General features: G+C 60.9%; 120 protein-coding genes, 1 other RNA gene, 1 pseudogene and 1 riboswitch (2 of these 123 cut by a window edge). Of the genes and pseudogenes, 56 read left to right on the forward strand and 66 right to left on the reverse strand.

From position 1 onward, the window contains the following. The 8 genes from M5D89_RS04045 to M5D89_RS04080 form a co-directional block, all read left to right on the forward strand. On the forward strand, positions 1–244 hold the 3' portion of the coding sequence (locus M5D89_RS04045; RefSeq protein WP_248884582.1) for a ferritin-like domain-containing protein. It extends 566 nt beyond the left edge of the window; only the last 244 of its 810 coding nucleotides appear in the window; its start codon lies beyond the left edge, outside the window; its stop codon occupies positions 242–244. Continuing rightward, the gene (gene tsaD / locus M5D89_RS04050) at positions 237–1,238 is read left to right on the forward strand and encodes a tRNA (adenosine(37)-N6)-threonylcarbamoyltransferase complex transferase subunit TsaD (RefSeq protein ID WP_248884583.1); all 1,002 of its coding nucleotides are present in this window, start codon (positions 237–239) and stop codon (positions 1,236–1,238) included. The genes M5D89_RS04045 and tsaD overlap by 8 nt, the downstream gene beginning before the upstream one ends. Further along, positions 1,235–1,774 carry a tetratricopeptide repeat protein gene (locus M5D89_RS04055; RefSeq protein ID WP_248884584.1) on the forward strand — a complete coding sequence of 180 codons (540 nt, stop codon included), beginning with the start codon at positions 1,235–1,237 and terminating at the stop codon, positions 1,772–1,774. The genes tsaD and M5D89_RS04055 overlap by 4 nt, the downstream gene beginning before the upstream one ends. Before the next feature lie 65 nt (positions 1,775–1,839). Further along, positions 1,840–2,685: a polyamine aminopropyltransferase gene (gene speE, locus M5D89_RS04060; protein ID WP_248884585.1), complete on the forward strand. Its 846-nt coding sequence runs from the start codon at positions 1,840–1,842 to the stop codon at positions 2,683–2,685. Positions 2,686–3,129: 444 nt separating this feature from the next. Then, positions 3,130–3,324 (forward strand): YodC family protein, encoded by a 195-nt coding sequence (locus tag M5D89_RS04065; protein WP_248884586.1) that lies wholly within the window; start codon positions 3,130–3,132, stop codon positions 3,322–3,324. Further along, the gene (locus M5D89_RS04070; RefSeq protein WP_248884587.1) at positions 3,321–3,590 is read left to right on the forward strand and encodes a DUF6953 family protein; all 270 of its coding nucleotides are present in this window, start codon (positions 3,321–3,323) and stop codon (positions 3,588–3,590) included. The genes M5D89_RS04065 and M5D89_RS04070 overlap by 4 nt, the downstream gene beginning before the upstream one ends. A 53-nt stretch (positions 3,591–3,643) precedes the next feature. Beyond that, positions 3,644–4,060 carry a TIR domain-containing protein gene (locus M5D89_RS04075; RefSeq protein WP_248884588.1) on the forward strand — a complete coding sequence of 139 codons (417 nt, stop codon included), beginning with the start codon at positions 3,644–3,646 and terminating at the stop codon, positions 4,058–4,060. A gap of 7 nt (positions 4,061–4,067) precedes the next feature. Beyond that, positions 4,068–5,021, forward strand: a complete 954-nt coding sequence (locus M5D89_RS04080) for a caspase family protein (protein ID WP_248884589.1) — start codon at positions 4,068–4,070, stop codon at positions 5,019–5,021. A gap of 361 nt (positions 5,022–5,382) precedes the next feature. Here the strand turns inward: M5D89_RS04080 and M5D89_RS04085 are convergent, their stop codons facing one another. Then, positions 5,383–6,507, reverse strand: a complete 1,125-nt coding sequence (locus M5D89_RS04085) for a flavin monoamine oxidase family protein (protein WP_283102949.1) — start codon at positions 6,505–6,507, stop codon at positions 5,383–5,385. Next, positions 6,500–7,174 (reverse strand): cupin domain-containing protein, encoded by a 675-nt coding sequence (locus M5D89_RS04095; protein ID WP_248884590.1) that lies wholly within the window; start codon positions 7,172–7,174, stop codon positions 6,500–6,502. The genes M5D89_RS04085 and M5D89_RS04095 overlap by 8 nt, the downstream gene beginning before the upstream one ends. A gap of 113 nt (positions 7,175–7,287) precedes the next feature. Here M5D89_RS04095 and M5D89_RS04100 point away from each other — a divergent pair, with 113 nt between their 5' ends. The 5 genes from M5D89_RS04100 (at position 7,288) to M5D89_RS04120 (ending at position 10,604) form a co-directional block, all read left to right on the forward strand. After that, positions 7,288–7,683, forward strand: a complete 396-nt coding sequence (locus M5D89_RS04100) for a hypothetical protein (protein ID WP_248884591.1) — start codon at positions 7,288–7,290, stop codon at positions 7,681–7,683. A gap of 69 nt (positions 7,684–7,752) precedes the next feature. After that, entirely contained in the window at positions 7,753–8,082 is a 330-nt protein-coding gene (gene tnpA, locus M5D89_RS04105; protein ID WP_248884015.1) for an IS66 family insertion sequence element accessory protein TnpA, read from the forward strand. Between the two features lie 3 nt (positions 8,083–8,085). Continuing rightward, positions 8,086–8,439 (forward strand): IS66 family insertion sequence element accessory protein TnpB, encoded by a 354-nt coding sequence (gene tnpB, locus M5D89_RS04110; RefSeq protein WP_248884014.1) that lies wholly within the window; start codon positions 8,086–8,088, stop codon positions 8,437–8,439. A gap of 50 nt (positions 8,440–8,489) precedes the next feature. Next, positions 8,490–10,085 carry an IS66 family transposase gene (gene tnpC / locus M5D89_RS04115; RefSeq protein WP_248884013.1) on the forward strand — a complete coding sequence of 532 codons (1,596 nt, stop codon included), beginning with the start codon at positions 8,490–8,492 and terminating at the stop codon, positions 10,083–10,085. Positions 10,086–10,133: 48 nt separating this feature from the next. Beyond that, positions 10,134–10,604, forward strand: a complete 471-nt coding sequence (locus tag M5D89_RS04120; RefSeq protein WP_248884592.1) for a hypothetical protein — start codon at positions 10,134–10,136, stop codon at positions 10,602–10,604. Positions 10,605–10,634: 30 nt separating this feature from the next. On the opposite strand, the gene M5D89_RS04125 is transcribed toward M5D89_RS04120, so the two are convergent. The 9 genes from M5D89_RS04125 to M5D89_RS04165 all read right to left on the reverse strand — a co-directional run bounded on the left by M5D89_RS04125 (position 10,635) and on the right by M5D89_RS04165 (position 16,063). Then, a complete protein-coding gene (locus M5D89_RS04125) occupies positions 10,635–10,835 on the reverse strand; it encodes a hypothetical protein (protein ID WP_248884593.1) in 201 nt (66 codons plus the stop codon). Positions 10,836–10,845: 10 nt separating this feature from the next. Continuing rightward, positions 10,846–11,040, reverse strand: a complete 195-nt coding sequence (locus M5D89_RS04130; RefSeq protein WP_248884594.1) for a hypothetical protein — start codon at positions 11,038–11,040, stop codon at positions 10,846–10,848. Positions 11,041–11,107: 67 nt separating this feature from the next. Continuing rightward, positions 11,108–11,701, reverse strand: coding sequence for a histidine phosphatase family protein (locus M5D89_RS04135; protein WP_248884595.1), 594 nt, complete (start codon positions 11,699–11,701; stop codon positions 11,108–11,110). Next, positions 11,701–12,957, reverse strand: a complete 1,257-nt coding sequence (locus M5D89_RS04140) for a class I SAM-dependent methyltransferase (RefSeq protein ID WP_248884596.1) — start codon at positions 12,955–12,957, stop codon at positions 11,701–11,703. Before M5D89_RS04140 ends, M5D89_RS04135 begins: the two co-directional genes overlap by 1 nt. Positions 12,958–13,012: 55 nt before the next feature. After that, entirely contained in the window at positions 13,013–13,438 is a 426-nt protein-coding gene (locus M5D89_RS04145; protein WP_248886428.1) for a HEAT repeat domain-containing protein, read from the reverse strand. Then, positions 13,435–13,752: a DUF190 domain-containing protein gene (locus M5D89_RS04150; protein WP_248884597.1), complete on the reverse strand. Its 318-nt coding sequence runs from the start codon at positions 13,750–13,752 to the stop codon at positions 13,435–13,437. Before M5D89_RS04150 ends, M5D89_RS04145 begins: the two co-directional genes overlap by 4 nt. Before the next feature lie 21 nt (positions 13,753–13,773). Next, positions 13,774–14,151 (reverse strand): fluoride efflux transporter CrcB, encoded by a 378-nt coding sequence (gene crcB, locus M5D89_RS04155; protein ID WP_248884598.1) that lies wholly within the window; start codon positions 14,149–14,151, stop codon positions 13,774–13,776. Between the two features lie 18 nt (positions 14,152–14,169). After that, positions 14,170–14,592, reverse strand: coding sequence for a hypothetical protein (locus M5D89_RS04160; RefSeq protein ID WP_248884599.1), 423 nt, complete (start codon positions 14,590–14,592; stop codon positions 14,170–14,172). 48 nt (positions 14,593–14,640) lie between these two features. Beyond that, positions 14,641–14,703: riboswitch (Fluoride riboswitch) on the reverse strand. 136 nt (positions 14,704–14,839) lie between these two features. Further along, on the reverse strand, positions 14,840–16,063 hold the full coding sequence (locus tag M5D89_RS04165; RefSeq protein WP_248884600.1) for a mannosyltransferase family protein: 1,224 nt from the start codon (positions 16,061–16,063) through the stop codon (positions 14,840–14,842). Between the two features lie 135 nt (positions 16,064–16,198). Between M5D89_RS04165 and M5D89_RS04170 the strand changes: the two genes are divergently transcribed. The 3 genes from M5D89_RS04170 to M5D89_RS04180 all read left to right on the forward strand — a co-directional run bounded on the left by M5D89_RS04170 (position 16,199) and on the right by M5D89_RS04180 (position 17,706). Beyond that, entirely contained in the window at positions 16,199–16,816 is a 618-nt protein-coding gene (locus M5D89_RS04170) for a class I SAM-dependent methyltransferase (protein WP_248884601.1), read from the forward strand. A gap of 255 nt (positions 16,817–17,071) precedes the next feature. Next, positions 17,072–17,293 (forward strand): type II toxin-antitoxin system Phd/YefM family antitoxin, encoded by a 222-nt coding sequence (locus M5D89_RS04175; RefSeq protein WP_248884602.1) that lies wholly within the window; start codon positions 17,072–17,074, stop codon positions 17,291–17,293. Then, a complete protein-coding gene (locus M5D89_RS04180; RefSeq protein ID WP_248884603.1) occupies positions 17,293–17,706 on the forward strand; it encodes a type II toxin-antitoxin system VapC family toxin in 414 nt (137 codons plus the stop codon). Before M5D89_RS04175 ends, M5D89_RS04180 begins: the two co-directional genes overlap by 1 nt. A gap of 134 nt (positions 17,707–17,840) precedes the next feature. On the opposite strand, the gene M5D89_RS04185 is transcribed toward M5D89_RS04180, so the two are convergent. The 13 genes from M5D89_RS04185 to M5D89_RS04245 are packed head-to-tail and all read right to left on the reverse strand — an operon-like array spanning position 17,841 to position 31,248. Beyond that, the gene (locus M5D89_RS04185) at positions 17,841–19,175 is read right to left on the reverse strand and encodes a proton-conducting transporter transmembrane domain-containing protein (protein WP_248884604.1); all 1,335 of its coding nucleotides are present in this window, start codon (positions 19,173–19,175) and stop codon (positions 17,841–17,843) included. Then, entirely contained in the window at positions 19,165–20,610 is a 1,446-nt protein-coding gene (locus tag M5D89_RS04190) for a complex I subunit 4 family protein (protein ID WP_248884605.1), read from the reverse strand. The genes M5D89_RS04185 and M5D89_RS04190 overlap by 11 nt, the downstream gene beginning before the upstream one ends. Further along, positions 20,607–22,472, reverse strand: coding sequence for an NADH-quinone oxidoreductase subunit L (nuoL, locus tag M5D89_RS04195; protein ID WP_248884606.1), 1,866 nt, complete (start codon positions 22,470–22,472; stop codon positions 20,607–20,609). Before nuoL ends, M5D89_RS04190 begins: the two co-directional genes overlap by 4 nt. Then, entirely contained in the window at positions 22,465–22,779 is a 315-nt protein-coding gene (locus tag M5D89_RS04200) for an NADH-quinone oxidoreductase subunit NuoK (RefSeq protein WP_248884607.1), read from the reverse strand. Before M5D89_RS04200 ends, nuoL begins: the two co-directional genes overlap by 8 nt. Then, on the reverse strand, positions 22,772–23,266 hold the full coding sequence (locus tag M5D89_RS04205) for an NADH-quinone oxidoreductase subunit J family protein (protein WP_248884608.1): 495 nt from the start codon (positions 23,264–23,266) through the stop codon (positions 22,772–22,774). The genes M5D89_RS04200 and M5D89_RS04205 overlap by 8 nt, the downstream gene beginning before the upstream one ends. Beyond that, positions 23,263–23,766, reverse strand: coding sequence for an NADH-quinone oxidoreductase subunit NuoI (nuoI, locus tag M5D89_RS04210; protein ID WP_248884609.1), 504 nt, complete (start codon positions 23,764–23,766; stop codon positions 23,263–23,265). The genes M5D89_RS04205 and nuoI overlap by 4 nt, the downstream gene beginning before the upstream one ends. Further along, positions 23,763–24,722, reverse strand: coding sequence for an NADH-quinone oxidoreductase subunit NuoH (gene nuoH, locus M5D89_RS04215; protein WP_248884610.1), 960 nt, complete (start codon positions 24,720–24,722; stop codon positions 23,763–23,765). The genes nuoI and nuoH overlap by 4 nt, the downstream gene beginning before the upstream one ends. Beyond that, positions 24,722–26,998: a 2Fe-2S iron-sulfur cluster-binding protein gene (locus M5D89_RS04220; RefSeq protein WP_248884611.1), complete on the reverse strand. Its 2,277-nt coding sequence runs from the start codon at positions 26,996–26,998 to the stop codon at positions 24,722–24,724. The genes nuoH and M5D89_RS04220 overlap by 1 nt, the downstream gene beginning before the upstream one ends. Next, positions 26,991–28,253: a complex I 51 kDa subunit family protein gene (locus M5D89_RS04225; RefSeq protein ID WP_248884612.1), complete on the reverse strand. Its 1,263-nt coding sequence runs from the start codon at positions 28,251–28,253 to the stop codon at positions 26,991–26,993. Before M5D89_RS04225 ends, M5D89_RS04220 begins: the two co-directional genes overlap by 8 nt. Beyond that, positions 28,250–28,750, reverse strand: a complete 501-nt coding sequence (locus M5D89_RS04230) for an NADH-quinone oxidoreductase subunit NuoE family protein (RefSeq protein ID WP_248884613.1) — start codon at positions 28,748–28,750, stop codon at positions 28,250–28,252. The genes M5D89_RS04225 and M5D89_RS04230 overlap by 4 nt, the downstream gene beginning before the upstream one ends. Further along, positions 28,725–30,413 carry an NADH-quinone oxidoreductase subunit D gene (locus M5D89_RS04235; protein ID WP_248884614.1) on the reverse strand — a complete coding sequence of 563 codons (1,689 nt, stop codon included), beginning with the start codon at positions 30,411–30,413 and terminating at the stop codon, positions 28,725–28,727. The genes M5D89_RS04230 and M5D89_RS04235 overlap by 26 nt, the downstream gene beginning before the upstream one ends. Continuing rightward, positions 30,413–30,898: an NADH-quinone oxidoreductase subunit B gene (locus M5D89_RS04240; RefSeq protein WP_431307147.1), complete on the reverse strand. Its 486-nt coding sequence runs from the start codon at positions 30,896–30,898 to the stop codon at positions 30,413–30,415. Before M5D89_RS04240 ends, M5D89_RS04235 begins: the two co-directional genes overlap by 1 nt. Next, positions 30,889–31,248: an NADH-quinone oxidoreductase subunit A gene (locus tag M5D89_RS04245; RefSeq protein ID WP_248884615.1), complete on the reverse strand. Its 360-nt coding sequence runs from the start codon at positions 31,246–31,248 to the stop codon at positions 30,889–30,891. Before M5D89_RS04245 ends, M5D89_RS04240 begins: the two co-directional genes overlap by 10 nt. Positions 31,249–31,362: 114 nt before the next feature. Here M5D89_RS04245 and M5D89_RS04250 point away from each other — a divergent pair, with 114 nt between their 5' ends. Further along, a complete protein-coding gene (locus M5D89_RS04250; RefSeq protein WP_248884616.1) occupies positions 31,363–31,668 on the forward strand; it encodes a hypothetical protein in 306 nt (101 codons plus the stop codon). Here M5D89_RS04250 and M5D89_RS04255 read toward each other — a convergent pair whose 3' ends face one another. The 25 genes from M5D89_RS04255 to rnpB form a co-directional block, all read right to left on the reverse strand. Continuing rightward, positions 31,669–32,160 carry a TMEM175 family protein gene (locus M5D89_RS04255; protein ID WP_248884617.1) on the reverse strand — a complete coding sequence of 164 codons (492 nt, stop codon included), beginning with the start codon at positions 32,158–32,160 and terminating at the stop codon, positions 31,669–31,671. It abuts the gene before it with no gap. Between the two features lie 48 nt (positions 32,161–32,208). Beyond that, entirely contained in the window at positions 32,209–33,804 is a 1,596-nt protein-coding gene (tnpC, locus tag M5D89_RS04260; protein WP_248884013.1) for an IS66 family transposase, read from the reverse strand. Positions 33,805–33,854: 50 nt separating this feature from the next. Then, positions 33,855–34,208, reverse strand: a complete 354-nt coding sequence (tnpB, locus tag M5D89_RS04265; RefSeq protein ID WP_248884014.1) for an IS66 family insertion sequence element accessory protein TnpB — start codon at positions 34,206–34,208, stop codon at positions 33,855–33,857. A gap of 3 nt (positions 34,209–34,211) precedes the next feature. Continuing rightward, positions 34,212–34,541 carry an IS66 family insertion sequence element accessory protein TnpA gene (gene tnpA / locus M5D89_RS04270; RefSeq protein WP_248884015.1) on the reverse strand — a complete coding sequence of 110 codons (330 nt, stop codon included), beginning with the start codon at positions 34,539–34,541 and terminating at the stop codon, positions 34,212–34,214. 69 nt (positions 34,542–34,610) lie between these two features. Next, entirely contained in the window at positions 34,611–34,778 is a 168-nt protein-coding gene (locus M5D89_RS04275; protein ID WP_248884618.1) for a TMEM175 family protein, read from the reverse strand. 40 nt (positions 34,779–34,818) lie between these two features. Continuing rightward, on the reverse strand, positions 34,819–35,268 hold the full coding sequence (locus M5D89_RS04280; protein WP_248884619.1) for a hypothetical protein: 450 nt from the start codon (positions 35,266–35,268) through the stop codon (positions 34,819–34,821). Between the two features lie 3 nt (positions 35,269–35,271). Then, positions 35,272–35,622 (reverse strand): YMGG-like glycine zipper-containing protein, encoded by a 351-nt coding sequence (locus M5D89_RS04285; RefSeq protein WP_248884620.1) that lies wholly within the window; start codon positions 35,620–35,622, stop codon positions 35,272–35,274. Positions 35,623–35,755: 133 nt separating this feature from the next. Further along, positions 35,756–36,586 carry a ferritin family protein gene (locus M5D89_RS04290; protein WP_248884621.1) on the reverse strand — a complete coding sequence of 277 codons (831 nt, stop codon included), beginning with the start codon at positions 36,584–36,586 and terminating at the stop codon, positions 35,756–35,758. Positions 36,587–36,742: 156 nt separating this feature from the next. Continuing rightward, positions 36,743–37,912, reverse strand: a complete 1,170-nt coding sequence (gene ftsZ / locus M5D89_RS04295; protein WP_248884622.1) for a cell division protein FtsZ — start codon at positions 37,910–37,912, stop codon at positions 36,743–36,745. Between the two features lie 37 nt (positions 37,913–37,949). Beyond that, entirely contained in the window at positions 37,950–39,230 is a 1,281-nt protein-coding gene (gene ftsA, locus M5D89_RS04300; RefSeq protein WP_248884623.1) for a cell division protein FtsA, read from the reverse strand. Next, positions 39,227–40,093, reverse strand: coding sequence for a cell division protein FtsQ/DivIB (locus M5D89_RS04305; RefSeq protein ID WP_248884624.1), 867 nt, complete (start codon positions 40,091–40,093; stop codon positions 39,227–39,229). Before M5D89_RS04305 ends, ftsA begins: the two co-directional genes overlap by 4 nt. A gap of 3 nt (positions 40,094–40,096) precedes the next feature. After that, positions 40,097–41,014 carry a D-alanine--D-alanine ligase gene (locus M5D89_RS04310; RefSeq protein WP_248884625.1) on the reverse strand — a complete coding sequence of 306 codons (918 nt, stop codon included), beginning with the start codon at positions 41,012–41,014 and terminating at the stop codon, positions 40,097–40,099. Further along, positions 41,004–41,882: a UDP-N-acetylmuramate dehydrogenase gene (gene murB, locus M5D89_RS04315; RefSeq protein WP_248884626.1), complete on the reverse strand. Its 879-nt coding sequence runs from the start codon at positions 41,880–41,882 to the stop codon at positions 41,004–41,006. The genes M5D89_RS04310 and murB overlap by 11 nt, the downstream gene beginning before the upstream one ends. Beyond that, positions 41,879–43,276: a UDP-N-acetylmuramate--L-alanine ligase gene (murC, locus tag M5D89_RS04320; protein ID WP_248884627.1), complete on the reverse strand. Its 1,398-nt coding sequence runs from the start codon at positions 43,274–43,276 to the stop codon at positions 41,879–41,881. The genes murB and murC overlap by 4 nt, the downstream gene beginning before the upstream one ends. Beyond that, on the reverse strand, positions 43,269–44,342 hold the full coding sequence (gene murG, locus M5D89_RS04325; RefSeq protein ID WP_248884628.1) for an undecaprenyldiphospho-muramoylpentapeptide beta-N-acetylglucosaminyltransferase: 1,074 nt from the start codon (positions 44,340–44,342) through the stop codon (positions 43,269–43,271). The genes murC and murG overlap by 8 nt, the downstream gene beginning before the upstream one ends. Beyond that, positions 44,335–45,504 carry a putative lipid II flippase FtsW gene (gene ftsW, locus M5D89_RS04330; protein ID WP_248884629.1) on the reverse strand — a complete coding sequence of 390 codons (1,170 nt, stop codon included), beginning with the start codon at positions 45,502–45,504 and terminating at the stop codon, positions 44,335–44,337. Before ftsW ends, murG begins: the two co-directional genes overlap by 8 nt. Further along, on the reverse strand, positions 45,497–46,849 hold the full coding sequence (murD, locus tag M5D89_RS04335; protein WP_248884630.1) for a UDP-N-acetylmuramoyl-L-alanine--D-glutamate ligase: 1,353 nt from the start codon (positions 46,847–46,849) through the stop codon (positions 45,497–45,499). The genes ftsW and murD overlap by 8 nt, the downstream gene beginning before the upstream one ends. A gap of 2 nt (positions 46,850–46,851) precedes the next feature. Then, positions 46,852–47,934: a phospho-N-acetylmuramoyl-pentapeptide-transferase gene (mraY, locus tag M5D89_RS04340; protein WP_248884631.1), complete on the reverse strand. Its 1,083-nt coding sequence runs from the start codon at positions 47,932–47,934 to the stop codon at positions 46,852–46,854. Then, positions 47,935–49,284 (reverse strand): UDP-N-acetylmuramoyl-tripeptide--D-alanyl-D-alanine ligase, encoded by a 1,350-nt coding sequence (locus tag M5D89_RS04345; protein WP_248884632.1) that lies wholly within the window; start codon positions 49,282–49,284, stop codon positions 47,935–47,937. Continuing rightward, positions 49,281–50,723, reverse strand: coding sequence for a UDP-N-acetylmuramoyl-L-alanyl-D-glutamate--2,6-diaminopimelate ligase (locus M5D89_RS04350; RefSeq protein WP_248884633.1), 1,443 nt, complete (start codon positions 50,721–50,723; stop codon positions 49,281–49,283). The genes M5D89_RS04345 and M5D89_RS04350 overlap by 4 nt, the downstream gene beginning before the upstream one ends. Then, on the reverse strand, positions 50,710–52,458 hold the full coding sequence (locus M5D89_RS04355; protein ID WP_248884634.1) for a peptidoglycan D,D-transpeptidase FtsI family protein: 1,749 nt from the start codon (positions 52,456–52,458) through the stop codon (positions 50,710–50,712). Before M5D89_RS04355 ends, M5D89_RS04350 begins: the two co-directional genes overlap by 14 nt. Further along, positions 52,455–52,718: a cell division protein FtsL gene (ftsL, locus tag M5D89_RS04360; RefSeq protein WP_248884635.1), complete on the reverse strand. Its 264-nt coding sequence runs from the start codon at positions 52,716–52,718 to the stop codon at positions 52,455–52,457. The genes M5D89_RS04355 and ftsL overlap by 4 nt, the downstream gene beginning before the upstream one ends. Further along, entirely contained in the window at positions 52,708–53,658 is a 951-nt protein-coding gene (gene rsmH / locus M5D89_RS04365) for a 16S rRNA (cytosine(1402)-N(4))-methyltransferase RsmH (protein ID WP_248884636.1), read from the reverse strand. Before rsmH ends, ftsL begins: the two co-directional genes overlap by 11 nt. After that, on the reverse strand, positions 53,655–54,107 hold the full coding sequence (mraZ, locus tag M5D89_RS04370; protein WP_248884637.1) for a division/cell wall cluster transcriptional repressor MraZ: 453 nt from the start codon (positions 54,105–54,107) through the stop codon (positions 53,655–53,657). The genes rsmH and mraZ overlap by 4 nt, the downstream gene beginning before the upstream one ends. A 221-nt stretch (positions 54,108–54,328) precedes the next feature. Then, positions 54,329–54,674: RNase P RNA component class A (gene rnpB, locus M5D89_RS04375), an RNA gene on the reverse strand. Between the two features lie 86 nt (positions 54,675–54,760). On the opposite strand from rnpB, the gene M5D89_RS04380 reads away from it, so the two are divergent. Further along, the gene (locus tag M5D89_RS04380) at positions 54,761–55,027 is read left to right on the forward strand and encodes a hypothetical protein (RefSeq protein WP_248884638.1); all 267 of its coding nucleotides are present in this window, start codon (positions 54,761–54,763) and stop codon (positions 55,025–55,027) included. A 24-nt stretch (positions 55,028–55,051) separates the two neighbouring features. Here the strand turns inward: M5D89_RS04380 and M5D89_RS04385 are convergent, their stop codons facing one another. Then, positions 55,052–56,761 carry an AMP-dependent synthetase/ligase gene (locus tag M5D89_RS04385; RefSeq protein ID WP_248884639.1) on the reverse strand — a complete coding sequence of 570 codons (1,710 nt, stop codon included), beginning with the start codon at positions 56,759–56,761 and terminating at the stop codon, positions 55,052–55,054. Then, positions 56,761–57,381, reverse strand: coding sequence for a glutathione S-transferase N-terminal domain-containing protein (locus tag M5D89_RS04390; RefSeq protein WP_248884640.1), 621 nt, complete (start codon positions 57,379–57,381; stop codon positions 56,761–56,763). The genes M5D89_RS04385 and M5D89_RS04390 overlap by 1 nt, the downstream gene beginning before the upstream one ends. A gap of 125 nt (positions 57,382–57,506) precedes the next feature. Between M5D89_RS04390 and M5D89_RS04395 the strand changes: the two genes are divergently transcribed. Together M5D89_RS04395 and lpxC are read left to right on the forward strand one after the other, a co-directional pair. Beyond that, on the forward strand, positions 57,507–60,179 hold the full coding sequence (locus tag M5D89_RS04395) for a cation-translocating P-type ATPase (protein ID WP_248884641.1): 2,673 nt from the start codon (positions 57,507–57,509) through the stop codon (positions 60,177–60,179). A gap of 149 nt (positions 60,180–60,328) precedes the next feature. Further along, positions 60,329–61,246 (forward strand): UDP-3-O-acyl-N-acetylglucosamine deacetylase, encoded by a 918-nt coding sequence (lpxC, locus tag M5D89_RS04400; RefSeq protein WP_248884642.1) that lies wholly within the window; start codon positions 60,329–60,331, stop codon positions 61,244–61,246. On the opposite strand, the gene M5D89_RS04405 is transcribed toward lpxC, so the two are convergent. Beyond that, positions 61,183–61,728 (reverse strand): DciA family protein, encoded by a 546-nt coding sequence (locus tag M5D89_RS04405; RefSeq protein ID WP_248884643.1) that lies wholly within the window; start codon positions 61,726–61,728, stop codon positions 61,183–61,185. The genes lpxC and M5D89_RS04405 overlap by 64 nt on opposite strands. Here M5D89_RS04405 and secA point away from each other — a divergent pair. The 8 genes from secA (at position 61,727) to M5D89_RS14410 (ending at position 71,585) form a co-directional block, all read left to right on the forward strand. After that, positions 61,727–64,468, forward strand: coding sequence for a preprotein translocase subunit SecA (gene secA / locus M5D89_RS04410; RefSeq protein WP_248884644.1), 2,742 nt, complete (start codon positions 61,727–61,729; stop codon positions 64,466–64,468). The two genes, M5D89_RS04405 and secA, sit on opposite strands and share 2 nt — an antisense overlap. 9 nt (positions 64,469–64,477) lie before the next feature. Beyond that, the gene (argJ, locus tag M5D89_RS04415; RefSeq protein ID WP_248884645.1) at positions 64,478–65,695 is read left to right on the forward strand and encodes a bifunctional glutamate N-acetyltransferase/amino-acid acetyltransferase ArgJ; all 1,218 of its coding nucleotides are present in this window, start codon (positions 64,478–64,480) and stop codon (positions 65,693–65,695) included. Between the two features lie 3 nt (positions 65,696–65,698). Then, positions 65,699–66,697, forward strand: coding sequence for a Nudix family hydrolase (locus M5D89_RS04420; RefSeq protein WP_248884646.1), 999 nt, complete (start codon positions 65,699–65,701; stop codon positions 66,695–66,697). Next, positions 66,690–67,646, forward strand: a complete 957-nt coding sequence (locus tag M5D89_RS04425) for a glycosyltransferase family 2 protein (protein WP_248884647.1) — start codon at positions 66,690–66,692, stop codon at positions 67,644–67,646. Before M5D89_RS04420 ends, M5D89_RS04425 begins: the two co-directional genes overlap by 8 nt. After that, positions 67,646–68,365 carry a polysaccharide deacetylase family protein gene (locus tag M5D89_RS04430; protein ID WP_248884648.1) on the forward strand — a complete coding sequence of 240 codons (720 nt, stop codon included), beginning with the start codon at positions 67,646–67,648 and terminating at the stop codon, positions 68,363–68,365. The genes M5D89_RS04425 and M5D89_RS04430 overlap by 1 nt, the downstream gene beginning before the upstream one ends. After that, positions 68,362–69,453 (forward strand): glycosyltransferase family 4 protein, encoded by a 1,092-nt coding sequence (locus tag M5D89_RS04435; protein ID WP_248884649.1) that lies wholly within the window; start codon positions 68,362–68,364, stop codon positions 69,451–69,453. Before M5D89_RS04430 ends, M5D89_RS04435 begins: the two co-directional genes overlap by 4 nt. Before the next feature lie 231 nt (positions 69,454–69,684). Next, the gene (locus M5D89_RS04440) at positions 69,685–70,890 is read left to right on the forward strand and encodes an AAA family ATPase (protein ID WP_248884650.1); all 1,206 of its coding nucleotides are present in this window, start codon (positions 69,685–69,687) and stop codon (positions 70,888–70,890) included. After that, positions 70,890–71,585 carry a DUF4276 family protein gene (locus M5D89_RS14410; RefSeq protein ID WP_431307170.1) on the forward strand — a complete coding sequence of 232 codons (696 nt, stop codon included), beginning with the start codon at positions 70,890–70,892 and terminating at the stop codon, positions 71,583–71,585. The genes M5D89_RS04440 and M5D89_RS14410 overlap by 1 nt, the downstream gene beginning before the upstream one ends. Here the strand turns inward: M5D89_RS14410 and chrA are convergent. Further along, a pseudogene (gene chrA, locus M5D89_RS04445) lies at positions 71,506–72,516 on the reverse strand (chromate efflux transporter); the annotation flags it as partial. The gene M5D89_RS14410 and the pseudogene chrA overlap by 80 nt on opposite strands. Before the next feature lie 387 nt (positions 72,517–72,903). On the opposite strand from chrA, the gene M5D89_RS04450 reads away from it, so the two are divergent. Together M5D89_RS04450 and M5D89_RS04455 are read left to right on the forward strand one after the other, a co-directional pair. After that, positions 72,904–73,107, forward strand: coding sequence for a hypothetical protein (locus tag M5D89_RS04450; RefSeq protein WP_248884652.1), 204 nt, complete (start codon positions 72,904–72,906; stop codon positions 73,105–73,107). Continuing rightward, the gene (locus M5D89_RS04455) at positions 73,094–73,423 is read left to right on the forward strand and encodes a nucleotidyltransferase family protein (protein ID WP_248884653.1); all 330 of its coding nucleotides are present in this window, start codon (positions 73,094–73,096) and stop codon (positions 73,421–73,423) included. The genes M5D89_RS04450 and M5D89_RS04455 overlap by 14 nt, the downstream gene beginning before the upstream one ends. A gap of 59 nt (positions 73,424–73,482) precedes the next feature. On the opposite strand, the gene M5D89_RS04460 is transcribed toward M5D89_RS04455, so the two are convergent. After that, positions 73,483–74,139 carry a peroxiredoxin gene (locus M5D89_RS04460; RefSeq protein WP_248884654.1) on the reverse strand — a complete coding sequence of 219 codons (657 nt, stop codon included), beginning with the start codon at positions 74,137–74,139 and terminating at the stop codon, positions 73,483–73,485. A 188-nt stretch (positions 74,140–74,327) separates the two neighbouring features. On the opposite strand from M5D89_RS04460, the gene M5D89_RS04465 reads away from it, so the two are divergent. From M5D89_RS04465 to waaA, 8 genes are all read left to right on the forward strand, one after another. Beyond that, positions 74,328–74,771, forward strand: coding sequence for a MarR family winged helix-turn-helix transcriptional regulator (locus M5D89_RS04465; RefSeq protein ID WP_248884655.1), 444 nt, complete (start codon positions 74,328–74,330; stop codon positions 74,769–74,771). A 35-nt stretch (positions 74,772–74,806) separates the two neighbouring features. Beyond that, complete coding sequence (locus M5D89_RS04470) at positions 74,807–76,318, forward strand: MDR family MFS transporter (RefSeq protein WP_248884656.1); 1,512 nt, start codon at positions 74,807–74,809, stop codon at positions 76,316–76,318. A 199-nt stretch (positions 76,319–76,517) separates the two neighbouring features. Then, complete coding sequence (locus tag M5D89_RS04475) at positions 76,518–77,606, forward strand: glycosyltransferase family 9 protein (protein ID WP_248884657.1); 1,089 nt, start codon at positions 76,518–76,520, stop codon at positions 77,604–77,606. Positions 77,607–77,609: 3 nt separating this feature from the next. Continuing rightward, a complete protein-coding gene (locus M5D89_RS04480; protein WP_248884658.1) occupies positions 77,610–78,809 on the forward strand; it encodes an O-antigen ligase family protein in 1,200 nt (399 codons plus the stop codon). Next, the gene (locus M5D89_RS04485) at positions 78,806–79,570 is read left to right on the forward strand and encodes a glycosyltransferase family 2 protein (protein ID WP_248884659.1); all 765 of its coding nucleotides are present in this window, start codon (positions 78,806–78,808) and stop codon (positions 79,568–79,570) included. The genes M5D89_RS04480 and M5D89_RS04485 overlap by 4 nt, the downstream gene beginning before the upstream one ends. Continuing rightward, entirely contained in the window at positions 79,567–80,637 is a 1,071-nt protein-coding gene (gene waaC, locus M5D89_RS04490) for a lipopolysaccharide heptosyltransferase I (protein ID WP_248884660.1), read from the forward strand. The genes M5D89_RS04485 and waaC overlap by 4 nt, the downstream gene beginning before the upstream one ends. Further along, complete coding sequence (locus tag M5D89_RS04495; RefSeq protein WP_248884661.1) at positions 80,624–81,316, forward strand: protein tyrosine phosphatase family protein; 693 nt, start codon at positions 80,624–80,626, stop codon at positions 81,314–81,316. Before waaC ends, M5D89_RS04495 begins: the two co-directional genes overlap by 14 nt. Further along, on the forward strand, positions 81,316–82,563 hold the full coding sequence (waaA, locus tag M5D89_RS04500) for a lipid IV(A) 3-deoxy-D-manno-octulosonic acid transferase (RefSeq protein ID WP_248884662.1): 1,248 nt from the start codon (positions 81,316–81,318) through the stop codon (positions 82,561–82,563). Before M5D89_RS04495 ends, waaA begins: the two co-directional genes overlap by 1 nt. A 175-nt stretch (positions 82,564–82,738) precedes the next feature. Here the strand turns inward: waaA and M5D89_RS04505 are convergent, their stop codons facing one another. The 5 genes from M5D89_RS04505 to M5D89_RS04525 all read right to left on the reverse strand — a co-directional run bounded on the left by M5D89_RS04505 (position 82,739) and on the right by M5D89_RS04525 (position 88,799). Further along, positions 82,739–83,878 carry a MalY/PatB family protein gene (locus M5D89_RS04505; RefSeq protein WP_248884663.1) on the reverse strand — a complete coding sequence of 380 codons (1,140 nt, stop codon included), beginning with the start codon at positions 83,876–83,878 and terminating at the stop codon, positions 82,739–82,741. Continuing rightward, a complete protein-coding gene (gene ovoA, locus M5D89_RS04510) occupies positions 83,875–85,995 on the reverse strand; it encodes a 5-histidylcysteine sulfoxide synthase (protein WP_248884664.1) in 2,121 nt (706 codons plus the stop codon). Before ovoA ends, M5D89_RS04505 begins: the two co-directional genes overlap by 4 nt. A 110-nt stretch (positions 85,996–86,105) precedes the next feature. Further along, entirely contained in the window at positions 86,106–87,506 is a 1,401-nt protein-coding gene (locus tag M5D89_RS04515) for an MFS transporter (protein WP_248884665.1), read from the reverse strand. Between the two features lie 100 nt (positions 87,507–87,606). Then, positions 87,607–88,086, reverse strand: a complete 480-nt coding sequence (gene trmL, locus M5D89_RS04520; RefSeq protein WP_283102952.1) for a tRNA (uridine(34)/cytosine(34)/5-carboxymethylaminomethyluridine(34)-2'-O)-methyltransferase TrmL — start codon at positions 88,084–88,086, stop codon at positions 87,607–87,609. Continuing rightward, entirely contained in the window at positions 88,083–88,799 is a 717-nt protein-coding gene (locus M5D89_RS04525) for a ComF family protein (RefSeq protein ID WP_248884666.1), read from the reverse strand. Before M5D89_RS04525 ends, trmL begins: the two co-directional genes overlap by 4 nt. Positions 88,800–88,888: 89 nt before the next feature. Between M5D89_RS04525 and M5D89_RS04530 the strand changes: the two genes are divergently transcribed. From M5D89_RS04530 to M5D89_RS04570, 9 genes are all read left to right on the forward strand, one after another. Beyond that, positions 88,889–90,052: an aminotransferase class I/II-fold pyridoxal phosphate-dependent enzyme gene (locus tag M5D89_RS04530; protein ID WP_248886431.1), complete on the forward strand. Its 1,164-nt coding sequence runs from the start codon at positions 88,889–88,891 to the stop codon at positions 90,050–90,052. Then, on the forward strand, positions 90,049–90,813 hold the full coding sequence (locus M5D89_RS04535; protein ID WP_248884667.1) for an alpha/beta fold hydrolase: 765 nt from the start codon (positions 90,049–90,051) through the stop codon (positions 90,811–90,813). Before M5D89_RS04530 ends, M5D89_RS04535 begins: the two co-directional genes overlap by 4 nt. Then, complete coding sequence (gene bioC / locus M5D89_RS04540; RefSeq protein ID WP_248884668.1) at positions 90,800–91,642, forward strand: malonyl-ACP O-methyltransferase BioC; 843 nt, start codon at positions 90,800–90,802, stop codon at positions 91,640–91,642. The genes M5D89_RS04535 and bioC overlap by 14 nt, the downstream gene beginning before the upstream one ends. Next, positions 91,642–92,283 (forward strand): dethiobiotin synthase, encoded by a 642-nt coding sequence (bioD, locus tag M5D89_RS04545; protein WP_248884669.1) that lies wholly within the window; start codon positions 91,642–91,644, stop codon positions 92,281–92,283. Before bioC ends, bioD begins: the two co-directional genes overlap by 1 nt. Before the next feature lie 84 nt (positions 92,284–92,367). Further along, a complete protein-coding gene (locus tag M5D89_RS04550; RefSeq protein ID WP_248884670.1) occupies positions 92,368–93,225 on the forward strand; it encodes a M48 family metallopeptidase in 858 nt (285 codons plus the stop codon). 80 nt (positions 93,226–93,305) lie between these two features. Next, on the forward strand, positions 93,306–94,085 hold the full coding sequence (locus M5D89_RS04555; RefSeq protein WP_248884671.1) for an ABC transporter permease: 780 nt from the start codon (positions 93,306–93,308) through the stop codon (positions 94,083–94,085). Further along, the gene (gene rnt / locus M5D89_RS04560; RefSeq protein ID WP_248884672.1) at positions 94,082–94,735 is read left to right on the forward strand and encodes a ribonuclease T; all 654 of its coding nucleotides are present in this window, start codon (positions 94,082–94,084) and stop codon (positions 94,733–94,735) included. The genes M5D89_RS04555 and rnt overlap by 4 nt, the downstream gene beginning before the upstream one ends. Before the next feature lie 3 nt (positions 94,736–94,738). Continuing rightward, entirely contained in the window at positions 94,739–95,758 is a 1,020-nt protein-coding gene (locus tag M5D89_RS04565) for a CDP-6-deoxy-delta-3,4-glucoseen reductase (RefSeq protein WP_248884673.1), read from the forward strand. 60 nt (positions 95,759–95,818) lie between these two features. After that, entirely contained in the window at positions 95,819–96,187 is a 369-nt protein-coding gene (locus tag M5D89_RS04570; RefSeq protein WP_248884674.1) for an SPFH domain-containing protein, read from the forward strand. A 72-nt stretch (positions 96,188–96,259) separates the two neighbouring features. On the opposite strand, the gene M5D89_RS04575 is transcribed toward M5D89_RS04570, so the two are convergent. After that, complete coding sequence (locus tag M5D89_RS04575; protein WP_248884675.1) at positions 96,260–96,547, reverse strand: zinc ribbon domain-containing protein; 288 nt, start codon at positions 96,545–96,547, stop codon at positions 96,260–96,262. A 14-nt stretch (positions 96,548–96,561) separates the two neighbouring features. After that, positions 96,562–97,497, reverse strand: a complete 936-nt coding sequence (locus M5D89_RS04580; protein ID WP_248884676.1) for a hypothetical protein — start codon at positions 97,495–97,497, stop codon at positions 96,562–96,564. A 131-nt stretch (positions 97,498–97,628) separates the two neighbouring features. Here M5D89_RS04580 and M5D89_RS04585 point away from each other — a divergent pair, with 131 nt between their 5' ends. Genes M5D89_RS04585 through M5D89_RS04600 form a run of 4 tightly spaced genes read left to right on the forward strand, consistent with a single transcriptional unit; the run spans position 97,629 to position 100,510 of the window. After that, positions 97,629–98,264: a TetR/AcrR family transcriptional regulator gene (locus M5D89_RS04585; protein WP_248884677.1), complete on the forward strand. Its 636-nt coding sequence runs from the start codon at positions 97,629–97,631 to the stop codon at positions 98,262–98,264. A 12-nt stretch (positions 98,265–98,276) separates the two neighbouring features. Beyond that, positions 98,277–99,140, forward strand: coding sequence for an acetylglutamate kinase (argB, locus tag M5D89_RS04590; protein WP_248884678.1), 864 nt, complete (start codon positions 98,277–98,279; stop codon positions 99,138–99,140). Positions 99,141–99,145: 5 nt separating this feature from the next. Next, positions 99,146–99,847 carry a pyrimidine 5'-nucleotidase gene (locus tag M5D89_RS04595; RefSeq protein ID WP_248886432.1) on the forward strand — a complete coding sequence of 234 codons (702 nt, stop codon included), beginning with the start codon at positions 99,146–99,148 and terminating at the stop codon, positions 99,845–99,847. 24 nt (positions 99,848–99,871) lie between these two features. Further along, positions 99,872–100,510, forward strand: coding sequence for a YceI family protein (locus M5D89_RS04600; protein WP_248884679.1), 639 nt, complete (start codon positions 99,872–99,874; stop codon positions 100,508–100,510). 11 nt (positions 100,511–100,521) lie between these two features. Here the strand turns inward: M5D89_RS04600 and M5D89_RS04605 are convergent, their stop codons facing one another. Then, positions 100,522–101,535, reverse strand: coding sequence for an HlyD family secretion protein (locus M5D89_RS04605; protein WP_248884680.1), 1,014 nt, complete (start codon positions 101,533–101,535; stop codon positions 100,522–100,524). On the opposite strand from M5D89_RS04605, the gene M5D89_RS04610 reads away from it, so the two are divergent. Both M5D89_RS04610 and M5D89_RS04615 read left to right on the forward strand, forming a co-directional pair. After that, the gene (locus tag M5D89_RS04610; RefSeq protein WP_248884681.1) at positions 101,534–101,749 is read left to right on the forward strand and encodes a hypothetical protein; all 216 of its coding nucleotides are present in this window, start codon (positions 101,534–101,536) and stop codon (positions 101,747–101,749) included. The genes M5D89_RS04605 and M5D89_RS04610 overlap by 2 nt on opposite strands. After that, entirely contained in the window at positions 101,719–102,264 is a 546-nt protein-coding gene (locus M5D89_RS04615; protein ID WP_248884682.1) for an acyloxyacyl hydrolase, read from the forward strand. Before M5D89_RS04610 ends, M5D89_RS04615 begins: the two co-directional genes overlap by 31 nt. A gap of 22 nt (positions 102,265–102,286) precedes the next feature. Here M5D89_RS04615 and bioB read toward each other — a convergent pair whose 3' ends face one another. The 4 genes from bioB to M5D89_RS04635 are packed head-to-tail and all read right to left on the reverse strand — an operon-like array spanning position 102,287 to position 105,036. Next, positions 102,287–103,234 (reverse strand): biotin synthase BioB, encoded by a 948-nt coding sequence (gene bioB, locus M5D89_RS04620; protein WP_248884683.1) that lies wholly within the window; start codon positions 103,232–103,234, stop codon positions 102,287–102,289. Between the two features lie 42 nt (positions 103,235–103,276). Beyond that, positions 103,277–103,546 (reverse strand): YggT family protein, encoded by a 270-nt coding sequence (locus M5D89_RS04625; RefSeq protein WP_248884684.1) that lies wholly within the window; start codon positions 103,544–103,546, stop codon positions 103,277–103,279. Between the two features lie 2 nt (positions 103,547–103,548). Beyond that, positions 103,549–104,373, reverse strand: a complete 825-nt coding sequence (gene proC / locus M5D89_RS04630; RefSeq protein WP_248884685.1) for a pyrroline-5-carboxylate reductase — start codon at positions 104,371–104,373, stop codon at positions 103,549–103,551. Continuing rightward, a complete protein-coding gene (locus tag M5D89_RS04635) occupies positions 104,374–105,036 on the reverse strand; it encodes a YggS family pyridoxal phosphate-dependent enzyme (protein ID WP_248884686.1) in 663 nt (220 codons plus the stop codon). Between the two features lie 77 nt (positions 105,037–105,113). Here M5D89_RS04635 and M5D89_RS04640 point away from each other — a divergent pair, with 77 nt between their 5' ends. The 3 genes in view from M5D89_RS04640 to M5D89_RS04650 are tightly spaced (at most 14 nt apart) and all read left to right on the forward strand, a layout consistent with a single transcriptional unit that may run on beyond the window. Next, complete coding sequence (locus M5D89_RS04640) at positions 105,114–106,172, forward strand: type IV pilus twitching motility protein PilT (protein ID WP_283102954.1); 1,059 nt, start codon at positions 105,114–105,116, stop codon at positions 106,170–106,172. A 14-nt stretch (positions 106,173–106,186) separates the two neighbouring features. Beyond that, on the forward strand, positions 106,187–107,323 hold the full coding sequence (locus M5D89_RS04645; RefSeq protein WP_248884687.1) for a PilT/PilU family type 4a pilus ATPase: 1,137 nt from the start codon (positions 106,187–106,189) through the stop codon (positions 107,321–107,323). Continuing rightward, positions 107,323–108,419: the 5' portion of a glycosyltransferase gene (locus M5D89_RS04650; protein ID WP_248884688.1), read on the forward strand. The gene runs 37 nt beyond the window's last position; only the first 1,097 of its 1,134 coding nucleotides appear in the window; it begins with the start codon at positions 107,323–107,325; the stop codon falls past the right edge of the window. Before M5D89_RS04645 ends, M5D89_RS04650 begins: the two co-directional genes overlap by 1 nt.

Raw genomic sequence — 108,419 nt, forward strand, 5'->3', positions numbered from 1 at the left:
GGTCCTGGCGACGATTGAACAGGAAGAGATAGGTCATGTTGCTGTAGGGTCTTATTGGTTTCGCTGGCTCTGTCAGGCCCGCGGCCTGGATCCGGACTCGTACTTCTTTACGCTACTCGATCTCCATTATCGCGGGCGACCGGGGGGCGAATTTGCGGAAGCGGCGCGCCTTGCCGCCGGGTTTTCGCCCCTGGAATTGGATCGCTTACGGCAACGCGCGCAGGGGGCGGCGCTGCATGGCTGAATTGATCCTCGGGGTAGAAAGCTCCTGCGACGAGACCGGATTGGCTTTGTACGAGAAAGGTGTCGGGTTGCGTGCCGAAGTCCTGTTCAGTCAGACGGAAATCCATGCGCCCTATGGTGGAGTCGTGCCCGAGCTTGCGGCACGGGATCATGTGCGACGCTTACCCATGCTTTGGGAGGAATTACAAAGGCGCAGCGGATTGCATTGCGCCGATGCGGTAGCCGTCACTGCGGGTCCTGGGCTCATTGGTGCGTTGTTGGTTGGCGTGAGCTTTGCCCGTGCCTTGGCCTATGCCTGGCAAGTGCCACTGATCCCCGTCCATCACTTGGAAGGACATCTCCTTGCCCCCCTTCTTGAAGGAGAACTTCCCCTTCCCGCCGTGGCGTTGCTTGTCTCTGGTGGGCACAGCCAATTCATTGCCATCCATGCCCTGGGAGAGTACGAACTGCTTGGCGATACATTGGACGATGCGGCTGGCGAGGCATTTGACAAGGCCGCCAAGATCCTTGGTTTGCCTTATCCTGGTGGACCGGCCTTGGCCGCCCTTGCTGAGCAGGGCGACCCGTGCCGTTTCTCTCTGCCGCGGCCCATGCTCGACCGACCCGGCCTGGGTTTGAGTTTCAGCGGTCTGAAAACGGCCTTTCGTTTACAAGTTGAGCGCCTAGAGGCAGGCGACGCACAAGGGCGTGCCGATCTCGCCGCGAGCTTTCAGCAGGCCATTGTCGATACCCTACTGGAAAAGTGTCGAAGGGCGCTGCGGCAAACAGGCTTTTCGCAGCTCATCGTGGCGGGCGGAGTGAGTGCCAACCGCCTGCTTCGGCAACGTTTGCAGGAAGGTGTCGGGGGACAAGCGCAGGTTCATTTTCCCAGCTTGCGTCATGCTACGGATAACGCGGCGATGATCGCGCTTGCCGGTGCCATGCGTCTGCCAAAGGCAATGCCGGCCCTGCTACCCTGCCGAACACGCGCGCGTTGGCCGTTGGAGGAGTTATGAAAACCGTCCAAGAACCGCCTTTTTCCCTGGATGAGCAAATTCTGGAGGAAGCAGAACGCAATGCGGATTTTGCCGAGGGGCTCGATTGGCAGCAAACAGGCCATTTTTCTGAAGCGGTCCAGTCCTTTCGCAAGGCATTGGACGCCCGGAATGATCTGCCCTTGTATTGGACCTTCTACGCTTGGGCCTTGGCAGAGTCGGGCGATGTTCATGGGGCGATTGCGGCCTGCCGCAAGGCTATCGCCCTCGACCCTGAATGGGGTGTCGCGTGGAATGATCTGGGGGAATATCTCATGGAAAGCGGGCGCGTCGAGGATGCGCTGTTTCCAATTCGCAAGGCCCTGCGCAGCAAGCATTTCGATCGGCAGCACCTGGCCCATATGAATCTCGCGCGCTATTACCTACACCATGGGCAATTGCGCCGCGCGCGGCAGGCTGCGGAAGAGGCGCATCGGCTCTTGCCGATTTTCCATCCTGCCAAAGAGTTGGCCGAGTGGATTCGCGAGCGCCAAGAGGCCTGGGGCATCGACGACTGAGTTGAGCCGGAGCGGGCTCCTTCCGCTATACTTGCCTTGCCCCTTTCCTGATGATGAGGACGTTCATGAGCACCGAACTCTGGTATACCGAGCGCTATGAAGAACATGGCGCAGCCCTAAGCCTGAAGATCAGCGAAGTGCTGCATCGCGAGCAAAGTCCCTATCAGACCATCGAAATCTTTGAGACGGAGCACTTTGGTACCTTAATGACGCTGGATGGTTTGGTCATGCTCACAGACCGTGACAACTTTCTCTATCACGAGATGATGACCCATCCCGCCTTGTTCATGCACCCGGACCCCAAGCGCGTGCTCATCATTGGTGGTGGCGATTGCGGTACCCTGCGCGAAGTCCTGCGCCATCCGGAAGTGGAAGCCGCTGAGCAGGTAGAGCTGGATGAGCGCGTGACTCGTGTGGCCGAGCGATTTTTTCCGCTGCTGTGTGAGCGGAATGACGATCCCCGTGCACGTTTTCATTTTCAGGATGGGATCGCTTGGGTCAAGAATGCAAAGCCCGGCAGTTATGATGTGATCATTGTCGACTCCACTGACCCCGTGGGCCCTGCCGCCGGTTTGTTTGGTGCGGAATTTTACGCGACATGCCACGCCGCTTTGGCGGACAAAGGGGTGCTCGTGGCGCAGTCGGAGTCGCCTTTGCTGCATGCCGATCTAATTTGCGGCTGTCAGCGAAGAATGCATGCCGCGGGCTTTGACTCGGTAGATACCCTCTTCTTCCCGCAGTTTGCGTATCCTTCCGGCTGGTGGAGTGCCACCCTGGCACGTAAGGGGATCGAGCGCGACGCCTTCCGCCGCAAGGATGCCGAACAGATGGCTGGCTTGCAGTACTATCATGCCGACATGCAGGCGGCGGCAATGGTTGCGCCAGCGTTTTTGCATTCAGTCGAGAAATGACAATGCCCCCTTTGAGGGAAGGCGTGTCTGTTACCTTTTCGGCAATTTTCAAAAAGTGGTTGAGCTCTTTGGAGATCCAGAGATGGCATTCAGCCTAGGTCATGGCTGTTCAGGCTGCGACAGCCAGTGTCTGCCCTGCCGGTATCGGCCACATTCGGCCGTTCAAGATTCTTCCATATCAAGCTGTTGGACGGCAGGACTGCAGCGGGAAACAGTCGTTACCCTTAAGGTTGGTTGGCGTCAGCATCGTGTCCTTGTTTTCATACATACATATAGAGACGGAGGAATGATAAAGCGATGAAGAATCATCTGGTTAGTATCTGTTATCGCAGGTCTCTATATTAAAGACTGTCCGGACCCATCGGTCTCTATATTTACTGTTATGCGTCTCAAATATAAACACCGCGTCAGGTCGGCCACCTGAGAAAACATCGGAGAAAACGAATGGAGAAATTCAAATCGGGCGATATAGTCAAACTCAAGTCTGGCGGCCCGAATATGACCGTCAGCAACTACGTGGGAATAGCAGCGGGGCGAGAATCTAAAACGGTCCAATGCAAGTGGTTTGCGGGGGCAAAATCGGAATCATCAAACTTTTACGAAGACATGCTGGTTCCAGTTGAGGAAGAAAAGAAGTGAGTTTCTCCGCTTTGGAAGTGGCCATATGGATGAAGGAAACCGTAGAAAAGGACGGTTTCCTTTATCAAGATGTCGCTGCCAGCGAGATTGCATCTCGATTTGGAGATTCATTCACGTATATCAACGACAACGGGAACCTGGCAATCGACCAAGCCGTGCTAAAAGAATTCAAAAAGCAAACGGGAGACAGCGCAATTTGGGAGCGGGGCCAACGTCTTTGGCGTAAGCGCGAAAGCTACGACTTACCCGGTCGTCAACAGCCTTAGGGAAATTGTGGGCGATATGCATAACTCAAAGTTAGATCAAAAAGGAGATGGCTGTGCCTCAATTGAAAACATATAAACTGTTCATTAGTCATTCATGGGCATACGGTGATGCGTATGACAAACTGGTCAAATTTTTCAATGAGTATCCAAACTTCCATTGGGTTGACTACTCTGTTCCGAAGAACGACCCAATTCATAATGCTCCGAACGATAAAGCGCTTTACCAGGCGATAAAAAATCAAATGCAAGTTGTAAATTGTGTCGTAATGCTCGCAGGCGTGTACAGTACCCATTCGAAATGGATCAATAAAGAGATTGAGATAGCAAAGAATGTATTTTCAAAGCCACTGATCGCCGTCGAGCCGTGGGCATCTGAAAAAACCTCAAAAATCGTCAAAGATAATGCTGACGCAATAGTAAAATGGCAAAGCTCTTCAATTGTCGCCGCTATTCGTAATTACTCTATTTAGGTGAGTTATGAGAAAGGCTCTGGTTGTCGGGATTGATCACTACGAAAATGTCAGTCAATTGCATGGATGCGTTAACGACGCTTTCGCGGTTAAAAATGTGCTTGAAAGACATGGCGATGGTTCACCGAATTTCGGCGTCAATACAATAGTTGCATCTGGCGCAGCATCGAAGATTGAAAGAAGGCAGCTTAAGGATGTGGTAATTGAGCTTTTTAAAGATGATGCAGATATAGCATTATTCTACTTCTCGGGGCATGGGTATATTGAGTCAACAGGAGGCTACTTAATTACGTCAGAGTGTTCTGATGGCGATGATGGTTTTTCCATGGATGAATTGCTTACTATAGCGAACGGATCAAGAGCAAAAAACAAAATTATAATTTTAGATTGCTGTCATTCTGGAGTTGCTGGCAATCCGTCAAGCACAGAAGACAAGTCCTTTCTGAGTGAAGGAGTAACAATTCTCACCGCTTCTGCCAAAGATCAATATTCAATAGAGTCTGGTGGCTCTGGAGTATTTACCATGCTCTTAGTCGACGCCTTAAATGGAAGCGCCGCAAATCTTGTGGGAGATATTACCCCGGGAAGCGTTTACGCGCACATTGACCAATCTCTTGGGCCTTGGGAGCAGCGCCCTATATTTAAAACTAATGTAAAACGCTTCATATCCTTGAGAGAGGTTCAGCCTCCGATAGCGCTTGATGAGCTCAGGAAAATTAATCAACTCTTCCCAGATCAAACTTATAGCTTTCCTTTAAATCCCAGTTTTGAGCCAACGTCAGATAGTTGTGATGATGACAATATGGAAATATTTGCAATCCTCCAAAAGTACAATCGGATTAATCTGGTTAAGCCTATTGACGAAGAACATATGTACTATGCCGCTATGAATTCAACTGGCTGTAGGCTCACAGTTCTCGGCGCGCATTATTGGAATTTGGTGCAAAAGAAATTGATCTGACAATGTCATAAACGTGGACCCCAAAAAGTTACGCTCCGCTCCGCGTTTTGGGTCCATTTATGGCTGGCTTTGAACGGCGGCTGTTGGGTCTGGAACCGACAGCGTGTCACGTAAAAGCAAATGGCAGCTTGGGGTCGGTAGCGGCCACTCAGTCTGCTAGGGCGAAGCCAAGCGTCGGAGTCGATCATCCGTTCTGTGAAAAATGCGCTTGATCCTATAGCTGGTCCAACAATAGTTAACAACATTCCGGGTCTTCATAATGGCTGATGACGTTAAAGTCCGTTGAGCCAACCATTGTTCGCAGTTACGGAACGATCGGGTAATGAAGGCGTCTGAGCATGACCAAATCGCGGCAGTCTGGTTACGAGAGAGCAGGCTGAACCGCCAATAACGCGGCCTCTACGGCGCCTGCGAGGTATCCTGGGGTACTGGGCGAACACTCGCTGGCGAGGGCCAAGAGGCGGTGTTGCCAGAGTCCGGTATCTACCATCATAGGGGCCGGATTGGGGTGTTCTCCGGATGCGCTCCTATCTGTGCTGGTGGCCGTGAAGGTTTCCTGAGCCCAGTCCTGATAGAGCTCCTGGAGAGGGCTTTGGGCCTTCGCTCCAAAAAGGCGTGCGAGTTGAGCGCGACAAAGGGCGCGGAGTTCTGACTCTGACAGGGCGGCGCGTGTCGCGGCCGGTAGGGCAAAAAAGCCAAAGAGCGCGGCAGGTCCATCGGGGATGCTGGCGTCATGGATCTCATTGAGGGGGCCGACGGCGCTGCGTGCCTCCCCTGAGAGGCCCTGGGCACGCCAGAAGGGTTCGGCGTATACCGCGAAATATTTGGCATGGGGTGCCATCCAGGTCTCGGTCTGATGCCAGGTAGCCTGCAAAGCGGGAGGCAAGTCGGGTTGAAACTGTAGGGTGTCTGCGATCAGTCGCGGGGGTATGGCGAGCAGGACCTGGTCCACCTCGGCGATGACGACGCTTGCGCCTCTGGCGTCCAGCGCTTCCAAGCGAATCTTGGCATGACGACTATCCAGGGTCAGGCGCGAGATGGGGGTGCGCAGTTGCAGGCGATCGGTGCCAATACGCGCCTGCAGGGCTTCGGTCAGAGCCGCCATGCCCCCCAGCAGGCGCATGGACTCGGGCACCTGGGGCATATTGGGAAAGCGCTGCGCCGGTGCCGTACTGGAGCGTTCCAATAGGAGGTCTCCGCTGGCGTACTGGGGGTATGCCTGCAGCCCCAATGCCTGCACCAATTGCGCAAGCTGGGGCTGAAATTCGGGCCAAAACCATGAAGGTCCCAGGTCCAAACGGTTAGCCGGCTGGGCTTGCGGATGTTCCCGTGTGGGAGATAAAACCTCGGGCGAGAGAATGCGCCCGCCGATGCGATCGCGGGCCTCGAACAGTCGCCAATCCTTGCGACCTTGTTGGTCCAACTGCCAGGCGGCGACGAGGCCGCTAAGGCCCGCGCCAATAATCGCAATCTTTGCATCACCCATGGACGGGGGCTTCCCCAACGGGTAGGGCACCGACCTTGACATAGCAGCGCGCGCCGTCGCTTCCGGCGCGTAGGCCGGGATAGTGACCGGCAGGAAGTCGCATCCAGCTTCCCTGGCGGTAGCAGCTCTCGCCTTCCGTCAGCGTGCCGTGCAGCAGCAGCCATTCGGCGCCGGGTATGGGGTCGGGAAACAACACCGCACCGGCCTCCAACTCTTGCACGCTGACCTGCTCGCCCGCGCTGGCGAAGAGGGGGCAGACACGGCGATTCGTGCCCGCGCGCCAGTGTTCCGCTTGGCGGGTATTGATGCGCACGGGCTGGGTCTCGGTTGCGGGCATCTGCCGCAGTTTGACGAAGAGCAAGGCCCCATCCAGACTGCTCGGCTGGTGGGCGGAGCCCGGGGGATTGCGCAGATACCAGCCAGCCCCGTAGTCCTGCCCGGCCTCTGATAACGTTCCCTCCAAGACTAGGATCTCTTCGCCCAGGGGATGCTGGTGCGGCGGAAACGTTGATTGGGGCGCATAGCGCACCAGGCTCGTGGCCCGCGCCTGCTCGGCGCCGATGCGATCTAGCATCACGCGCTCTACTCCGGCCTGGGGCGAGGGCTGCCAGACATGCTGATCGGGGGTCACCGTGACCCGTTGGTGGAAGTCGGCACGGATGCGCATCGCGGGCTCCTGCAGGATCTTGAGAGACTGCAGGGTACAAAAGGCCAGCGTGGGAGCGCAATGCTCGACACCCGGCGTTGGGCCGGTAGGATCGTTGCTCGACGGAAGGGCGGATGAAAAGCCGCCAGGGAGAAGGACAGATCGTGCCGCAATTTCAACGGTATTTAGGAATTGACTACTCTGGTGCCAGTACCCCCGAGGCGGCGTTGCCGGGCCTGAGGGTCTATGAGGCGGTGGGTAACGCGCCGGCCTGGGAGCGCCTACCCGTGGGGGCAGGCCGGTACTGGTCCCGGCGCGGCCTTGCGGTATTTTTGGAACAGTATTTACGCGCGGAGATCCCCAGCGTGGTGGGGATAGATCATGCCTTTTCTTTTCCCCGACGCTACTTTGTGGCGCAGGGGCTGACAGGGGACTGGGCGGAGTTTTTGCAAGACTTCCACGGCGTATGGCCCAGCGATCTGCCGGGGGTCCGGGTAGAGACCCTGCGGCGTGGTGTAAGCGATCTCTGACCGGCGTTCTTCCCTTCTGAGCAGGCATTGCCCAGCATGGCGCCATCGTTCTTGTAAAGGATTGGCGTCATGGAAAACACCCCAGAAGATAGCGGCAAGGTTCAGGCCCGGACGGAGGTCTGGCAGCAACGGATGCAGGAATACGAGGCTTGTGGCCTTTCTGCCCGACAGTTCTGCGCAGAACACGGACTGTCCCTGCCGCAGTTTTATTATTGGCGGCGTCGCCTGCGCCTGGAGAGCGGTGGCGTGGTAGCTCCCGGGGATGATGGGGAGGCGATGGCTCCTGCCTTCGTGGAATTGGGCCTGGGTGCTGTGCCACCATCTGCAGCGCGGGCGCTGCCCCTGGAGATTCGCCTCGACCTGGGGGGTGGCTGCGTCCTCTCGATTCGGCGAGGCTGAGGGATGTTCTTTCCGGAAGGACGCATCCGGGTCTTTCTTTGCCGGGTGCCGGTGGACATGCGTAAGTCCTTCGACGGGCTCTCGGCCTTGGTGCATCCGACCTTCGCCCAGGATCCCCTGTCCGGGCATTGCTTCGTCTTCGTGAATCGCAGGGCGACCCAGATGAAGGTGCTGTATTGGGATCGAACGGGATACTGTCTCTGGGCCAAGCGCCTGGAGCGGGGTGGCTTTTGGTCGTGGCGGCATCCCCCCAAAGCGGAGATCGACTGGACCGGTCTCAAACTCCTGTTGGAGGGCATCGATGGCGTCCAAAAAAGGCGCCGTTATCGGCACCAAAACGGAGAAAAATTCTCCTGAAACCCGCTGAAATGCTTGCGATATTAAGCAGTTAGTGTTATGATTCTGCTATGGATTTGGCAGAATCTCCCACCCCCAGAAACTACCCCGAAGCCCTCGCTGCCTGGCAGCTGCAGGTCGAGATCAATGCCACCATCCACAAGAAATTTGAAGCCCAAATCCAAGGGCTCCAAAGCCAGCTCGATTGGTTCCGCCAGCAGTTCTTCGGCCAGAAGAGCGAACGGCGCGTCCCTCCGCCTCCGGTCGAGCAGCTGAGTCTCGGTCAGGAGTTTTCTCCGGCGGAAGTCGCACCTGCGCCTCTTCGTATCGTCGCCGCCCATACTCGCGCCGCGCCCAAACGGCCGGAAGATCGGGCCGAAAGCCTGCCCTTCTTCGATGAGAGCCGGGTACCTACCGAAACCATCACCCTCCCGGCTCCCGAGATCGCAGGCCTCGATCCCGACGCCTGCGAGATCATCGATACCAAGGTCAGCTACCGCCTGGCCCAGCGGCCAGGCAGCTATGTCGTCCTCAAATACGAGCGGCCGGTGGTCAAGCTCCGGGAATCGGAGACCCTGCACACCGCCCCGGCTCCCATGGGGGTTCTGGACGGCAGCCGGGCCGATGTCAGCCTGCTGGCGGGAATCCTGACGGATAAGTTCCTGTACCACTTGCCGCTCTATCGGCAGCATCAGCGGATGGTGGCCCAAGGCCTGCGGGTCAGTCGCTCTTGGCTCACCGATCTCGTGCAACGGTCCATTCTGCTCCTGTCCCCCATCTATACGGCCCAGTTTGAGAGCATTCGCCAGTCTCGCGTGCTGACTATGGACGAGACCCCCATCAAGGCGGGACGCCGGGAAAAGGGCAAGATGCACCAAGGGTACTTCTGGCCGGTCTTTGGCGATGCCCAGGAGATCTGCTTTCCCTATGCCGAAAGCCGGGGCACCATCCACATCCGGGAGCTCTTGGGCCCCTTGGCGCCGGGTACGGTGCTCCTGAGCGATGGCTATGCCGCTTATGCCCGCTTCCAGAAAGAAAACGCGGGGCTGATCCATGCCCAGTGCTGGGCCCACAGCCGACGGGAGTTCGTGCGTGCCGAGGCCCACGCCCCGGAAAGGGTGGCCGAGGCCCTGGAGCAGATCCGGGCGTTCTATCGCGTCGAAGATGAGATTCGCAGCCAAGGATTGAGCGGTGCGGACAAGCGGCACTATCGCTATACCCATAGCCGCCCCCGGGTCGCCCAGTTCTTCACTTGGGTCGAACAGCAGCTGACGGATACGGCCTTGCTACCCAGCAATCCCTTCACCAAGGCCCTCGCCTACGTCCACAGTCGCAAGGGGCCGCTGCAGGTCTTTCTGGAAGAACCTGACGTGCCCATCGACACCAACCACATCGAGTGCCAGATCCGACCCATTCCCTTGGGGAGAAAAAACTGGCTCTTCTGCTGGACTGAACTTGGTGCAGAGCATCTCGGTATCATCCAGAGTCTGCTCAGTACCTGCCGCCTGCAGGGGATCGATCCCTACGATTATCTCGTAGACGTCCTGCAGCGGGTCGGTCAGCATCCGGCCAAGGACGTGGCCCAACTCACCCCTCGTCTGTGGAAAGAGCACTTTGCCCAGGCACCCCTGCGCTCCGATCTGCACCGCTTCCAGCAACACCGCTGATTCCACCGCCCACCTCAATCCCGACCAGGCAATAAGCCATCCTGCCTCATGCCAATGGAGGGGGGAAGAACGCCGCTGAGAGACCGGTTACGGCGTGGTGCCGCTGGACAATTGCGCGTCGGTAACGCCCGCTGGCGCCGTCACTGCGAGCTGCGTGCTCGCGCGAAGTCGGTTTTTCATTTTGATGTGCCGGGTTCCGTGGCCAAGTCCACCCATGCCGGCCTGCCTTGGCTGGCGCAGTTGCGCACGGTGCTGGGTGCGACTGTGCATTGGTGGCCCTTTGATGGTTGGACGCCACCGCCGGCAACCCATGTGGTAGCAGAATGCTACCCTTCCCTGTGGAGTGGCCGTTATTCGCGCGAGGGACGCAGCCCGGATCAGCAGGATGCGTATGCCGTGGCGGAGTCCCTGCGTTTATTTGATCAGCAAGGCGATTTGGCGGACTACTTCCACCCCGTCCTCAGCCCAGAGGAAGCGCAAGATGCCCCCTTCGAGGGTTGGATTTTAGGGGTGCGCTGAGCCGTAGGTTAGTCCGCTTACGTTGGGGGGCTAGAGGTCGTGCGCACCGCTATACTCGTAGCGGGTTGCTCCCGAGGGAGACTCGGCGCTTTCGGGTAGGAGCTTACGCAGTTCTGCCCCTGCCGCACCGACGATTTTGGCGTTCTTGTCGAGTTCTGCAGCAACTTCGCGCGCTTCGTCCATGCGCATTTCCAAGACGGTGCTCTCGGCATCTTCGCTTACGATCTTCATCTTCCCCTCCTCAATCAAATACGCCTTTGGGTTGTTGGAAATGGTCATCAATACGGTAATCCTGCTCGCCCAGAAGGTATGCCATATCCAGCGGCACCGAAGAAAAGTTCTCGGCATGTTTGATGATCGGTTCCACAATCTTGTTCAGATCTTTCTTCTGGAATTCAATACGAATGGTCTCTTTTGGAGAATCCACCAGTTTCATTATTCACCCTCCAATTTGCCTAATCTACTTTAAGTATAGTTCAATTTTCGGGTACTGATGACGCGTGCTACATGCGCGTATCGAGCCGCTGATTCCACAAGGTAATCGCCGGACTGGTATGTTCCCAGCCTAGACGGGAAATACTCGCTGCATCCAGATGCAAATGGTCTCCAAAATCCAGACCCAGGCCCAGCCAGCAGCAGGCCAGCGCGCGCAGGATATGCCCATGGGCAAAGCAGAGGATGTGCTCGTGGCCAGCAGTTCTCCAATCGTGCAGAACCTGCTGGCAACGGGCTTGAATCTGTTCCCGACTTTCTCCCTCGGGGGCGCCACAGCGGAAGATGGTCCATTGGGGATCTTCCTGATGGATTTCTGGCGTGGTCTTGCCCTCGTAACGACCATAGCGCCACTCGTGCAGACCGTCGTGGATTTGGGGCGCGAATCCGGCCAGGACGGCGGTGTGATGGGCGCGACGCAGCGGGCTGGAATAGATGCCGTCAAAATGGTGTTTGCCACGCTCAAAATATTGCCACAGGGCCTTGGCTTCTTCCCGCCCCTGAGCGGTGAGGTCGATATCGGTAATGGAGGTGTGCCGCCCGGAGGCGGCCCACTCGGTCGTGCCGTGGCGCACGAGGGTAATGGATTGTATCTGCTGTGCCATCAGACCTCCCCCCAGTCGGGTTCGGCTAAACGGAATGGATCGTTGTCAACGTACTGATACCGCCGTTCCCAGGGGCGGGGGGTCAGCTCCTCGCCGCTCTGCTTGACCGCCAGCACTTGGTGCAGCGCTGACCAGTTGCGCCAGAAGCCGTAGGCGCAGCCCGCCATATAGATGGCCCAGATGCGATAGGTCTTGTCGCTGACCAGGGTCAGGGCCTCAGCCTTGCGCGCTTCAAGACGACGTACCCAATGGATCAGGGTCTGGGCATAGTGCGGGCGCAGGTTCTCCACATCCAGGACTTCCAGATTGGCTCCAGCCATGTCCCGCACCACGCGCCAGAGATGGGGAATCTCCCCATCGGGGAAGACGTATTTGTCGATGAAATCGCTGCCCGAGTGATGATCTCCATCGTCGTCTTTGGATGCAGCGGTGATGCCATGATTCATGACCCAACCCCCCTCCTTCAGCACGCGCTGGATGACATCGAAATACTCCGGCAGCTTGGCCCGCCCCACATGCTCGAACATGCCAACGGAGCTGACCTTGTCGAAATGCTCCCGCTCGGGAATGTCGCGATAATCCTGCAGGCGAATCTCCACCTTGTCGGCCAGACCCTCGCGCTCCATGCGTGCCTGAGCAAAGGCGAACTGTTCTTCACTCAGGGTCACGCCCACGCCCTGGATGCCGTAATGCCGGGCCGCCCAGCTCAACAGCCCGCCCCAGCCGCAGCCGATGTCGAGGAGCTTTTCGCCCGGCCGCAGATGGAGCTTGCGGCAGATGTGGTCGAGCTTTTGCTCCTGGGCCGTGTCGATGTCTTCTTCTCCCGTCTTGAAGTAGCCGCAGGAATAGACCAAGTTGCGATCCAGCCAGAGTTGGTAAAAATCATTGGAGACGTCGTAGTGGTAGTGGATCGCCTCTTTGTCTTTGTTCTTGCTGTGCAGGGCCTTGCGGATGATCCCGGTCTTGGAACTTTTTTTACTGGGAAAGGCGTTACTGAGACCTTCGGCGACCGCCAGGATGTCTTGGTAACGTCCCTCGATATCGATGTCGCCCTCTACATAGCCCTCGCCCAGCACGTCCAGGGCGCTCCCCATAAGCAGGCTGGTCACCACCTTGGCCGACTTGAGATGCATGGTGACGATGGGGTTGTCAGCGAAGTCATAGGCGTGGCCATCCCAAAAAACAAGCCGCAGGGGGAGTTCATGTCCGCCCAGGCCTTTTTTGACGTGATCGAGAAAGTTCTTGCGTAAATCCACTCAACTCTCCTTTTTTGAATCCGTGAAGCCAGTGTGTTGTCTGCGTCCTTTCAGTTTAGTTCTTGTCCTGATGGGATGGGATGGGATGGGATGGGATGGGGCCGCGTGCCAGTATCTGCCGAGCGGCTTCGCGCACGGCATGTGTGGGATGATCCCTCAGACGTTTCAGGGCTTGTTGCCGATCGCTGTCGTCGGGGAGATGGGCCAGGGCCTCCACCACCGCCAGACCCTGCACCACATCCACCGCGGACTGCAGTGCGCATTCCGCCAGAGGCAGGGCAGCGGCCGGGTTGTGCTGGTTCTGCAGGCTCAGGATGGCCCCCATGCGAACCTCGGGATGGGGATTGCGCAAGGCCCAGACCAAGCGGTCGAAATAGGGCGTATTGCGCTCCCATGCCTCAATGTCGCGGCCACAGGCCGGACAGCGCACGCTGCCGATGGGGATCTCGGCATAGCAGAGGGGGCAATAGTGGTGATTCACGGACAACCGCAATCCGCTTCCCAGCGTAGGATGTGATTGACAGGCACCAATTCCTGCAGATGGGGCATGACGGCGTCCACGGTCTCGGGCTCGTCAAAGAACTCCAGCACCAGGGGCAGATGGACATTCAGGCGCAAGATGTCATCTGCGTGCACTGTGCCCTTGCTACCAAAGCCCGCAATGCCACGGAAGGCCGTTACCCCATGCACCTTGTATTGGTCATGGAGCATACGGAAGATTTCTTCCATCAAATTATGCCCGTCGTGTTTATCCCCTTCCTTGATATAAATCCGTACCACCGATACCGTCGTCATGTTTCACCTCACAAAAATGGTTCAGATACTGCGCGAAATCCAACCCCCGGCAAATGTCGCTGCCACACACAGAAACAACGATGCGAACATGTAGATCAGTGCTTTTGCTGATTCCCCATTTTCAAAGAGCACCAAGGTCTCCAGAGAAAAGGTAGAGAAGGTGGTGTACGCCCCCAAGCCCCCCGTCAGCATGCCGGTGCGTAGTTCCGGGTTAATGGAGATGCGCTCCAGGGTCTCGAAGAACAGAAATCCCATAATAAAACAGCCCATCACGTTGATGCTCAGGGTGGCCCAGGGAAAATCGCGGCCAAAGACGGACTGGACGAGAAGGGTTTGGCCATAGCGTGCCCAGGCACCAAGAACGGCAAAAATCGCTATGAATCCGAAGGTGGCGTACATGATAAGAAGTCTCCTGCTTCAAATATAGAAAACACTCGCAAAGATAACGATCAGCAGCATCCCAATATAGCCCAAATAGACATTCAGAGAGCCATTCTGTAGTACCAAACCAATACGATCGCTGAGGAATTGCACAATACGTACTGCAGGGCGAAAGAGCCAAGGACCAAAAACCGGTACCTCGCTGTCATTGAAATGCAGTTCGCGGACAAAATACTCGCGCCCGCTATGGGATCGCTCCAGGCGATTTTCCGGTCGGTAGACAAAGGGGCAAGAGACCCGCAGGGCGTTGGTGACGGCCAAGGAAGTCACGGCATTTTCCGCAGGAATCTGGCGCAGCCCGCGGCCCCAGACCGGCACCCGCCGCCGTTTAATCATGGTCGCCAAGGCAATGGCAGCCGTCAGGGCCCGGGACACCTGCAATACGATGTTTTTGACCATACCTCCCCCCTGCTTTCGCAAAACAATCTACCTGCCCCGCCAGCGCGGGGGTGGGTAGAAGTCATTAGCCACAAGGGGCGGTTCCAGGCGGACTTCATCGCCTTTTTTTAGGCTAGGAGAGCGCGGCGTTTGTGTCAACGGAAATCTTGCGAAATTTACGGCGCCGCAGCACCGCACCCAGGGAGTGCATCAAACATCAGGGAGTTAGCAATCTATATGCTTTGCTTATGATTCGTTCCGTATGGAATCAAAAGGCCCAGTGTCCAGAAACAAAAAATGCCGACTGCAAGAATAGCGCTACTGCGCTGAAGCCTAGCGCGACATAACCGGCCTGCCGACGCCAAAGCAGCAATCGTCCGGCCAGGAGGAAGAGCGGAAGATTGAGATACAAGAGCCGGTACGAAGAAACTGGACCCTGCGACGCACCCTGAAACCACAGGTAGGCAATGACCAGCACCAGCGTCAGCCATGCCCAGGCCCACTCGCGGCGCCAGAGGAACAACAGCAACGCCAGCAGATTGATGGCCAAGGTGATGGCATTCAGCAGAAAATACACAGAGCGCGCCGGGTTCAGCACCGTGACCTGTCCGGCCAGGGCCTGCCACATTGGGGTGTAATCCGCTCCCCAAAAGGGGTAGAGCTGGAGGATATGCAGCAGCTTTTGGCCGGGGGACAATTCGCCCAGGTAGGATGCATGTCCATGGATGAAGGCCAGGGGCGCATGCAGCGCCAGATATTGATAGACGATGAAGGCCAGTAGGCCGCTACAGGCCAGGATGCCCAGCAACAACGATTCGCCAAGGCCGCGCCAGTGTCGATCTCGCCAACGTTCCACGGCCAGCAGTAGCCACAGGGCAAAGGCAAAAAAAGCCATCAAGGGGCCGCTGGCGCTCCCGATCCCCAGCCAGAAAGCGCTTTTGCCCTGCTCGCCGCGTCGCCAATGGATGAGGGCGAGCAAAGCGAGGGCATTCATGAGACTCGTAGGGTAGTCACTGGCGAAGAAAAACGCCGCCGGATACAGCGCGTAGGCCCAGCTTGCCCAATCCGCGCCTACCGGCCCCAGGGCCTCGCGTGCGAAGCGATGGAAAAGAAAGAGGGAAAGAATTCCCGTCGCAGCAGCGAGCAAAATCCCCAGGGGCGCCAAGGGCAGGGGAAAAATCTGACCCAGCGTAGCCAGGAGAAAGGGATAGAGTGGGAAAAAGACAATATTTTGTCCGACGGGGGAGTGTGCCTGGTAACTGTAGCCGTGACGGGCGATATCCAGATACCATTTGGCATCCCAGTTGACTAAGCTCGCGCCCAAGGGACCTGGCACAAGATCGAGCCCACGGCTAAAAAAATAGTAGCCGCAAAAGATGCCAAACCAGATCACCAGCGCCGCCAGCAAAGCGCGTCGCAAGACCGGGCTGATCCCTTCTGTTGCCGCAAAGCGCGGGCTTTTTTTCACCACCAGGTTATTTGACTGGGCCAATGTCCGAGCCTGTCTCCCCAAAAGGACCGCTGGCATGGTAGCGCTGGCAGTGAGGCGGGACAATTGCCCATGCGCTACGCTATGTATATCCGCCCGCCTGGGGTAGGTGAAGGAAATGCCACGAGGGGTACACCAATGCAAAGTAAATCCCATTGGGAAGAGGTTTATAGCCACAAGGCCGATACCGCCATGAGCTGGTTTCAGCCGCATGCAGAGACCTCACTGTGCCTGGTCGAGCAGTTGTCGTTGGCGCCGGTAGACCCCATCATCGACGTGGGGGGTGGCGCCTCGCACCTGGTTGATGAGCTTTTGCTGCGGAGCTATGAGGATGTTAGCGTCCTGGATATTTCTGCGACGGCGCTGGCGATTGCGCGTAAGCGGCTTGGCGAAGACGCCAAACGCGTGCATTGGCTAGCCGGTGACATTCTGCAGGTGGAACTGCCGCCGCAGCATTTTGCACTCTGGCACGACCGCGCGGTGTTCCACTTTCTCACTGATCAGCAAGATCGCCAGCGCTATGTGCAGCGCTTGCTACAGGCCTTGCGTCCGGATGGTCGAGCCATCATCGCAACTTTTGCCGATGATGGTCCCACCCAGTGTAGCGGCCTGCCGGTTATGCGTTACAACGCCGATCAGCTTGCCGCCGAACTCGGTCCGCAGTTTCACCTACTGCAGCACGAGCGGCAAACCCACATCACCCCTGCCGGCAAGGAACAGCGCTTTCTCTTCGCCGTTTTTCAGCGGCTAGAGTAGAGTAATAGCGGCAGACTCAGCCACTCCCCAAAAACAGCGGGAACCGTAACCAGCCCAAACCCAGCAAGAGGATGCCCGCGGCGGCGTGGATGCGCAGCACTGGGCCATGCCAGAGTGCCAGGCTGCGTTGCTCGTGGGGATGGCGTCAAAGATTGGGTAAGTAGTACGCGAAGGACAGGGCGTCTACGTGTTGTTGCCGGACGCCCTGTAATGTACACTTTGATGTACATAATTTAATCTGACGGGAGTACATTCATGCCTGAAACCACCTTTACCGAATTACGCAACCACGCCAAGGCCTGGTTCGATCTGGTCGAGGCCGGGCAGACTGTGCGCGTGTTGCGCAATGGCAAGCCTATTGCCGAAATTCACCCCATCCCGGCGCAACTGCCCTCCTGGAAGCAGCGTCCGGCGCGCCCGCTGGCCATCGGCGGCAGGGAGATCAGCCGGCTCATCCTTGACGAGCGCGGAGACTGATGCGCGTCTATTTCGACTCATCGGCCTTAGCCAAGCGCTACATCGACGAAACTGGCACCGCTGACGTTCTGGCGTGGTGCGAACGGGCCAGTGAGCTGGCGCTGTCGATCATCGCGGTACCTGAACTGATCTCGGCCTTCTGTCGCCTGCAGCGGGAAGGACGCTTGACGGACGCGCAATACCAGGAAATCAAGCGCGCCCTGATGCTCGACATCGCCGATGCGCTGATCTGCGATACCACGCCCCAGGTCATCCAGCACGCCGTCAAGGCTTTGGAAAAGCACACGCTGCGCGGTATGGACGCCATCCACCTGGGCGCTGCCCTCGCCTGCACTGCCGAAGTGTTCATCTCGGCCGATGTCGGCCAATGCCGTGCCGCCGAGGTCTTCGGTCTGCGAGTGGTGCCGTTGTGAGGCGCAAATCGCGCCACCACCTCGCCTTCGCTACCTTGTGTCTGGAGGGCGGCCCATCCCTGCCCGAGCAATTACGCGGGTTCTCCCGAAGGCGTTCCCACGAATAGGGAAGCTGCGGCGCGGGTACCGCCTCCCTATCCCCCCAAAAACAGCGGGAATAGTAACCAGCCCAAACCCAGCAAGAGGATGCCCGCGGCGGCGTAGATGCGCAGCACTGGGCCATGCCAGAGCGCCAGGCTGCGTTGCTCGTGGGGATGGCGCCAAAGGTTGGGCAAGTAGTACGCGAAGGACAGGGCGCTACCGAGAATCAGCAAAATGGCCAGGCCCCAGAGCTGGGCATGAATATCCGCGATCAGCACGCCCAGCTTGACAAAAAATCCCAGGGTAGGTGGCATCCCCGCCAAGGAGAGCAAACTGATAGCGAGCAGTGTTGCAGCCAAAGGGGCCTGCTGCCGTAGGTGCCGCCAAGGGACCTCGTCCATGTCCTCGGGTAGGCTGAGTAGCGGACCAAAGACGCCGAGATGCATCAGACCGTAGACCAGGGCATAGAGGGTGGCGATGATCAGGCCGAGGGGACCGGCGGCGAGGGCGGCGAGAAAATAGCCGGCATGTGAAACGGCGGAATAGCCCAGCATGCGGCGGAAGGAGCGCGTGTGCCAGGCGAGCAGGTTGCCGATAACAATGCTGAGCACGGCGAGGGCAAGATAGGGCAACAACCAAGTTCCGGAAACGCCGGCGAGATTGATCAGCACACCCATGATGGCCACTTTGCCTACCGCGCCGAGATAGAGCAGGCTCGGCACCGGCGCACCAGAATAGATATCTGCCACCCAGGCATGGAAAGGCGCGACACCCAGCTCGAAACCCAGGGCCGCCAGAAGCAGGATGATTCCGAGACGAGCGGCGAAGGTGCCATCCAGGGGCCCCAGGGGAGGATTCAGGGCCAGGTCCCCATTACCGAGATAGATCAAGGCAATGCCCAGGGCGAAAAGCGCCGAGGCCAGTGCTGCCAGGAGGGCATATTTCATCGCCGCCTCCAGGCTGCGGCGGGACGAGCCCGGCCAGGCAAGGAGTGCAAAGAAGGGCAGCACCTGCAACTCCAGACCGATAAAAAGCCCGATGAGCTCATCGCTTCCGACCAGCAGCAGGGCGCCGAGGAGCACGCTCAGGCACAGTCCGGTGAAGGCTCCGGGCATACGTCGCAGTAAGGGATGCCGTGCCAGCAAGAGGAGTACCGCTGCGCTGGCGAGACCCAGATAGGCACCGAGAATGCTCGCACTGCTGTCCCAGTAGAATCCTTCGCCCAAATCCAGGTGGCCATGCAGTACCAGGGCCGTAGCGGCGAGACTGGCGAGCACTCCCCAGTACGGTGCCCAGCGACCCAGGCGGGGTGTAACGTCAAAGAAAAAGGCGAGTAAAGCCGCGCCGGCAACGGCGATGGGAGCCCAGAGGGTAGCTTCAATGACCATGCAGCCCTCCAAGAATCAAGGAACTATGCACCGGCAACAGTTGCGTGAAATCGGCGAGGAGGCTTTGACTTCCGAGGCCGATATAGAGGCTTGCCGCTGCCAGGAGCAAAAAGATCCACAGCTCCCGCCGGCTGAGATCGGCGATCTGGCTGGGTAGACGCGGGTTGAGTTGTCCCAGCATGCTGCGCTCATAGGCACGCAGAAAGACGACCAGGTTGATGATCATGCCCAGGGTGGCGATGCCTGCCCAGAGCGGTAGGACCTGGAAACTGCCAAGCAAGGTAAGGAATTCACCGGGGAAGTTCCCCAGACCGGGCAGCCCCAGGGCCATAAGGAAGAACACCAGGAGCCAGGCGCCAAAGCGTGGCGTGCGTCGAAACAGGCCGCCCAGGCCTTCCCAGTTGCTGCTCAGGCCGCGGGATTCGAGGACCGCCAGCCCAGCGAAGAGTCCGCCCGCCAGGGCGGCGTGGGCGATACTGAGGATCAGCGCCCCACTCCAGGCCTGTGTCTGCAGCGCAAAGATGCCCAGCGCCACGAGATTCATGTGACTGACACTGCTGTAGGCCACGGTCTCCCGCAGCTCGCTGGTACTGAGGGCAAGAAAGGCCGCATAGAGGGTACCAACGGCAGCGAGAATGATCCCCGCCGGACTGAAGAGCAGGGCGCCTTGCGGCAGCAAGGGAACCGCCCAATGGCAGAGCCCATACACGCCCGCCAGCACGGTCGCCCCAGAGAGAAAAAGTGCCGCAGCAGGGGCGCTCTGGGTGTACGCCCCCCGCGCCCAACCATGCAAGGGAAAGAGGGGCAATTTTACCCCGAGTCCCGCCAGCATGCCGAGGAAAAGCAGGACCTGGGTTGCGCCCGGCAGATCCGTTCCACTCAAATGGATCCAGGAAAAGTCGTAGATGCCCGAATGGCTCCCCTGGGCGAGATAAATGGGAAGGACGGCGAGGAGCAAAAACAAGGAGGCGGTGATGGTATAGAGCAGAAAGGTGAGCGCGGCACGCCAGTCTTTTGCGCCACTGCGCAGGATCAGCCACGCAGCGGCGAGGGCAACGATTTCGTAAAAGATGTAGAAGGCGAGGAAGTTATTGGCAAAGAAGGTCCCCATCAGGGCGCCCTGAAGCACCGCCAGAATGCGCGCCAGATGCAGGTATTCGCCGTGTCGCCACTGTACCGCCAGGGCGACGGGCAGGAGCAAGGCTACGGTCAGGGCAAAGAGATCGGCCAGGGGGTTGCTCTGTAGCTGCCAGAGGGCACCGAGCAGAGGGAGATGCAGTGTCGTCACGGCGGAGGAGTCGCCCGCGAGCAACGGGATACAGAGCAGGATCTCCGCTAGTGCCCCAGCCACGCTGAGGGCAGCCGCCGAGCGCTGCGCCAGGCTTAGCCACAGGGCAATGGCCCAAGGGAGCAGGATCAGCAGTGAGACGATCATAACGGCCAGGTCCAGAGCAGCAGGAGCAGCAGGAAAAGCCCGGCAATCATGCTCACCGCATAGCGGCTTGCCAGACCATTTTCGCCGCGGGCGAAGGCGCTGGCAGAGAGGCGCAGACCATCTCGCAGGCCGCCTTGGGCAAGACCCTGCACCGCAAGATTCTCTACGCCGCGGCGCAGTAAACGCCCGAGGGCGTAGAAAGGGGCCGGGAAGAGTCGCAAGACCGCGCCATCGATGCCCCAACCCGTGGCCAGAAAACGCCAGCGGCTGAGTCCACGCCCGGCGCGCTCACGGCGCGCGGCCCAGTAGCCGAGGGCAATGCCCAGGAAGGTAGCAAGGGCGCCAACGATGGTGAGAAGCATGCCTTCCAGGCCCAGAGGACGGGGGGGCAGCCCCAATTCTGGGGCCAGCCAGTGGACCCAGAGGTGCGGTCCCGGCCACCCCGGCGGGAACTGTAGCCAGCCGATACCGATGCTTGCCGCCGCAAGAATGGCGAGAGGAATCTTCATCCCCCAGCGCATCTGATAGGGCTCCTCCAATTCCGAGGGCTTGCCCTCAAATACTAGAAAATACAGGCGAAAGGCGTAGCCGGCGGTCAAGACAGCGCCAGCCAGCGCCAGGGCGTAGGGTAGGCCACCACCTGCTACCAGGTAGCTGGCGTTGATGATGGCGTCCTTGCTGTAAAAGGCGGCGGAGACCAAGGGTACCGCCGCCAGGGCGAAAATGCCGGCAAGGAAGGTCCAGCGTAGGAAGGGCTGGCGATACTTCAGGCCGCCCATGTGGCGAATGTCATGGTCCTCGGCATAGATCAGAATGATCGCGCCCGAGCCCATGAAGAGCAGCGCCTTGAAACAGCCATGGACAAGCAGGTGAAAGAGCCCCAGGCTCGGTGCGCCAATGCCCACGCCCAAAAACATGTACCCGAGTTGACTGATGGTGGAATAGGCGAGGACCCGCTTGACGTCTACCTGCGCCAGACCACAGGAGGCAGCGAAAAAGGCTGTCCAGGCGCCCAGTATGGCAATCGCCTCGAGCATGCCGGGCACCGCAGCAAAGAGGCCCTGCAAGCGGATGCAGAGATAGACGCCAGCGGTCACCATCGTCGCCGCATGGATCAGGGCGGAAACGGTACTCGGGCCGGCCATCGAGTCCGGCAACCAGATATGAAAAGGGAACTGCGCGGATTTTGCGTAGGCGCCAATCAGGATCAGGATGCTGGCCGCCAGCAGCAGGGCTGGCGCGGGATGCGCATGCAGCAGCGGCAGAAGTTTCGTGATCGTCAGGGTGTGATACTGGGCATAGAGCAGAAAAATTCCGAGCAGTAAGGTCGTATCCCCAATGCGGGTGACGACGAAGGCCTTGCGTCCTGCCCAGGCGTTTTCTGCCTCCCGATACCAATGCGCAATCAAGGCATAGGAGCATAGCCCCACGGTTTCCCAACCGAGGTACAGCAGGAGCAGATTATTGGCCATGGTGAGGATCAGCATGCCGGAGACGAACAGATTCAAATAGAAGTAATAGCGCCGTTCGCCATAATCATTGTGCAAATATTGCTGAGAAAACAAATGGATGAGAAATCCGACGAAGCTGGCGATGGACACCATGACCAGGCTGACATCATCAAGGCGCAGGGTGATGTCGACGTGGAGATCCCCTACCGCCATCCAGGTCCAGAGTCGATCGAGCAGGGCTGGTTGGGTGCCGGGCCCAAGCCAGATGGCCAGCACGACGAGAGAAGAGAGGAACGGCATCGTTGCCGCCAGGCGGCCGCACCAACGCGGCCCAAGCTGCTCGCCAAGGAGAGCATTGATGAGGGCGCCCAGCAGGGGAAAGCCAGGGATGAGGAAGAGCCAGTCAGTCATGCTTCTCCTCCCGCTCGCGAAGCAGGCGCAAACCATCCACATTCAGGGTGCCAAGTTCGCGGCGGACCCGGAGCAGCAGGGCGAGACTCGGCGCCAGAGCGGCTCCACTCAGGGCCATGATGAAGAGCGCCAGCACCTGCCCGCTGATGGCATGCCAGCGCGCTCCACCGGCCAGGGCTACCAATAGGGCGGCATTGAACAGAAGCTCGGCGCCGAGCAACCAGAAGACCAGACTTCGGCGCAGCAGGATCAGCGCCAGACCGACAAAGAAGAGCAGGGCAGCAGCAACCAGGGCGATCTCAATCATGGTCCTTTTCTCCGGCATGCAGGACCAAGACGGCGCCAATGACGGCAAAAAGCAGCACGGCTACGGCCTCACTCCACCACAGGTTGGGGCCAAAGAGGGCACGCCCCAGTAGCACGGGACCCAGAGCGTGCACCACGGCAGTGATGGGCTGCTGTTCCCAGATCAGGGCCGCGAGGGCGAGCACAAAGACCAGAATCAGCAGCGCTCCCAGTGGCCAACCGGCGCGCCAGCTCTGGCGCACTGCGGCGGCACGAGACTCGGGGCCGAGGAGCATGAGGGTAAAGAGAAAGAGGACGAGAATGGCGCCGAGATAGAGCAGGATCTCCATGGCCGCCAGAAAGGGCGCGCCGAGCAGATAAAAGAGGATGGCCAGGACGCCCAGGGCGGCAGCCACCGCAATCACGCCGTGCATGGCATCGCGCAGCAGCAGCACCCCCAGCAGCAGGGCCGCCAGCAGGGCGAGCAGCAAGAATCCGAGAAAGATCATGGCAGGTTACTCCGCGGATCGCAGTGCTCCGGAGCTGGCAAGGCCTGAATCTGTACCCCCGCATGATCATAATAGCGATAGTGTGGATCTTTGCCGGGACCATCGATGAGCAGGGCTTCTTTGTGATAGACAAAATCGCCGCGCTCCCCCTTGGCGAAGGCAAATTCCGGTGAGAGCTGAATGGCGACGGTGGGGCAGGCCTCTTCACAGAGCCCGCAGTAGATGCAGCGCGCAAAGTTGATGCGAAAGGCCGTGGCAAAGCGCCGCCCGTCGGGGCGGTCGCCCCCTTCCAACTCGATGCAATGGGTAGGGCAGACGGCAGAGCAAAGCTCGCAGGCGACACAACGTTCCTCTCCGTCTGGATCGCGGGTGAGTATTGGACGACCACGCCAGCGTGGTGCGAGGGTGGGCTTCTGCTCTGGGTAGGAGAGGGTGTCGCGGCGCGGAACTTGGCGCAAGGTTGTCCAGAAGCTGGCCAGGAGCGCACGCCACAGTCTCATAAGGTCCCCCAGAAAGCCGCGGCAATGGCTGTCAGGAGCAGATTGAGAATGGCGAGCGGCAATAGGGCATTCCAGCCCCAGTGCAGCAACTGGTCATAGCGTGGCCGCGGCAGACTGGCGCGCAACCAGAAAAAAAGCCCAATGACGAATCCGGTCTTGATCAACATCCATAGCCAACCCGGTAACCACGGCCCGCTCCAGGCGCCGAGATAAAGCAGACTGATCAGGGCGGCAATCAGCACCAGACCAAGATATTCCCCAAGGAAGAAATAGCCGAAGCGCATGCCGCCATATTCGGTATGGTAACCCGCTACCAACTCGCTCTCGGCCTCGGCGAGGTCAAAGGGCAGACGTTGCGTCTCGGCGATGCCAGCAATGAAAAAGATGAGAAAGCCCAGGGGTTGATAAACGATCAGGGGGACAGGTTCGCCTGCTATACCCAGCCCTTGTAGCGACAGACTGCCGGCGAGCAGTACCAGAGCCAACAGGGCCAAGCCCAAGGGCAACTCGTAGCTGATCAGCTGCGCTACGGCGCGGATAGCCCCGTACAGGGCGAACTTGTTGTTTGACGACCAGCCGCCCAGGAATACACCGTACACATGCAAGGAGCTCAGCGCGAGAATGAGCAAGAGCCCAATCTCCCAAGTGCCCGCCCAGGAGATGCCGGGGGCCAGGGGCAGCACCGCGAATCCGGCCAGAGCACTGAAGGCGACCAACACCGGCGCGACGCGGTAGAGGAAGCTGCTGGCAAAGGGCGGCACGAAATCTTCCTTGCAGAGCAGCTTCAGCGCATCGGCCAAGGCTTGACCGACCCCGAGCGGACCCAGGCGATTGGGCCCGAGACGGTTCTGCAGCAATCCCAGCACCCGCCGTTCAGCAAAGACGAGAAAACCGGCGATGCCGAGCAAGACCAGCAGCGTGGCAGCCATGGCGATGAGCTGGGCGACGAACAGCATCAGTCACCCCACTCTGGGTTGACGCCATCTCCCGGGCGGAGCCCGAGAAATGCCAGATCCTGCTGGCCGATGGCGAGGACTTCCTTCGCCATGCCTGGGAGTTCCTGCAGTGCCAGGGTCCGCGTTGCCCCGTCGGCGGCGCACAAGCGCAGCTCTCGGGCTAGCGTCTGGCCTGGCGCGATCCAGGCGGCAGGGGCCGGTGCCAGGCTGTGCAATTCGCGTGCACCTGCGGCCAAGGTTTCCTCGCTGTAATGGCTGAAGCGGGCAATGCTCCAGCCCTGGTCCGTGGCGCGCGGGGGGGGTGCCGAATGCAGGCGAAAACGGGCACGCAGCTCCTCGGGCAGGAAAACACCGGCGGCTCCAGGTTCGGGCTCCTCGCGCAGCAGAAAGTCGCGATAAAAGTGCAATCGTTCCTGCCAGCGCTCGTGCAATTCCAGGCGCTCTGCCAGGGCAGAACAAAGTAGCAAGGGGGTCGGTAAAGGGTCCGGGTGCAAGGCGCCGCCAGCAGCCAGGGGGAAAGGTCCCAGTTCAGGACGCCAGCGACGTTCCTCCCGCGCTGGCGTGTAGGCCTGAGCAAAGGCCTGCAGACGCCCCTCGCCATTGTAGAGCAGGCCAGAACGCTCACTCAGGGCAGCGCAGGGCAGGGCCAGCCAGGCGTCTTCCCAGGACTGGCTGCGGCGCTGATCGATCAGGCTGACATCGATCTCCCGGCGTGCGCGCCACCATGGGCCGTCCAGCTCCTGTGGGTCCTGGGCCAGCGCCAAGAGATGGTCAACCTGATCGTTTGCCAGTGCGGCGCGCAGGCGGGTGGCGTGCCCATCGACGGCATAAAAAGATGCACCGGGAAGGTTGGCCTGCCGGTACACCGGGAGAATGCCGCTGCCATCGGGCCAGCCCTGAATTTCCCGGCGCAGGAGATGGAGGAGCTCGGGTCCTACCGCTTCGGTATCGATGAGGAGGAGAAAAGGGCGACGATGTCCCTTGCCCAGCCACGCCCAGGCCGCATCCAGGAGAGCGGCTGGCGGCAGGAGGCGATCTTCCCGCGCCAATGGGGTCAAGGGGCTCGGTAGACTGTGCAGCAGGGTGATCTGCGCGCCCCGCCGCTGCGCTTCCCGCAGGAAGAGAGGGAGTGTCGGCGCCACCCGCTCGACCGCGCCGATGACCAGGATCTTCTCATAGTTCGGGATCTGGGCCGGTGACGGGGGCCGCGGTAAGGCCAGGATCTCCCGCGCCTTGGCTTCTTCCCAAGGGTCGAGAAAGGCAGCAAAGGGGGCATCGCAAACCCGAGCCAGGGCGAAGAGCGCAAGGTTGCTGTCGAGATCCTCGCGGGCCGAGCCCAAAAAGGCGGTGCGTCCCTCGGCCAGTCGTGCGGCAAGGCGATCAAGGGCATCGTCGATGCCTTGCGCGCGCCCCGCCGCGTGGGGATGACGTGGACGGTCCTCAGCGGCGACATAGCGAAAGCCATAGCGTCCGCGATCACAGAGAAAGTAGGGATTGATATCGGCATGGGCACGTTGGCGAATCCGCCGCAAACGACCGCGGGCTGCGCCGGGCTGGGTGTTGCAACCGAGACTGCAGTGTGGGCAGATGCCCTTGCTCTCGTCCAGATCCCAGGGGCGCAGGTATTGCAGATGATAGACCTTGTCGGTAAAAACGCCGGTGGGACAGACCTCGGCCAGATTGCCGGCAAGGGGACTTTCGAGCGGGCCATCCTCCAGGCGGCCAAAGAAAACCCGATCCCGCGACCCAAAGACGCCGAAATCCTCACCCCCGGCCAGATCCTGATAAAAACGCACACAGCGGTAACAGGTGATGCAGCGGTTCATCTCCTGGCGAATCAGGGGGCCGAGTTCTTGGCTCTGATAGCGGCGCTTGGGCGGCTCGTAGGCGCGGTAAGCATGGCCAGCGGCCACCGTCATGTTTTGCAGATGACACTGCCCGCCCTCGTCGCAGATGGGACAATCATGGGGATGGTTGCGCATCAGCAACTCACTGATGAGCTGATGCTCGTGCGCCACATCGGCCTCGGCCCGTACCAGCTGTAGATCGCGGCTGGCGGGCAGGAGGCAGGCCATCATCAGCCGTGGCGGATGCTTGCCATCATGAGGATAGACTTTGACCCCACACTGACGGCAGGCACCCAGACTGCCCATCGCCGAGTGAAAGCAGAAATAGGGGATGGGGCTCTCTTCCTGGTTGGCCAGGATGGCCTCGAGGACATTCTGCCCCCGCAGGAAAGGGATGGCCTCGCCGTCGAGGTAAAAGACCTCAGCCATGCTGCACCGTATACGGGCAGTGACCCTGGGTTACGTGGGCAGCGATCTCGTCGTGAAAGATGACCATGCCCGACAGCAGCGGCATGAGGGCGCCGGGGGCCAGGGCACAGAAACTGTTGGGAGCGATCTCCTTGCCCAAGCTGTCGATTTTGTCGAGATCCTGCATTTTCCCTTCGCCTCGTTCTATCCTTTCCAATAACCATAGTAGATACGGCAGACCTTCGCGGCAGGGGGTGCAAAATCCGCAGGATTCTCGGGCATAGAAGCGGGTCGTGGCGATGAGAAAGTCCAAGGGGCAATGCTGATTATCGAGGACGATGCAGCCGCCGGTACCCAGACGCGAGCCAATCTTCGCCATGGCATCGAAGTGCATGGGGGTAGCAAAATCCTTGGGCAGGACGAAGGGGGTGGAAGCGCCGCCCGGCAGCACTGCACGAATTTCCCGCCCCGCTAGGGGGCCTCCAGCATGTTCATAGAGGAGTTCGTGCATAGGCGTCCCCATGGGCAACTCAAAGACCCCAGGCCGCTGCACTGGCCCGCAGACGCTGTAGAGCTTACTGCCGACTCCACCATTCACACCCCAAGCGCGATAGGTATCGAGCCCCTCGCGCAGAATGCCGGGAATTTGGGCAAAACTTTCGGCATTGTTCACCGTGGTGGGTTGCTGCCAGAGCCCCTTTTGCGAGATATGGGGCGGCTTTTTGCGGGGATTGGGACGACGGCCCTCGATGGCGTTGAGAATGGCGGAGTCTTCGCCGCAGATATAGCGCCCCAGGGATAAATGAATATCGAGTTGCAATCGGCCTGCGGGTAGGTCCAATAGCCCAGCTGCATCTGCTGCCCGTAGGGCACGGGCGAAGACCTCCGCCCCAGCGGCATATTCGCCGCGAATGAAGAGGAAGGCCTCCTGCACGCCCAGGGCATGGGCGGCGATGAGCATGCCTTCGAGAATCTGCTGCGGAGCACCGAAGAGCAAAGCCCGGTCCTTGAAGCTGCCCGGTTCGGTCTCGTCGAGATTGCAGACCAGGTAGCGCGGTTCCGGGGCATCCAGACCGCGCAGTCGCCATTTTACCCCGGTCGGGAAGCCCGCCCCGCCGCAGCCCCGCAGGCCAGATTTTTCCACCAAGGCAATCAGGTCTTCTGGCGTCATCGCCAGCGCCTTTCGCAGCCCCTCATATCCGCCTACGGCACGGTAGGCGGCGAGGTCTGCGGGATTGTCGTGGTCGAAGAGACAACTGAGGGGTTGGGCGCTCATGTCTCTTGCTCCCAGTCCGCCAAACGCTGGCGCAGGACATCGGCAGCGAGAGGCGCAACGATTTCCTTGCCATCGAGGAAGGCCGCCGGCGCCCGATCACAGAGTCCCAGGCAGACATGGGGAAGAACGCTGTAGTGCCCATTACTTTGGCCCAGGGTCACGCCGCTCTGCACTGCGGCGGCGGCGAGCAGTTCTGGCGCGCCAGCGAGGTGGCAGGCAACGCTGTCGCAGATGCGCAGCACATGACGTCCCGGATTTTCCCGCAAGACCAGCGGATAAAAGGTGCAGAGTTCCTCTACTCGCACCGCACTGATCCCACAGAGGGAGGCCACCAGATGCAGGCGTGGATCATCGATCCAGCCGTACTCCGCTTGCAGGATACGTAAGAGGTCGCAGACCGCCGCCTCGGGATGGCTACCGGCATGCTGCACCACGGCTTGGAGTTGGTCCAGCAGTTCTGGGGGTACCGTCTCAGCGGTCGAGGTCGGCGAGGACATAGTCGAGGGATCCAATTGACGCAATGAAATCAGGAATGTTTAAGCCACAGCCGAGTTCGGTGATCATCTGCACATGGGCAAAGGAGCCGGTGCGAATGCGCAGACGCTGGGGCCGTGCGCTGCCGTCGCTACAGACCAAGTAGCCGAGCATGCCGCGCGCCGATTCTCCAAGCCCCAGCGCTACCCCTGGCGGCGGACCAAATTCTGCCGCCATCTGCTCGAAGTGGTGAATCAGGGTCTCGATGTCGCGCAAGGTCCGCTGCTTCGGCATCAGAACCTCCGCTGCATCGTGCGCCAGTACTGCCCCGCCGGGCATCTGCGCACAGAGTTGACGCAGGATGCCGATACTTTCGCGAATCTCCTGCAGGTGCAGCCAAGTGCGGCTCCAGGCGTCGCCTTCCGTCGTTGTCGGCACGGCGAACTGCAACTGGGGATAGAGTCCATAGGGCTCCACCTTACGCAGGTCCCAGGCCATGCCAGTACTGCGCAGCACGATGCTCGTTGCACCCCAGCGTTCCGCCATGGCGGCACTGACCTGGCCGACGCCGCGGGTACGGGCACGAAAGATGGCATTGTCGACACTCAGGGATTCCGTATCGCGCAAGCCCCTTTCGACCTTACCCAATACTGCGCGCAGACGCTCCTGCCAGCCTTCCGGCAGATCGTCTGCCACCCCGCCGATACGAAAGAACTGCGGGTGCAGGCGCCCACCGGTAAAGTCCTCGATCAGATCGAGGAGCAGGGAACGGTCGCGGAAGGCGTAGAAGGCCGGGCCCATGGTGCCGAGGTCGTTACCATAGCTGCCCAACCAGACCAAGTGCGATTCGATGCGGCAGATTTCCGCCAGGAGGGTGCGGATACCCTCAGCCCGTTCCGGCACCTCAATGCCCGCCAGGGCCTCCACAGCGCGCAGATAGGGCCATTCGCCGAGTACCCCACCGAGATAGTCGACGCGATCGGTGTAGGGGATGAAATTGTGATAGCTGTGCCCTTCGGCAATCTTTTCCACCCCGCGGTGATGATAGCCAATGTCCGGATCGACACGGAGCACGCGCTCACCGCGCAAGCGCAGACGATAACGGAGGATGCCGTGGGTACCCGGATGATGGGGGCCGACATTGAGCAGCATCTCGCCCTCGCCTGGCGCATCTTCAGGACTGTAGACCGCCAGTTTTTCCTGCAAACAACCGCGCTCGAAGCGCAACGGCGGTCGCTCGGTCGCGCGGATGGGCTCGTTCTTGCGCAGGGGATGCCCTTGCCAGTCGGGGCTGAGGAGGATGCGACGCAAATCCGGATGGCCAGCGAAGCGGATACCGAAGAGGTCATAGACCTCGCGTTCGTACCAGTTGGCGGCGGGATAGATTTCCGTGCAACTGGGTGCCTCGCTCTGCCCCGGCGCCAAGGGTACCCGCAGGCGTAGCCAATCGCCGGGCTGCAGGCTGTGCAAGTGATAGAGCAAGGTAAATTGTGCGGTACCGTCCCGCTCTTCCTCCCGCGCCGTCAAATCAAAGAGCAGGCACATGGGTGGATCCTGCTCTTCGCGCAGATAGCGCAGCGCTGGCAAGATCTGTAGCTCTGGTAGCAAGAAATCTGGCAGATTGTCGCGGGCATCACTGGCTGGCTGCGCAGCAAAACGGCGTTGCAGAGTCTCGGCGAGCAGCATCAGCTCTCCTGCGCCAAGACCCGCGCGGGGCGCTGGCGGATCTTGCGTTGCAGAAGGAGCAGGCCGTCCATCAAGGCCTCCGGCCGCGGTGGGCAGCCCGGCACATAGACATCGACCGGGAGGATCTGATCGAGCCCCTGGACCACACTGTATACGTCGTACATGCCGCCGGAGTTGGAGCAGGACCCCATGGAGATTACCCATTTGGGTTCCAGCATCTGCTCGTAGATTTCAATGATCATCGGCGCCATCTTGGCGAAGACCGTTCCCGAGCAGATCAGCACATCGGCTTGACGCGGCGAGCTGCGCAGCACCTCGGCACCAAAACGGGCGAGATCGTGACGCGGGGTAAGCGCCGCGACCATCTCGATAAAGCAGCAGGAGGTGCCGAAGTTGAGGGGCCACAGGGAGCCGGCGCGGCTCCAGGCAATGATCTCATCCAGGCGGCCAGCAAAAAAGGACAGTGGCCCGCGTTTCATGTCCATCGTAATCCCCCCATGGCCCATTCATAGAGCCAGCCAAGGGCGAGGATGATCAGGAAGGCAATCCCGCCCCACAGGGCGGCCGGAGGGAGCCCGTGAAAGGCGACGGCCCAGGCATACAGGAATGCCCCTTCGAGTTCGAAGACCAGGAAGGAGACCGCGAGGAGATAAAACCGTATGGGGGTAGCCGGGTGGGTCGCTGTGGTCTCGCCCAGACCACTTTCAAAAGGCACGTCTTTATTCCGGTTGGGGTGGCGTCCACCCAAGTAGCCTGACACCGCTAGCAGGGCCAACAGCAAGCCCAGGGCGAGCAGGGCAAAGACGGCAACCGCAGCGGCATTGGTCAGGGGCATTCGGCCCTCCAGAACTTTTCGTTGCCCAAAGTATAGTCGAGGAATTGCCAGTGGTAGTGGACTATGCTGAAAGAGTAGGTGGGATGAGGGGGAGCAATCCCCAAGGAGAGGCGGATGGCACTCTGGGACGAAGCACCGGTGCAGGAGAGGATTCTCGATTTTCTTGATGCACAGCAATTGCTCGCCAGCTTTACCAGCATGGGGGGGGTGGCACTACGCGAAGGTGCCCATTGCCAATGTCAGCTGGTGGAGGCGGGGAAGGAGGAGAATATCCTCAGCTGTCTGGTGGATTTCGAGGAAGAGCTCGGCTTTGGCGCTGCGGAGCGCCAGCGCCTGCGCCAGCAAGGGGAATTGCACGTGCTTTTGGGGACGAATGGCGAAGTGCGCGATGCCTGGCTCTGTCGCGGTAATAGCTGCTGACTAAGCGTCTTCGGATTCGTCTTGCAGGGCGCGTTCGATGCGTCGGTCCGGTACCAGCCACAACAAGGCTACGGCCACATAGGCGGCCAAGGCCGGCCAGGCATGGCCCAACGCCGCCGCAATGATGCCCAGTAAGTACAGGGCTGGCGACATTTTCCCTTTCCAGTCGGAGCCGAGGGCGCGGCGCAGCTTTGAGTCCGTTCCCTGGAAAGCGATGATCCGCGACTGTAGTAGCCAGTAGGCGAGGGCTGCTGCCAGCAGGACCAAGCCATAGAGCAGCGCTGGCAGGGCAGCAAAGTGGTTTTCCCCCAGCCACGCGGTGACGAAGGGGAACAGGGACAACCAGAACAACAGATGCAAATTCGCCCAGAGAATTCCTCCATTGACCGTGGGGCAGAGATGCAGCAGGTGGTGATGATTGTTCCAGTAGATGCCGATGTAGACAAAGCGTAACCGGTCTCTCAGCGGCGTTCTTCCCCCCTCCATTGGCATGAGGCAGGATGGCTTATTGCCTGGTCGGGATTGAGGTGGGCGGTGGAATCAGCGGTGTTGCTGGAAGCGGTGCAGATCGGAGCGCAGGGGTGCCTGGGCAAAGTGCTCTTTCCACAGACGAGGGGTGAGTTGGGCCACGTCCTTGGCCGGATGCTGACCGACCCGCTGCAGGACGTCTACGAGATAATCGTAGGGATCGATCCCCTGCAGGCGGCAGGTACTGAGCAGACTCTGGATGATACCGAGATGCTCTGCACCAAGTTCAGTCCAGCAGAAGAGCCAGTTTTTTCTCCCCAAGGGAATGGGTCGGATCTGGCACTCGATGTGGTTGGTGTCGATGGGCACGTCAGGTTCTTCCAGAAAGACCTGCAGCGGCCCCTTGCGACTGTGGACGTAGGCGAGGGCCTTGGTGAAGGGATTGCTGGGTAGCAAGGCCGTATCCGTCAGCTGCTGTTCGACCCAAGTGAAGAACTGGGCGACCCGGGGGCGGCTATGGGTATAGCGATAGTGCCGCTTGTCCGCACCGCTCAATCCTTGGCTGCGAATCTCATCTTCGACGCGATAGAACGCCCGGATCTGCTCCAGGGCCTCGGCCACCCTTTCCGGGGCGTGGGCCTCGGCACGCACGAACTCCCGTCGGCTGTGGGCCCAGCACTGGGCATGGATCAGCCCCGCGTTTTCTTTCTGGAAGCGGGCATAAGCGGCATAGCCATCGCTCAGGAGCACCGTACCCGGCGCCAAGGGGCCCAAGAGCTCCCGGATGTGGATGGTGCCCCGGCTTTCGGCATAGGGAAAGCAGATCTCCTGGGCATCGCCAAAGACCGGCCAGAAGTACCCTTGGTGCATCTTGCCCTTTTCCCGGCGTCCCGCCTTGATGGGGGTCTCGTCCATAGTCAGCACGCGAGACTGGCGAATGCTCTCAAACTGGGCCGTATAGATGGGGGACAGGAGCAGAATGGACCGTTGCACGAGATCGGTGAGCCAAGAGCGACTGACCCGCAGGCCTTGGGCCACCATCCGCTGATGCTGCCGATAGAGCGGCAAGTGGTACAGGAACTTATCCGTCAGGATTCCCGCCAGCAGGCTGACATCGGCCCGGCTGCCGTCCAGAACCCCCATGGGAGCCGGGGCGGTGTGCAGGGTCTCCGATTCCCGGAGCTTGACCACCGGCCGCTCGTATTTGAGGACGACATAGCTGCCTGGCCGCTGGGCCAGGCGGTAGCTGACCTTGGTATCGATGATCTCGCAGGCGTCGGGATCGAGGCCTGCGATCTCGGGAGCCGGGAGGGTGATGGTTTCGGTAGGTACCCGGCTCTCATCGAAGAAGGGCAGGCTTTCGGCCCGATCTTCCGGCCGTTTGGGCGCGGCGCGAGTATGGGCGGCGACGATACGAAGAGGCGCAGGTGCGACTTCCGCCGGAGAAAACTCCTGACCGAGACTCAGCTGCTCGACCGGAGGCGGAGGGACGCGCCGTTCGCTCTTCTGGCCGAAGAACTGCTGGCGGAACCAATCGAGCTGGCTTTGGAGCCCTTGGATTTGGGCTTCAAATTTCTTGTGGATGGTGGCATTGATCTCGACCTGCAGCTGCCAGGCAGCGAGGGCTTCGGGGTAGTTTCTGGGGGTGGGAGATTCTGCCAAATCCATAGCAGAATCATAACACTAACTGCTTAATATCGCAAGCATTTCAGCGGGTTTCAGGAGAATTTTTCTCCGTTTTGGTGCCGATAACGGCGCCTTTTTTGGACGCCATCGATGCCCTCCAACAGGAGTTTGAGACCGGTCCAGTCGATCTCCGCTTTGGGGGGATGCCGCCACGACCAAAAGCCACCCCGCTCCAGGCGCTTGGCCCAGAGACAGTATCCCGTTCGATCCCAATACAGCACCTTCATCTGGGTCGCCCTGCGATTCACGAAGACGAAGCAATGCCCGGACAGGGGATCCTGGGCGAAGGTCGGATGCACCAAGGCCGAGAGCCCGTCGAAGGACTTACGCATGTCCACCGGCACCCGGCAAAGAAAGACCCGGATGCGTCCTTCCGGAAAGAACATCCCTCAGCCTCGCCGAATCGAGAGGACGCAGCCACCCCCCAGGTCGAGGCGAATCTCCAGGGGCAGCGCCCGCGCTGCAGATGGTGGCACAGCACCCAGGCCCAATTCCACGAAGGCAGGAGCCATCGCCTCCCCATCATCCCCGGGAGCTACCACGCCACCGCTCTCCAGGCGCAGGCGACGCCGCCAATAATAAAACTGCGGCAGGGACAGTCCGTGTTCTGCGCAGAACTGTCGGGCAGAAAGGCCACAAGCCTCGTATTCCTGCATCCGTTGCTGCCAGACCTCCGTCCGGGCCTGAACCTTGCCGCTATCTTCTGGGGTGTTTTCCATGACGCCAATCCTTTACAAGAACGATGGCGCCATGCTGGGCAATGCCTGCTCAGAAGGGAAGAACGCCGGTCAGAGATCGCTTACGACAAAGCTGAGAATATAACTGACAAAAACCGGTGCTACGGGTAGGAGGGCATGGAAGGAGGGATTTTCCGGCGGATGCAGGTCCAGGACCATGATCGTGATGATGATGGCAATGACGGCGTCGCTGAATGCCTCGAGACGAGTTCTACCCATGACGTGTTTGTTCGTGCGCTCGTTGCGAAGGGGTTAGGAATTAGCGGTATAGGCTGGCCTGACCCGGACGCTGTCGGGTTTGGCTCGGGCGCGAGCCCTTGGCTGCCGCCTGGCGCACGACTTCGTCTGGATCATCCAACAAACCCTGCCGCTGCTCTGCACTGAGCAGGGGATTGCGTGCCACCGCATAGCGGACATTGGGATCACGGTCCCGACAGAAGGCATCGAGCTGTTCCGGCGTCAGGTCCGGGCGTTTGGCAATGCACAAACGAATCACGTAGTCGCCATCCTGGGCGAGCTGAGCAACTTCACCAGGACGCAGATCCTGGCGCCGGGCAAAGTAGCAGCGGGTTTGCATCCACTGCTCTTGGGCCAAGGCTTCCCGATACGACTCCGGGATCTCTGGTGCCAAGGCCCAGCGCAGCCGCTCCTTGAGGTCGAGGCTGCGCCAGGCTGGGTACTGCAGACAGTTTTCGTGCTCGCCCGGCATCCGTTACTGCGGGGAGCAGGTGTAACCCGGTGGGCAACTGGGGGGTGGGGTGTTTTGGGAACAGTTATATCCCGGTGGACAGTTGGCCGGCTGCTGCTGGTTCTTGGACACCGCATAGCCGGCCAAGCCACCGAGACCCGCACCGATGGCGGCGCCACTCAGAGGGCTGCCGCTCTGATTGCCGATCACGGCCCCGGCCACGGCACCCAAGGCAGCCCCTGCGGCGGTATCGGTCGTGGTTCGGCTGCCACCGAGGGGGCTGCTGTTGTAGCCATAGGGGCTACTACCATAGGGGCTGTTGGCGCAGCCTGCGAGCAGCAGCGTGGTAAGCGCAATACCGAATATTTTCTTCATGCTGTTTTTCCTCTTTTTCCTCGACAGTGGCAGACGGAAAGCGGCAAAGCAGGAAACATGCCCATATTCCCCTATCTGTCCGAACAACATCTTAGGGACCGTCCACTGACGCGAGCGTCGGGAAGCGGCGACATCAGCCCGCCGACGCCGCCATCCGTTTGCGGTACTGACTCAGATCCTTGGCGTTGCGGATCGGCACGTCCAGCAGGGCCGACAAGTTGCGCAGGATGCCATTGACGACCTTGCCTTCCCAGATACTGTCGAAATGGATCTGGGTATCCAGCCAGCGCTCCAGCCAACCCGGGTCGGGCAGGTGACTCTGCACGCTATCCTGGGGATACATCTCCTTGTTGACGTGCAGGTTGGTGGGATGCAGGGCCTTCGCCGTTTTGGTGTTGGCCATCAGTACGCCGATCTTGGCAAAGGCGAGGCGGGCAGAGTCACCCAGCCGTTCCACGGCGCGCCGCATGTATTTCAAATAGATACCAGCGTGGCGAGCCTCGTCCTTGGACAGGGTCTCGTAGATGAATTTGATCACCGGTTCCTCGTGCCACTCTGCCGCCGCCTTGTACCAGTGGGTCAGGCGAATTTCGCCGCAGAAATGCAGCATGAGGGTTTCCATGGCGGGTGCGGGGTCGAACTCGAAGCGCACCTGATGCAATTCCTCTTCCGTTGGCAGATATTCGGGTGCGAAGCGTCGCAGGTACTCCATCAGCACCAAGGCGTGCTTTTGCTCTTCATAGAACCAGATGGACATGAAGGCGGAAAAATCCGAGTCATCGCGATTGTCGCGCAGGAACATCTCCGTGGCAGGTAGGGCTGACCACTCGGTAATGGCATTCATCTTGATGGTTTGCAGGTGCTCGGGTGCGACCTTGCTGGCGTCGAACTGATCCCAGGGGATGTCCTTCTCCATGTTCCAGCGGGCGGCCTCCAGGGCACGGAACAACTCCGGGTATAGCATGATACTGGCCTCTCGAAAATCTTCCCTGTCAAACAGGAGTATTTCTCATTCTACGGCAAAGTACCGATAAGAAAATACCCTTTGGTGACAACGCTACTGACAAAAAGCCCCGCGGCAGGCGGGGCAAGGTGTCAGTAGAGGGCTGATGCCTGGGTCTTAATCTGCTTGTCGGCGCAGAAACGCGGGAATATCGAGATCGTTGTAATCGGTCACCGGACGGCTGACAGGTCGGCTGTCCTGTGTCGCCATGCCTCGAGTGGCTTGCTGCCGCAGGGCGGCCGGTCGATCCAGCTGGCGCCAGTCGACGGCATTGGCTGGCGTCGTGACCTCTGGGCGCAAGCGGTTGTTTTCTACCGCCAGTCGTACCGGTTCCCGTTGCAGACCGGTGGCAACCACTGTAACCCGCATTTCCCCCTCGAGGCTTTCATCGATGACCGTGCCTACCTTGACGTTCGCGTCGTCCGAGGCATAGCTGCGGATTAGTTCGCCCACTTCTTCAAACTCGCCCAGGGAGAGATCGTTGCCGGCGGTGATGTTGACCAGAATCCCGCGCGCGCCGGAGAGATTGATGTCATCCAGCAGCGGACTGCTGGCAGCACGATTAGCGGCGTCGCGTGCGCGGCTCTCGCCGCGGGCGGCGGCCGTACCCATCATCGCCAGGCCCATGCCCGACATCACGGTGCGCACATCGGCAAAGTCCAGATTCATCAGGCCGGGACGGGTGATGAGCTCGGAGATGCCCTGCACCGCGCCCATGAGGACGTTGTCGGCAGCCATATAGGCATCACGTAGGCTGATCTGCTTGCCGAGTACCGCGAGCAGTTTCTCATTGGGGATGATGACCAGAGAGTCGACGTGCTGGGCCAGCTCGTCGATGCCGGAGAGGGCATATTGCTGCCGCTTCTTGCCTTCAAAATTGAAGGGCTTGGTGACGACGCCAACGGTCAGGATGTCCATGTCGCGGGCGATGGATGCGACCACCGGTGCCGCACCGGTGCCAGTACCGCCACCCATGCCAGTCGTAATGAAGAGCATGTCGGTATTTTCGAGCACGGCGCGGATCTCGTCGCGGCACTCTTCCGCCGCTTTGCGCCCGATCTCTGGGTTGGCACCGGCGCCGAGGCCGCGGGTCAGTTCATTGCCGAGTTGCAGTGTGCGCTGCGCCTTGGAGTTGCGCAGGGCCTGGGCATCGGTGTTGGCGCTGATGAATTCCACGCCATCCAGACCGGTCGCTGCCATATTGTTGATCGCATTACCGCCACCGCCACCCACGCCGATGACCTTGATGACGGCACCATCCTGCTCCATTTCGTTCAGTTCAAACATTGTCGATTCCTCTCGCTCAATTAGGGGTGGGGGTGGTTCAGCCGAAGCTGGTCTGAACCCAGTTGCGCAATTTGCCAAAAACGCTGCCCATGGCGGCGGCACGGTGTCCATCATCGCGCACGGTGCTGGTGGCGGCCGCGGGCTGCTGCACTGGCTCTGCCTGACCGGCCAAACCATTGTGCAGCCCGTACATTACCAGACCAACACCCGTGGCATGCCACGGGGCACGGACCACGGTTTCCATGCCGGCCAAGTGCATCGGCTCACCGGTGCGTACGGGAAGATGCAGGATTTCTTCGGCCAGCTCTGCCATGCCTTGCAGACGGCTGGACCCCCCGGTGAGCACGACCCCGGCGGCGACGAGATCCTCGAAGCCGGTACGGCGCAGCTCTGCCTGGATGAGCTCAAAGAGCTCGCGCACGCGTGGCTCGATGATGTCGTTGAGGACGCGGCGGGAAATCGTCCGCGGCGGGCGCGCACCGACACTCGGCACGGGAATGTCGTCATCCTGCTCGATCAGGTCGCCCAAGGCGCAGCCATAGAGCTTCTTGATCTGTTCCGCTTCGACGGGGGGCGTGCGCAGGCCCAGGGCGATGTCGTTGGTGATCTGGTCGCCGGCAATGGGAATCACCGCGGTATGACGCACCGCGCCATCACGGAAAATGGCGATATCGGTGGTGCCACCGCCGATGTCCACCAGGCACACCCCCAATTCCTTTTCGTCGCTGGTCAGGACGGCGTCTGCCGAAGCCAACTGCTCAAGGACCAGACCCTGTACCTGCAGCCCGCAGCGCTCGACGCACTTAGCGATGTTCTGGGTCGCGCTGATGGACCCGGTAACAATATGGACCTGGGCCTCCAGGCGCACGCCGGACATGCCAATGGGCTCCCGCACCCCTTCCTGACTGTCGATGGTGAATTCCTGCGGGAGGACATGGACTACACTTTGATCCTGGGGGATGACGATGGCGCGTGCCGCATCCATGACGCGACCGAGGTCATCATTACTGACCTCTTTGTTCTTGATGGCGACGATGCCATGGCTGTTGTAACCGCGGATGTGGCCCCCGGCGATACCGACTACCGCGCCGCGAATCTGCACCCCAGCCATCAGTTCGGCCTCCTGTACGGCGCGATTGATGGCCTGGACGGTCGACTCGATGTCCACCACCACGCCTTTTTTCAGACCCCGGGACGGATGCTGCCCCACACCAATGATTTCCGCCTCTCCCGTAGAACGCGCCTGCGCCACGATGCAGGCGACCTTGGAGGTACCAATATCCAGACCGACGATGAGTTCCTGACTGCCGCGTTTCATTTTCTTTCACTCCTTGGGGCTGCTGGCCCCTCACTGACACTCGTAGAAGCCGCCTCGGGCAAGGCGACCGCGAAACCGTTGTTGTAGCGCAGATCTATGCTGGCGCCGGGCACCAGGTATTGCTGGATCTCTGGGGCGACTGCGACCCAGCGTTGCACATCCGCCATTACCTCCTGGCGACCGAGGACGAGGCGCACGCCATTACTCAGGATGCAGCGCCAACCGCCGCGTTGATCCAGCTCCAGGGCGCGCACCTGGAGTCCGAGGGGCGTCAGGGCCTGATCTAGCTTCTGCCGTTCCTGCAGCATCTGTAACCCGTCTTCGGCAGGGCCGAAGAGCGCCGGAAGCTGCTGGGGCACGTCGCTGGGCGGCACCGAATAGACCTTGCCATCCTGGCCCAGGATCTGACCCGCACCCCCCAGCCAACGCGCCATGGGATGCACACTTTGCAGGTCGATCTCCAGTCGATCTGGCCAGACCCGCCGCACATCGGCATTGGCGACCCAGGGCACGGTATGCAGGGCATGGCGCAGGTCGCGCAGATTGACCCAGAGAAAGCCCTGACCCAAAAACGGGGCGATGGCGCGATTGACGCGATAGACGGGGATATGGGGTGAAAGTCCCTCGATGCGGATACTGCTGATGGGCATGAGGGATGGCTGGCGGACGAAATGCCACAGTTGCCAAGCACCGATCCCGCAGGCGAGGAAGCCCACCGCCCAGAACGTGTTGCGCATGGCCTTGCGCCAGGGAAAGGGTTGACGGGCGGGCGCAGGGGCCTTGACGGGCTCTTCCCGCACTCCACCATCGCTGGCCGATGGCCTGCGCTGAATTCCTTGCAGATCCCGAATGGCGCTTACCATGCTCTATTCCCCCTCCGTGCTGGCGAGGATGCGCCGGCACAATTCCGCAAAATCCCAGCCCATGGTCTGCGCCGCCATCGGTACCAGACTGTGGCTGGTCATGCCGGGCACACTGTTGACCTCGAGCAGTGCTGGCCGTCCGCTGTCATCCACGAGAAAGTCCACGCGTCCCCAGCCCTGGCCGCCGATTTCGGCAAAGGCGCGCAGGGCGAGACTCTGCAGTTGTGCATCGAGTGCATCACCCAACCCGGAAGGCAGGAGATAACGGGTGTCATCGGCCTGATATTTGGCGTGGTAGTCATAGAAAGTGCCCGTGACCTGGATGACGATGGGCGGCAAGGCCTGTCCGTGGACGATACCGACGGTGACCTCCTGACCGAGTATGGCGGCTTCAATAAGAATTTCCGTGTCGAAGGCGAACGCCCCTCCCAGGGCCCGTTCCAAGTCGTGGGTGTTGTTTGCGCGGCTGACGCCGATGCTCGAGCCGCCACGATTGGGCTTGACGAAGAGGGGCCAACCCCAGGATTCCAATTCCTCGGGTATCGGCTCGTCGCCACGCAGCAGGACTCCGCGGGTGGTAGGTAAACTGGCGCTTTGCCACAGGCGCTTGCAGCGCCACTTGTCCATGGACAGGGCACTGGCAAGCACACCACTCCCGGTGTAGGGAATCCCCAGATTCTCGAGATTGGCTTGCAGATGGCCGTCCTCGCCAAAGGCGCCATGACAGACGTTGAAAACCCGGCCGACGTGCTGGTCGCGCAATTGCTCGGCGAGGTGCCGCGGCTCGACATCGATGCCGCAGGCGTCGACGCCCATGCCTTGGAGGGCGCGGAGAACCGCGGCGCCGCTCTGCAAGGAGACCTCGCGCTCCGCCGAGGGACCGCCATACACCACGGCAACGCGCTGTGTTTCAGTCGTCATGTTCTTCTCCCAAGACGCGCATTTCCGGCTGTAAAACAATGCCAAAGCGTTGGCGCACGGTCTCCTGAATTTCCATCACCAAGGCCTCTACCTCGCGCGAGCGGGCCTGCCCGCGATTGAGGATGAAGTTCGCGTGTTGGGTGCTGATCTCGGCATCGCCGATGCGTCTACCCTTGAGCCCCGCGGCCTCGATCAGCCGGGCGGCATGGTCGCCGGGGGGATTGCGAAAGACCGAACCGCAACTCGGCCAGGATAGGGGTTGGCTCGCCGCCCGCTGGTTCTGCCAGGCCCGCAGTTGCATCCGCAGTTGCTCCGGCTCGCCGGCGGGCAGGCGCAGGCCAGCGCGCAGGAAACAGGCATCGCCCTGGCCCTGCACGGAGCGATACCCAATCCGAAACGCCGATGCCGGGCGCCGCTCCCGCTCGCCATTGGGATGCAGGAGTTCGACCCATTCCACCAAGGGCCAGGTCTCGCCTCCATGCGCTCCGGCATTCATGGCCAGACAGCCCCCCACAGTACCGGGAATTCCGGCCAGAAACTCCACCCCGGCGAGGCCATTTTTGGCAGCAAAATGGGCCAGCTTGACTGCGGAAACGCCAGCCTCGACCACCAGCTCGCCAGCGGCGTCCAACTCCATCTGGTCCAGCCCGTGGGCAAGGCAGATGACGGTGCCGCGCAGCCCGCCATCACGCAGTAAGACATTGCTGCCGAGGCCCAGCCAGGTGATCGGGGAACGGCCAAATTCGCGCAAGAAGCTGACCAGATCTGCCGCCGTGCCTGGGAGGTAGAAGCGCTCTGCAGGCCCGCCAATGCGCCAGCTGCTGTGGCGGGCGAGGGGCTCACCCAGGCGTAAGCGTCCGCCCATCATGACTGCGCCTCCGTCGCGAAAATCGCCTGCCATTGGCTGGCCAGCTGGGCAATGCTGCCGGCGCCCATGCAAAGGAGGACGGCGCTGGGCGGCAGATGCGCGAGGATCTGTTGTGGCTGCTGCAGCGCGTCCGGTAGATGCTGCACGTCGGCACCGCGCTCGCGCAGGGCAGTACAGAGCGCAGCACTGTCGGCGCCGGGGATGGCGGGTTCGCCAGCGGCATAGACGTCGAGGAGAAGGCTGCGGTCAGCTTGTGCCAGCACCTCGACGAAATCCCCGAAAAGATCCCGCGTGCGGGTGAAGCGATGAGGCTGAAACAGTAGCACCAAGGGTCGCTGTGGCCAGATGCGGCGGGCGGCGGCGATGGTGGCGGCCAACTCCCGGGGATGATGCCCGTAGTCGTCGACGATACTCCAGCCGCGCCAGTCCCCGAGATACTCGAAGCGTCGCGCAACGCCACGAAAATCGGCCAGGGCCTGGGCAATGATTTCCTGGCTGATGCCCACCTTGCTGGCAATGCCGATGGCCGCCAGGGCATTGAGGACGTTGTGCTCCCCCGGAATATTCAGCTGCAGGTCAAACCAGTGCACTCCCTGGCCCTCGACCCGGCGCCAGATTTCCACCTCGCTGCCCATGCCGCGATAGCGGATGTTTCGCGCCTGCAGGTCACTGTCGTCGTTCAGACCGTAGCCCAGCACCGGCGTGCGCAATTCTGGTAAGAGTCCGCGCACCATGGGCTCATCGGTACAGAGGACGGCCAGACCATAGAAGGGGAGACGCTGGAGAAACTGTAGGAACGCGGCGCGTAGCTGCCCCATGGTGTTGCCGTACGTCTCCATGTGGTCGGCGTCGATGTTGGTGACCACTGCCATCACCGGAGAGAGATACAGAAAGGAGGCATCGGATTCGTCCGCCTCGGCGACAAGATATTCGCCACTGCCCAGAGCGGCGTGGGTACCGGCGCTTTTCAGCCGTCCGCCGATGACAAAGGTGGGATCCAGCCCGGCGGCCCCGAGGATGCTCGCCACCAGGCTGGTCGTGGTGGTCTTGCCGTGGGTGCCAGCGATGGCGATGCCCTGCTTGAAGCGCATCAACTCCGCTAACATCTCAGCGCGGCGAATGACCGGAATGCGTAATTCGCGGGCCGCACGAATTTCGGGATTGTCCGCCGCAATCGCGGAGGATACGACCACGACGTCGGCACCCCGCACATTGGCGGCACCATGGCCGGTGAAAATGCTGGCGCCAAGGTCACTTAGGCGCAGGGTCGCCGGTCCCGGACGCAGGTCCGAACCAGAAACGGCATAGCCCAGGTTCAGCAAGACCTCGGCGATGCCGCGCATGCCAGCACCACCAATGCCTACCAGATGGATCTGTCGTACCCAGTTACGCATGCGTAGATCCTCCACAGGCAGCGGCAACTTCCACGGCCGCATTTACCCGAGCCTGGCGACGTGCCGCCTCTGCCCAGCGCAGGCGCAGTGCCGGATCCTGGAGCAGCGGGAGCATAATCTCGCGTAGTTGCTCCGCATCGAGCCCCTCCTGGCGCAGCATCCGTGCTGCCCCGGCATCTTCCAGAAAGCGGGCGTTGGCGGCCTGGTGATCGTCGACGGCAAAGGGGAAGGGAATGAGCAGGCTCCCCAAACCTGCGGCAGTCAATTCGGCAACCGTGGCGGCACCGGCACGGCAGACCGCCAAATCGGCCCAGGCCAACGCCTCTGCCATCGCGTCGATGAAGGGATCCACCCGCGCTGTGAGGCCGGCAGCGGCATAGGCTGCCCGCGTCTTGTCCAGATGTGCCGCGCCGCTCTGATGCCAGATTTCTGGGCGTAGGTCGACGGGCAGGGCCGCCAGTGCGGCACAGCAGAGTTCGTTCAGGACCTGGGCCCCCTGGCTTCCCCCCATGATCAAGAGCCGCGGCCGTCCCTGGCGTTGGGCAAAGCGCAGCTTCGGCTCGGCCAGCTCTGCGATTTCTGCGCGCACAGGATTCCCCACCCAGCGCGCCTTGCGCAGCCCAGTGTCGGGGAAGCCGGCGAAGACCTCGGCGGCAAGGGGAGCAAGCAGGCGGTTGGCCAAGCCAGGGATAGCATTTTGTTCGTGCAGGCAAAGACGTTTGCCCAGCGTCCAGGCGGCAATCCCGGCGGGTGCCGAGACATAGCCACCCATGCCCAGGACCGCCTCGGCCCCACAGCGGCGCAGAATTTGCCGCGCTTGGACGACGGCACGGCCAAGGCGCCAGGGAGCAGTCAGCCAGCGCCGCCAGCCCTTGCCGCGCAAGCCTTGCATCTGCAGTTGGTGCAGTGGATAGCCTGCCGCCGGTACCAGGCGTTGCTCCAGCCCCTGCGCAGTACCGATCCAGTCGACGGTTACCCCTTGCGCACGCAGCTGACCCGCGACGGCGAGGGCGGGGAAAATATGCCCGCCCGTGCCGCCGGCAGCGATCAGTACGCCCTTAGCCATGGGCCACCTCAACCGTGGCTTTCGCCTTCTTGGCCAAGGGCGGGTAACGCCGACTCACGGCCAGGACCACGCCCAACGTGGCACAGAGGAAGACCAAGGCGCTACCGCCGTAGCTGATCAATGGCAGGGCAAAGCCCTTGGTGGGCAAAGCGCCGAGATTGACCCCCATGGACATCACTGCCTCGCCGCCAAACCAGATCAGGGTGCCGTAACAGAACAGGGCATAGAAAGCATCTCCAGCCGCTGCCGCACGCCGGCCAATGCGGTAGATGCGCCAGCTCGCGAGTGCATAGAGAAGGATCAAGGCCCACACGCCAATCATTCCCAGTTCCTCGCCAATCACCGCCAGGATGAAGTCGGTATAGGATTCGGGCAGGTAGAAGTATTTCATGATGCCGTTGCCGAGCCCGACACCAAAAATGCCCCCACGACCGAAGGCGATCAGGGATTGCACCAGTTGGAAGCCGGTGCCGTAGGGGTCTGCCCAAGGGTCGGAAAAGGAGGTGATGCGCGCCAGACGATAGGGCGCGGATACCGCCAGGACCCCCAGGGCTGAACCCGCGACAATGCCGGCAAAAAGGACGTAGCGTATGGGCAGGCCGCCGAGGAAGAGCAGGGTGCCGGTGATCGCCACGACCATGAAGAAGGAGCCGAAATCCGGTTGCAGGAGGAGCAGGAGCCCGAGGACAAAGAGCAGGATGAAGATGGGCCAGAGCCCTTCTTTGAAATTGCCGAGTAGCTCGCCTTTGCGCACCACATAGCGCGCCATGAACAGGAGCAGGGCAAATTTCAGGAGTTCCGAGGGCTGGAGGCGGACGATGAGAAAGTTGATCCAGCGATGGGAACCATTCACCGCAACGCCGATCACCGGTAGAAAGACGACCAGCAAGGCAACCAGGGAAATCCCCATGAGGGGGAAGGTCATGCGTTCCCAAAACTCCAGCTCTACCCGACTAAAATAGTACAGGACCCCGAGCCCGAGCACGGCGTACAGCACCTGCCGCTCGGCAAAGAACAGCGGGTTGCCGGTTTCCTGCTGGGCAACGGGGGCGCTGGCGGAATAGACCATGACCAGGCCAAAGCAGACCAGAATGATGAGAATCCACCACAGCATCTTGTCGGCCGGGCCACTTTCCGCGAGCCACCAGCTGGGCTTATGCATGCTCACCTCCAGCGAGGGCGTGGACGGCGGCGGCAAATTGCCGACCCCGGTCCTGATAATCCTGAAACATATCGAGGCTGGCGCACGCAGGCGAGAGGAGGACGCGATCGCCTGCCTGGGCGAGGGCGGCGGCTTGACGCACACACTCTGCCATCCCGGCCCCTCCCGTCCGTCGCAGCGGCAATACCCCTGTCAGGATCTGTGTCAGATCCTTTTCCGCCTTGCCAAGCAGTACGGCGCCGCGCTGTCCCACACAGGCCTTGGCCAGGGGGCGCAAATCTGCGCCCTTGGCGTCCCCGCCCAGAATCAGGACGAGGGGGGGCGGAAGTGCCTCGATGGCGCGCAGGCTCGCGCCCAGATTGGTGCCCTTGGAGTCATCGTAGTAATCCACGCCCCCCACTTTGGCGATCCACTGCAGGCGATGGGGGAGGCCGGCAAAGTCGCGCAACGCCTGCTGGATGTCGGAGCGCGGGATGGCCAGGGCATCGGCAAGGAGGGCTGCGGCCAAAGCATTTTCCTGATTGTGGCGGCCAGCAATGCGCAGTTCCGTGCAAGAAAGAAGGGCCTGGCCATCGATCCGTAATTGGCCATCGACGATCTCGCCCGCCGCCGCTGGGCCGAAACGACGTACCGACAAATCGGGTGAGAGCGTGGCGGGAAGCTGCTGCAACTCTGCATCCTCACTCGGTAGAACCAGGATGTCTCCAGCTCCCATCCGCTGCGCGATACGCCATTTCGCGCCCACATAACGGGCAAAATCGCCGTGCCAGTCCAGATGATCCGGACTGATGTTGAGGATAGCGGCGGCGCGGGGACGCAAACTCTCGCAGTATTCCAACTGGAAGCTGGATAGCTCCAGCACGTAAAGTTCCGGCTCTGCGGCACCCGGTTCCGGTAAAAGATCCAGGGCGGGCGTGCCGAGGTTGCCCCCCACGGCGACGCGCAGACCCGCGGCCTGCGCCATCTCGCCGACCAGGGTGGTGACGGTACTCTTGCCATTGCTGCCGGTGATGGCGATCACGGGCGCCCGGGCGCTTTGGGCAAACAGTTCGATGTCCCCCCACAGCGGAATGCCAGCGCGCCGTGCGGCAGCCAGGGCGGGCAGCTGCGGCGACAGGCCAGGACTGCAGAGAACCTGCGCATAGGGCAGGAAGGCGTCTTCCGGCCAGGTACCAAAGTGGCAGTCGACCTGGGGATAGCGTTGCTGCCATTCCTGCGGGTCCAGCTGCGCGCGGGTGTCCCAGAGACTGCAACTTGCGCCGCTAGCCAGGGCAAAGCGCAGCAGGGTTTCGCCGGTCTTTCCCGCTCCGGCTATGGCCACCTTGCGTCCTCGCCAGTTGTTCATCGTCATCGGATCTTCAGGCTCGACAGGCCGATCAGTACGAGAATCACGGTGATGATCCAGAAACGCACGGCGACGCGCGGCTCCGGCCAGCCCTTTTTCTCGTAATGGTGGTGCAGGGGGGCCATGCGGAAGACCCGTTTTCCCGTAAGACGAAAGGAAGTGACCTGGATCATTACCGAGAGGGTTTCGACGACGAAGACCCCGCCCATGATCACCAGAACTAGCTCCTGGCGGGCAACGATGGCGATGATGGCCAGGGCCGCGCCAAGGGCCAAGGCACCGGTGTCGCCCATGAAGACTTCCGCCGGATAGGTGTTGAACCACAGAAAGCCGAGTCCAGCGCCAACCAGTGCGCCGCAGAAGATGAGCAGTTGTCCTGCGCCCGGCACGAAGGGCAGCTCGAGATAGTGGGCAAAGACCGCATTGCCGGCGACATAACTGAAGATCCCCAAAGCGCCGGCGACCATCACCGTTGGCACAATCGCCAAGCCATCGAGGCCATCGGTCAGATTGACGGCGTTGGAGGTGCCGACGATAACGAAATAACTGAAAACGACGAAACCGACGCCGAGCGGGATGAGTAAATGGGGCACGAAGGGGATGATCAGGCTGTGCGGCGTGCTTCCCTCGCCCCAAAGATACAGCGCAATGGCGGCAGCGCCAGCGAACAAGGACTGCAGCCCATATTTACCCCGCGCCGAGAGGCCTTTGGTGTTTTTGCGCCGCAGCTTCCGCCAGTCATCAATGAAGCCAATCGCACCGAAGGCCAGGGTCGTCAGCATAGCAATCCAGACCATCGGATTGCGCAGATCCGACCAGAGCAGGGTGGTCAGGAGTACCACCAGGAGGATCAAGGCCCCACCCATGGTGGGCGTTCCTTGCTTGCTGAGATGCGTTTCCGGACCATCGCTGCGCACCATCTGGCCAATCTTGTATCGGCGCAGCCGCGCAATGACGATGGGGCCAAGCCCGAGAGAGAGAATCAGGGCGGTCAAGATACTCAGAACCCCGCGCAGGGTCAGATAGGAAAAGACGTGAAAACCGTGGTAGACGCCCTGCAGTTGAAGGAGGAGGTAGTAGAGCATCTAGCTGGCCTCCGTGCGTAGGGCGGCGATCACCCGTTCCATATGCGCCGCTCGCGAACCCTTGACCAGCACGGTGGCATCTGGCGCCAGGACCAGTCGCAGCGCAGCAAGCAGGCTGTCGAGGTCGGCGAAATGGGCAGCACCGCTGCCAAAGGCCTCGACGGCCGCAGCGCTCAACGGGCCGATGGCAAAGAGTCCATCTATCTGCAATTCGCGCAGGCGTTTGCCGGCCTGCGCATGATAGGCACGCGCCTCTGGCCCCAACTCGCCCATATCGCCCAGGACCAGAAAACGGCGTCCTGGCTGCTGGGCTAAGACCTGTAAGGCGGCCTCTAGGCTGGCAGGGTTGGCGTTGTAGCTGTCGTCGAGCAGTCGACTGTCCGTTGTGCCTGCTACCCATTGCAGGCGTCCGGGAACGCCACGCAATTGGGCGACGCTGCGCACGATGGCGGCAATGGGTATCTCCAGGGCCAGGGCCGCAGTTACCGCGGCGAGGACATTGGCGCCGTTGTGGCGCCCTGGAAGGGGAATCTGCAAGTCAAAGCTACCCTGCGGCGCACGTACCTCCATCTCTCCGCCCTGGGCGTTACCGCGCCACTGACCGCGTACCCGCGCTGGCTGATCCGCCAGGCTGAAGCGCCAGACCTCTCCCGGTGCCCGTTCGGCCCAGCTATCGCAGAAGACGTCATCGCCATTCAGTACCGCGATGCCTTGCGGGCCCAGACCCTCGAGAATTTCTCCTTTGGCCGCGGCGATGGCCTCTACGGAGCCGAGGTTTTCCAGATGCGCGGTGCCGGCATTGTTGATGATCACCAGATCTGGTGCAGCCATGCGGCTGAGTACACGAATCTCGCCAGCATGATTCATTCCCATTTCGATCACGGCAAAGCGATCATCGCCGCTGAGGCGCGCCAGGGTCAGGGGAACGCCGATGTGGTTGTTGAGGTTGCCCCGGGTGGCAAGCACCCGTCCACTCTCCTGCAGAATGGCCGCAAGGATTTCTTTGACCGTGGTCTTGCCGCAGGAGCCCGTAACCCCAATCACCTTGGCTGGACAACGCTGCCGCCAAGCCGCGGCTAGGGTTTGCAAGGCCTGCAGGGTGTCAGGCACCAAGACCCCGGGGCCGGATACTGGCCGACTGACGAGGAATGCCGCCGCACCGTTGCTGCGCGCCTCCTCGATAAAATCATGCGCATCGAAGTGAGGACCAGAAAGAGCAACGAAGAGTGCCGCCTTCTGCTCGGCCCGGCTGTCGCTACTGATGCCGCGTATGTGGGTGCCCGCAGCGCTTCCCGGCAGGACCTTTCCGCCACAAATCTGGGCAATCTCCCGTAAGCTGAGCTCAATCATTGGCGCAGGACCTCCTCGGCACAAGCGGCGTCAGAAAAGACCTGCCGTTGCCCGCCGCTGTCTTGATATTGCTCATGTCCCTTGCCGGCGATGAGTACCCAATCGCCGCTTCCTGCCTCATTGATTGCTCGGGCGATTGCCCGACCCCGATCATGTTCCAGTTCAGCCCCGCCAGTGGGGATGCCAGCCAGGATCTCGGCGGTAATCTGTGCGGGATCCTCGGTACGTGGATTGTCGTCGGTGACGATCACGCGATCCGCTAGCCGCGCGGCAATGGCCCCCATCTGTGGGCGCTTTTCGCGATCGCGCTCGCCACCACAGCCAAAGACAACGGTGATCTTGCCCTTGGCTACCGCACGTACATCCTGCAGGACCCGTTCCAAAGCATCCGGGGTGTGGGCGTAATCGATCATGACCCGTGCCTTGTTCGGTATGGCAGGCAGGCACTGATAGCGGCCTTGGGGCAAATCGAGCGCCGCAATCTGCTCATCCGCCACGTCCCAACCCAGGGCAGTCGCCGTCGCCAGGGCGGCAAGAAGGTTGTAGACATTGCTGCGTCCCAGCAGAGGGCTGCGCACGCGGCGCTTGCCCTGCGGGGTCTGCAGTTCCAGCAGGGTGCCGCTGGCACCGGGATGGACTTCCTGCACGCGGATATCACCGCTCCCGAAACCATAACAGATGATCTGCACCGTGGGTGCGATCTGCTGCCGCAGCTCGGCGCTGAACGGGTCGTCGGCATTGAGGGCGGCAAATTGCAGTTCTGGCGTATGGAAGAGCCGTGCCTTGGCCGCAGCATAGCTGGCCATGTCGCCATGAAAATCGAGATGATCCTGGGTGAGATTGGTGAATACGGCGCCTTGGAAGGGAATGGCTGCCACGCGCTCCAGGGCGAGGGCATGGGACGAGACCTCCATGGCGACGACGGATGCCTGGGCCGCGCGCATTTCGGCAAGGATACGCCACAGTTCTACCGCCTCCGGAGTCGTATTGGGCAGGGGCTGGAGGGAATCCACGCTGCCATGCCCCAAGGTGCCGATGATCTGGGCAGATTGTGGGGCAAGCTGGGCGATCAGCCGGGTGACACTGCTCTTGCCATTGGTGCCGGTCACGCCAATGAGCAGCGGTGCCTCCTGCTGATCCCAGCCATGATGGCGACGTAATGCGCGCCCGAGCAAGGCGCGCGCATCGGGGCGGAACCAGACTGGGCCGGTCGCGCTTTCTGCGAATCCCTCTCGCACCGATTCGAGCACCGCCGCCACGGCACCCGCCTGCCAGGCCGCCGGCAAAAAATGCTCAGCCGAGCCGTGGCGGGTAGCGAGAGCAAAAAAGAGACCGCCGCTCTGCAGGCGGCGGCTATCACTGTCGATCGCGCTGATGGCGATGTCCCGCGCGGGATGCAGTTCTGGTAGAAGGATGTCGAGTCGCTCAGTGTCGCGCATCGCCAGCCCCCTCTGCCCAAAGCTGCCGCTCGACTGCGCTGCGCGGTCGCACCTGCTGCGCATCCTGCGATTGTGGCGTGATCTTCGCGTTGCGCAAGGCCACCGCCATGGTGCTGCGAAACACGGGCGCTGCCACGACACCGCCGTAGCGCCAGCCCCGGGTGGGATCACGTACCGTCACGGCCATGACGAAGCGCGGGTCCTGCGCCGGAGCAAAGCCGACGAAACTGGTATTGACCTGGTGGCGGTGGAAGCCACCCTTGCCATTCGCCATGGCGGCGGTCCCGGTCTTGCCGGCCACGCGATAGCCGGGGATGGCGGCGAGGAATCCGGTACCCTGGGGGCCCACCACTCCCGCCAGCCAATCGCGCAGTCGTGCTGCCGTTGCAGGGCTCATGGCGCGGCGCTGTTCCCCCTCTTGCCCGAGCACGAGGTGCGGGCCGACGTAGATGCCACGGTTCGCGATGGCCGCGTAGGCCGCTGCCAATTGCAGGGTGTTGACCGAGATCCCATAGCCATAGGCAATGGCCGCATGGGAGGCAGGCCCCCATTCCTGATAAGCGGGCAGGCGACCGGCGCTCTCGCCGGGCAGGCCCAGGCCGCTCGCTGCACCGAAGCCAGCGCGCTGCAGCTCGTCGTAGAGATCCTTTGCGGGGGTGCGCAGGGCGATCTTGGCGGCGCCAATGTTACTGGAGTATTTGAGAATCTGCGCGATATCGAGCTCGCCATGGCGGGCATCATCCTGGATGCAGTAACCGGCGACGCGAAAGCAGTTGGTGTCGACGTCGAAGTGGCTGTTGGGCTGGATGCTACCGCTATCCAGGGCGGCGGCCACGGCAAAGGGTTTCATGACCGAGCCGGGTTCAAAGATATGGGTAATTGCGCGATCGCTGGCGCCAGAAGGATTATAGTGCTCGCGCTCATTGGGGTTGCTGGCGGGATAGCTGACCATGGCGAGGATGGCGCCGGTCTTGGCGTCGAGTAGGACGGCAGATCCGGAGCTGGCGGCAAAGCGTTGTACCGCTGCGGCGAGGGCTGTGTAGCTTGCGTATTGCAGGCGCTGATCGATGGTCAAGGTCAGGCTTTGTCCCCTATGACCGTCCGCCTCCCCAGCGCTGGCGAGGAGATGACCATGATTGTCGCGAAGAATCTCCCGCGTGCCCGCATGGCTATGCAGCGCGGCATCGTAGGCCATCTCCAGCCCCTCGCTGCCGGCGCCATCGAGATTGGTGAAGCCCAGGAGCGGCCCGGTGATTTCGCCCATGGGGTAATAGCGACGATATTCCGGTAACTCATGGACCCCGGGAATTCCGAGGGCCAGCGCGCGTTCCGCCCGCTCGGGATCGACTTGGCGCAGTAGGTAGGCGAAGGCCGTGCCACTGTGCTGCAGGCGTTCCCGAATCTCCGCTACCGAGATCCCAAGCGCCGCAGCGAGCTCCGGCCAATGCGTTTCTTCCTTGGCAAAGATCCTCGGATCAACCCAAACGGTGCTGCTGCGCACGGAAACTGCCAAGACCTGGCCGTTGCGGTCGAGAATCTCCCCTCGTGCTGGGGCGGGTATCGGTACATTCCGTTGATACCGTTGTTGGCCTTGGCTGCGCAAAAAACCACTGTGCTCGACCTGGGTTTGCCAAGTCTGGTACAGGATGCCGCAAAAGCCCGCCCCGAGCAGCCCGAGCAAGAGGCGCGGACGCCAACGGGGCAGGGGAGGGGTGGGCGCGATTCCAGCAGTCATTGCGCCTTCACCATGACGATCTGACTGTTTTTGGGCGCCTCCAAGCCGAGCTTCTGGTGGGCGATATCGCCAACGCGCGCATCGGAGGCGAGGGTTGCCTGCTCGAGTTGCAATTGTCCCCAGCGATTGTTGAGGGTGAAGATGTGATTTTGCTGAGCTTGCAGATGAATGAATTGCGCCCGGCTGTTTTCCCGCGCAGCGACGATACCGAAGAGCGTGAGGGTGATCAGAACGACGAGGATGATGGTGCTACGACGCATAGCGAAACTCCGGGTTTTTACTCGCGGCGCGCAGTACGGCAGAACGAGCCCGCGGATTGCGAGCAATTTCCGCGGCATCGGCACGGATTGCCGAACTGATCTCGATCCAGGGCGCGGCGGGGATCTCGTGGGAGCGCAAGGGCACACGGGGGTCGGGGCGCTGCTCCTGAGCACGAAAAAAGCGCTTTACCAGACGGTCTTCGAGGGAGTGAAAGCTGATGATGGCCAGCCGCCCGCCGGGACGCAGTGCCGCTAGGGCCTGGGGCAGGAAGCGTTGCAGCTGCCCCAGTTCGTCGTTGATGTGGATGCGGATGGCTTGAAAGCTACGGGTTGCCGGGTGAATTCCCTTGCCCGCGGGGAGCAGACTGCCTAGGAGTTCGGCCAGCTCACTGGTACGGAGCAGGGGCTTGTCCTGCCGCTGGGCAATGATCGAGCGGGCGATCCGGGTAGCCGCGCGCTCTTCGCCGTAGTCCTGAAGTACACGACGCAGCTCTGCAAACTCCACCTGTGCCAACCACTCGGCGGCGGAGGCGCCCTGCTCAGGATCCATGCGCATGTCCAGCGGGCCATCGCGCAGAAAGCTGAAGCCGCGTTCGGCATCATCCAGTTGCGGCGAAGACACCCCCAGATCGGCCAGGATGCCATCGACGCGGCCGAGCCAGCCGCGCTCGCTCATCACCGACTCCAGGGCATCGAAGGAGGCTTGTACCAGATCGACCCGCGGATCGGCGTCGAAGCGTTGGTGCAGGGCGGCGATGGCCTCAGGATCGCGGTCGAAGATACACAGACGGTCTTCGAGCTGAAGCCGCTCCAGGAGCAAAGAACTGTGCCCGCCGCGTCCACCGGTGGCGTCCACCAGACGCCGTGGTCCGCTGCCCCCCAAGGCCGGCACCAGTGCCTCGATGGCATCTGTCGCCAACACCGCTTGGTGTGCATTCATAGGCGCAGGTCTCCGAGGCTGGCGAGCAGATCCCCCTCGCTGAGCAGGCTCTCCTGTTGATCCCAGAGGGCCGCGTCCCAAATCTCGAATTTGCCGATTTGTCCAACCAGCACGACATCGCGCTCGATGCGCGCGTACTGCCGCAAATTGGCAGACAACAGGACGCGGGATTGGTTGTCGAGACGGAGCTCTTCGGAATGGCCAATGAACACGCGCTGGAAGCGACGGGTACTGGCTTGGCTGCTCGGCATGCTGGATACCTGCCGCTCGACCTCTTCCCAGTGCGGCAGCGGGTATGCCCAAAGACAACGCTCGCTCTCTTCGCTGGTGGGGTTGATGGTGAGCACCAGTTGCCCGTCACAAAGGGCGTTGAGTTGGTCGCGAAAGCGCGCCGGCACGCTGAGGCGCCCCTTACTGTCAAGATTGTGACGATGCGTGCCGCGAAACATGTCTGGGTGGCTCTCCGTTGTTTACCACTTTGCCCCACTTCTTCCCACAACGGTAGATTATGGCGCCACCTTTTTTCTGTCAAGGTAAAATATCTCGATATTTCGGTAGCTTAGGCTGTGCCGAGAGAGTTCTCGTGAGTTTTCTGAGAAAAAGCGTGCAAGCAGATAAATAACAAGGAATTTTTAGAGAGACAGGAGCCGCATAGGGGCCTGGTGGGGGAAAGTGGAGTGAGCCGGTAAGCCGGGTTCTGTCGTGGACGACCATTCCTCTAGGCCACCCCTTACGGAGTGGCTCCAGCAACCTACCCGCGCACGCTGCGGGCCACAGCATGGTGCGCCTATTTGGTCTTGCTCCGGGCGGGGTTTACCCTGCCACTCCCGTTACCGGGAGCGCGGTGCGCTCTTACCGCACCTTTTCACCCTTACCGGCGTTTGCACGCTTGGGCGGTATGTTTTCTGTGGCACTTTCCGTAGGCTCACGCCTCCCGGCCGTTAGCCGGCGCCTTGCCCTGTGGAGCCCGGACTTTCCTCCCCGGATTGCTCCGCGGCGGTCGTCTGGCTCACTCCAGGGCGCACTATACGCACTTTGCGTCCGCACACAACTCAATGCGCGCACTATACTAGGAGAGAAGCGAGATAGAGGAGGAAATACGATGATCAATGATGGATTTCTCGATGAGGCGCGGGAGCTCCCTTCGGTTGCTCCGATGGAGCGTGTGGTGGCGTGGTCGGTATTTCGCAGCCGGGACGCGGCGCGACAGCTGCTCGAGCATGTGCATCTGGCGCCGGGCCAGGTCTTGGTCGGTGGCCATGGCAAAGATAGCGTCGCCGCCTATTGGTGGGTGGGGGTGCAGGTACAGAATCTGGAGGCCTGGGGCCATAGTGCGTCCGTGAATAAACACGGACGGATGGGGGACTAAGACGGGGGGTTGTGCGGGCCGGGCCTAACAGCGCAGCTCGGCCAGTTCGCTGGCAAATTGTTCCGCCACCCTGCGCCTTTTTACTTTCAGGGTTGGCGTGAGGGTGCCGGTAGCCTCGCTCAGTGGGGCGGGAAGGATGGCAAAGCGCCGCACCTGTTCAAAGCTGGGGAGGCCAGCGAGGGCTTGATCCATGGCTTGGCGAAGTGCTCTTTCCAGGCTACGCTGCTCGGGATTTTCCCCCAGCAGCGACTGCACGATTTCTGGATTGGGGTAGAGCAGGGCGACAAGGTAGGGAAGATGATCGCCGAAGACCACCGCCTGAGCGATTAAAGGCTGGCTGCAGAGGCGCATCTCGATCTTTTGCGGGGCAATGTTTTCCCCCGCACTGTTGACGATCAGTTCCTTCTTGCGCTCCGTGATGTGCAGGTAGCCATCGGCATCGAGCTCGCCCATGTCACCGGTGTATAGCCAGCCATCGATCAGCGCCTCTCGTGTTGCCGCATCGTTGTTCCAGTAGCCGCGCATGATGGAGGGGCCGCGTACAAGGATTTCCCCGTCTTGCGCGATACGCAGTTCCAGATTGGGCAACGGCTTGCCGACGCTGCCTGGGTGGATGGCGCTGAGGGGATTGGCCGCGATGACCGGGCTCGCTTCGGTCATGCCATATCCTTCGAGAATGGGTAGGCCCAAGTGCAGAAAAAATTGTGCGATCTTGGGGTCGAGGGCAGCACCACCAGAAACAAAGTACTGCAATCGTCCACCGAGTTTCTTGCGCATTTGCGCACGCAGCACGCGGCGGCTGAGGGCCGACTGCCAGGCGGCGGGTTCCTTCCCTTCGATTCCGATTCCGCGGCGGAGAAATTTTCCCAACCAGTCATGGCGTTCCTGCAGCGCCCGTAGCGCTCTTTCCTGCAGCACCTGAAAGATGCGCGGTACGGCAATCAGAAGATCGGGATGGATGGCATGCAGGTCACGCAGTACGGTGTCCGGGCGCTCGGCATAGGCAATTTCCAGCCCCAAGAGATAGCCGGCAAAGTGGCCCGTGGCACGCTCGAAGACGTGGCTGAGGGGCAGGACGGAGAGCAGGCGCTGTCCTGCGCGCAGCGGCACGAGGTTCAGGAATCCCTCGATATTGCTGAGAAAATTTCCGTGACTCAGCATCACGCCCTTGGGCCAGCCCGTGGTGCCCGAGGTGTAGACGATACTGGCGAGGTCCTGGCGTTGGATTTCGTTCTGCTCGGCGGCCAACGCCACGGTACTGTCGCTGCCCAGTTCTTCGAGGGACGCCCAGCTCTGCAGATCACCCTCCGGGTATTGCAGAAACAGGTGCTCTCGATCTACGCCCCAGGATTGGGGATCCAAGCGATGGTACATTTCGAGGTTTTGCAGCAGTACCAAGCTGGGGCTGCAGTCCCCCAGCACGTAGTGGATCTCGCGTGCGCCAAAGCTACTATAGAGGGGTACCGTAATGGCGCCGATGCTGAGAATGGCAAAGTCGAAACAGGCCCAGTCCACCGAGTTGGAAGCCATGAGCAAGACGCGGTCACCGCGGCGAATGCCCAGGCGCAGCATGGCACGGGCACGCCGACGCACCCTGTCGGCAAAATCTGTGGCGCGTAGGGGCAGAAACTTCTCCCCCGCCCGCGTCCAGGCAATGGGTCCGTCTGGGTTGCGCTGGCAGCGGGCGAAGAGACCGGCGGGCAGGCTCGCCAGACCGGCTACCGAAAGCCCCATCAGCGCAGAGCTTTTTCGGCCGGGGTCAGACTGCGTTGGAAGCTCTCCAGGGCGAAGACCTGCGTCATGTAATCCTGGGTCGCCTTTGCCCCTTTCGGGATCTCGATGCCCAGGCTGGGCAGGCGCCAGAGGAGCGGTGCCAGAGCGCAGTCGGCAATGGAAAGTTCATCGCCGAACAGATATCGTTGCTGACTGAACAGGGTGCTGAGTTGCGCCAGGGAACGACGCAGGGAGTCCTTCGCCTGCTGCTGCTCTTCGGCGCTGTGACCGGGGCGGAAGAGCGGGTTAAACCAGTCGCGATCCATCTGGGTCAAGCCCACCCGCACGCGGGCGCGGGAGATGGGATCAACGGGAATGAGGGGGGGGTGGGGGAAGCGTTCGTCGAGGTATTCGATGATCAGAAAGGACTCCATTACTGAGAGGTCACGATCTACCAGGGTGGGGACCTCGCCATAGGGATTCAATTCCAGCAGGTCGTCGGGCTTGTCGGCGAAATCAACGTCGACGACCTGGTATTCCATGGCCTTTTCTTCCAGCACGAAACGCACGCGGTGCGCAAAGACGCAATCTTGCGCAGAATAGAGGGTCATCAGGGTCTTTTTGTTGCTCGGTGTTGCCATACAAAGGATCCTCGGGAACAGTAAAGTGGGGTGGAGTCGCCGCAATGATTCAGTAAACCGCAAGTGTATCAGAACTTGTGCGGGAATGGGCGGGGTCGGCAAGGCGAGCTTGGGGAGCGTGGAAATTGGGTGACCAGACGGCCATGATGGCGGCCCCCTATCGATTCGACAGCAGCGTATTGCTCGATGCCCTGGATAGCCGACTGGAGGGGCTGACTGCGGAGGAAGCGGCAGTACGCTTGCAGCGATGGGGCGCCAATCGCTTGCCCACGCCGCCGCGACCCAGCTGGTTGGGCCAATTTTTGCGGCAGTTTCGTGACCCTTTGATTTATGTCTTGCTGGCGGCCTTTCTGGTGACGTTGCTCCTTGGGCACTTGCTCGACGGCACGGTGATCTTTGCCGTGCTGTTCCTCAATGCCCTCATTGGCGCCCTGCAGGAAGGGAAGGCAGAAAATGCCTTGGCGGCAATCCGCAAGATTCTGCGCTTGCAAGCCACGGTGCGCCGCGATGGGGTGTGGCAGACCGTCGATGCGGAAGAACTGGTGCCGGGAGATATCCTGCGCCTGCGTTCGGGGGATCGCGTTCCTGCCGATCTGCGCATCCTCACGGCCCTGGGGTTGCGGGCCGACGAGTCCCTGCTCAGTGGCGAATCCCTGCCGAGCGATAAATCTCCCGCGATCATCGCCGGGGATGTCCCCCTCGCCGATCGTCACAATTTGTTGTATGCCGGTTCCTACCTGCAGGCAGGGCGGGCCGAGGCACTGGTTATTGCCACCGGCAGCGCCACGGAGATCGGCAGGATTCAGGGATTGTTACAGGGGGTGCCAAGCATCCAGACGCCGCTGACGCGGCAGATGCAACGCTTCAGCAAGGCTCTGGCGCTGCTGGTTCTGATTCTTTCGCTATGGATGGTGGGGTTTGGTCTAGCGCGCCAATCTCTGCCGCCATTCGAGCTGTTTCTGGCGGTCATCAGCTTCGCTGTTGCCATCATTCCAGAAGGGTTGCCAGCGATCCTCACGATCACCCTCGCCATCGGCGTCGAGCGCATGGCGCGCCGCCGTGTCATCACCCGCCGCTTGAATGCCATCGAAACCCTGGGTTCGGTGTCCGTCATCTGTACCGACAAGACCGGTACCCTGACCCGCAATGAGATGTTCGCCCGTGGTCTTCGTACCCTCGCTGCCTTTTATGAAGCGACCGGCGAGGGCTATGCACCGGTCGGGACTCTGGCTGGCGCGGAGGGCGAGGATGTCGCTCGCTATGCCGCCTTGGAGGTGCTGAGCCTAGCCAACGACAGCAGTTTACAGGAGCTGGATGGGGTCTGGCGCGTCGTGGGGGAACCCACCGAGGGCGCCTTGCGTGCCCTGGGCGCCAAGGCCGGATTTCCCGAACAGGGCTACCGGCGGCTGGGGGCTATCCCTTTCGAGTCCAGCCATAAGTTTATGGCCGTCCTGGTGCAATGCCCCCATGGGGAGCGCCGTGTCCTGCTCAAAGGGGCCCCGGATCGCGTGCTCGAACGCTGTTCACGGGTACTGCAGGCGGATGGCACAGAGCAAGCCATCGACCCCGTCTTTTGGCAAGGGCAGATGCAGCAAATGGGCAGCGCCGGATTGCGGGTGCTGGCCCTGGCGCACAGGGCAGCCTCTACTCAGGAACATCTGCGTCTCGAGGATTTGGGACAGGGGTTCACCCTGTTGGCATTGGTTGGGATGGTCGATCCGCCCCGCCCCGAGGCCATTAGCGCGATTGCCGAGTGCCGGCGCGCCGGCATTCAGGTGAAGATGATCACCGGCGATCATGCCGCTACGGCGCTGGCGATTGGGCAGGAAATGGGGCTCTTTGCTGGGCAGGTGCCACAGGTACTGACGGGGAAAGAGATTGACCGCATTGCACCCGCCGACCTAGCGGCGGCGGTGCTGGCCACCCAGGTTTTTGCGCGTACCAGTCCAGAACACAAATTGCGCCTGGTCGAGGCCTTGCAGGCGCAAGGAGAGGTGGTAGCGATGACGGGCGACGGAGTCAACGATGCCCCTGCCCTCAAGCGCGCCGATGTCGGCATTGCCATGGGGGTGAAGGGAAGTGAGGCGGCCAAGGAGGCGGCGGATATCGTGCTGGCCGATGACAATTTTGCCAGCATCGCGAGCGCCGTGGCGGAAGGTCGTGCGATTTACGACAACCTGCGCAAGGCGATCCTGTTCATTCTGCCCACCAATGGTGCCCAGGGCCTGGTCATGCTCCTTGTCGTCGTTGCTGGTCTACAGTTGCCACTCCTGCCGCTGCAGATCCTTTGGGTCAATCTGCTGATTGCCGTTACTTTGGCCCTGAGTCTCGCTTTTGAACCAGCGGAAGCTGGCATCATGGAACGCCCGCCGCGCAATCCCCAGGTGACTCTTCTCGATCGGCGCTTTTTTCTCCGTGTCATTCTCGTTTCCTTGAGCATTGCTGGTGCCAGTATGGCCACCTTCTATGAGGAAATCGCCCTGAGCTTGGGCACGGAGACGGCGCGCAGCATGGCGGTCACCACCCTCGTTCTGTGCCAAGCTTTTTACCTGTTCAATGTTCGTCACCTGCGCAGTGGAGTTTCGGCGTGGCGCAGTCTGTTTCGTAATTCGGTCAGCTGGCTTGCCTTGCTGGTACTTCTGTTGCTGCAGCTCGGCTTCCTGTATTTACCGGTTTTGCAGCAGATCTTTCATAGCCACTCCCTGTCGCTCAGGCATTGGGGCATTGCTGTTCTGATTGCCGGCGGCGTCTTTCTGCTCATGGAGCTGGAGCAGTATTTCCTGGATAGGAGCGGCTAATCATGAATGATTGTCAAAATGGATTGCCCAGGCGCAGAGAGTAGCGTTACACTGGCGCGACAGAGAAAAGTTGTATCTTCGCAACACTCGTTGTATGGTTGGCCGTGGAGAAAGATGGGAGGGCGATCCGGGTGATCGCGGATACGGTAATGATTCAACAGCGCACGCTAAAAAACATGATTTGGGGCACCGGCATTGGCTTGCACAGCGGCAAAAAGGTGTACCTTGGATTGCGTCCGGCGCCAGTGAATACCGGGATCGTCTTCCATCGCAGCGACCTGCTGGGAAACGCCTACATCAAGGCTGACCCGCTGCACGTGGTGGATACCCGGCTGTCCACCAACATTGGCGCAGGCGACCTGCGGGTGGGCACCATCGAACACCTGATGTCCGCCTTTGCCGGATTGGGGATCGATAATGTCTACGTCGATCTGGATGGGGCTGAAGTGCCGATCATGGACGGCAGTGCGGCCCCCTTCGTCTTTCTCATCCAGTGTGCTGGGGTGGAAGAACAAAACGCCCCCAAACGCTTCATTCGCATTACCAAGACCCTGGAAGCACGCGATGGTGATCGCTGGGTGCGCCTGGAGCCCTTCGATGGCTTCAAGGTGAGTTTTACCATCGATTTCGACCATCCCGTGGTCCGCAATGGCGGCCAGGAAGTCAGCGTCGATTTCGCGCAAACCTCTTATCTGAAGGAAGTTTCTCGGGCGCGCACCTTTGGCTTCATGCGTGAGGTCGAGACCCTGCGCCGCATGGGCCTGGCCCTGGGAGGCAACCTGGACAATGCCATCGTGGTGGATGAGTATCGCGTCCTCAATGAAGACGGCCTGCGCTATGCCAACGAATTCGTGCGCCACAAGGTGCTCGACTCAATTGGTGATCTGTACCTGCTCGGCCACCCCTTGCTCGGCCATTTCTCGGGACACAAGGCCGGCCATGCCCTGAACAATCAATTGCTGCGTTTATTGCTGCAGCGGGAAGATGCCTGGGAATACATTGACTACGCTTCGCCGGAGCGCACCCCCTTCTCCTTCGTGGATTCCTTGTCGGCAGTACCGGCCTGATCGAGGGTTTCCACCAGACGCAGCAAGGCAGTTCCGAGCGCACCCTCGCTCGTAGCCGCCAGTTGCCGTAAGGCCAGCGGGGCTGGCCCCTCCACCCTGGTCGGCATAGGTTGTGGAGGAAGCTTGGCTTGCTTGGTCCAGGGCCGCACCGTCGCCTCGATCCGCTCCACCGGCTCTTCCGGAAAGCGGGCGCTCCAGCGCTGGCAGACCCGGCGTTGATTGCGGCGCAGCCACGCCAGCCAGACGCCGCTTTCCACCAACACCTGCAGCACGCCACCACGCCAGTCGATCAGCCAAGTGCGTTCCTGGGCTTCCAGGCTGAGCAGGGCGTTCCAATCCTGTTGTCGCTGCTGCAAGTCTTGTCCATGGCGAAACAGTGCTGCCAGGGCCGGGCCTACTTGATCGCGGGCGCGCCGTTTCGCCCGCGTCGGCTTCGTGCTACCCTCGGGCATATTTTTTTGACTTAGAGTTTTGGCATTCATGCTGGGAACCATCATCCGTCATGTCGTGGGCAGTCGCAATGACCGCCTGATCAAAAAAGCTCGCAGTGTCGTTTCCCGGATCAATGGCCTGCAGGACCAGTATCGCGCCATGAGCGACGCGGAGTTGCAGGGTCAGACCGCACGGCTGCGCGAGCGGGTCGCGCAGGGGGAGTCCCTGGATGCGGTCCTGCCCGAGGCCTTTGCCACAGTGCGGGAGGCGGCAGGACGGGTGATGGGCATGCGCCATTACGACGTGCAGCTGATCGGTGGCTACATGCTGCATGAGGGCAAGATTGCCGAGATGCGCACTGGCGAAGGCAAGACCCTGGTGGCCACCCTGCCGGCCTATCTCAACGCCCTTTCTGGTCAGGGGGTGCATGTGGTGACAGTCAACGACTATCTGGCCAGTCGCGATGCGGAATGGATGGGGCGGGTACACCGCTTTCTGGGGCTCTCGGTGGGAACCATCATTGCCAATCTTTCCCCCGAAGAACGGCGGGCCGCCTACGCCGCCGACATCACCTATGGCACCAACAACGAGTTTGGCTTCGATTATCTGCGCGATAACATGGCCTTTTCTCCGGCCGAGCGGGTGCAGCGCGGCCTGCATTACGCCATCATCGACGAAGTGGATTCCATTCTCATCGATGAGGCGCGTACACCCCTCATCATTAGTGGGCCTACTGAGGAAAATACCGATCTCTATCGCCGCGTCGATACGCTCATTCCGCAGTTTGTGGCGGAGGAAGACTTCAGCATCGACGAAAAGGCCAAGCAGGTCCTGCTCACCGAGGAAGGAGTGGAGAAGGCCGAGCAGTTGATGATCGACAACGGCCTCCTGCGTGAGGGGAGCCTCTATGATGTGCAGAATGTCAGCCTGGTCCACCACCTCAACCAGGGCTTACGCGCCCATCACATCTACAAGCGAGAGACGGATTACATCGTGCGCGATGGCGAGGTCTGCATTGTCGATGAGTTCACCGGACGGATGATGACCGGGCGGCGCTGGTCTGACGGCCTGCACCAGGCGGTGGAAGCCAAGGAAGGGGTGGAGATCCAGAACGAGAGCCAGACCCTTGCTTCGATCACCTTCCAGAATTATTTCCGGATGTACGAAAAACTCTCGGGAATGACCGGTACCGCCGACACCGAGGCCTTTGAACTAAATCAGATCTATGGGCTGGAAGTGGTCGTCATTCCCACCCATCGGCCCGTTCAGCGCCGCGATTTTGCGGATCAAATCTATCGCACGGCAGCGGAAAAATGGGATGCCATCATTGCCGACATTGCCGATTGTCAACAGCGCGGTCAGCCTGTTCTGGTGGGTACCACTTCCATTGAACACAATGAATACCTTTCGCATCGCTTGCAGCAGGAAAAGATCGCCCATTCCGTGCTCAATGCCAAGCAACATGAGCGGGAGGCGGAGATTATTGCCCAAGCGGGTGTGCCAGGCGCGGTGACCATTGCGACCAACATGGCGGGTCGCGGCACCGACATCAAACTGGGTGGGAATGTCGAACACCAAATCGAGTTTCTCGAGGCCGATCCGAATCTTGCCGCTGAGGAAAAAGAAAGTCGCGCCCAGGCCCTGACGGATGGTTGGGCGGCACTACACGAGCAGGCCCTGGCCGCCGGCGGTCTGCACATCATTGGCACCGAGCGCCATGAGTCGCGCCGAGTAGACAACCAGCTGCGCGGTCGTTCCGGGCGTCAGGGCGACGTTGGCAGCAGTCGCTTTTACCTCTCCCTCGAGGATCCGCTGATGCGGATTTTTGGTAGCGATCGCCTGGGTGGGCTGATGCAGAAACTGGGCATGAAGCCCGGTGAAGCCATCGAACATCCGTGGGTGAACAAATCCATCGAAAACGCCCAGCGCAAGGTCGAGGCACGCAATTTCGATATCCGTAAACAGCTCCTCGAATATGACGATGTCGCGAATGAGCAGCGCAAGATCATCTACGCCCAGCGCAACGCCTTCATGGACAGCGAAAATCTCCAAAACGAAGTGGAAAGCCTGCGGGAAGACGTTCTCGCGGCCCTGCTCGAGGATTATGCGCCCGCCGGAGTGATGGAAGAGCAATGGGACCTCGAAGGTTTGGAAACCGCCTTGGAGCGGATCTTTGCCGAGAAATTTCCCGTGGGTGACTGGCTTGCCGCGGATCGCACGCTGAATCACGCGGGCCTGCAAGAGCGGATCCTGACGGATGTACACGCCCGCTGGCAAGAGCGAGAGGGCCTGATGGGCGAGGAGATGGCTCGCCACCTGGAAAAGAGCGTCACCTTGCAGGTGCTGGATAGCCAATGGAAAGACCACTTGGCCAGTATGGATCACCTGCGCGAAGGAATTCACCTGCGCGGCTATGCGCAGAAGAATCCCAAGCAGGAGTACAAACGGGAGTCTCTGACGCTCTTCAACGCCATGCTGGCACGGGTGCGTGAGGAAATCGTGAGTACCCTTGCCCATGTGCAGGTCAGCCCAGTATCAGAAACGGCGCCGGAACCCATCGACTGGAGCGCACTCTTCCCCAACCGCCCGAGCACCCAGGGTTTGGTGTTTCAACACCCCGACCTCGCTGGCGGCTCGGCCCAGGACGAAGATCTCGACCTCCCCGCAGTGGCTGCGCTCGGTGCGGTTGCAGCCGCGCCTTTTCAGGCGCCGCACAAGGTGGGTCGCAACCAACCCTGCCCTTGCGGTTCCGGGAAAAAGTACAAACACTGTTGTGGTCGCCTCGACTGAGAAATTGCCATGCCTGTTGCCCTCAATCCCCCCAGTGTGCTTTTGCCAGTTTCCGGTGTGCGGATTGCCGTTGCCGAGGCGCAGATCCGCTACGCGGGACGGCGTGATCTGACCTTGCTGGAGCTGGCGCCTGGCACCCAGGTGGCTGGCGTCTTTACCCGCAATCGTTTTCGTGCCGCCCCCGTGCTGGTGGCCGAGGCCCATCTAGCGGCGCGGCAGGGCATTCGCGCCTTGGTGATCAATACCGGCAATGCCAATGCGGGCACCGGCAGCGTCGGTCAGCGGGCCGCAGAGGACAGCTGCCGGGTGGTGGCCGCAGCCCTCGGCTGTGCGCCGGAGCAGGTCCTGCCTTTCTCTACGGGGGTGATCGGCGAGCCGGTAGATCTCGCTGGCAAGATTGCCGCGGTTTTGCCCCAGTGCCAAGACAATTTGAGCGAGGATCAGTGGCTGGCGGCGGCAGAGGCCATCCGCACCACCGACACCGTCGCCAAGGGCGCATCGCGACAGGTACAGGTGGCGGGGCAGACCGTGACGGTGACGGGCATTGCCAAGGGCTCGGGCATGATTCGCCCGGATATGGCGACCATGCTGGCCTACATCGCCACCGATGCGGCCCTTGCGCCAGAGGCCTTGCCGCCGATCCTGGAACAGGCGGTGAACCGTTCCTTCAATCGCATTACCGTCGATGGGGACATGTCCACCAATGATGCCTGCATCCTCATGGCGACGGGGGCGGCGGGGAATCCGCCCCTGAGTCTGGCTCAGGCTGGAGCCCTGGCGGACGCCATCACCGCGGTGGCGCAGGAGCTGGCCCAGGCCATCGTGCGCGACGGGGAAGGGGCGACCAAGTTCATCCCAATCCGGGTCAGTGGCGGGCGCAGTCCCGAGGAATGCCTGCAGGTGGCCTATCGTATGGCCCACAGCCCCCTCATCAAGACCGCGTTCTTTGCCTCGGACCCCAACTGGGGGCGTCTGCTGGCGGCCATTGGCTCCGCTGGGGTGGCCGACCTGGAGGTAGATCGGATTCAGGTCTGGCTGGACCAGGTGCAGATCGTCCGTGATGGCGCCCGCGACCCGGAGTATACCGAGGCAGCGGGGCAGACGGTGATGGCGCGTTCAGAGATTCCGATTCATGTAGACCTTGGCCGGGGCACGGCGGAAGAACAGATCTGGACCTGTGATCTCTCCTATGATTACGTGCGTATCAACGCCGATTATCGGAGCTGAGTCATGGCGGTAGTCCCGGTGGCGACGGGGGTGTTGCAGCGCGCCGATGGCCGGGTGCTGGTTTCGCTGCGGCCCGAGGGCAAGCCCTGGCCCGGCTACTGGGAGTTTCCTGGGGGTAAGATCGAGCCGGGGGAGGCCCCGGAGGCGGCCCTGGCGCGGGAGCTGGAAGAAGAGATTGGCATTCGCGTGCGGCAGGCCGAGCCCTTCCTGCGCCGCGATCACCCCTACCCCGAGCGCACCGTCGCCCTGCATTTTTTTCGGGTAACGGCCTGGGATGAAGAACCCTACGGGCGCGAGGGGCAACAGATCCGCTGGGTGCAGCCCTGGGAAATTGCCGCCCTGGATTGTCTGGCGCCCAATTTACCCGTGGTGGCGAAGTTATTGACGGAGATGCTACCGCAGCCGCCCCTCTGGCTCATCGCCGACCCGGCGCGGGTGGCGCCGGAGCGGTTTCTCCCGGCCCTGAGGGCCGCCATCGACGGGGGTTTGCGCGCTGTGGTCTTGCGCATCAAGGAAGCCATGGCGCCAGAATTGGCGGCTGCCTTGCCAATCTTCTTACAGCAGGTGCAAGACCAGGGCGTGCAGGTCTTTCTCAACCATCCAGAGCCCTTACCCGAATGGCCCTGCACGGGGCTGCACTGGACCGAGGCCCGCATGCAAGGCGCGTCCCAAGCGCCGGGGCGGGCCTTTGGCGTCTCCTGCCATTCCCCAGCCTGCCTGGAGCGCGCTGCCCAGCTCGGGGCGCGCTATGCCTTGCTCTCGCCCCTTTTTGCCACCCAGACCCATCCCGATGCCGCGGCCCTGGGGCCGGAGCGCTTTGCCGAATGGGTGGCTCCCGCCGCCCTGCCGGTACTCGCCCTGGGTGGGTTAACGCCGGAGCGGGTAGCCGTGGCGCGAGCGGCGGGTGCGCAGGGGGTGGCGGTCCTGTCCGGAATCCTGGAGGCCGCAGACCCGGCCCATGCCACCCAAGCCTTTCTTTCTGCCTGGGAATCCCATGCCTGAACTCTCCGTCGTGATCCCCCTGTACAACGAAATCGACAACGTCACCCCCCTGGTGGAAGCGCTGCGCGCGGCCCTGGGGGATGCCGATGCCGAGGTCATCATCGTCGATGACGGTAGCCGCGATGGCAGTGCCGCGGCCCTGGACCGGGCGGCGGTAGACTGGGCGCCGACCCTGAAGGTCCTGCACCTACAGCGGAATTTTGGGCAGACGGCGGCCATGCAGGCGGGCATCGATGCCGCCCGGGGGGAGGTGATCGTGACCCTGGACGCCGACTTACAGAACGATCCCCTGGACATCCTGCCCCTGGCAGAGCGTCTGCAGAAAGAGCGTTTGGATGTGGTCGCGGGCTGGCGCAAGAATCGTCAGGACGGATTGTTCTTGCGTAAGATCCCATCGCGCATTGCCAACCGCCTCATCCGGCGTCTGACGGGGGTGCGCCTGCATGACTACGGCTGTACCCTCAAGGCCTATCGCGCCTCGGTGCTGCAGAGTGTGCGCCTCTATGGCGAAATGCACCGCTTCATCCCGGCCTGGCTGTCCACCCTGACCTACACCGACCGCATTGTCGAGGTGCCGGTCCGCCATCACCCGCGCCGCGCCGGCAAGAGCAAATACGGCATTTCGCGCACCTTTCGGGTGCTGGTCGACCTGCTCTTCGTCAAGTTCTTTCTCGGCTACAGTCAGCGGCCCATGCATTTTTTTGGCGTCATCGGGCTCTTTTCCCTGTTTGTGGGCTCAGGAATGTTGGTGTATCTCTTTATCGACAAGTTCGTCGAGGGTGCGGCAATTTCCGGGCGGCCCATGCTCATCGCGGGGGTCCTGTTTTTCCTGGCCGGCCTGCAGTTTCTCAATACCGGGATCGTGGGCGAGATGCTCTCCCGCATCTATTTCGAGGCCCAGGGCAAGACCACCTACGTCATCCGCCGGGGAGTGAATCTGGAACCGTGATGGCGCGGCCCATCCCCATCCTCATGTATCACAACATCGCCCGGGCACCCCGGGGGGTAAAGCTGCGTGGGCTCTACGTGAGCCCGGGGCGATTTGCGCGCCAGATGCAGCTCTTGCGTCGCCTGGGCTATCAGGGCCTCTCCCTGACCCGGGCCCTGCCCTGGCTGCGCGGCGAGCGGGACGGTAAGGTCGCCGTGATTACTTTTGATGACGGCTATGTGGATAACCTGGAACATGCCCTACCGGTGCTGCAGTCCGTGGGATTCGGCGCTACCTGCTATGTGGTGAGTGGTCAGATCGGACAATACAACGCCTGGGATGCCGAGGCCTTGGGGGTGCGCAAGCCCCTGATGGATGTGGTGGCGCTGCGGGCGTGGCAGGAGGGGGGGATGGAGATCGGCGCCCATACCCGGAGTCATCCCCACCTGCCCCAGCTGCCGGCGGAGAAGCTGGAGGCCGAGATCCGTGGTAGCCGGGAGGACTTGGAGGATCTGCTCGGCAGCCCGGTGGAGCAATTCTGCTATCCCTATGGTGAGGCAGGTGCACGGGAGATCGCTGTGGCGCAGGCCGCTGGCTTTGTCAGCGCCGTGAGCACCAGGCGGGGGCGGGCGCGGCCTGGCGAGCCCCTCTGGTCCCTGCCGCGGGTGAGTGTGGGCGGGCATCATGCCCCCCACGTCTTTCCCCTGCAGCTCCTCACCCGTCACGAGGACCGTCATTGAGCCCTGCGCCGCGCCTGCTCTGGGTGGGCACCAATCCCGGCGGTGGCGGTACCGAGACCCACATGATCACCCTCTGCCGTGCCCTCGCCGATGCCGGGGTGGAGATGCATGCGCTGGTGCATCCCCAGGGTCAAATCGCCCAGGCCCTGCGTGGCTCAGCGGTACAGCTGCATTACGGTCGCTTTCGTAACAGCGCGGATCCCGATGGCGTGGCTGCCCTGTGGCGCGCCCTGAGACAGGTTCGTCCTCAGTGGGTGATTGGCAGCTTCAGTAAGGAATACTGGCCCCTGGCACTATTGAGTCGTGCCGCAGGCGTGCCTCTGCTCCTGTTTCGGCACATGGATCTGCGTCTGCGCCCGAGTACCCGTTGGCTCTTGTCCCACTGGCCCTTGCGCCTGGTGGCGATTTCGACCTATCTGCGCGAGCGGCTCGTGGCCCAAGGGCTTCCGCAGGCGCGGGTGGAGCTGCTCCCGAACCCGCTGATCTTGGCGGAGTTCACCCGCAACGAGGCGGCGCGGCGACAGTTGCGTGCCGGCCTAGGGCTGGACGAGGGGGATTTTGTGCTGGGCTTTGTCGGGGCTTGGCATCGCGGCAAGGGCGTCTTTGTCCTTGCCGATGCCCTGGACGCCGCTCATGCCGTCGATCCGCGGGTACACGGCCTGTGGTTGGGGGGGGGTGCCCAGGAAGCCGAGCTGCGCGAACGTCTGGCCGGTCGGCCGGGACATCACCTGATGGGCTGGCAGCAGCCGGTCACTCCCTGGTACAGCGCCATGGATGCCCTGGCCCTGCCGTCCATCGAGCCCGATACCTTTGGTCGCGTCTGCCTGGAGGCTCAGGCCTGCGGCACTCCCGTCCTGGGTGCCGCCATGGGGGGGATTCCCGAGAGCTTCGTCCCGGGGCAGACTGGGCTCTTGCTGCCTCCGGGCGATATCACGGCGTGGCGTGACGCCATCCTCCTTCTAGCCATGGATACCACCGAATCTCTGCGCCTAGGCGCCGGTGGCTCGCTATTTGCCCAATCCTTTGCCGCAGAGCGGATTGCCCACGCCCTTCTGCGATCCCTTGATGCCGAGCCACCACCAGTGTAAACATTGCTAGCGGCGTGCGGTCGTCAGCGTCGGTCAATCAAGCGCCTAACACAAAGGATAAGCACACCATGGTACAGAACGACGCCGCTCTGGTGCTGGGAAAGTGGGGATGCCATTCTAGACAATGCCAACGGCTCTACATTTCAGGAAATCGGTAATGGCCTGCTACCTAAACTCATCTCCGGCGAGCTGCGCATTGCAGATGCCAGAGCAATTTCTGGAGCAATTTTGATGACCGCAGTTGCCCAACCACCGCGCATTGAACGCCTACAAGTCAGAAATTACCGCGCGCTGAAGGATGTCACGCTGGAGAAGATGACTCCGCTCAACGTGCTACTCGGACCGAACGGTAGTGGTAAGTCAACGGTGTTCGATGTATTCGCCTTTTTGGCCGAGTGCTTCACCGATGGCCTGCGAAAGGCCTGGGATCGCCGGGGGCGTTTCAAGGAACTGCGCAGCCGGGATCAGGATGGACCGATCGTGATAGAGCTTCAGTATCGCGAGAAGCCCAGAACGCCTTTGATCACCTATCACTTGGAGATTGAGGAGAAGGCCAGGGGCCCGGTGGTGGCACGGGAGTTCCTGCGTTGGAAGCGTGGCCATCCGGCAGCGCCGTTTCATTTTCTTGACTATCAGTACGGCACGGGTAGAGTCATAACCGGAGATGCGCCGGAATCGACCGACACGCGTATCGAAAAACCGCTTTCTGGACCGGATGTGCTCGCTGTCAGCACTCTGGGCACGTTGGCAGAAAATCCGCGCGTCATCGCGCTACGCAACTTCATTACCGGTTGGCATCTATCTTACCTGTCGGCAGATGCCGCCCGCGGTAATCCGGAGGCCGGCGGGGAGGAGCGGCTCTCGCCTACGGGCGACAATCTGCCGAACGTTATCCAATATTTGCGGGAACAGCACCCCGAGCGACTCGAGCAGATCTTCGCAACCCTGCGCCGGCGCATTCCCCGCATCGAGCGGGTGCAGGCCGAAGTGCTACAGGATAGCCGCTTGCTGTTGCTGGTGAAGGATGCGCCATTCTCTACGCCGGTGCTGGCACGTTTCGCCTCTGACGGTACGCTTAAGTTGCTGTCCTATCTGTCCGTGCTTTACGATCCTGCTCCGCCGCAATTGGTTGGCATCGAGGAGCCGGAGAACTATCTGCATCCTCGCCTATTGCCGGAACTGGCTGAGGAATGCCAGCAGGCGGCGGACCGCACCCAGTTGATCGTCACCACGCACTCGCCTTTCTTCATCAATCCGCTGCGCCTGGAGGAGGTGCGTGTGCTCTACCGGGGTGCTGACGGGTACACCAGAGTGCGGCGGGTTGCCGATATGCCCGGCATTGCCGACTTTCTCAAGGAGGGCGCAACGCTGGGTGAGCTTTGGATGGAAGGCCATTTTGATGTGGGTGATCCCCTGGTGATGGGAAACGCCGAATGATGCGGATAGAATTCTTGGTTGAGGAGCAGTCCGCCGAAGAGGCGTTGAAGCACTTGCTACCGCGATTGATAGATGGGCGCGCTCAGTGGAAGCTCATTAACCTGAGCAGCAAATACAAGCTGCTCAAGGTGCTTCCGCAACGGCTGGCCGCTTACCGGAGGTGCATTGACCAGAGCGAAGATTTGCGGATAGTCGTGCTGGTAGATCGTGACCTAGATGACTGCATAGCGCTTAAACGTCAGATGGAAGATACAGCAAAGAGCGTCGGGTTGAGCACTAAATCGGTGCCCGGCCCGGATGGCCGGTTTCTCGTGGTCAATCGCATCGTCATTGAAGAACTGGAATCCTGGTTTATCGGTGACCCGGTGGCATTGCGTAAGGCATTCACCGGTTTGCCTTCAATGGATCCGACAAAAGGCATTTTCCGTAATCCCGACAATGGTGGTTCCTGGGAGGCCTTGCATCGCTTTCTCAAGAGGCATGGCATCTACAAAAGCAGCTATCCCAAAATTGACGCTGCTCGGCGAATAGCGCCGCACTTGGGTCTTCAGTCCAACCGCTCGCGCAGTTTCCAGGTATTTCTCGATGGGGTGGAATCCTTACTGACACAACCCGCATCCCCGTCAACCTCGAGTTGCTTACCCGAGCGTTCCCAGAAAGGTAGCACCCCAGCCACCAGCAAAAAGGAGGGGTAAAGATGGTGATCAAGGGCGTTAGACCCCCTATCCAACCTGAGGGGGCGGTCTTCATGGCCGCGCCCAGAAAGGCAGCGAAGGTGAAGAGAGGACCGGGAACCATCTGCACCGCACCATAGCCTGCCAGAAAGGTGCCATTGCTGATCCAGCCCGAGTCGACGACCGTGCTCTGCAGAAGTGGTAGCACCACATGGCCGCCGCCAAACACCAGGGCCCCGGCACGGAAAAAGCCGTTGATCAGCATTATGGCCGGCAGGGGTAGCCACGCTGCCAGCGCCGGCAGGCCTAACAGCAGGGCAAAGAAGACCATCAGCCAAAGTAGTCCTGCCCGATGGCTGATCGCAAAAGGCAGCGCGGGCGTATCGCTCGGTAACGCTGCGGCCTGGAACAGAAGCAGGCCCAAAAGCCCGGAGGCGAAGATGATGGCCACCTGTCCCATGGGCGTTGGTAGCAAAAGAGCAAATCCGGCAGCCATGGCCATAAGGGTGATCCGAACGCGACTGGCACAGAGACTGTTCCCCATTTGCCAAACCGCCTGGGCGACGATGGCCACTGCAGCAATCTTCAGGCCGTGGAGCAAGCCATTAGAGAGGAATTGGGCGTGATGGGTAACGCCGTAGGCAAAGGCGATCATCACCACCGCCGAGGGCAGCGTGAATCCCAGCCAGGCGAATAGTGCGCCCAGGTAGCCCCGGCGCAGCAGCCCCAGGGTCATGCCCAGCTGACTGCTGGCGGGCCCGGGCAGGAATTGGCACAGGGCAACGAGGTCGGCGTAGTTTGCTTCACTCAGCCAGCGGCGCCGATGAACGAATTCGTCTCGAAAATTTCCTAAGTGGGCGACCGGGCCGCCAAAGGCTGTCAGCCCCAGGCGCAGAGAGGCGCCGAAGATTTGTGCGAGACTCTCCACTTTGGGAGGGTGATGGGTAGTCATGGATGAGGTACCCCGGTCCGCCGAATGGCCTGCAAAGCTGCTGCGATCCTGGAGCCTTTGCTGGTACCGGGAGCCAGCCAAGAAAGCAGCGCCGGAGCGGGCAGCGACATAGAGACCTCGGTCGATGGAAGCATCGGAATTATCGCTAGAACGTGTCTGGAGTCAATCGCTCGAGAAAGTCTCTCTAGATCGCTGGTATTGCCCAAAAGGAAAATCGAACGAGGTTTGGTGGTACTTGGACGCGCAGACTGGCGATCCCAGTTGATGCCCTCCTGCTGCCAGTGCAATGATTACCTGGGGCGCCGCATGGGCAGCGCCGGAAATGGTGTGGCGTGACTGGATATGGCAGGCCCATCTCGAGCACTTGGGCTGCACCGGAGCATAACAATGACCCTGAATGTAGAACACCTTTTGCGTACGGCAGACACTTTGGAGCAGGCCCTGCTCGCCTATCGCGCTAACCGCAACAGCACGGCCCATGACTACGGCGAAGGCTTTGCCAACGAAACATTGAAGTTGTTGCCTCAGTATTTGCAGGATGTCCGGCAACTGGCGCCCGCCATACAGGCCGTATTTGATGCCGCGTCTTGAACTGTCGCGGCTACTCATGCCGCCGCAACACCTGCGCACCCTGCAAACCTTGCTGGCAGAAGAGGTGCCACATGCCGAGGTATGGGCCTACGGCAGCCGCGTTACCGGTGGCGCCCATGAAGGCAGTGATCTGGACTTGGTTCTGCGCCATCCCGCGGATCTGACCCAGGAGGTCCCAGGCTGGATAAATCTTCAGGAAGCGCTGCAAAACAGCGCGTTGCCCATGCTGGTGGACCTGCATTTGTGGTCGCGTCTGCCCGAAGCGTTTCAGCGCAATATCGAGGCGGGGTATGTGGTCCTGCAGGATGAATCGTGAAGAAAACAAAAACCCCCAGCAGAACTGGGGGTTTTCTCCAACTCGGGCGATGAAAGCGCTTACTTCTTGGGCGCCTTGGCAAAACGCAGGTAGGGGAGCTTGATGTCGATGTCACCAAACTTCTCTTTGGCCTGCTCGTCGGTCAAGGACAGGGCCACGATCACGTCCTGACCAGGAACCCAGTTGGCCGGGGTGGCCAAGGGGACGCCGTCGGTGGCTTGGATGGCGTCCAGGGCCCGCAGGATCTCCGCAAAGTTGCGGCCCACGGACATGGGGTAGGACATGGTCAGGCGCACCTTCTTGTCCGGTCCAATGATGAAGACCGTACGCACGGTGGCGGTGTTCTTGGCGTCACGCTTCTCGGGCAAGTAGGCCTCGGCGGGGAGCATGTCGTAGAGCTTGGAGACATGCAAAGACGTGTCGTCAATGATGGGGAAATTAGCCGGTGCGCCCGCCGTCGCCTCAATGTCCCGCTTCCACTTTTTGTGCTCTTCCACGGTATCCACAGAAACGCCCATGACCTTGGTATTGCGCTTCTCGAACTCGGGGGCCAACTGGGCCACGGCGCCGAACTCGGTGGTGCAGACCGGGGTGAAGTCCCGGGGATGGGAAAAGAGGATGGCATAGCTGTCGCCAATCCACTGATGCAGGTTCAACTCCCCAGCGGTGGAGTCGACGGTGAAATCTGGGGCTACGTCATTGATACGAATAGACATGAAACGCTCTCCTCAAGATAGAACCGATGAAAACAACAGCTAGTGCTCATGCACAGTCTAATGGATCGGATGGTGACTGTAAATAGTTTAAATTGATACTAAGTCTAATACCGAAGGGGCCATCTTGTATTTAATTAGAAATCTAAGTATAAGCTTTCTTCCTATTCAGTGATACGAAGGCGCACTCCATGAACGCCGACCCGATATACGAAGCCTTTGCGCTGGCCCTGCATGACAGTGCGCGGGCCTGGCGCCACGCCCTGGACCAGCGGCTGAAGCCGTTGGGCTTGAGTCAGGCGGGTTGGATGAGTGTGGCCTTGTTGGCTCGGGCGGCGGCCCCAATGACCCAACGGGCCCTGGCGGAGGCCCTGGGGGTGGAGCCAGCGACGGTGGTCTCCATGGTGGATCGCCTGCAGCGCCTGGGTTTGGTGCGTCGGGAGATGGCCCTGGAAGATCGTCGGATACGCCAACTGTTTCTGACAGCTGAGGGCGAGCGCGTCTATGCCGAAGTGCGGCGCATCGCCGCCGATTTTCGTCGCGAACAACTGGCGGCCATCGATCCCGCCCTGCTGGCGACCAGTACGGAGACCCTGCAACAGCTGCTGCACGCCTTGCACGCCCTCCCCCGATGAGCCCCCAGACAAGCGCTACCGGGGCTGGGGAGGCGTTGAATCGTCCCCTGATCACCCTCTCGATCATGTTGGCGACCATCATGCAGACCCTGGACAGCACCATTGCCAATGTGGCGCTACCCCATATGCAAGGGAGCCTGTCGGCGACCCTCAATCAGGTCGGTTGGGTCCTGACCTCCTACATTGTGGCCACCGCCATCGCCACACCCATGACTGGCTGGTTGGTGGACCGCTTTGGCAAGCGGCATGTCATGCTGGCATCCATCATCGGCTTTACCTTGGCCTCCATGTGGTGCGGGATTTCCACCTCTTTGGGGGAGATTGTCTTGGCACGCGTGTTTCAGGGGGCCTTTGGTGCCGCTTTGGTCCCCTTGGCGCAGACGACCTTGCTGGACATCAATCCCCGGGAAAAGCAGGGCGCCGCCATGGCCATGTGGGGGATGGGGGTCATGGTGGGTCCCATCATCGGCCCCACCTTTGGGGGTTGGCTCACCGACAGCCTGGGCTGGCGCTGGGTGTTCTTCATCAACGTGCCCGTCGGGATCCTCGCGACCCTCGGCGTCTTGCGCTCCTTTCCCCGTGCGGATCAGCGTCGCCATACGCCCTTTGACATGGCAGGCTTCATCAGCCTCAGTCTGGCCATTGGGGCTATCCAATTGCTGTTGGATCGGGGGCAGCAATTGAATTGGTTCAGTTCCAAGGAGATCTGGGTAGAGGCCTACCTGGCCGGCTTTGCCGGGCTGTATTTTGTTTGGCACACCTGGCGCTCCAATCCCGAACGGGCATTTTTTGACTATCGCCTGGTACTGAACCGGAATTATGTGACGGGCCTGTTTTTCATCTTTGTCGTGGGGTTGGTGCTTTTTGCCTCCCGCGCCCTGATTCCCACCATGCTCCAGGATTTGATGGGTTATACGGCGGAGGATGCCGGCTGGGTGACGGCGCCCAGTGGCCTGGGGACCATGGTCGCCATGTTGATTGTGGGGCGCTTGGTGGGCAAGGTAGACCTCCGCCTGCTCCTGGCCGTGGGTTTTGGCTTTACCGCCTTTTCCCTGTGGCAAATGCAAGGTTACAGTCTTGTCATTACCCAGGGCGACGTGATCTGGCCCGGGGTGTGGCAGGGCCTGGGCATTGGCCTGGTCTTCGTTCCTCTCAGCACGGCGACCTTTGCAACCCTGGCCCCGGAGATGCGCGCCAGTGGCACCGCTATCTACAGTCTGGTGCGGAATGTGGGGAGTAGCATCGGGATTTCCCTGGTGGAGACCTTGCTCACCCGCAACACCCAGACTGCCCACGCTAGCCTTGCCGCCCACCTGGACCCTCAGAATCCGGGCTTTGCCAACGGGAGTGTCGCCAGCCTGTATGACCTGCATACGCGCTTGGGGCAGGCCCTGCTCAATGCCGAGGTCACGCGTCAGGCGAGCATGATTGCCTACATCGACGATTTTTGGCTGATGCTGGTCCTGACCCTGGCGATATTTCCTCTGCTGCTCTTCATCCGCACGCCCCGGGGCCCGGGGAAGGTGGAGGCCGTGGTTGCGGAGTGAGTTAGATGCCTTGGGGCGGGTCTATCTGACGCGCCGGCTCATGACAATGATCAGGCTTCCCCTTATGATGCGGACCAATCGGGACTGTTGGAGAGAAGGATGCCTGTCTTTGTTGCTGGACGTAGTTCACGTGCACAGCCGTGAGTCGCCCCGTGGTGATTTCGCGTAATCACCGGGCACCGGGGCGAGGTGAGATTCTTTGAGCCGTCGCTCGCTGACGAAGGATCCCCAACGCATTGTGCTGATCAAGTCCCACAGTGCCGGGGTAGGCGATATCCTGCGCAGCTCTGCCGCTTGGGCGGCCCTGCATCGATGTTGGCCTGAGGCCGAGCTACACCTGCTGTTTCTAACCCGCTGGCCGGGCTATCCCAGCGAATCCTTGATCCAGGGCCACTATCTCTTGCGTAGCGCCCATTTCCTAACTCTGATCGAGGGGCGCTTTGCCGGGATGCGCGGGGTGGGTCCCAAGGGCTGGAGCACGCTGTTACCCCCATTGCGGCGCCTGGGCCGGGAGATTCAGCCGGACCTGATCGTTGACCATGAGGCCCATGGCATCGAGACTTCCATTGCGGCGCGGGTGCTCCGGGCCCAGAGTCCGGGCGCCGTTACCGTGGGTCTGGCCCAGGTACCCGGACGGGGTTGCTTGTATGATCTGGCCGGACCGAGTTTGAGGCGTTATGCCCAAGCGCGGGGTTTACCGGATCCCATGGATTATACCGAACGGGATTTTGCGGCCTTGACTGCCCTGGGCATAGAACGCAACGGCCAGCAGATTACCCTCGGGGTAGGCGAGGATGGGCGGGCTTGGCAGACGGCGCACCCTCGTCAGCCCGGGGAATGGCGGATTGGCTTGAACATCGGTTGTGGTACCTCTGACGCTGTACCTAGACGCCCAAATATTGATTTGCTTGTGGAGGCATTGGATCCAAGCGCCTTTGAGAAGCCATTTTCCTTATTTTTGACGGGCGCGGTAAACGAGTGGGGAATTAACGAGGAGTTTATTCGTCTTTATGGGCAGCGCTGGCGACAGGTGAGGCACATAATGAATTTGGCTGGCACGGGCTCGCTTGATGTTCTCTCTGGAATCATCGCCAGTTGTGACGTTTTTGTCTCCGGAGATTCTGGTCCCTATCATATGGCTGTAGCCCTGGGGACGCCGACCGTGGCATTGTTTCACTGGCTCAATTTAGAAGCATATCACCATGTGCCTCATCTTACCGTACTTACAAGTTCATCTGCCGAGGAGCTGATGAAGGCTATCAATCATTTTATAAAAATTGCGGAGTAAGCCATGCGCCTTCGTATCCCTGACCCCTGGATGTTCAGTCTTTACGCCCTGCCGTTGTTCTTTTTTCCCTTGAGCACGGCGGGGTCGGGTATTTCCATGGGCCTACTGATTCTGGCCTACGGGTTCAGCGGCCATTGGCGCAACTGGCGCACTATTGGCGAGCGCGGCTGGTACTTGCCGTGGTTGCTTTTGATGGCTTGGACCGCGATCGGTTTGTTGTGGACGAGCAATATGTTCTTTGGTCAGAAGGTGACGATATCCACTTTCGACGCCATTTTTGCCTTCATGGGCGCCACGCTGCCGTGGCAGGAACGCTGGGTCAAGTGGGTAATCCGCTGGTTTCTGGCGGGAATCGTCGTCAACGAAATTCTGGCCTTTTTGATGACCTGGAAGATTCTCCCTTGGCAAAATACGGACTGGATTCCCTACACGGGTTTCTGTGACCATATTTTTCTCTCCCTGGTATTGGCCCATGCCATCCTGTGGCTGGTCTACGACCAAAAGCAGCGCTGGAATTTTCCGCGCTGGGCCAATTGGACATTGATCCTTTTCTTTGCCTTGCAGATGGCGTTGACGCCGGGGCGTTCAGGGCAACTGTTGCTGGTGCTCTTACTCCCTGTCGCCTTGTTCCTGCTCTATCCGGGGCGTTGGCGCTGGGCCTTGCCCATTCTCGGGGTCTTGGCAGCGGTGCTCTTGTTTGCCATCCCGGAGGTACGGGCGCATTTCCTCGTCGGAGTCCACGAGCTGCTGGCCTTTTCGCCGGCCCAGGCGGATGTGAAGAGCAGTTGGGGGATTCGCTTGGTGGCCATGTGGGCCGGCGCCTTGCTGTTCTGGATGCACCCCCTCTTTGGTGTGGGCACCGGTGATTTTTATCCGGCAGTACTGCATCTGCAGGCCCAACATCTGGTGCCGGCGACGGGCGATTTCATCATGAATACCGCCGCCAATAGCTATTTGAGCGAGGCGGCGAGCCTGGGCATCATTGGCATCGTCCTGTTTCTGTGGGTGTTGTGGGCCATTGGCAAGGAGTCTTGGCGCGCCCGCTTCAGTCCCCAGGGCTGGTTTGTACTGAGCTATTTCGCCATTTATGTGATCGGCGGTGTTTTTGATTCCCTAAGTTGGGGTTATGCGGATGCGGTCAATATTGCGCTCTTTGCGGGCATGCCGTTGCTGATGCGCTGGCCGCTGCCGGGGCGCGGATGACGTCCTTATCGGTGGTGTATGTGGCCCAGGACTGCGCCGCGGCGCTGGCCCGTTCCCTCGACAGTGTTGCCGGGCTGGCCGCCGAGATCCTGGTGGTGGATGGTGGATCTCGGGATAATACTGTGATGCTGGCACAGACGCGGGGTGCCCGAGTCGTTGAGCACCCCTGGGCGGGCTTTGGGGCACAGCGCCAGTTTGCCGTGGCCCAGGCACAGAACGATTGGATTTTGATGCTCGACAGTGATGAGTTGCTGCGCCCAGAGGGGCGAGCGGCGATCGAAAGACTCCTGGAAGCGCCAGTAGAGCACGCCGCCTACTATTTGCGCCGCTGCAGCTATTTTCATGGGCGCCGCATTCGGCATGGCGATTGGGCCAAGGATCAGGTTTTGCGGCTCTTTGATCGCCGCCAGGGCCGTTATGACCCGACCCAGCAAGTCCATGAGTCGTGGCAATGCAGCGGATCGTTGGGAACCGTGGCGGCCCTGGCGTTGGACCATTATTCCTACGGGAGTTACGCCCAGTTGCTGCAAAAAATGCAGAAATACGCAGAGCTCAACGCCGAAAAGGTCTATGCCCGGGGTCGCCCAGTGCCGGCCCATGCCCCCCTGTCTCATGCCATGGCAGCCTTTATGCGCGGCTATCTACTGCGTCTAGGCTTTCTGGATGGGGTCGATGGTGCCGCCATCGCCTGGACCAACGCCCTGGGGGCATTCATGAAATACGCCATGGCCCGCGAACGGCAGCAGGCGGAGCGGCGGTGAAACTCCTCCTCGTCCGCCTGAGCTCCCTGGGCGATGTTCTGCATACCCTACCAGCGTTGACGGATATGGGGGCGGCGCATCCAGACTGGAGGCTAGATTGGCTGATTGAGCCGGGCTTTGGGACGGTGGCGGCTTGGCATCCGGCGGTGGGTCGGGTGCTGCCTTTTTCCCTAAGGCGTTTCAAGGGCAAGGCGGGCGGGTTGGTGCCGGCCCTGTGGGCGTTGCGGCGGGAGCTGCGGTCGGCGGATTATGGGGCGGTGCTGGATAGCCAGGGGCTCTACAAGAGTGCGCTGCTGGCGCGCTTGGCGGGGCGACCGGTCTGGGGGCTGGATCGGCAGAGTGCCCGGGAGCCGGGAGCAGCACTCCTGTACGCGCGGCGTTTTGCCGTCCCCTGGGGGCGGCCGGCCATCCAGCGGAATCGCGAGCTCTTTGCGGCGGCATTGGGGTATCCCCTGCCCCAGGGTCCGGCAGACTATGGTCTTGGGCAGGTAGCGGAGGGCTGGCGAGCAGAGCGACTGCCCCCACCCTGGGACGCATTGACCCAGCGCCCCTTTGTCCTCGGCTTTCATGCCACCTCCGGCGCCTGGGAAAATAAGGAGTGGCCCGTCAGCCATTGGCAGGTGTTGGCGCAGAGATTGGGCGCGGCGGGCTTTCGCCTGCTCTTGCCCGCTATGGGTGGGCGCGAGCAGGCGCGGGTGGCGGCCATCGCCAAGGGTCAGGAGAATGTCGTACCCTTGCCTTCGGCAAATTTGCAGGAGCTGGCGCAACTGATGGTGCGGGCAGAAGCCTTTGTGGGCATGGATACGGGATTGTCCTACCTGGCGGCGGCCCTGGGCTTGCCGGGCCTGACCCTTTACGGCCCGACGGTGGCACAGCAGGGGGGGGCGGATTCGCGCTGGCCGCAGCTGCGCAGTGCCGAACCCTGTGCCCCCTGTGGTGCAGCGCGCTGCCAGCGCCGGGACCGCGCGCCGGGCAGCATCCCCTGTCAGGAATCCCTGGTCCCCGATCAGGTCTGGGCCAAGCTGCAGCCCTTGCTCACCCTAGGGGATCGCAATGCCCAGCACTAGCCTCTCGGCGCGGGACTATCGGCGCTTTCGCCGGCATCAGTTCTGGACCGATCACGGCATTTTTCGCGAGCTGTTCTACGCCAATTTCCACGAGATCGCGCCGGGGGTGTTTCGCTCCGCCCAGCCCTCGCCAGCCCAACTGCGCGCTTGGCACCAGCAACATCACTTTCGTACGGTGCTCAACATCCGCGCCCCCGGGCCCGACGAGCCCCATTATCGTCTAGAGCAGGACATCTGCGAGCAACTGGGGATTCGCCATCTGCCCCTGCAGGGTTTTGGCTCCCGGGACCTGCCGGTGCGGGACCGTCTACTGGCGGCCTTAGACCTATTTCCCCAGATCGAAAGGCCGCTGCTCATCCATTGTAAGTCCGGTGCCGATCGGGCGGGGTTGATTGCCGCGCTCTACACCTGGCAGGTGTGCGGCTGGTCCCTGGAGGAGGCACGGCGGCAATTGCGGCTTTGGCCCTACGGGCATATCCGGCACGCCAATACGGGTATTCTCGACTGGTTCTTTGTGCAGGTATTGGAGGCCGCCCAGGGGCAAGCGGCTCAGGGGAGGGAAAAATTCGATCTGCGGCGCTGGGTGGCCGAGGACTACGATCGGGAGGCCCTGCTGCGCAGCTTTCGCCCGTGGTACCGGCTGGACTGGCTTACCGATCGGATTCTGCGGCGCGAGTGATGCTGCGCCGTCTGTATGCCTTTCTGCTCTGGCTCCTCACGCCGCTGATTCTGCTCTTCACCCTCTGGCGCGCCTGGCGCCGTCCCCCGTATCGCGCCTTTTGGTGGCAGCGTTTTGGTTTTGTGCCCCCGCGCCGGGATCGGCCTCTGTGGATCCATGCCGTGAGTGTGGGGGAGGGCATCGCCGCACTGCCCCTGATCCGGGCCCTGCAGGCCCGCTATCCGGCCTTGCCGATTCTACTGACCAGCACGACACCCACGGGGCGGGCGCTGTTGCGCGAGCGCCTGGGCGATTCAGTGACGCAACTCTACCTGCCCTATGACACTCCCGGCGCAGTGGGGCGGTTTTTACACCGTCAGCAACCGCGCCTGGGGCTTTTTCTGGAAACGGAGATCTGGCCCAACCTGTTCCAGGCCGCCCAGCGCCAGAAGATTCCCCTCTTTCTCCTCAATGCCCGCTTGTCGGTACGTTCCCTGCGCGGCTATGCCCGTTGGCGCGGCCTTTTTGCCCCCGCCCTGGCCGCGCTGGAGGCCGTGGCCGCCCAGAGCGAGGCCGATGCCGAGCGCTTTCGGGCCTTGGGTGCCCCCCGGGTCGAGGTGTTGGGCCAGCTGAAGCTGGATCTGCAGATCGACCCCCAGCAGCGGCAGCAGGGAGAGCAGTGGCGTGCTGCCTGGCATCGGCCGGTTTGGGCCTTCGTGTCGACCCATGCCGGCGAGGAGGCGCTGGCAGCAGAGATCTTGCCGCGCTTGCAGGCCCGTTTCCCGGAGCTTTTATTGCTGCTGATCCCCCGCCATCCCGAGCGCGCCGCCGAGATCCTCGGGCACTTGTCAGACTTCCGGGTCGTCCAACGGAGCCGAGGTGAGGCCGTAGGCGCCGACACGGAGGTCTATCTGGTGGATACCCTGGGTGAGGTCATCGCCTTCTGCGCTGCGGCGGACGTGGTCAGTATGGGCGGCAGCTTTGTGCCCCATGGCGGTCACAACCCCCTGGAACCGGCGGCCTTGGGCAAGCCGGTGCTGGTCGGTCCACACATGGAAAACTTTCAGGGCCTGACCGATGCAATGCTGGCAGCGTGCGCGCTACAGCGTTGCCCGGATACTGAAACTCTGTACTCAGCCCTGCTGCGTCTGCTCCAGGAGGAAGCCGAAGCGGCAGCCCTGGGCAACCGCGCTGCCACTTGGGTGGCGAGGCAGACGGGCGCACTGGAGCGGACGCTGGGGATATTGGGGCCCTATCTCGAGCGTTGAGCCCAGGGGCCGCTGGGGGCATCAATCACGCTACGAGGAGCATGCCCGTCAGGGCGGTATTCGCAAGCTGCAATGCAAATGCGCTGTATGCCGCCTGCCGTCAGGCCCTGGAGCGGCGCGGCTCAGCTGAAAGCTGGGAGTGGATTTAGCCGTACCTCCCCCGCCAACTCCTTCCTCACCCCCCCAACGCCCGACATAACCGCTCCACTCCCTCCGCCACGGTGACTCGGGGTGCGGCCACATTCATGCGCAGGTGACCACTACCGCCTGGGCCGAAACTCGGGCCGAGATTTAGGCCCAGGCCGGCCCCCAGCAGGGCGCTGGCGATGTCCGGATCGTCACCGTAACTGCGCACGTCCAGCCACGCCAGGTAGCCAAAGTCCGGTGGGCGGTAACCCAGCTCGGGCAGGCGCTGGGCCAGGGTGCTCTGCAAGAACGCCAGATTCTCTTGCAGATAGGGGCGCAAGGCATCCAGCCAAGCGGCACCCGATTCCCAGACCGTTATGGCGGCGATCAGGCCCATTTCGTTCAGGTGATGGCATTGGCTGCGTTCCAGCTCGGCGCGCAACAGGGCGCGACTATTGGGATCGGCACAGACGGCGATGCCGCCTCCCAGGCCAGCAATATTGAAGGCCTTGCCAGCGGAGCTGAGGACGATTGCCTCGGGCGCGATCTGTGCCAAGGGGGTATGGGGCTGGAAACTCAGGTCGGCGTGGATCTCGTCACTGATCATGGGTACCCCCGCGTCCTGGCAGAGTGCGCTCAGTCGGCGGAGCTCGTCGGCAGTCCAGACGCGGCCTACGGGATTGTGGGGCGAGCAGAGGAGGAGCAGGCGCGATCGAGCCAAGGCCGGCTCCAGGGCATCCCAGTCCATTTGATAATGGCCCCCAGCATCGGCGCGCAGGGGCACCAGCTCCAGGCGCCGCTGGTTTTGCTTCACGGCGTCGAGGAAGGGCGGATAGATGGGGGGCATCACCAGCACCCCGTCACCGGGGGCGGTAAAGGCCCGGACGCTGGCAAAGAGGGCAGGGACCACCCCGCTCACCGGGAGCAATGACTCCTGAGCCACAGACCATTGGTAACGATGTTGCCACCAGCGGCGCGCTGCCTGCCCAAAGGCCTCTTCCCGATGGGGGTAGCCAAAGATCGGGTGTTCCAGACGCTGGTGCAGGGCATTGAGGATACTGGGGGCAATGGCAAAATCCATATCCGCCACCCAGAGGGGCAAGACCTCGCCGCCAAAGCGTTCCCGGGCGCCGTCCCATTTCACGGAGCCGGTGCCCTGTCGGGAAATGACCTGGTCGAAGTCCGTCACGATCGACGCTGCCAGACCGTCACCTGGGCGATGCTATGCTGGTACTTGCGCGCCGTTTCGCGGATGACGAAGGGGAGGTCCTGGGGAAAGCCCGGTTGCAGGTCGAAATGACTGCCCAGGATCGCCCGCAGACCCTGCAGGGTGTTCCGGCTCTCTCCGTCCTGGCGCACACCGCCGATCCAGCGCTCCTTGGGGGTGAAGTCCTCCAGCCACGTGTAGGGTGAACTCAGTACCAAGAGTCCCCCAGGGACGATGCGCTCGGCCATGTCGCGCAGAAATTGGGCCGGGTCACTGAGGCGGTCGATCAGATTGGCGGCCAGCACCAGATCGAAGTCCCGATGCATCGGCTTGAGATTGCAGGCATCGCCTTGGACGAACTGGCAGCGTGCCGCGGTCTCCGCCAATCCGAGCGTGCTGAGGTCGGCCCATTGATGACTCTGGAGTTCGCCCTCTTCGGTGATGGCATAAGGAAAACGCCCTTTTTCCTGTAGACGGGCCGCCACCTGGACGAAGCGGGTGGAAAAGTCGATGCCGGTGACCTGCTCAGCGCCCCGAGCCAACGCAAAACTGCTGCGCCCCACGGAGCAACCGATATCCAGGGCCCGGCGCAAGGGCCGATCGCCCCAGGCCCGCAGGGCCAGATCGGCAATGGCCTGGGCGTAATTCGCTACCCCAAAATAATCGGGACCGAAGTGGAAATGACAATATTGGGCCACGGCGGTGTCGGTTTCGTAAACCGGCGTCTCGGGCAAGGCATTGTCCGAGGCGACGTAGCGGAAGCCCGCATGCTGAAAGAAATGTCGCCGAAAGGCGTAGCGGGCCTCGGTCTGGGTCTCGTTGCCCAGGCTGATGAAAGAACCACCCTTCATGAGGTTATGGCGCTGGTCGAAGGTGGGGACGGTGAAGTCGTCGTAGTAGGGGTGGACGCGGAAGCCATCAAAGGGATAGATGGGGGTTTCGGTCCACTGCCAGACATTGCCGACCACATCATAGAATGCGCCGTGCTGGTAACGGTCCACGGGGCAGGGCGACGCCCCATGGGCCAGGCCAATCTGGGCTGGGGCGAGTTCCCCCCAGCTATCGTGATTGGCGAGTCCCGAAAGGTCCCGTAGGCGCCGCCACTCGTCCTCGCTGGGTAGACGGATTTTCTTGCCGAGCTGGGCCGATTTCCAGCGACAAAAGGCCGCCGCTTCGTGATAATTGACCTCTACGGGCCAGTTCCACGGCATGGGGCGCTCTTCGGCAATCAGCCGCAGGCGCCAACCGGCGGGGCTGGGTACCCAGAAACTGGGGTGCTCGGTATGGGTGAAGCGCCGCCACTCGTCCCCTTCCTCGCCCCACCAACGGGCTTCTCGGTAGCCGCCATCCTCTACAAAGCTCAGAAATTCGCCATTGCTGACCAGATGTTGGCTGGCGGCAAAATCCTGCAATTCCTGCTGATGGCTGCCGTATTCATTGTCCCAGCCGTAGTGGAGGTCATCGTCTGCCTTGCCGAGTTGCACCCGTCCACCTGCGACGGGCAGCAAGGGGTTACCCGGAAGTGCCTCTGCAGCGGGGGCCAGGGGCTCGGGGGTAAAGGCAGCCACGGGCCGTACCCGATCCAGGGGCAATTGGCGGATGAGGACCGAGCTGGTTTCGATGTGGATGTTCTCATGCTCGATACCCATGAGCACCGCCCACCAGGGGGAATCCCAGGTAATGGGGAGGTCCAGGGGCAGGCGGCTGATCACCCCATCCACCATCTCCCGCACCTGATTCCTGTAGGGGCGCACGCGCTCGACGCTGGGCCAGTCGTAGTGGGTCTCGTCGAGATCGTCCCACGACATCTCATCCACCCCCACCGCAAAGATGGATTCCAGATCGGCATCCAGGTGCTGGTCGATAAGACCCGCCACCAGGAATTTGTTGGTGTAGAAGGTGGCCGTATGGCCAAAGTAGAAGATCAGCGGATGCCGCAAGGAGATGGCCTGGGTAAACCAGGCAGCGTCACCGTGCAAATGCTCATAGAGTGATTCATTCAGACTGAAGGTTTGATGGAAGACGCGTCGAATTTCTTCGCGCTTTTCTTCACCGTGTCGGCCGTCCAAACGTAAGGGGTGAATCCGCATTTCGCCCATGAAGTCCTCCCGTATTTCTGCCAGATTAGCACAAGATACCGGCCGGTCGGAAACGTGGGAGAGAAACAAAAACCCCGCCGAAGCGGGGTTTGGTGCTTGCAGTTTGCAGTTCAGGCATGCGCCGGAGTGTGCTTGCTGGGGTGCTGTACGACATTGTCTTCGCCGCTGACTTCTTCCAGAGTCTTGCCGCTGGGTTCGGGGATGAAGAAGATGGTCAGGAGCAATCCCGCTAACGCAAAGAAGAAAGTGATCATCAAGGTACCATGCAGACCGAAGTCATGCAGTAAGACCGGGAAAATGAAGGCGCCGATGAAGGCCCCGACCTTGGCTGTTCCCGCCGAGAGACCGTGACCGGTAGTGCGTAGGTTCACCGGGAAGACTTCGCCCGCAATGACGAAGGTGGTGGTGTTGGGGCCATATTCCGCGAAGAAGTAGGAGAGGCCATAGATCACCATGAAGACACCGATGGAGGCGGACACCACCGGGAAGGCACCGATCAGCAAAAACATCAGACCCATCATGAAAAAGCCCAGCATCTGTAGGGTCTTGTGGCCAATGCGGTCGATGGTGAAGGCGGCCAGAAAGTATCCTGGTACCGCCGCCACGGCAAAAACGATCAAGCTCAAGGCCGTGCTCTGAATCACGTCTGCATGGGGCGCCAGACGATGCATGATCATCGGCGTCGAGATGGTATTGCCGTAATATGCGTAATCGAAAACGAACCAGCTGCCGGCGGTGCCAAGTAGCGTCAGTAGATATTTGCGCAAAGGTTGCTTGATGACCTTGGCCTCGGGCTTCCGCGCCACGGCGGTGCCAAGACTGAAAGAGGCCAGCTCCCGCGCAGCGGCGTCGCCGTCGCCTTTCACCCGCGCCAACCAGCGGGGCGATTCCGGCAGGGTGCGGCGAATATAGATCACCGCCATGGCCGGCAGGGCACCCAAGCCCAGCATCAGGCGCCAGGCGAGATCGTGGTTCATGCCCGCAGCCAGCAGGGTCAGGGCCACGATCGGTCCAACCACCAAGCCAATCGCCTGGGCGGAAAAGACCAGCGAGACCATGCGTCCCCGGGATTTGGCATTGGCATACTCGGACATCAACACGGCAGACATGGGATAGTCGCCACCAATCCCCAGGCCGAGGATGATGCGGGCGATGATCAACACCGTCACGCTGGGCGACACGGCAGATAGCAGGGCACCGATGGTCATGAGCAGGGCTTCGAGGCCGTAAATCTTTTTGCGGCCCAGCTTGTCGGCGAGGATTCCGAATACATAGGCGCCGACGAAGGTGGCAATCAGAGAGATGGCGCCCACCAGCCCGACCTCGTCGGGGCTGAGGTGCCATTGCTCCTTGATCAGCACCAACGCGGTGCCAATGATGAAGAGGTCATAGGCGGAGGTAAAAAAGCCCATGGAGGAGGCCCAGATGGCCTTCAAGTGAAAGGGGCTGAATCTTGCGGTATTGAGGGCGTCGGAGATATCGCTATCGGCGACGTTGGTAGCGTTTGTCATGGTGAATCCTCCGTTTTGCGGCACAGAAGAAGGTGCACTGGAGAGATTACACTTTAATTGTGACATTATGATGAAGATTTTATGACACTTTTATGACAGTCTACACCCCGCCGGGATAACCGCATTGTCGCCATGCCTCAAAGACGGCAATGGCACAGGAGTTCGACAGATTCAGGCTACGCTGGCCGGCGCGCATGGGCAGCCGGAGCAGTCGATCGCTCGGGAAGGTGGCGAGCAGGCTGTCTGGTAGGCCGCACGTCTCGGGGCCAAAGAGCAGGACGTCGCCCGGCAGAAAGCGGGCGTTGGCAAAGCTTCCTGGAGCGCCCTTGGTGGTGAAGGCGAAGATTCGGCGATCAGGCAATGCGGCGACACAATGTTCCCAGTTGGCATGCCGCCGTACCTCGGCAAATTCGTGGTAATCCAGCCCGGCACGGCGCAAACGGCGGTCATCCCAGGCAAAGCCGAGGGGCTCGACTAGGTGCAAGCGGGTGCCGGTGTTGGCGCAGAGGCGGATGACGTTGCCGGTATTAGGGGGAATCTCGGGCTGGTACAACACCAATTCCAGAATCGGCTCCGTCATAGGGCGCGTGCCAACATCCAGAGGTCCACCCGCGCGACTCCTTCGGCTTTGAGCAGTTGCGCCAGGGCCTCGGCGGTGCTGCCGGTGGTCAGGACGTCGTCTACCAGGGCGACGTGCTGCGGCAATCTTGCCCGCAGCGCAAAGGCGGCGCGCAAATTGGCGCGGCGTTGTTCGCGACTGCCGCCGACCTGATGCGGGGTATTGCGTACCCGGCGCAGCACGTCCCGCACCGGTACGTGGTAGTGCCGACCCCACTGGCGTGCCAGCAGTGCGGCCTGATTGTAGCCGCGTTCGCGCAGGCGGGCAGGGTGTGCCGGCACCGGGACCAATGCTTCGGGACGCAGCGGGGCTTCCCGCGCCCAGGCCTGGATCCAGGCGTTGGCCAACGGTCGGGTCCAATCCAGTCCGGCGTGAAACTTCCAGGCACTGATCGCTTCTGCCAATGGCGAGGTATAGACGAAAGGGCAAAAGGTATAGTCGTAACTTGGCGTTTCGATGCTGCAGACCGGGCAATCTCCGCCATCATCTACTGGCAAGGCGCACCAACTGCAACGATCACTGGGAAGACGCGGCAACTCCCGCTGACAGTCACTGCAGATCGCCGCGCCAGGTGCGGAACAGAAGCGGCAATTTTCCGGCAGTAGCCAGGATACGCTGGCTTCGCCTCCCCGGCGCCAGAGCGTGGGTCGCCACCACTGCATCGCTGCCTGCATTCAGTCCTCCCGTTGCCGCGGGTGCATTGTTGCGCTCGCCTGCGGCATTGACAAGGCGCGCCAGGCTCCCCTATACCGTGCCCATGGCGATGCTGAGTTCCTTACAAGCAGACTGGGAAGATGGACTGGCCGCGCGCCGTAACGCCGGTCTCCTGCGGCAAACGGAGGTCTTGCAACCCCTGCCGGAGACGCGTCCGTATTTCCGTGACGCACAGGGCGTGCGGCTACTTTCTTTCGCCAGCAATGATTATTTGGGCTTGACCCGGCATCCGGCGTTGCGCGAGGCGGCGCGGGAGAGCCTGGAGGGCAGCGAATATGGGGTCAGCGCGGCGCCTTTGCTGGGTGGCGTGCGCCCCACGCATGAGGCGCTGGCGGCGAGTCTTGCCGCTTGGTTGGGGGTGGAGGCGGTATTGCTCTTTGGCTCCGGCTATCTCGCTAACCTCGGCGTCTTGAGTGCCCTGGTTGCGGTGCAGGATCACCTCTTTCTCGACCGTCTCGCCCACGCCTCCCTGATCGATGGGGCGCGCCTGAGCGGCGCCCGGTTGCAGCGCTTTCGTCACAACGATCTTGATCATCTGGAGACACTCTTGCAGCGCCCACGCAAGGGACGAGCCTGGATTGTCACCGAGGGTGTCTTTTCCATGGATGGTGATCTTGCGCCACTGCCGGAACTGCTTGCCCTGGCTGCCCGCTATGATGCCGCTGTTCTGCTCGATGAAGCACACGCCTTTGGGGTGCTCGGAAAGGAGGGGTGCGGCAGTCTCGACCATTGGGGGCTTGCGGCAGAGCAAGTGACATTGCGCATAGGTACCTTGGGCAAGGCGTTTGGCAGTTATGGCGCCTTTGTTGCCGGTCCCACACTCCTGATCCGTTGGCTGCAACAGGCGGCACGGAGCTATCTCTTTCACACCGCCTTGCCAGCAAACGTTGCTGCCGCGAGCCTTGCCGCCCTCGAATTGCTGCGGGGCGGGGATGCACGACGTCAACATTTGGGCGATCTCCGCGACGCCTTGCAGCTTGGGCTGCAGGGGCGATCCTATCTGCCGAGCACTACGCCCATCCAAGGCTTGATCCTGGGCAGCAATGAAAAGGCCCTGCAGGCGGCGGCGCAGCTACGTGCGTCAGGTATCTACTGCCCCGCCGTGCGGCCGCCCACCGTCCCCGTCGGACAGGCACGGTTGCGCATCAGCCTGAGTGCCGCGCATGCGGCAGAAGATATTGCGTCCCTGCTCGACGCCCTGGAGCCCCGATGACTCTGGGTCAGTTCCAGGAGCGCCCGACCCTCGTTTTGCTCCATGGTTGGGGTATGGAGAAGCGCGTTTTTACGCCCTGGTTGCCGTTGCTGGAACCGGATTTCCGCGTGCTGGCCTGGGATCTCCCTGGGCACGGAGCGCGCCCTTGCCCATCGGCGGGATGGCAGTGGGAGTCTGGTCTTGATGATTTGTCCGTAGCCCTTGCGGCCCTGTCCACGCCACCCATCCTCCTCGGCTGGTCCTTGGGCGGTCTGCTCGCCCTGGCCTTGGCCCTGCGGCCCTCCGTCCCCCTGGCAGGCTTGGTTCTCGTCGCCAGTTCACCCTGTTTTCGCCAACGCCCGGACTGGTCTGCCGGCGTTTCCCCGGAACTGCTGCGGAATTTTGCGGCGGAGCTGGACCAAGACGCACAGGGCCTGCGCCGACGGTTTTTCGCCTTGCAGGTTCTCGGGGATAGCGCGGCGCGTGCGCAGTTGCCCAAGGTAGACGATTGGCCTTTACCTGCCAGCGCCTGCCTGCAGGCTGGCCTGCAGTTTTTGCAGGACATCGATCTCCGCGCCTCCCTGCATGCCTTGGCCATTCCGGTTTTGCTCCTGCACGGCGAGGGTGATCGGATTGTACCGCCGGCAGCGGCAGAATATCTGCACCAGGCGCTCCCTGGGAGTGTGCTGCGTGTTGTCCCGGCTGGTCATGCGCCCTTTTTGGGTCAGCCCGCGGCCTGTGCCGAGGCCCTGCGCGAGGTCTTTGCTCATGCCGCTGAATAAGCGCTTGGTGCGGCGCCACTTCGCGCAGGCAGCATCCAACTATGAGGCGCGCGCCACCCTCCAGGATCGGGTCGGGCAGGAGATGCTCGACCGTCTAGATTTCTTGAAGGTCGACCCGCAAGTGCTCCTGGATCTGGGCGCGGGTACGGGGCTACAGAGCCGCCGGCTGAATCGACGTTTTCCCCGCGCCTGGATCCTGGCCCTGGATCTCGCTTTGCCGATGCTGCAGGAGGCACGGCGACGCAAGGGGTGGCGCCAGCGGCAATGGTTTTTGCAGGCTGATGCCGAGTCTCTCCCGCTGCGCGCGCAGAGTCTGCAGATGATTTTCAGCAACTTTGTCCTGCAGTGGTTGCCCGATCCGCGCCCCGCACTGCGCGAAATGCGCCGCGTACTGCAGCCGGAGGGGTTATTGCTCTGCAGTTCTCTCGGACCGGATAGCCTGCGCGAGCTGCGCCAGGCATTTGCCAGCGTGGATGCCGAAGCGCACGTGCATACCTTTCTGGATATGCATGACCTGGGAGATGCCATGGTGCAAGCGGGCTTTGCCGATCCCGTTCTCGATGTCGAGCACTATGAGCTGCACTATGCGGACCTCGACAGTCTGCTTCGTGACCTGCGTGGCATTGGGGCGGCGAACTCCATGCCCCGAGCTGGATTGTTTACCCCGCGCAAGTTGCAACGTCTGCGTTGCGCCTATGAGGAGTTGCGCACGCCGGAGGGTAAACTCCCCTTGCATTACGAGGTGATCCATGCCCACGCCTGGCGCGTTGCGGAGCGTCACACGTCGGAGCTGCACCCGTTACAATTCCTGCCGCGGACACGTGACTGATGGCGCAGGGATATTTCATCACCGGCACCGATACGGAGGTGGGCAAAACCCGGGTTACGGCAGCCCTTGCCCGCGCCTTTGCCGCCCGCGGTGAGCGGGTTGCGGCTCTGAAGCCTTATGCCTCAGGACAAGAGGCGGATGGCAGCTGGACCGACATCGAGCAGCTCCGCCAGGCCAGTCATCCCCCCTTGACCGTTGATGCATGCAATCTCTATCGCTTTGTTCCACCCATTGCCCCGCATTGGGCGGCCCGTCTTGTGGGACAAGAGATGGATCGCCAGACGCTGACGGATTTTGTGCAACAGCGGGCACGGCAGGTCGATCGTGTTTTGGTGGAGGGTGCAGGCGGCCTTCTGGTACCCCTCGGCCCCGCGTGGGATACCTTGGACTGGGCCGAAGAGCTGGGCTTGCCGCTGATCCTTGTGGTCGCCTTACGTCTTGGCGCGATCAACCATGCGCGTCTGACGGAGGCGGTGATTCGCCAACGCGGCGTTCCCTATGCCGGGTGGGTGGCAAATCATGTTCAGGATGGGGTCGTGGCGGCTGGCACCCGGGAGTCGTTACAGCTATGGATGCAGGGGCCTTTTCTCGGTGAGATCCCTTATCAGGGCACGGAATGGTCCGCGACTGCTCTTCCGTAATGATAGGCTTCCGTTTACACTTTGCTGATTGATAAGGCGTAGGAAAAACGCCGACATGCCGCAACACTGGGATGGGAGCGTGGAATGGCGTGGATCAAGGCAGGGTGGCTGCTAATTCTGAGTAGTGTCCTCGTGACTGGGGGCATTCTGTTGCTCGTTTATTTGCTCTCCCTTACTCTGTCTGTTTGTTGCGTCCTGCCTTTCTCTGCCGTTCCTCCGCTTTTGCTGGCGACAGTCGTTTTCGGCCTGGTCTTGCTCAGCGCGCTGCTATCGGGCTTGTTGATGCCCTTCCTGGTCAAGGGTGCGTTAGGGGTGCAAGCCTGGGAGGAGATTGCGGAGGGCCAAGTGGCCATGCGCATTACCCGCGAACTTGCCCAACGCCTGGGAGTGAAGCCGCCGCGCCTTTATCGCTATGCGTCTGCCATCCCCAATGCCTTTGTGCTGGGTTTTGGTCATCGGCACGCAGATCTCCTGCTTTCCTCTGCGCTGCTCGAGCGGGCCTCGGATGCCGAATTACGCGCCGCCATTGCCCATGAAATGGGGCACATTTATTCCGGTGACATGCTCAGCATGCAGCTTTTGCAAGGGACGACCATCGTCCTTGGGTTAGGCCTTACCCAGATCCTGACACATCTGTTTCAACTGCATCAGCCCGCCCGAGCCCTACCCATTCTGCTCCTACAGATGCTTTTTTTGGTCTTCTCCTGGTTGCCCACTGCCCTGTTCTCGCGGCGGCGCGAGCTGCGTGCAGATCGTTTTGCGGCAGAGCAGTATGGCGCTGCAGGCATGATTTCCCTGTTACGCAACCATGCTGCGGCCGCAGAGAATGAAGCTTGCTTTAGACCCCTCGCCTTCTTATCCATGTTTGGTGTTAGCGAGGGGATTTTGTCCAGTCATCCCGCGGCGGAAAAGCGCATCGCTGCATTACAGAAATTCGAGTGAAAGCGGCGCGCAAGTCTGTTGCCAGACCGCAGTAGTAGCTTTTTGTTATACTCTGGGTTCCTTCCTCCATCGGGATCTGTATGAGTTACGCCGCGACAGGCCTGTTCAGCCAGTTTTCGCCTTGGGCAATTGCCGGAGTCTTCGGCCTTTTGGGCAGCGCCTGGGCCCTGTCCGCCTGGCAGAGTCTGGGCGTTGGCCGAGAGCTCTGGTGGTCCGCGCTGCGGGCGACGGTGCAGCTCGCGCTCATGGGTTTTGTTCTGGGCTGGCTGTTTCGCCAGCAATCGCCGCCGCTACTGATTCTCTTTCTCGCGCTTATGATCGTTGCGGCAGGTTTCTTCAATCGCAAGCGCGGTGCAGGCATTCCCCATGCCTATTGGGTGGGAACCGGGAGTATCTTTCTTGCCACCAGCGTCACCCTGGCGTGGATGCTGGTTTCTGGTCTGGTCACCTGGCAGGGCCAGTCCCTGGTGCCGATCGGGGGAATGATCATCGGCAACTCGATGAATGCCGTCTCCCTGGCCCTCAATCGTCTGCGCAGTGAGGTAGATCAGCGGGAGGACCTGCTGCTGGCCATGCTGGCCCTCGGCGCGACGGAGCGCCAGGCAATGCGGCAACTGTATGCCATGGTCGTGCGTAGCTCGCTGATTCCGACCTTGGACAGCCTGAAGAGTGTGGGCATGATCCACATTCCCGGCATCACTGCGGGCATGATCCTGGCTGGCATGGCACCGCTGGCTGCAGTATCCATGCAACTGGTGGTGATGTTGATGCTGACTGCGGCAGTCAGCATCAGCGTCGCCAGCGCCGTTGTTCTGGCTGGCCCGCGTGCCTTGCGCTTTCCGGCGCGGACAATGGCATGACGACGACACCGATAGGCGGACGGATCCGTGGCTTCTTGCCGGTAGTCGTAGACCTCGAAACCGCAGGCTTTGACTGTCAACGTCACGCGCTGCTGGAAATTGCCGCCGTTGTCCTGGCGGGGGACAGCGGTTCCTTGCGTCCGGTGAAAACCCTGCATTACCAGGTACAAGCCTTTCCTGGCGCGGAACTGGATCCCCAGGCCCTGGCGTTCAATGGCATCGACCCGGAGCATCCACTGCGCGGGGCGTTACCCGAGGGGGAAGTGCTGCGCGATCTTTTTCAAAAATTGCGTGCCCAGGTCCGCGCGCATGGCTGTCGCCGCGCCGTGCTGGTGGGGCATAACGCCAATTTCGACCTTTCTTTTTTACATGCCGCCGCCGCACGGCAAAATCTGCGCAATAGCCCGTTCCACCCCTTTAGTACCCTCGATACCGTTACCTTGGCTGCGTTGCAGCTGGGCGAAACGGTGCTTGCCAAGGCGGTGATGAAGGCGGGGTTGGATTGGGATGGTAAACAGGCACATTCGGCCCTATATGATGCCGAGAGAACCGCCGCATTATTTTGTTGGATTTGGAATCGTTTTGACCAAAGTACGCTTTCGCCTTTTCATCCGCTTGCGGGGGATGCGATCCCTGCCCGACAGGAGTAGCTCATGACTTATCGCTTACGAATCGAACCCAGTGGCCATGAGATGGATATCGAGGCCAATGAAACCATTCTCGAGGCCGCCCTGCGCCATGGGTACGCCCTGCCCTATAGTTGCCGCAGTGGTACCTGTGCTACCTGTAAGGGAAAAATCGTCTCCGGTTCGGTGGATTATGGGGAAGTGGATGAAAAGATGCTTCCCGATACCGAGATGGAGGCGGGTTATGCGCTTTTCTGCCAAGCCACGCCATTAACCGATGTCTGTATTGAAGCACGGGAGGTGGGAGCGGCGGCAGGAATCGAGATCAAGACGCTGCCGTCGCGGGTGGCACGCATTGTGGACCTTGCACCCGAGGTCCGTGCCCTCTTTCTGCAATTACCCAGCACCCAGGAATTCCGTTTTCTACCGGGACAGTATATCGACATCCTGCTCAAGGACGGCAGTCGGCGCGGCTTTTCCCTGGCCAATATCCCCGGCCCGGGCGCGCAACTGGAGCTGCATATCAAGCATGTGCCGGGCGGCCAGTTTACCGGTCATGTTTTCTCCACCATGAAGGAAAAGGATATCCTGCGCTTTGAAGGGCCGCTGGGCACCTTTTTCATTCGCGATGACTGGCCGGAGCGACCCTTGTTGCTGGCCGCGACGGGAACGGGATTTGCGCCGCTCAAAGGCATGCTGGAGCAGCTCTTTGCCAATGGCGATGGCCGGGATATTCACTTTTACTGGGGCGTACGTTACCCCCAGGAGTTTTATTATCAGGATTTGTTAAAGCAGTGGCAGATGGAACACGCAAACTTTCATTTCCATCCGGTGGTTTCTCGCCCGGACGATAGCTGGACAGGAAGGACTGGCTATATCACTGCCGCCATTACCCAGGATTTTCCCGATCCCAAGCTTTTGGTCGCCTACCTCTGTGGCCATCCAGACATGGTTTTTGACCTATCGCAATGTTTGGAACAAGCAGGATTGGATGGACAATATATCTTTTCCGATGCATTTGTATTTGCGAAAACGAAAACGACCTGACATAATCGCCGCTATTGGCGCAGCAGGTGCCAAAAATTGGTTCAATGGGGAGCTCGGGAAATGGAAAAGACAAAGCAGAAAAGACATCGCCGCACGGCGGAAGAGCGCTTGGCCGATCTGGAAGCCAAGCGACAACAGATGGAAGCGCGGATGCGCGAGCAAATGAATAAAATTGAAGAGCAGAAGCGCCGCTTGCAGGAAAATCCAAAACTGAAGCGCGAGCGCGATGCGCAGCGGCGTATGCTCGTCGACCGTATTTCCCGTCTCGCGAACGGCTGGGAAGCGACGCAAATTTTGGCAGCCGTAGCGGAAGTCTACGAAAAGGCGGACGGCAATGAGGCCAAAATGAGCGCTTTGCATGCGCGGGGTGAGGAGCTCATGCGGGAGCTCAAGCCGCGCCGTGGTCGCCGTCCGCGCAACAGTATCTGATATTCGACTATCTGTTAGTGGTAAGTAAGCGAAAAAGGGCCTGCAGCGTCAGGCCCTTTCTCATGGGGTGTATTATCTTCTTCGCCAGCGCGCCAAGGTGGTGATGCGGTGCGCCATGTAGGCGCGAATATACCAAGGCTGATTGCGTTTGCGCAGCAAGTTGCGCACGCGCTGTTGCATCTGCCGTAACTGCAGATCAGGTTCCTTGAACGCGCCAGACGCATAGCAAAAACTGCAAAATTCCTGGCTGCGGCTACCGTCCGCCTCTGTACCGCCGCCTTCGGGGTCGAAGCAGAGTGGCATGCCGCAGCTCTGGCAACGCTGTTTTTCCAATTCCCACTGCCGTTTCAGTTTATTCATCCCGTCCTTCATCATTACAGGTCTTCCGGAGCCTCTAATTCCAGGGCTTCCAGATACAGATGTGCCATGCCCAGCAAAAACACGACACTCGGCAACAAAAAGGTAAGAATGGCTGCGGCACCCCAAGACAAACGCTGTCCGCTGTGGGTCCAATGAACAATGGGTAGCACGGTTTGTTGCCATTGCTGCGCGGCTACATTGAGATTGGGTAGCCAATCGAGAAAGAGGGCTTCGCCACCACCATGATCCAAAAGAGCGCTGCCCAGAAAAGGGGTCGCCGCAGCCAGGGTCAGGGCGTAGCCACCATACAGAACGAGGATGGTGACAAAGGCGACCGCGCCACTGAGTAGTCCCAGCAATAGCATCATCAACAATACCGATCCAGGACGTTTTCTCGCGATGGCGATAGTGTGACGCAATGCCTTTGCGACTCCCTCGCCATGCCAGAGTGCGGGTCCAGAAAGATTGAAGACAATGACTGCCAGGATGAGCAATACCGCATTGAAAAGCATCGCCAGCGGAAACAGTGGCACGACAAGATAAGGGCCAAATGCAGGCAGTCGAGTCAGGCCAAACCCCAGCATTTCCACCACGCCAATTCCCAGTAGGAGCAATCCCTCCATGACCACCAAAAGCAGCAGTCGGGGCCAGGTTCGCAGCGCAAATCCCAGGCTATGCCAAATCCCAGGGGTACGCTCGCCGCGGGCATCAAATACCAGCAGTCGACCGGCAGCCAAATAGCCGACCAGAATCGAGAAGACGAACAGGATGATGCCCAATAGGGCGCCAGCCGCGCTTTCTGCCCAGGCATCGATCGCCTCCCAAATCACGGCACCCAGCAGGATGCTGGCCCCATATATGGCATTGGGGCGCCACAAGGTAACGCCGCGCAAGGCCTGCAACAGCAGCCCGAAAGAGAGATCGCTATGACTATTCTGCTGGTGAAACATAGAGCTTCCTTGGGAGAATGTGACGTAGGATAGCAAATGGCGGCGGTGGACGCATTCGCTCGCCTTGTGCGATAGTCCGATGCTAGGCAGGCTGACCGACGAGTCAGTATCGGGTGGTTTGGGAATTGTGCATGGGAAATGACGTCATCGGCGCGTGCAGTGAGGGCGACGGTTACCGCAAGATCATTGCGGCGGCCGAAAAGCTCTTTGCCGACCATGGTTTCGATGCGGTTTCCATGCATGCCATTGCCAGTGCAGCCGGCATCAGCAAGGCCAATATCTACCATTATTTTTCCAATAAGGATGCCTTGTATCTCGCGGTCTTGCAGGGTGCCGGCGCGAGCTTGCGAGCCTTGTTGCAAGAGGTGGTAGACAATAACGGTAGTGCCAGTGACGCGCTGCGTAACTTTGCCGTCCGCCATCTGCAGCATCTGCTTGCGCGCCCTCGCCTGGTACGACTTTTTCTCCGTGAATTGCTGGAAAAGGGCGAACCGCGCGCGCGCGATCTCGCCGATGCGGGTCTGGCGGACCTTTTTGCCAGCCTGGTGCAGATTTTGCGGCTTGGTCAGGAGCGTGGCGAATTGCGCCCGGACTTCGATCCGGCCCTAGTGGTGACCATGCTCTTGGGCGCCAACATGATCTTTTTCCAATCCCGAGATCTGTTGCGACAATATCCTACCGTCAGTTTCGTCGACCTGCCCGAGGAGTATGATCGGGCCATGGTGGACATATTGCTCTCTGGAATTCGTCAACCCTCCCCCGACTAGGAACCGATTTGCATGACCACTGATCCGCGCCAGCAGGCCGAATTTCTCATTGAAGCCCTGCCCTATATGCAGCGTTTTCAGGGTAGTACCCTGGTGATCAAGTATGGTGGCAACGCTATGACCGAACCCGCCTTGCAGGAGCAGTTTGCCTATGATGTCACCCTGCTGAAGCAGGTGGGCATGAACCCGATCATCGTGCATGGTGGTGGGCCACAGATCAATTCCTTGCTGGCGCGTCTGCAGCTTCCCTCCAAAATGCTGGATGGCATGCGGGTAACAGACGATGCGACGATGGAAGTGGTGGAGATGGTCCTTGGGGGCCAGGTCAACAAGCAGATCGTCCAGGGCATACAGCGCGCCGGCGGCAAGGCGGTGGGATTGACGGGCAAGGATGGGAATCTCATTCAGGCGCAGCGCCTGCAGCGTGCCGATGGCGTGGATTTGGGCTGGGTAGGCGAAGTGACCCGGGTCAATGCGGACCTGATTCGTTTCCTTGATGCTGGCGGACTGATCCCGGTCATTGCTCCTATTGGTGTAGGTGCGGCAGGTGAGTCCTACAATATCAACGCTGACCTAGTAGCCGGCGCGCTGGCCAGTACGCTGCATGCCGACAAGTTTGTGCTCATGACCAATGTAGCCGGTGTGCTCGATCCGGAGGGCAAGCTCTATGAGCGTCTGCGCATTACCGAGGTGCAACAACTGATGAGCAATGGTGTGATCAGCGGCGGCATGATCCCTAAATTGCGTTGTTGTCTGGATGCCCTGGCTGGTGGGGTGCGCGCCGCACATATCATTGATGGTCGTGTGCCCCACGCGCTGTTGCTGGAGGTGTTCACCCGCCTGGGCGTGGGAACCCTGATCTCGGATCTCGATTGAAGGCCGTGCGCGGGCAACGCCGAGGCGCGCCACGGGCAGATCGCATCCTGCCGCGTTTTCTCGGTTTGCGGCGGCGGCGTTGGCCGGTCTATCTCTTCGATCTCGACAACACCCTCTATGATGCCAATGTCCACTGCTTTCCGCAGATGCATCGCTATATGCACGGATACCTGCAGGAGAGCCTAGGCTTGAATGCCGCTGAGGCGGCGGCGCTACGGCAGCGCTACTGGCGACGCTACGGTACGACCCTGGCCGGGCTGATGCGCCATCACGACACCGACCCGCATGAATTTCTGCGCGCCATTCACCCCCCGGCCCTAGCAGAGACGGTGCCCCAGAATTCGCGCCTGGCGCGTTGGCTGGCGTCTCTGGATGGCCCTTGCTATGTGTTTACCAACAGCATTTCGGCGCATGCCGAGCGGGTTCTGGCCCGCCTGGGCGTAGATGGACAATTTCTGGGAATTTTCGATTTGGCGGCCGCCCAGTTGTGCGGCAAGCCGGCACCGGCGGCCTACCGGCGCTTGCTGCGCCAGTATCGCGTTGCGGCGCGGCACTGTCACTTCTTTGATGATAGTCGAGCCAATCTGCGCAGTGCTCGGCTTTTGGGCATGCGCACCACCTGGGTGCATCCGCAGCGTCGCCGCAAACGGGGTCAGTGGGCGCAATTGCCGCCCACTTGCCGCGAGTCCTCCAGGAGCGCAAAGTAAAACCAGACAGAACGGAGGTGTACCATGAAAGTCCGCAAAATCTCCCTGGCGATCACGTTGTTGTCCCTCGGCAGCTTCTCTATTGCCAGTCTTGCCGCAGCGCAGTATCACACCTTGCAGGGCAACCCCGATGGTCTCTATCGTATCGATCCTGCGCATAGTGGCGCCTATTTCACCATCGGCCATGTCGGAATCACCGAGCTCACAGGGCGATTCAACCAAATCTCGGGTACCTATCGCTTCGATGTCCAGGACCCGGCCAAGGACCGCGTAGATATCACCATTCCCGTAGCCAGTATCGATACCGACAATCCGGCCCGCGATGCGATTCTTCGCAGTAGCCAGTTCTTTGCGGCGAAGAAATACCCTGATATTCGTTTCGTCGGCAGCAGCTACCGCGCCACGGGCGCGAAGACCGGACTGCTCACCGGCAAGCTGAGCTTTCATGGAGTCACCCATTCAGTGACTTTCCGGGTGCAGGAGATTGGCGCTGGCGATGTGTCGTACCTACCCAAACCCTGGGGGGGATATCTCTCCGGATATGTGGCCCGCACCACAATCGAGCGCTCCCATTATGGGCTATTGGCCTATCTACCCCAGGGGCTCTCCAACCGCATCAAGATCAAGGTGGAGATCGAAGGCAAGCGTATCGGCCCGGCCTGACAAACAGCGGGTCAGAAGTAGGGTTGCAGGAAGGTCACCCAGCCGGGCACGTTCTTCGTGGTCACGGTAACCGTGGCACTGGTGCCAATCCGCAAGGGCAGCTTGGGATCTGGATTCAGCACTTCCACTCGTACGGGCACGCGTTGCGTGACCTTGACCCAATTGCCCGTGGCATTTTCTGGGGGCAAGAGGGAGAAGGCGTTACCGGCACCGCCACTGATGCTCACGACCTGCCCCTGGAAGCTATGGTTGGGGTACATATCGATATTGATCTTCGCCTGTAGACCGGGATGAATTCGATCCAGATCGGTCTCCTTATAATTGGCTTCGATCCAGTACGCCTCATTGCCAATCAATGGAAAGAGATCCTGATTGACGGTGACAACATCGCCGACATGGATTTTGTCGACCTTACTCACCACCCCGTCCATGGGCGCGTACAGGGTGGTCTCGGATAGGTCGAGCTTGGCCATGCGAACCGCCGCCTTGGCCGCCGCAATCCGCGCCTTGTTGAGGGTGTTCTGGGCGACAGCGCCGGAGAGATTGGCATGATTGGCCTGGATTTGGGCCTGGTACTCTGCCGCTTTGGTTTGCGCGTTGTCCGCTGCCTGGACCGAGAGATAGCGTTTGGCGGCGAGCGCCTTGGCGCGCTCGGCGTTGCGTGCAGCGTTGGCGTAATTGATCTGGTTGGCGTGCATCTGTGCTTGCGCGGAGGCAATATTGGCGGCTATGCTCGCCCGTTGCCGTTCTGCCTGTGCCAGTTCCGCCTCGGCCTGCTGCAATTTATATTCATAGGCGCGTGGGTCGATCTTCAGGAGTTCCTGACCTTTCTTGACGACCTGATTGTCCCGTACGTAGAGCGCGATGACATGGCCGGTAACGCGCGGAGCGATGTTGACTACATGGGCATGGACGTAGGCGTCGTCGGTGCTGGGGTAGTAATCAGAGATCTGGAAGTAGGCATAGGCGCCAAAGGCAACCAAGACAACGATGATGATCACCGCAAATCGTTTGATCCAACGCATGGCGATTTCTCTTCTCCCGCAGCAAACCCCGAGCTTCTACAATACTGCTTTGTTCCCGCTGGCGCGGGTAACAGGCTTTGACGCAATTCGTAACAAAAGACATACTGACCGTTCGGTCGATAAGGTAGCGCATGGCGCGCTGCTGGGCAAGTCATTTTTCAGTAGAGATAAAAGGAGCATGGAATGGGGATTTTTCGTACCAGGACTTGGGTGATGGCATTGGCTGCGCTGGCCTTCGCGCCCGTTGCCAGCGCCGAAGGTTTGCATGTCATTCAGGGTGGCCCCGCTTACCTCAGTGCGGGTGTGGGGATATTCAACGGTGTCGGAGTTCGCCCGATTTCCGGCCCGAATCCGCGCGTACCCGAGATCAACGTCGAATACCAGTCTGCCTCCAAACTCTTTGGTATTGGCGCGGCCTGGGGTCTGATGGCCAATACCCGCGGTGGCTTCATGGGCTATACCGGCTTCTATTCAGACATTGCCTGGGATCGTTGGGTGCTCACGCCAATGCTCGGTTTTGGCGGCTATGATGCCGGCAATGGCAAGCAACTAGGCAGCATCTTTGAATTTCGTCTAGAGCTGGGGCTGGCCTACCAGTTCGCCAATGGCGGGCGTTTGGGCCTCAAGATCGCCCATATCTCCAATGCCTACATCGTCTCCCAGGATCCGGGGGAGAACGAGGCCCTGGTTACCTATTCCTTCCCCTTATCCTTCGGCGATCATGGCTGAAGACTAGACAGCGGGCGGGCGCTCATCCCGCCGCTTGCAAGCCCAGCTTGGCGAAGAGCTGAGCGTCGTGATCCGTACTCGCGTTATCGGTAGTCAGCAGGCGATCACCGAGGAAGATGCTGTTGGCACCTGCCAGGAAGGCCAAAGCCTGCAGACTGTCACTCATCTTTTCGCGTCCTGCTGCCAGGCGCACATAGCTCGTGGGAAAGAGAATCCTCGCCACCGCAATGGTACGTACGAATTCGATCTCGTCGATGGGCTCGGCCTCTGCCAAGGGAGTCCCGGCGATGGGAACGAGGGCGTTAATGGGAATGCTCTCCGGCACGGGGTCCAAGGCGGCCAGGCTTTGCAATAGACGGGCGCGGTCGCGGCGGCTTTCCCCCATCCCCAAGATTCCGCCACTACAGACCTTGATTCCGGCATCGCGCACCGCCGCCAGGGTGTCGAGGCGTTCGGCAAAACTGCGTGTCTGAATCACGGCGCCATAATATTCCGGAGAGGTATCGAGATTATGGTTGTAGTAATCCAGCCCGGCTGCGGCGAGTTGCTCTGCCTGTCCAGCTTTGAGCATGCCCAGGGTGACGCAGGTTTCCAGTCCAATTTCCTTTACGGCCTGCACCATCTCTGCCACCCGGTCCAGATCACGCTGGTGTGGGCTGCGCCAAGCGGCGCCCATGCAGAAACGCTGCGCGCCCCCCGCCTTGGCAGCCTGCGCCGCAGCGATGACCTCGTCCAGGGGAAGGAGCGGGGTAACAGGAAGCTTGGCCTGATGGTGAACACTCTGCGCACAGTAGCCACAGTCTTCCGGGCAGGCGCCGGTCTTGATCGACAGGAGCGTTGAACATTGCAGTTCCGTGGCGCGGAAGTGGGTACGATGCACTTGCTGTGCTTGAAAGAGAAGATCGGGAAATGGCAGGGCAAAGAGCGCAAGAATGTCATCCAGGGCATTGCCAGAAGCGTGATCGGTCATGACGGGATATTCCAAAATAGATGACTGGATAGATTGCTGTAGTTAAAGGCTGCCAAAAAACAAGCGCGGAAGAAGCATTTTCGCAGCCTCGATGAGCAGCATGGCGACCAGAGGACTGAGATCGATGCCACCCAGATTCGGTAGATGCCGTTGCAGTGGGCGGAGGATTGGATCGGTAACGCGATCAAGAAAACGCACAATCGGGTTGTAGGGATTGGGTTGCACCCAGGACAGGATGGCGCGCAGGAAGATCGCCCAGAACAGTAAGGTCAGGGCCAATTCGAGCAGGCGGTACAGGTCAAAGAGCAGCATGCTCAGAGCTCTTTGGCGAGGGTGTTCGCCAATTCCTGGCTGCGCGCGCTAGCGGCATCCAGGGCCCGCTTGGCGAGGGGGCGCAGCGCCTCCTCCCAAACCGCCAGACCTGCTGCGGTGGTTCCCCCCGGGCTGGTCACTTGATGGCGCAGCAGGGTCGGCGCCAATTCGCTCTGCACTGCGAGCTCCGCTGCTCCGCGCAGGGTGGCGAGGGCCAGGCGCCGCGCCTGATCGCGATACAAGCCTCCGGCTACGGCAGCGTCCTCCAGGGCCTCCAGGAACAGAAACACATAGGCCGGCCCGCTACCCGCGAGGGCGGTGGCCATGTCCATGCTCTCTTCGTCCGGCAGCCATTCCGCCAGACCAGTGCTTTGTACCAGAGTCTCCGCCTGCTTGCGCCGCTCTGCCCCGACGTTCGGCGGCGCGTATAAGGTGCTGGCGCCAGCACCGATCTGGCTCGGGGTGTTGGGCATGACCCGCAGGACATCCACGTCGGGGACCAGCTGCTGCAGAGCACTGACGCGAATGCCAGCAGCGACGGAGATGAGCAGGGCTTGGGCGTCGCGCAGGGGCTGCGCCCAGGCGCTCAGTACCGCGCGTATCTGCTTGGGCTTGGCGGCATAGACGACGATGGCACCCGTCGGGAGCGCGCAGGGCTCGGCATTGCAGCTCTGTATGCCAAATTCCGCCGCCAGGGCATCGCGACGCTGCGGATGCGGGGCGTGCACTTGGATCTTCTGGGCCGGGAAACCCTGCTTGCGGATTCCGGCGATGAGGGCGCGGGCCATGTTCCCCGCCCCAAGAAATACGATATTCTGCTCTTGCAATTACGGCTCCTTGGAACGCGCGCCAAAGAGCGCAGTCCCCAGTCGAATTTCGGTCGCCCCGTGGGCCAAGGCCTGAGGATAGTCGTCTGAGGTGCCCATGGAAAGGGTATCGATGCGTTCCTGCGGGAATTGTGCTTGCAATTGGCCATACCATTCCCGCATCTGGGCAAAATTCTGCTGGGCCTGTTCCAGTTCGGGATGCACCAGGGCCATCAGCCCGCGTAGGCGTAGATTCTTGCTGGCAACAATAGCCTGTGCCAAGGCAGGAATGTTGCCGGGGGCGGCGCCGCCCTTACTCTCTTCCCCACTGGCTGCAACCTCGATCAGCACCTGCAGTGGCGGCAGACCACTCCGCTCGCGCTCCAGGCGCTCGACCAGCAATGCGCGATCGACGCTCTCGACCCAATCGAAGTGCCGCGCAATGTCCCGCGTTTTATTGCGTTGAATGCGGCCAATGAAGTGCCAACAGAGCGGTAAATCTGCCAGCGCAGTCATTTTCTCCAGCGCTTCTTGGAGGTAATTTTCGCCAAAATGGCGCACGCCCAACTGGTACGCCGTGCGCAGCCGCTCCGCCTCCACCCGTTTGCTCACGGCCAGCAGGCGCGTTGATGGGTAATTACGTAGCTCGTCATTCAGGGATTGCAGGCGCTTGCCGAGGTCCATGGTATCTCTTGGGCGGAATTCAAAAGCTCGACTATAGTAAGGGCTTATCGCTGGTTCCCCAAATGAGGACGTCGCAGATGAGCCAAATGGATGTGACCGATCTGCTCGGTTTTGCGGTAAAGAATAATGCCTCGGATATCCATATTTCTTCCGGCCTGCCGCCTATGGTGCGCATCAATGGCGAAATCAAGCCGGTCAATGTGCCGCCGCTCTCGAAGGAGGTGGTGCATGCCATGATTTACGACATCATGAATGACGCCCAGCGCAAATGGTATGAAGAGAACCTGGAAATCGATTTTGCCATTGACGTGCCGCAGGTGGCGCGCTTCCGGATCAATGCCTTTCAGCAGGACCGCGGCCCGGCTGCCGCCTTTCGTACCATTCCGGCCAAGGTCTTGAGCCTGGAGGAATTGAATGCGCCCACGGTGTTCAAGGAGATCATCGACGTGCCGCGTGGCTTGGTTCTGGTCACCGGACCGACGGGCTCCGGTAAGTCCACCACCCTGGCGGCGATGGTCAATCACATCAATGGCAACCGTCACGACCATATCATTACCATTGAGGATCCGATCGAGTTTTTGCATACCCCGAACAAATGCCTCATCAATCAGCGTGAGGTCGGCCCCAATACCAAGTCCTTCGAGAACGCACTGCGCTCGGCCCTGCGTGAGGACCCGGACGTGATTCTGGTGGGCGAATTGCGTGATCTGGAGACCATGCGCCTGGCCTTGACCGCGGCCGAGACCGGCCACGTGGTCTTTGGTACCCTGCACACCAGTTCGGCACCCAAGACCATCGACCGTATCATCGACTCCTTTCCCGGCGGGGAAAAGGACATGGTGCGCGCCATGCTCTCGGAATCGTTGCGTGCCGTCATCGCCCAGACCCTGATTCCTACGGCTGACCACCGGGGCCGGGTAGCGGCGCATGAGATCATGATTGCCAATCCGGCGATCCGTAACCTGATACGCGAAAACAAGGTGGCGCAGATGTATTCCGTCATCCAAACGGGACAGAACCAGGGCATGCAGACGCTGGATCAATGCCTCGGCAACTTGTTGCGCGCCCATCAGATCAGTCGCGATGATGCCTTGCGTCGCGCGCAGAACAAAGAAAGCTTTGCCAATGTCGCCTGACGGGAGAACCTTAGATGCCAGTGCTTGACGAACTTCTGCGCATGATGGTGCAGAAAAACGGCTCGGATCTGTATTTTACTGTTGGCTCGCCACCCGTAATCAAGATCGACGGGCGTGCCATCCCGGTGGGGGAAGAGCCCTTGAAACCGGCGCAGAGCCTAGCTTTGGCCAAGGAAATCCTGGGCCTGGAACGGCTGCAGGATTTTCAGCACGAAAAGGAAGCCAATCTCGCCCTGTCCGTACCTGGGGTCGGTCGCTTCCGCGTCAATGGATTTTTCCAGCGGAATGAGATTTCCTTTGTCATCCGCGCCATCAAGACCCAGATTCCGACCTTGGATCAATTGCACATGCCGCCGATTCTGAAGGATCTGGCGATGACCTCGCGCGGTCTGGTGCTTTTCGTCGGTGCTACCGGGTCAGGAAAAAGTACCTCGCTGGCTTCCATGCTGCAGCATCGCAATGCGAGTTCGGCGGGGCATATTCTGACCATCGAAGACCCCATCGAATATCTACACAAGAATATCAAATCGATCGTCAATCAGCGGGAAGTCGGTATCGATACCCGCAGTTATGAGAATGCCTTGGAGAATGCCCTGCGTGAGGCGCCGGACGTCATCCTGATCGGTGAGGTGCGCAGCCGCGATACCATGGAACATGCCGTGGCCTATGCAGAAACCGGTCACCTGTGCATGTCGACCTTGCATGCGAACAATGCCAATCAGGCGGTAGAGCGCATCATCAATTTTTTCCCGGAAGAGCGAAAAAGGCAGTTGCTCATGGATCTCTCCCTGAATCTTCGGGCGGTGGTTTCGCAACGCCTACTGCCACTCAAGGGCCGCTCGGGACGGATTGCCGCCATGGAGGTGCTGATCAACACCCCGACCATCGCCGACCTCATTTATCGGGGCGAGGTGGGTCTGCTCAAGGACGCGATGGCGCGTCCCAACGATGTCGGGATGCAGACCTTCGACCAGTCTATCGTCAAACTGTACATGGATGGTTTGATCGAGTACCAGGATGCGATTCGTGCTGCGGATTCGCAAAATGACCTGCGCCTGTCCATCAAGATGGAATGTATGAAGCGCGGCCTGGAAGATCCGGGAGCCAAGGCTGAGGGCGCAATGAATTGGCGGATCAGCGGGGATAGCTGATGCTGCTGGCGTTCGCCATTGCCGAAGTGCTGGCATGGCTGGTTCTCTACCTGGGGCGGGGAAATTTCTGGCGCGCGGATCAGCGTCTCGAGGCGGGCGAACTTGCCGCATGGCCCGCGGTGACGGCGGTCGTACCCGCGCGGAATGAGGCCGAAGGCATCGCCGCGTGCGTGCGCGGTATTCTTGGACAGGATTACCCCGGCGAAGTGCGGCTCATCGTCGTCGACGATCAAAGTAGCGATGGCACCGCAGAGTTGGCCCATGCCGCCGCCGCTGCCATCGGCGCAGCGACAAGGCTCTCCGTCCTGGCTGGGGAAAATCTGCCCGCTGCGTGGGCGGGCAAGGTCTGGGCGATGGCGCAAGGCGTCGAAGCGGCTGGTACTGTACCTTACCTTTGGTTTACCGATGGTGACATCGTGCACCAACCGCAGGTGCTGCGCGCGCTGGTTGCCAAGGCAGGAACGGAAAATCGGGTCCTAGTTTCCCTGATGGTGCGTCTGTCTTGCGAGACCCGGTGGGAGCGCTGGTTGATTCCGCCCTTCCTCTTTTTTTTCCAAAAACTCTATCCCTTCCCCTGGGTAAATGATCCGCGCCGCCGTACGGCGGGGGCGGCCGGGGGGTGCATGCTCGTTGCCCGCGATGCCCTGCTGGCCAGTGGCGGTCTGCAAGCCATGCGTGGTGCGTTGATTGATGATTGTACCCTAGCGGCGCAACTGCAGGTGCAGGGGCCTATCTGGTTGGGGCTCGCGGAGCAGAGTGAGAGTCTACGCCGCTACCAGCGGCTTGGAGAGATCTGGCGCATGGTGGCACGCTCGGCCTACGTACAGCTCGAGTTTCGGCCGTCCCGCCTGCTTCTGGCTACCCTGGGCATGCTTTTTCTGTACCTCTTACCCTGGGTCTTGTTCATCTTGGGCTTGCTGCAGAACAAACCCTGGGTCTGGGCGCTGTCCTTGCTCAGCTTGCTTCTTTCCTGGCGCATGTTCTGGCCGACCCTGCGCGATTACCGGCTTTCTCCTTTCTGGATCTTCAGCCTGCAGCCTGCGGCTTGGCTCTATACCTTGATGACCCTGGATTCCGCGCGCCGCCACTACCGAGG

The sequence above is a fragment of the Acidithiobacillus acidisediminis genome (genome assembly GCF_023277115.1).
Classification (GTDB): domain Bacteria; phylum Pseudomonadota; class Gammaproteobacteria; order Acidithiobacillales; family Acidithiobacillaceae; genus Igneacidithiobacillus; species Igneacidithiobacillus acidisediminis.

What these genes read in the sequence shown, in the direction of transcription:
- murC (WP_248884627.1), bottom strand. Translation starts at nt 43,276, where the DNA reads ATGCGTAACTGGGTACGACAGATCCATCTGGTAGGCATTGGTGGTGCT.
- M5D89_RS04120 (WP_248884592.1), top strand. Translation starts at nt 10,134, where the DNA reads ATGCCAATGGAGGGGGGAAGAACGCCGCTGAGAGACCGGTTACGGCGT.
- M5D89_RS04205 (WP_248884608.1), bottom strand. Translation starts at nt 23,266, where the DNA reads ATGATCTTTCTCGGATTCTTGCTGCTCGCCCTGCTGGCGGCCCTGCTG.
- tnpA (WP_248884015.1), bottom strand. Translation starts at nt 34,541, where the DNA reads ATGGAAAACACCCCAGAAGATAGCGGCAAGGTTCAGGCCCGGACGGAG.
- M5D89_RS04425 (WP_248884647.1), top strand. Translation starts at nt 66,690, where the DNA reads ATGCCTGAACTCTCCGTCGTGATCCCCCTGTACAACGAAATCGACAAC.
- ftsL (WP_248884635.1), bottom strand. Translation starts at nt 52,718, where the DNA reads ATGCGTCGTAGCACCATCATCCTCGTCGTTCTGATCACCCTCACGCTC.
- M5D89_RS04135 (WP_248884595.1), bottom strand. Translation starts at nt 11,701, where the DNA reads ATGGCACAGCAGATACAATCCATTACCCTCGTGCGCCACGGCACGACC.
- M5D89_RS04430 (WP_248884648.1), top strand. Translation starts at nt 67,646, where the DNA reads ATGGCGCGGCCCATCCCCATCCTCATGTATCACAACATCGCCCGGGCA.
- M5D89_RS04095 (WP_248884590.1), bottom strand. Translation starts at nt 7,174, where the DNA reads ATGCGCATCCGTGCCGACTTCCACCAACGGGTCACGGTGACCCCCGAT.
- M5D89_RS04160 (WP_248884599.1), bottom strand. Translation starts at nt 14,592, where the DNA reads ATGGTCAAAAACATCGTATTGCAGGTGTCCCGGGCCCTGACGGCTGCC.
- M5D89_RS04380 (WP_248884638.1), top strand. Translation starts at nt 54,761, where the DNA reads ATGATCAATGATGGATTTCTCGATGAGGCGCGGGAGCTCCCTTCGGTT.
- murB (WP_248884626.1), bottom strand. Translation starts at nt 41,882, where the DNA reads ATGATGGGCGGACGCTTACGCCTGGGTGAGCCCCTCGCCCGCCACAGC.
- bioC (WP_248884668.1), top strand. Translation starts at nt 90,800, where the DNA reads ATGCCGCTGAATAAGCGCTTGGTGCGGCGCCACTTCGCGCAGGCAGCA.
- tnpB (WP_248884014.1), bottom strand. Translation starts at nt 34,208, where the DNA reads ATGTTCTTTCCGGAAGGACGCATCCGGGTCTTTCTTTGCCGGGTGCCG.
- M5D89_RS04550 (WP_248884670.1), top strand. Translation starts at nt 92,368, where the DNA reads ATGGCGTGGATCAAGGCAGGGTGGCTGCTAATTCTGAGTAGTGTCCTC.
- M5D89_RS04080 (WP_248884589.1), top strand. Translation starts at nt 4,068, where the DNA reads ATGAGAAAGGCTCTGGTTGTCGGGATTGATCACTACGAAAATGTCAGT.
- M5D89_RS04230 (WP_248884613.1), bottom strand. Translation starts at nt 28,750, where the DNA reads ATGTCCTCGCCGACCTCGACCGCTGAGACGGTACCCCCAGAACTGCTG.
- M5D89_RS04485 (WP_248884659.1), top strand. Translation starts at nt 78,806, where the DNA reads ATGACGTCCTTATCGGTGGTGTATGTGGCCCAGGACTGCGCCGCGGCG.
- M5D89_RS04355 (WP_248884634.1), bottom strand. Translation starts at nt 52,458, where the DNA reads ATGACTGCTGGAATCGCGCCCACCCCTCCCCTGCCCCGTTGGCGTCCG.
- secA (WP_248884644.1), top strand. Translation starts at nt 61,727, where the DNA reads ATGCTGGGAACCATCATCCGTCATGTCGTGGGCAGTCGCAATGACCGC.
- crcB (WP_248884598.1), bottom strand. Translation starts at nt 14,151, where the DNA reads ATGTACGCCACCTTCGGATTCATAGCGATTTTTGCCGTTCTTGGTGCC.
- rnt (WP_248884672.1), top strand. Translation starts at nt 94,082, where the DNA reads ATGACGACGACACCGATAGGCGGACGGATCCGTGGCTTCTTGCCGGTA.
- M5D89_RS04200 (WP_248884607.1), bottom strand. Translation starts at nt 22,779, where the DNA reads ATGATTGAGATCGCCCTGGTTGCTGCTGCCCTGCTCTTCTTTGTCGGT.
- M5D89_RS04250 (WP_248884616.1), top strand. Translation starts at nt 31,363, where the DNA reads ATGGCACTCTGGGACGAAGCACCGGTGCAGGAGAGGATTCTCGATTTT.
- mraZ (WP_248884637.1), bottom strand. Translation starts at nt 54,107, where the DNA reads ATGTTTCGCGGCACGCATCGTCACAATCTTGACAGTAAGGGGCGCCTC.
- M5D89_RS04405 (WP_248884643.1), bottom strand. Translation starts at nt 61,728, where the DNA reads ATGAATGCCAAAACTCTAAGTCAAAAAAATATGCCCGAGGGTAGCACG.
- argJ (WP_248884645.1), top strand. Translation starts at nt 64,478, where the DNA reads ATGCCTGTTGCCCTCAATCCCCCCAGTGTGCTTTTGCCAGTTTCCGGT.
- tsaD (WP_248884583.1), top strand. Translation starts at nt 237, where the DNA reads ATGGCTGAATTGATCCTCGGGGTAGAAAGCTCCTGCGACGAGACCGGA.
- M5D89_RS04605 (WP_248884680.1), bottom strand. Translation starts at nt 101,535, where the DNA reads ATGCGTTGGATCAAACGATTTGCGGTGATCATCATCGTTGTCTTGGTT.
- M5D89_RS04225 (WP_248884612.1), bottom strand. Translation starts at nt 28,253, where the DNA reads ATGAGCGCCCAACCCCTCAGTTGTCTCTTCGACCACGACAATCCCGCA.
- M5D89_RS04530 (WP_248886431.1), top strand. Translation starts at nt 88,889, where the DNA reads ATGCTGAGTTCCTTACAAGCAGACTGGGAAGATGGACTGGCCGCGCGC.
- M5D89_RS04565 (WP_248884673.1), top strand. Translation starts at nt 94,739, where the DNA reads ATGACTTATCGCTTACGAATCGAACCCAGTGGCCATGAGATGGATATC.
- ovoA (WP_248884664.1), bottom strand. Translation starts at nt 85,995, where the DNA reads ATGGGCGAAATGCGGATTCACCCCTTACGTTTGGACGGCCGACACGGT.
- M5D89_RS04420 (WP_248884646.1), top strand. Translation starts at nt 65,699, where the DNA reads ATGGCGGTAGTCCCGGTGGCGACGGGGGTGTTGCAGCGCGCCGATGGC.
- M5D89_RS04615 (WP_248884682.1), top strand. Translation starts at nt 101,719, where the DNA reads ATGGGGATTTTTCGTACCAGGACTTGGGTGATGGCATTGGCTGCGCTG.
- M5D89_RS04580 (WP_248884676.1), bottom strand. Translation starts at nt 97,497, where the DNA reads ATGTTTCACCAGCAGAATAGTCATAGCGATCTCTCTTTCGGGCTGCTG.
- waaA (WP_248884662.1), top strand. Translation starts at nt 81,316, where the DNA reads ATGCTGCGCCGTCTGTATGCCTTTCTGCTCTGGCTCCTCACGCCGCTG.
- tnpA (WP_248884015.1), top strand. Translation starts at nt 7,753, where the DNA reads ATGGAAAACACCCCAGAAGATAGCGGCAAGGTTCAGGCCCGGACGGAG.
- M5D89_RS04130 (WP_248884594.1), bottom strand. Translation starts at nt 11,040, where the DNA reads ATGAAACTGGTGGATTCTCCAAAAGAGACCATTCGTATTGAATTCCAG.
- M5D89_RS04600 (WP_248884679.1), top strand. Translation starts at nt 99,872, where the DNA reads ATGAAAGTCCGCAAAATCTCCCTGGCGATCACGTTGTTGTCCCTCGGC.
- M5D89_RS04290 (WP_248884621.1), bottom strand. Translation starts at nt 36,586, where the DNA reads ATGCTATACCCGGAGTTGTTCCGTGCCCTGGAGGCCGCCCGCTGGAAC.
- M5D89_RS04625 (WP_248884684.1), bottom strand. Translation starts at nt 103,546, where the DNA reads ATGCTGCTCTTTGACCTGTACCGCCTGCTCGAATTGGCCCTGACCTTA.
- M5D89_RS04350 (WP_248884633.1), bottom strand. Translation starts at nt 50,723, where the DNA reads ATGCGCGACACTGAGCGACTCGACATCCTTCTACCAGAACTGCATCCC.
- murD (WP_248884630.1), bottom strand. Translation starts at nt 46,849, where the DNA reads ATGAACAACTGGCGAGGACGCAAGGTGGCCATAGCCGGAGCGGGAAAG.
- M5D89_RS04610 (WP_248884681.1), top strand. Translation starts at nt 101,534, where the DNA reads ATGGCGATTTCTCTTCTCCCGCAGCAAACCCCGAGCTTCTACAATACT.
- M5D89_RS04150 (WP_248884597.1), bottom strand. Translation starts at nt 13,752, where the DNA reads ATGACGACGGTATCGGTGGTACGGATTTATATCAAGGAAGGGGATAAA.
- M5D89_RS04255 (WP_248884617.1), bottom strand. Translation starts at nt 32,160, where the DNA reads ATGCCAATGGAGGGGGGAAGAACGCCGCTGAGAGACCGGTTACGCTTT.
- M5D89_RS04235 (WP_248884614.1), bottom strand. Translation starts at nt 30,413, where the DNA reads ATGCTGCTCGCCGAGACTCTGCAACGCCGTTTTGCTGCGCAGCCAGCC.
- tnpC (WP_248884013.1), top strand. Translation starts at nt 8,490, where the DNA reads ATGGATTTGGCAGAATCTCCCACCCCCAGAAACTACCCCGAAGCCCTC.
- M5D89_RS14410 (WP_431307170.1), top strand. Translation starts at nt 70,890, where the DNA reads ATGCGGATAGAATTCTTGGTTGAGGAGCAGTCCGCCGAAGAGGCGTTG.
- M5D89_RS04345 (WP_248884632.1), bottom strand. Translation starts at nt 49,284, where the DNA reads ATGATTGAGCTCAGCTTACGGGAGATTGCCCAGATTTGTGGCGGAAAG.
- M5D89_RS04240 (WP_431307147.1), bottom strand. Translation starts at nt 30,898, where the DNA reads ATGGACATGAAACGCGGGCCACTGTCCTTTTTTGCTGGCCGCCTGGAT.
- M5D89_RS04180 (WP_248884603.1), top strand. Translation starts at nt 17,293, where the DNA reads ATGCGCGTCTATTTCGACTCATCGGCCTTAGCCAAGCGCTACATCGAC.
- M5D89_RS04185 (WP_248884604.1), bottom strand. Translation starts at nt 19,175, where the DNA reads ATGGTCATTGAAGCTACCCTCTGGGCTCCCATCGCCGTTGCCGGCGCG.
- M5D89_RS04100 (WP_248884591.1), top strand. Translation starts at nt 7,288, where the DNA reads ATGAAAAGCCGCCAGGGAGAAGGACAGATCGTGCCGCAATTTCAACGG.
- M5D89_RS04635 (WP_248884686.1), bottom strand. Translation starts at nt 105,036, where the DNA reads ATGGACCTCGGCAAGCGCCTGCAATCCCTGAATGACGAGCTACGTAAT.
- trmL (WP_283102952.1), bottom strand. Translation starts at nt 88,086, where the DNA reads ATGACGGAGCCGATTCTGGAATTGGTGTTGTACCAGCCCGAGATTCCC.
- argB (WP_248884678.1), top strand. Translation starts at nt 98,277, where the DNA reads ATGACCACTGATCCGCGCCAGCAGGCCGAATTTCTCATTGAAGCCCTG.
- M5D89_RS04385 (WP_248884639.1), bottom strand. Translation starts at nt 56,761, where the DNA reads ATGGGGCTTTCGGTAGCCGGTCTGGCGAGCCTGCCCGCCGGTCTCTTC.
- M5D89_RS04455 (WP_248884653.1), top strand. Translation starts at nt 73,094, where the DNA reads ATGCCGCGTCTTGAACTGTCGCGGCTACTCATGCCGCCGCAACACCTG.
- M5D89_RS04535 (WP_248884667.1), top strand. Translation starts at nt 90,049, where the DNA reads ATGACTCTGGGTCAGTTCCAGGAGCGCCCGACCCTCGTTTTGCTCCAT.
- M5D89_RS04305 (WP_248884624.1), bottom strand. Translation starts at nt 40,093, where the DNA reads ATGGTAAGCGCCATTCGGGATCTGCAAGGAATTCAGCGCAGGCCATCG.
- M5D89_RS04555 (WP_248884671.1), top strand. Translation starts at nt 93,306, where the DNA reads ATGAGTTACGCCGCGACAGGCCTGTTCAGCCAGTTTTCGCCTTGGGCA.
- M5D89_RS04065 (WP_248884586.1), top strand. Translation starts at nt 3,130, where the DNA reads ATGGAGAAATTCAAATCGGGCGATATAGTCAAACTCAAGTCTGGCGGC.
- ftsZ (WP_248884622.1), bottom strand. Translation starts at nt 37,912, where the DNA reads ATGTTTGAACTGAACGAAATGGAGCAGGATGGTGCCGTCATCAAGGTC.
- lpxC (WP_248884642.1), top strand. Translation starts at nt 60,329, where the DNA reads ATGATTCAACAGCGCACGCTAAAAAACATGATTTGGGGCACCGGCATT.
- M5D89_RS04390 (WP_248884640.1), bottom strand. Translation starts at nt 57,381, where the DNA reads ATGGCAACACCGAGCAACAAAAAGACCCTGATGACCCTCTATTCTGCG.
- rsmH (WP_248884636.1), bottom strand. Translation starts at nt 53,658, where the DNA reads ATGAATGCACACCAAGCGGTGTTGGCGACAGATGCCATCGAGGCACTG.
- nuoH (WP_248884610.1), bottom strand. Translation starts at nt 24,722, where the DNA reads ATGCTGTTCGTCGCCCAGCTCATCGCCATGGCTGCCACGCTGCTGGTC.
- M5D89_RS04570 (WP_248884674.1), top strand. Translation starts at nt 95,819, where the DNA reads ATGGAAAAGACAAAGCAGAAAAGACATCGCCGCACGGCGGAAGAGCGC.
- nuoI (WP_248884609.1), bottom strand. Translation starts at nt 23,766, where the DNA reads ATGAGACTGTGGCGTGCGCTCCTGGCCAGCTTCTGGACAACCTTGCGC.
- M5D89_RS04055 (WP_248884584.1), top strand. Translation starts at nt 1,235, where the DNA reads ATGAAAACCGTCCAAGAACCGCCTTTTTCCCTGGATGAGCAAATTCTG.
- M5D89_RS04220 (WP_248884611.1), bottom strand. Translation starts at nt 26,998, where the DNA reads ATGGCTGAGGTCTTTTACCTCGACGGCGAGGCCATCCCTTTCCTGCGG.
- bioD (WP_248884669.1), top strand. Translation starts at nt 91,642, where the DNA reads ATGGCGCAGGGATATTTCATCACCGGCACCGATACGGAGGTGGGCAAA.
- M5D89_RS04190 (WP_248884605.1), bottom strand. Translation starts at nt 20,610, where the DNA reads ATGATCGTCTCACTGCTGATCCTGCTCCCTTGGGCCATTGCCCTGTGG.
- M5D89_RS04125 (WP_248884593.1), bottom strand. Translation starts at nt 10,835, where the DNA reads ATGAAGATCGTAAGCGAAGATGCCGAGAGCACCGTCTTGGAAATGCGC.
- M5D89_RS04275 (WP_248884618.1), bottom strand. Translation starts at nt 34,778, where the DNA reads ATGGGTAGAACTCGTCTCGAGGCATTCAGCGACGCCGTCATTGCCATC.
- M5D89_RS04170 (WP_248884601.1), top strand. Translation starts at nt 16,199, where the DNA reads ATGCAAAGTAAATCCCATTGGGAAGAGGTTTATAGCCACAAGGCCGAT.
- M5D89_RS04245 (WP_248884615.1), bottom strand. Translation starts at nt 31,248, where the DNA reads ATGCCCCTGACCAATGCCGCTGCGGTTGCCGTCTTTGCCCTGCTCGCC.
- M5D89_RS04495 (WP_248884661.1), top strand. Translation starts at nt 80,624, where the DNA reads ATGCCCAGCACTAGCCTCTCGGCGCGGGACTATCGGCGCTTTCGCCGG.
- nuoL (WP_248884606.1), bottom strand. Translation starts at nt 22,472, where the DNA reads ATGACTGACTGGCTCTTCCTCATCCCTGGCTTTCCCCTGCTGGGCGCC.
- M5D89_RS04175 (WP_248884602.1), top strand. Translation starts at nt 17,072, where the DNA reads ATGCCTGAAACCACCTTTACCGAATTACGCAACCACGCCAAGGCCTGG.
- M5D89_RS04085 (WP_283102949.1), bottom strand. Translation starts at nt 6,507, where the DNA reads ATGGGTGATGCAAAGATTGCGATTATTGGCGCGGGCCTTAGCGGCCTC.
- M5D89_RS04285 (WP_248884620.1), bottom strand. Translation starts at nt 35,622, where the DNA reads ATGAAGAAAATATTCGGTATTGCGCTTACCACGCTGCTGCTCGCAGGC.
- M5D89_RS04450 (WP_248884652.1), top strand. Translation starts at nt 72,904, where the DNA reads ATGACCCTGAATGTAGAACACCTTTTGCGTACGGCAGACACTTTGGAG.
- M5D89_RS04515 (WP_248884665.1), bottom strand. Translation starts at nt 87,506, where the DNA reads ATGACAAACGCTACCAACGTCGCCGATAGCGATATCTCCGACGCCCTC.
- M5D89_RS04525 (WP_248884666.1), bottom strand. Translation starts at nt 88,799, where the DNA reads ATGCAGGCAGCGATGCAGTGGTGGCGACCCACGCTCTGGCGCCGGGGA.
- M5D89_RS04585 (WP_248884677.1), top strand. Translation starts at nt 97,629, where the DNA reads ATGGGAAATGACGTCATCGGCGCGTGCAGTGAGGGCGACGGTTACCGC.
- speE (WP_248884585.1), top strand. Translation starts at nt 1,840, where the DNA reads ATGAGCACCGAACTCTGGTATACCGAGCGCTATGAAGAACATGGCGCA.
- M5D89_RS04280 (WP_248884619.1), bottom strand. Translation starts at nt 35,268, where the DNA reads ATGCCGGGCGAGCACGAAAACTGTCTGCAGTACCCAGCCTGGCGCAGC.
- M5D89_RS04645 (WP_248884687.1), top strand. Translation starts at nt 106,187, where the DNA reads ATGCCAGTGCTTGACGAACTTCTGCGCATGATGGTGCAGAAAAACGGC.
- M5D89_RS04640 (WP_283102954.1), top strand. Translation starts at nt 105,114, where the DNA reads ATGAGCCAAATGGATGTGACCGATCTGCTCGGTTTTGCGGTAAAGAAT.
- mraY (WP_248884631.1), bottom strand. Translation starts at nt 47,934, where the DNA reads ATGCTCTACTACCTCCTCCTTCAACTGCAGGGCGTCTACCACGGTTTT.
- M5D89_RS04440 (WP_248884650.1), top strand. Translation starts at nt 69,685, where the DNA reads ATGACCGCAGTTGCCCAACCACCGCGCATTGAACGCCTACAAGTCAGA.
- M5D89_RS04575 (WP_248884675.1), bottom strand. Translation starts at nt 96,547, where the DNA reads ATGAATAAACTGAAACGGCAGTGGGAATTGGAAAAACAGCGTTGCCAG.
- M5D89_RS04460 (WP_248884654.1), bottom strand. Translation starts at nt 74,139, where the DNA reads ATGTCTATTCGTATCAATGACGTAGCCCCAGATTTCACCGTCGACTCC.
- tnpC (WP_248884013.1), bottom strand. Translation starts at nt 33,804, where the DNA reads ATGGATTTGGCAGAATCTCCCACCCCCAGAAACTACCCCGAAGCCCTC.
- bioB (WP_248884683.1), bottom strand. Translation starts at nt 103,234, where the DNA reads ATGACCGATCACGCTTCTGGCAATGCCCTGGATGACATTCTTGCGCTC.
- murG (WP_248884628.1), bottom strand. Translation starts at nt 44,342, where the DNA reads ATGGCTAAGGGCGTACTGATCGCTGCCGGCGGCACGGGCGGGCATATT.
- M5D89_RS04465 (WP_248884655.1), top strand. Translation starts at nt 74,328, where the DNA reads ATGAACGCCGACCCGATATACGAAGCCTTTGCGCTGGCCCTGCATGAC.
- ftsW (WP_248884629.1), bottom strand. Translation starts at nt 45,504, where the DNA reads ATGCATAAGCCCAGCTGGTGGCTCGCGGAAAGTGGCCCGGCCGACAAG.
- tnpB (WP_248884014.1), top strand. Translation starts at nt 8,086, where the DNA reads ATGTTCTTTCCGGAAGGACGCATCCGGGTCTTTCTTTGCCGGGTGCCG.
- M5D89_RS04310 (WP_248884625.1), bottom strand. Translation starts at nt 41,014, where the DNA reads ATGACGACTGAAACACAGCGCGTTGCCGTGGTGTATGGCGGTCCCTCG.
- M5D89_RS04480 (WP_248884658.1), top strand. Translation starts at nt 77,610, where the DNA reads ATGCGCCTTCGTATCCCTGACCCCTGGATGTTCAGTCTTTACGCCCTG.
- ftsA (WP_248884623.1), bottom strand. Translation starts at nt 39,230, where the DNA reads ATGAAACGCGGCAGTCAGGAACTCATCGTCGGTCTGGATATTGGTACC.